Origin of the sequence: Pseudomonas sp. ESBL9, assembly GCF_036668715.1 — a bacterium.
Taxonomy (GTDB): domain Bacteria; phylum Pseudomonadota; class Gammaproteobacteria; order Pseudomonadales; family Pseudomonadaceae; genus Aquipseudomonas; species Aquipseudomonas lundensis.
In genome coordinates, this window is the sequence record NZ_JAZEVV010000004.1 from 344,075 (window position 1) to 459,417 (window position 115,343).

Below are 115,343 nucleotides of genomic sequence, written 5' to 3' on the forward strand. Positions count from 1 at the left end.
CAAAACTCATCGGTCACGCCAGTACCGCCCACTACCGCCAGACGTTGATCCACCAGCAACAGCTTTCGGTGATCGCGATAGAGGTTATTCAACCCTTTGCGCCAGCTGATGGCGTTGTAAAAGCGCAGCTCCACGCCGGCATCGATCAGCCGTCGACGCAGCCCCAAGGTAAACGCCAGGCTGCCATAGCCGTCGAACAGACACCGTACGCGCACACCGCGCATGGCCGCTTGCTCCAGCGCCACCACAATGGCCTCGGCACACGCGCCGCTTTCGACGAGATAAAGCTCCAGGTCAATGTGGGCCTGAGCGTCGGCCATCGCCGCGATCATGCGCGCAAAGAATTGCGGGCCGTCGATCAGCAATTCGAACTGATTGGCGTCACGCCATGGAAACACTGCGCCAGCCATCTCAGCGGGCCGTGAAGATCAAGACCGCACCCACCGGCACTGAAAAACTGATTGCGGACAATCCCGCCAGTTTGCGCAGTGTTTCAAGCTCGGGCTGCACACCGAAGTCCTCAGCCTGCACCACCAACGGCTCCAGCGTCACCACTTGAAACCGGTGCTCATCCAGGCGGGTGGCCAACAGTTGAGCATCATAGGTGTGCTGTTTGCCCCGCAGGCTGACCGTGACCGGCAAACGCAGCTCAAACTGGGCGCCGGGTGCCAGGTTGTTAATCGGTTGCAGGTCTATTTGCGCGGTGATCTGTGCTTCCGGGAAGTGCTTGAAGTCGAACAACACATCACGCATGCGCTCGTCGAGCAGTGGCACCGCGCTGTTGACTGAGTCCATCTCAATCCTCAATTGCGCCTGCCCTTTGCTATTCACCTTGCCGTGCAACACCAAAAAACGGTGCACGTTGGCAACGTTGGCATTTTGCGTGGTGATAAACGACAGCCGTGACGACTCGCCATCCAGATACCAATTGGCCTGCGCGGACAGGCTTACGCCTAGCGTCAGCAAGAGTGCGCACACAGAAGACAAACACGCTTTGAACATAAGAACTCTTCGGCAATTAAACGTGGGCGAACATTACCCCGAGCCGGGGCACATGCAAGCGGTGCGAGGGATTTTTTTAGCGTATCGGGTAGGACGCCAGCCGGCCCAAACAGTTCATCAGGCACAAAACGGCGCGGCGCTTGTCACGCAAGCATCACTCAATTGTCATGGCGATGACATTGCACCTGCCTAGCCTGACGTTGCACCCCTCAGTCGATTGGCAGTCACCCTCGGCGGGCATTGGCCTGCATGGAGATTCGCAATGTCTCAAATCGCCCGCATTCGCGACACCGCTCAAGAACGACGCCTGCAAGCAGAACGCCTGATCGGCCCCGGAGCGTTGCGCGAGGCACAGGCCCTGCGCTTCCGGGTGTTCAGTGATGAACTCAAGGCCACGCTTAAAGGCGCAGAAGGCGGCCTCGATCAGGACGACTTCGACAGGCATTGTGCGCACATCGGCGTGCGCGATCTCAACACCGGCCATCTGGTCGCCACCACCCGGCTACTGGACCACACGGCCGCGCGCGGCATCGGGCATTTTTACAGCGAAGAAGAATTCAATCTGCACGGGCTGGCGCACCTGCAAGGGCCTGTTCTTGAAATCGGACGAACGTGCGTCGACCCCGCCTACCGCAATGGCGGCACCATTGCCGTGCTGTGGGGCGAACTGGCTGAAGTCCTCAATCAGGGCCACTACCGATACCTGATGGGCTGCGCCAGCATCCCGATGCAGGACGGCGGCGTTCAGGCCCATGCCATCATGCAGCGCTTACGCGAACGCTACTTGTGCACCGAATACCTGCGCGCCGAGCCGAAAAAGCCGATTCCACATCAGGAACTACCCGCCAACGTGATTGCCGAACTGCCGCCGCTGCTCAAGGCCTATATGCGCCTGGGAGCGAAAATCTGCGGCGAACCTTGCTGGGACGAAGACTTCCAGGTGGCCGACGTGTTTATTTTGCTTAAACGTGACGAGCTGTGCCCGCGTTATGCCCGGCACTTCAAGGCGGCCATGTAATGGGTCGCTTGCGGCGTTACGGCCGCGTGATCCACGTGTTGTGCGTCGTAGGGTTGGGGCTGGGCATGGCCAGCGTATTTGGCGTGATGGAACGCCTGAAACTCAACAGCACTCAGGTCAGGCGCCAGCGCTGGTCACAGTTTTTCATGGCGCGCCTGAGCCGTGCCCTGCCCTTTCGCATCAACGTGTTCGGGCAGTTGCCGGACACCTCGATGCTGTGGGTCAGTAACCATGTGTCATGGACCGACATCGCACTGTTGGGGCAATTGACGCCACTGTCGTTTTTGTCCAAAGCCGATGTGCGCGGCTGGCCGGTCGCAGGATGGCTGGCCGCCAAGGCGGGCAGTCTGTTCATCCGGCGCGGTGCTGGCGACAGCCAATTGATCCGCCAACAGATGCGTCACCATTTGAGTCAGGGCTTGCCGCTGTTGATGTTTCCCGAGGGCACCACGACAGATGGCCGCTGCGTGCGCACCTTCCACGGCCGACTGCTCTCAGCGGCGATCGACAGCGGCGCGCACCTGCAACCGGTCGCGATCCGTTATCTGCGTGATGGCTCGACCGACCCGATTGCGCCTTTCATCGGCGATGACGACTTGCTGTCGCATTTGATGCGGTTGTTCAGTCACGACACGGCGGACGTGGAGATCCACCTGCTCGAACCCATTGCGTGCCTGAATCAGGGACGGACCGTCCTCGCCTTCCGCGCACAGCAAGCCATTGAACGCGTGCTGGTACAGCCCCAACAGACAGGGCCTGCGGGTGCAGCTCAGGCCAGCTGGTTAATGCAGCGCTGACTCAACGCGCATTCAGCGGCTCAGCGCATGAGCGGCGTAAGTCTGTAGCTCGGGGTAGAACGCTTGAAAGTCGTCGCTTAAAGGCTGATACAGCGCATCCAGATCCTGCATGGCGCCCGCCAGTTCCTGGGGGCGTGACAGGCGGCGGGCAATCCCGCTAAACACCCGTTCCAGCGTTGAGTAGTCCTGATAGGAACCCAACCAGTCGTGAGCGGCCATGTGCGGTGCAATGGCCGCCAATCGGGCGGGCAACTGCGGCTCGGCCCCCAACACACGATAAAAACCCGACGTAAAGCGCTCCAGCGGTACATCGGCATAGTGACCCCAGTCACGGGCCAGGCAATGGTCGAAAAACACATCGAGCACGATGCCTGCATACCGCCGTCGCGTGTGGGTAAACCGCGACAGTGCCTGCCCGACTAAGGGGTGAGCATCCGTAAACGCATCAATGCTGCGGTGCAACTGGATGCCGGACTCAATACCCGGCCGGAACTCACCTTGCAGCGGGCCTTTGACAAAGTCGCCATAAAGGCTGCCGAGTAATTCTTCAGGGCGCTGGCCGCCAAGGTGCAGATGTGCGAGATAATTCATGGCGCGCAGTTTAGCACTGCACCCTCCATATCGTTATAACTCGATATATCGATTTGTACTGATCTCAGATCAAAATCATATTTGTATATCGCGATATTACGATTTAAAGTTCGCCTCATCGCGATATAACGTTGTACCTCATTGAGCACTGCCACCATGAACATCGACCTCGACGAAATAATAAAAGCGCTGGCACACCCAGTACGCCGAGAAATCCTTCACCTGCTTAAAGATCCCGAAAAGTCATTTCCAGACCAACTGCATTCCACCGAGCACGGCGTGTGCGCCGGTCAATTTGACCAGCATTGCGGCCTCTCGCAGTCGACGGTTTCAGCACACCTGGCGACCTTGCAACGCGCGGGCCTGATTACCAGCCAGAAGCACGGCCAATGGCACTTTTTCAAACGTAACGAAGACACCATCAGGGCCTTCCTCGAACAATTCAACCAAACGCTTTAACAAGGATTTTCATGCCCCTCTCGCTTCTCATCCTGGCGCTCAGCGCCTTCGCTATCGGGACCACCGAGTTCGTCATCATGGGCTTGCTGCCCGATGTGGCTGCCGACCTGGGTGTCTCCATTCCCGGTGCTGGCTGGCTGGTCACCGGTTACGCGTTAGGCGTGGCCATCGGCGCGCCGTTCATGGCGCTGGCGACTGCCAAGCTGCCACGCAAGGCCGCGCTGGTGGCCTTGATGGGTATTTTTATCGTCGGCAACCTATTGTGCGCTGTGGCCAGCGATTACAACGTGCTGATGTTTGCCCGTGTAGTCACAGCGCTTTGCCATGGCGCTTTTTTCGGCATTGGCTCGGTGGTGGCGGCGGGCCTGGTGCCCGCCAACAAGCGCGCCTCCGCCGTTGCGCTGATGTTCACGGGGCTGACACTGGCAAACGTGCTGGGGGTGCCCCTGGGCACCGCGCTGGGGCAAGTCGCCGGATGGCGCTCGACGTTTTTCGCCGTCACCGTCATCGGCGTGATCGCGCTGATTGGCCTGATCCGCTTCTTGCCAACCAAGCGTGACGAAGAAAAACTCGACATGCGAGCCGAGCTCAGAGCACTCAAAGGCGCTGGCATCTGGCTGTCCCTGAGCATGACCGCGTTGTTTGCGGCGTCGATGTTCACCCTTTTCACCTATGTGGCGCCGTTGCTGGGTGACGTGACTGGCGTATCGCCGCGGGGCGTGACCTGGACCTTGCTGCTGATCGGCCTCGGGCTCACCGTCGGCAACATCATCGGCGGCAAATTGGCTGACAAGCGTCTGGCCGCCACCCTGATGGGCGTCTTCATCGCCATGGCCGTGATATCGACCGTCCTGACCTGGACCAGCGTGGCCGTGATCCCGACTGAGATCACCTTGTTCCTGTGGGCTACCGCCTCGTTTGCAGCCGTCCCGGCGCTGCAAGTCAACGTCGTGACCTTCGGCAAAGCCGCCCCCAATCTGGTTTCAACCCTGAACATCGGCGCCTTCAACATCGGTAACGCATTGGGCGCCTGGGTAGGCGGCAGCGTGATTGCACATGGCTTCGGCCTGACCAGCGTGCCGCTGGCTGCCGCAGCGTTGGCGGTCCTGGCATTGCTGGTGACCCTGATTACTTTTCGCCAGGGCGGGACGCCCGACCTGGCCACTGCCACACACTGATCCGAGAGGCTACAGACATGACCACCCTTTTCGACCCTATCAAACTGGGCGAGCTCGAACTGCCCAACCGCATCATCATGGCCCCGCTGACCCGCTGCCGCGCCGATGAAGGCCGCGTCCCGAATGCATTGATGGCCGAGTACTACGTGCAACGTGCCAGCGCCGGTCTGATCCTCAGCGAGGCGACTTCGGTGACGCCAATGGGCGTTGGCTACCCGGACACCCCTGGGATCTGGTCAGACGCTCAGGTACGCGGCTGGACCAATATCACTAAAGCGTTGCACCAGGCGGGTGGCCGAATCTTCCTGCAACTGTGGCACGTGGGCCGTATCTCGCACCCCACCTACCTGAACGGCGAAACGCCGGTTGCGCCAAGCGCCATCGCGGCTAAAGGCCATGTCAGCCTGCTGCGCCCGAAAGTGGATTTCCCTACACCACGCGCACTGGAAACAGCCGAGATCGCTGACATTGTCGAGGCCTATCGCACAGGCGCAGAAAACGCCAAGGCGGCTGGTTTTGATGGAGTCGAGATTCACGGCGCCAATGGTTATCTGCTCGATCAGTTCCTGCAGAGCAGCACGAACCAGCGCACGGATCAGTACGGCGGCTCAGTGGAAAACCGCGCCCGCCTGTTGCTGGAAGTCACGGACGCTGCTATCAGCGTCTGGGGGCCGGGGCGCGTAGGTGTGCACTTGTCGCCTCGTGCAGACTTGCACGATATGGGTGATGAGAACCTGGCTGAAACCTTTGGCTATGTGGCACGAGAGCTGGGCAAGCGCGGTATCGCGTTCATCTGCTCACGCGAAGCAGAGGGCGCTGACAGCCTGGGCCCGCAATTGAAAGCGGCCTTTGGCGGCCCTTACATCGCTAATGAGCGCTTTACCAAAGACAGCGCCAACGCCTTGCTGGCTGCTGGCAAAGCAGATGCCGTGGCTTTTGGCGTGCCTTACATCGCAAACCCGGACTTGCCTGAGCGCTTCAAGGCGGATGCCCCGCTCAATGAACCTCAACCGCAGACCTTTTACTCTCACGGACCGCAAGGCTACATCGACTACCCGGCGCTGTGAGTGGTGCTGAGATGACGCGCCTTTAACGCACGCTATAAAAAACGCCCAAGGCCTTAATGACCTTGGACGTTTTGTTTTAAATAAGGGGGGTCACACTCAGACGCAGGCCCGATAGGTCAAGCATGTGTCTGTGGCACATAGGCCAAGTAAAAAAAGGGGCGGTTTGACCCGCCCACATTTATTCCCTAATCCCTTTTTTCCCTTTCATCATCCTGATGAATCGCTTCCTGCGATGTCCTTCAACGTCCATCCCTGAACGATGTATCGATCCGTCGATACAGTTCTGATATTAGAGATTTCCAAGGTTGCTGCAAGCGCACCATATATAGATTTTTATTACACGACAGACACGCAACAAAAAAAGAAGTTTATATATATCAACAACTTAAAAAATAAAACAGGTAAGAAAATCTAACTACTTATTCTTTCATGAACCTTTAGCTTACAAGAAGAGTAAGTAAAGGCTTACAAAACAGCGAAACAAATATCCACTTTCGCTCTCGGCACTTCATTTCAAATGCCCAATTCCGAACAGCGAATTAAAAATGTTTACCGTTGCTGGTTACTTTTCCCCATCGACAGAAGGAAAAAAAAACAGGCCGCGGTAGTTTTCCGTTCAATACGCCAGGAAGGCATAACTGATCGCGCATAAAAAACCCCGGCTTTTAGCCGGGGTTTCAGGTACTGCACGCTCTATTGGAACAATGACTCACTGGAGAGCCCATTACGCTCCAGGATCTCGCGCAAGCGCTTGAGTCCTTCGACTTGAATCTGGCGCACACGCTCACGCGTCAAGCCAATTTCAAGCCCTACATCTTCAAGCGTACTGCTTTCATGACCCCGCAGGCCGAAGCGGCGAATCACCACCTCACGCTGCTTGTCGGTCAGTTCCGACAGCCACTGATCGATGCTCTGGGATAAATCGTCGTCCTGCAACAGTTCACACGGATCTGTAGGACGATCATCCGTCAGGGTATCGAGCAGGGTTTTATCGGAGTCAGGCCCCAAAGACACATCCACCGAGGACACCCGCTCGTTGAGGCCGAGCATGCGCTTGACTTCAGCAACGGGTTTTTCGAGCAGATTGGCGATTTCTTCAGGGGAGGGTTCGTGGTCGAGTTTCTGCGTGAGTTCACGCGCAGCTCGCAGATAGACGTTGAGTTCTTTAACAACATGGATCGGCAAACGGATGGTACGGGTCTGGTTCATGATCGCCCGTTCAATCGTTTGGCGGATCCACCAGGTGGCGTAAGTCGAGAAACGGAACCCGCGTTCGGGATCAAACTTCTCGACAGCCCGAATAAGGCCCAGGTTGCCCTCTTCAATCAGGTCGAGCAGCGATAACCCGCGATTGACGTAGCGGCGGGCAATTTTAACCACCAGCCGCAAGTTGCTTTCAATCATGCGCTTACGCCCGGCCGGATCTCCACTTTGCGACAAACGCGCAAAATGGACTTCCTCTTCGGGAGAGAGTAATGGGGAAAAACCGATTTCATTGAGGTACAACTGAGTCGCATCAAGCGCCCGGGTGTAATCAATGTATTTATGCTGCTTTAACGCAGATGAAGTTTTGGACTTGGTACGAACTGTAGGGGGTGAAGCATCTTCTTCTGACATCGAGTCCATGACGATATCAGGGTCCATAAGGAGCACCTCATCGTCGATGTCAAACCCCGGCGCTTCTTTGTTGAGAGCCATTTTATAGTCCTTTGTTGAGTTCGACCTCAAGCTCTAGCCTCGCCTGATCCTTGGCAATGCTGGAGCCCATTCCTTTACTACATCAAGGAACGGGCTGGTAACTGATCAACGGCGTGGAAGAAATTGCAGTGGATCTACAGGTTTACCTTGGCGGCGAATTTCAAAGTGAAGTTTCACCCGGTCTGTACCAGTTGACCCCATTTCGGCAATTGTCTGTCCAACCTTGACCTGCTGCCCCTCCCGAACCAAGAGCCTGCGGTTGTGACCGTAGGCACTGACGTAGGTATCGCTGTGTTTGATGATGACTAATTCGCCGTAGCCCCTCAATCCACTCCCGGCGTATACCACTGAGCCATCCGACGCAGCTAAAACAGGCTGTCCCAAATCCCCGGCGATATCAATACCTTTATTCAAACTACCGTTTGAAGAGAATTTACCGATCAAAATACCGTTTGCAGGCCAGCCCCAGCCTTTGGGAGCGGGTCCGGCAGGCAACGGTGCCGGGGCAACTGCAGTCTTCGTTGCGGTGGCTTGACGCTTGATGACCGTTGTTTTACTGCCCGATGAAGATGACGTGACAGTACTGGTGGCGACGGCTGTCGGACGGGCGCCGGCTCTTCCGTCAAAGCGGATGGTCTGCCCCGGGACGATGGTGAATGGCGCCCCAATATTGTTACGGGCCGCCAGCGCCTTCCAGTCCCATCCGTAGCGAAACGCAATGGAAAACAGCGTGTCGCCCCGCCGGACAACGTATTGCCCGGTGGTCACGGCCGGGCGCTGGGCCACACCATTACGGTCGACAACACGCACGCCATTTTTGGGCGAACTGGAACAGGCCGCCAGCAAGGCAAGCGTGGCACTCAGAAGTAAACCGACCACCAGTCTGTGATAGCTATTGGTTCTCATACGCTGCGCAATGACTGTGAGACTCACCCGCCGCTCCCTTTGATGGTGGCTAAATATTAGATGGCCAGTACCGGCCGAAATGTGGCGCAAGTATAACTGGCAACGCAGCTATTACAGACAGTAAAGCCGATGCTTAAACACGCCGTTTAAAGCACGTGTGAGGCTAAACAGAGCCTTGGCGTCGGGCTATAGGACCCCCGCCCGCCCCTATAATTCAGCGCAGATGAATGAGGGTCAGGCCAACGGGCCATTCAAAAGCGGTACAAAACGCACATTACCGATCACGCGACGCGCAAAACCATGCTCCTCGCGCACGATTAACATCAGTTGCTGCACTTCGCCCGCCCCCACCGGAATCACCAGGCGCCCACCCGGTGCCAATTGATCCAGCAAGGCCTGGGGCACATCCGTAGCGACTGCTGTCACGATAATGCCGTTATAGGGCGCCAGCGCTGGCCAGCCTTCCCAGCCATCGCCCCAGCGAAACACCACATTGCGCAAGTTGAGCGCCTGCAAGCGCTCTTTGGCCCGATCCTGAAGCACCTTGATGCGCTCGACCGAGAAGATGCGCTCAACCAGCTGCGACAGCACGGCGGTTTGATAACCGGAGCCGGTGCCGATTTCCATGACCTTGTCCAACGGGCCGTCTTCGAGTAGCAGCTCGCTCATGCGCGCCACCATATAAGGCTGGGAAATCGTCTGATTGTTGCCAATCGGCAAGGCGGTGTCTTCGTAAGCCCGGTGCGCCAGCGCTTCGTCTACAAACAGGTGACGCGGGGTGCGACGAATAACCTCAAGCACGTTTTGATTGACGATGCCTTCGTCAACCAGGCGCTGAATCAGCCGCTCACGAGTACGCTCGGAAGTCATGCCAATACCGCGATGCATCAGGCCACTCTGTTCACGCCCCATCACCCCAAGCCCTCAAGCCAACCATCGAGACATTTGAATGCCTCGCCAAACGTGCGATCAAGCTGCAATGGCGTGATCGACACATAACCCTGCATGACCGCATGAAAGTCCGTTCCCGGCCCACCATCCTCCACATCGCCCGCGGCGGCAATCCAGTAACCCGCCTTGCCGCGCGGGTCGACCACCTGCACCGGCGCCGCAGCACGCGCCCGGTGCCCCAGGCGCGTGAGCTGAATGCCGCGAATCTTGTCCAACGGCAAGTTGGGAATATTCACGTTAAGCACGGTACGCGGCGGCAGGTCCAACTGGTCATGAGCTTGCACCAGCTTGCGAGCGAAGTAGGCCGCCGTCGGCAAGTTATCGAGCTGACGCGACACAAACGAAAATGCGAATGACGGCCGTTGCAAAAACCGGCCTTCCAGTGCGGCAGCAACGGTTCCCGAATACAGCACATCATCGCCCAAGTTAGCCCCAAGGTTTATCCCGGAAACCACCATGTCGGGTTGCGGGTCCAGCAGGCCGTGAATGCCTAAATGAACGCAGTCGGTCGGCGTGCCATTAATGCTGACAAAACCATTGGCCAAGGTATGCGGGTGCAGCGGGCGATCGAGCGTCAGCGAGCTGCTGGCCCCGCTTTTGTCCTGCTCGGGCGCAATCACCACACACTCGGTATAATCGGCCAGTGCCGCGTGAAGCGCTGCAAGGCCCGGGGCACTTACCCCATCATCGTTAGAAATCAGAATACGCATAGGCTGTCCGTTTGACCCAACGGCACCAGATCAACAAGTTCGCGCACCAGAACAGTGGCGAAGCATCCGGCCGGCAGTACAAATTCCAGTTGCAGAATGTCAGGCTCTGGATAATGCCACGTCAACCGGCCAATGGGCAGCCGCAGAATGCGTCGTTCGTGACTCATGCCCGCACGGACCAGCCAATCGCGCAGATCAGCTTCACGCTCGGCGATCGACTGTTCCAGTTCATGGGGCGCGCCCTGGGCAGGAGAATCCCCTTCGCCCCACTGCGGCCCGGTCGGGTGCACATCCAAAATGGCCAGACGCGGATCGCTGCATTCAGCCTCACCGGCCGGGAAGAAACTCCGGCTATCGGTAAAGGCCAGAAGGTCGCCCACCTGAGCTTTCTGCCAAGTGCCGTCTGCTACACGGGCCGCCAACACCTGATTGAACAGGTAGCTGCGGGCGGTCGACAGCAGCCGTGACCGTACATTGCGCTGTTCAGGCAACGCCTTGCGGGCAGCGTAATCACGCGCCTCCCCAAGATTGCCACCCTGCCAGCCAAAACGCTGGGTGCCGAAATAGTTGGGAATACCCTGACGGGCAATCAGCTCCAGACGTTGCTGCAACGCGTCCTTGTCGCCCGCCAATTGAGTCAGGCGCAACGTGAAGCCGTTGGCCGCGTGGGCTCCGCGCTGCAACTTGCGCTTGTGACGCGACGTCTTGAGGATGGTCAGCGTGTCATTTTCAGCCGAAGACAGGTCCGGATCAGCCTTGCCCGGCAACTGAACGCTAAACCACTGGCGGGTCAGCGCCTGACGATCCTTAAGCCCGGCATAACTGACTGTACGCAGTGGCACACCGGCGGCCTTGGCAATCCGGCGCGCGGCCTCTTCGGTGTTCAGACCACGCTTTTCCACCCACAGCCATAGATGCTCGCCATCCCCGGACAGGGGAATATCCAGGACTTCATCGACCTGAAAATCGTCAGCGGTAGCCTTAAGCACCGCCGTACCCAATGCGTCGCCATACGCGCGCGGGCCCAACAGATCAAATTCGTTCATGCGCGAACCAACAACGCGATCGAATGCACGGCAATGCCTTCCTCACGGCCGACAAAGCCCAGCTTTTCGGTGGTGGTGGCTTTTACGTTTACCTGGTCCAAATCAACCTCTAGATCCGCGGCAATCTGCGCGCGCATCGTTTCGATATGCGGTGCCATTTTGGGCGCCTGAGCAATGATGGTGTTGTCGACATTGCCGACCTTCCAGCCTTTGGCGTGGATCAGGCCAACCACATGACGCAGCAGGACTCGGCTGTCAGCGCCCTTGAAGGTAGGGTCGGTATCAGGAAAGTGCTTGCCGATGTCGCCCAGCGCAGCAGCCCCCAGCAACGCATCACTGAGTGCGTGCAACAACACGTCGCCATCAGAGTGAGCCAAAAGGCCGAATTTATGTGGGATTCGCACACCGCCCAAGGTAATAAAGTCGCCCTCAGCAAAACAGTGCACATCATAGCCGTGGCCAATACGCATAAAAAAACGCCCCGATTAAGTCAGGGCGTGATTCTACCTACTTTGACCTGCCTTGGGCGCTATTAGGCACCCAGTGCAGTGGCGTGATGACGCAAGTGATCATTAATGAAGCTGGCGATAAAGAAATAGCTATGGTCATAGCCAGGCTGCATACGCAATGTCAGCGGGTAATCGGCCAGTTCAGCCGCCTTTTGCAGCACATCAGGCTTGAGCTGGACAGCCAAGAAGTCATCCCGATCGCCCTGATCAACCAACAGCGGCAACTTTTCACGCGCCTGTGCCAACAGTGCGCTGGCATCCCACTCACGCCAGCGCGAACGTTCTTCGCCCAGATAATGAGAAAACGCCTTCTGCCCCCAAGGACAATCCATCGGATTGCTGATCGGTGCAAACGCCGAAACGGACTGATAACGCCCCGGATTACGCAGTGCGCACACCAGGGCGCCGTGGCCGCCCATCGAATGGCCGCTGATGCCCCGTCGCTGGGAAGCCGGAAAATGCGCTTCAACCAACGCGGGCAATTCGTTCACCACGTAATCGTGCATCTGATAGTGCTGTGCCCATGGCGGCTGTGTGGCATTCAGATAAAACCCCGCTCCCAGCCCGAAGTCCCAGGCCCCGTCGGGATCATCCGGTACGCCTTCGCCACGGGGGCTGGTGTCGGGCGCCACAATGATCAAGCCCAGCTCAGCGGCCAGTTTCATGGCCCCTGCCTTGTGCATGAAGTTCTCGTCGGTACACGTCAGCCCCGACAACCAGTACAGCACCGGCAAAGTGGCGCCCTGCTCGGCTTGTGGCGGCAAATACACGGCAAACACCATGTCACAACCGAGCACCTGAGACCGATGCCGGTAGCGCTTGTGCCAGCCGCCGAAGCTCTTCTGGCAGGCTATATTTTCCAGTGTCATGGACAACTCCAGGCCGCCAGCCCCGTTTGCGCGAGGCTGGCCGCTGCCGATTAGAAATGGATGACAGTACGAATGCTTTTACCTTCATGCATCAGGTCGAATGCCTTATTGATGTCTTCCAGCCCCATGGTGTGGGTAATGAAGGTATCCAGCGGGATTTCACCGCTTTGCGCCATGTCGACATAGCTCGGCAATTCTGTACGGCCGCGCACGCCACCAAAGGCAGAACCACGCCAGACGCGACCGGTCACCAGTTGGAACGGACGGGTCGAGATTTCTTGCCCGGCGCCTGCTACGCCAATGATTACCGACTCGCCCCAGCCCTTGTGGCAGCACTCCAGTGCCGCCCGCATCAACTGCACATTGCCGATGCATTCAAAAGAGAAGTCCACGCCGCCGTCTGTCATATCCACAATGACGTCCTGAATCGGACGGTCAAAGTCTTTCGGGTTGACGCACTCCGTGGCGCCCAGTTGCTTGGCGATTTCAAACTTGGCCGGGTTGATATCAATCGCAATAATCCGCGAAGCCTTGGCTTTCACAGCACCAATGACGGCTGACAAACCAATCCCTCCCAGACCGAAAATGGCGACGGTATCGCCTGGTTTGACCTTGGCGGTGTTAAGCACGGCGCCGATGCCCGTGGTCACGCCGCAACCCAGCAGGCAGACTTTTTCCAGCGGAGCATCCTTGGAAATTTTGGCCACTGAAATTTCTGGCAACACGGTGTACTCAGAAAATGTAGACGTTCCCATGTAGTGAAAAATGGGCTGACCTTTGTAGGAGAAGCGCGTAGTGCCATCGGGCATCAAGCCTTTGCCCTGAGTCGAGCGAATCGCCTGACACAGGTTGGTCTTGCCCGACAGGCAGAACTTACATTGACGACATTCCGGGGTGTACAGCGGAATAACGTGATCGCCTACCGCTACCGAGGTAACGCCCTCACCGATCGCTTCAACGATTGCGCCGCCCTCATGGCCCAGAATCGACGGGAAAATACCTTCCGGGTCTGCACCCGACAGCGTATACGCATCGGTGTGGCAAACGCCCGACGCCACCACCCGCACCAGCACTTCACCTGCCTTGGGCATGGCAACATCCACTTCCACGATTTCCAGCGGCTTTTTGGCCTCGAAGGCTACGGCAGCACGTGACTTGATCATCGATCGTCTCCAGCAAAGTAAAAACAAGACATGGAGTGTAAATCAGCGCTGGCTGATTAATAATCCAGCCAAAAGCAAAACATTATTGCCAGGCAGGGACAATCCTCCATGAACGAGAACCGCTGGGAAGGTATAGACGAATTTGTTGCCGTCGCAGAGTGCGGTCAATTCACGGCAGCCGCCGAACGACTCGGGGTGTCGTCTTCCCATATCAGCCGTCAGGTGGCACGGCTAGAGGAGCGCTTGCAGACGCGATTGTTTTACCGCAGCACCCGGCGCGTGACACTGACCGAAGCCGGGCAGACGTTCCTGCAACATTGCCAGCGTTTGCAGGATGGACGCGAAGAAGCGTTACGTGCGATAGGCGACCTGGCCAGCGAACCCAAAGGGCTGCTGCGCATGACGTGCGCTGTCGCTTATGGCGAACGCTTTATCGTGCCGCTGGTCACGCGATTTATGGCTTTGTACCCGCAGTTACGGGTGGACATTGAACTGAGTAACCGCCCGCTGGACCTGGTGCACGAAAGCCTGGACCTGGCCATCCGGCTCGGCCGGTTGCAGGACTCACGCCTGGTAGCCACTCGCCTGGCCCCACGGCGCATGTACCTGTGCGGCTCCCCTTCCTACCTGGAACGTTACGGACGCCCACACAGTGTGTCGGAACTGGGCCGGCATAATTGTTTGATTGGCAGCTCGGACCTCTGGCAGTTGCAACAAGACGGCAGGGAATTTTCGCAGCGCGTACAAGGCAACTGGCGTTGTAACAGTGGGCAGGCGGTGCTGGATGCGGCGCTGTTTGGCGTAGGGTTGTGTCAATTGCCCGACTACTACGTGCTTGAGCATTTGAAAACCGGCGCGCTGGTGTCCTTGCTGGAACCGCATCAACCCCCCAACACGGCCGTCTGGGCCCTTTACCCACAACAGCGGCACTTATCGCCCAAAGTCAGACAGTTGGTGGATTATCTGAAAGCAGCACTGGCCACACGCGAAGAGTACTCAACCGCCCAGCAGTGAGTTCACTTGCGCACGGGGTTGAGCGCCTTTGGGGAGGTAAACGGATCGACGTTTGCCATGCAATGGATTGCAGCCTTTATGCCGCGGCCGCATCGGCCTACGCAGGATGCTCCGGTGTTAGCGGTTAACCCACCGTAATCGCAGCCACTCAAGGTCTTCAGGGCGCGTCACCTTGATGTTGTCGGAACGACCTTCGATCAAGCGCGGCGACAAGCCTGCCCACTCCATGGCTGAAGACTCATCAGTGATGTTGGCATCCGCGACCAGGCTATCGGCCAGCGCACGATGCAGCGCGCCGAGATGAAACATCTGCGGCGTAAAGGCCTGCCATATGCATTGACGATCAACGGTTTCGACTACGCGGCCCTGCTTATCGACCCGCTTCAAGGTGTCGCGCGCTGGCACCGCGAGCAAGCCGCCCACCGGGTCATCCGACAACTCACCGAGCAGTTTATCCAGATCCTCTCGGGCCAGATTGGGCCGCGCTGCATCGTGCACCAGCACCCAGTCATCGTCCCTGGCCCCCAACGCATGTAAATGCAACAGCGCGTTGAGCACCGAATCTGCACGCTCACGACCGCCATCCACCCGCACCACACGCGGATCAACCGCACAAGGTAGCGTCGGCCAGAAAGGATCGTCGCAGGCGACACTGACCACCAGCCCCAGAAGACCGGGGTGATCGAGAAAACAGCCAAGGCTGTGTTCGAGAATACTGCGTCCGCCCAGCTGCAAGTACTGCTTGGGACGGTCCGCGGCCATTCGGGCACCCACGCCCGCGGCAGGAATCACGGCCCAAAAGGCCGGCGAGGAACGGTTCATTGGGCCAACTGATAGAGGGTTTCACCCTCCTTGACCATGCCCAATTCATGGCGAGCCCGCTCTTCAACGGTCTCCATGCCTTTTTTCAACTCTGACACTTCCGCATCCAGCACGCGGTTGCGCTCAAGCAAAATTTCGTTTTCAGCACGCTGATCGGCGATTTGCTGAGTCAGGTCGGTAACCTGCGCCAAACTGCCATTCCCCACCCACAGGCGATACTGTAGGCCAGCCAGCAGCAAGAGCAAGATAAGGAACAACCAATTGGGACTGCGCATCGAATATCAGGTATCCAGTGAAAAGACAGCCATGCCGACAAACCTAAACCACGAATAGTACAAAGCCTGGACGAACCAGGCTTGTACGTGTAGCCACCAGATTAGTGTCAAACCCCTCGCGCTGGCGAGTGTTACGACACAATCTGCTGTCTTTTTATCACTTACCGCTTAGCCGCGAAACTCGCCACGACCGTTGTACTTGGCTTTCGCCCCCAACTGCTCTTCGATACGCAGCAGTTGGTTGTACTTGGAAACACGGTCGGAACGGCACAGGGAGCCGGTTTTGATCTGGCCAGCCGACGTGCCCACGGCCAGGTCGGCAATGGTGGAATCTTCAGTTTCACCGGAACGGTGCGAGATCACTGCCGTGTAACCAGCCGCCTTGGCCATCTGGATGGCTTCCAGGGTTTCGGTCAGGGTGCCGATCTGGTTGAACTTGATCAGGATCGAGTTGGCGATCTTTTTATCGATGCCTTCTTTCAGGATCTTGGTGTTGGTCACGAACAGATCGTCACCGACCAGCTGTACTTTCTCACCGATTTTATCGGTCAGGATTTTCCAGCCATCCCAGTCAGACTCGTCCAGACCGTCTTCGATGGAGATGATCGGGTAACGCTGAGTCAAGCCTTTGAGGTATTCAGCGAAGCCTTCGGAGTTGAAGACTTGGCCTTCGCCCGACAGGTTGTACTTGCCGTCTTCGTAGAACTCGCTGGCCGCGCAGTCCAGTGCCAGGGTCACATCAGTGCCCAAGGTGTAGCCGGCGTTGGCAATGGCTTCGGAGATCACTTTCAGTGCATCTTCGTTGGACGCCAGATTCGGTGCGAAACCACCTTCGTCGCCCACGGCGGTGTTCAGGCCACGGGCCTTGAGCACGGCTTTGAGGTGATGAAAGATTTCGGTGCCCATGCGCAACGCATCGGAGAAAGTCTTGGCCCCGACTGGCTGAACCATGAACTCTTGAATGTCGACGTTGTTATCGGCGTGCTCACCACCGTTGATGATGTTCATCATCGGAACCGGCATCGAGTAAACACCCGGAGTGCCGTTCAGGTTGGCAATGTGCGCGTACAGCGGCAGGTCCTGGTCCTGTGCGGCGGCCTTGGCGGCAGCCAGCGACACGGCGAGGATAGCGTTGGCACCCAGCGAGCCTTTGTTTTCGGTACCGTCCAGCGCGATCATCGCGTGGTCGAGCGCCTTTTGATCAACCGGGTCTTTACCCAGCAGCAAATCACGAATAGGGCCGTTAATGTTGGCAACGGCTTTGAGCACGCCTTTGCCCAGGTAACGGCTCTTGTCGCCATCACGCAGCTCCAATGCCTCACGGGAACCGGTAGAAGCACCGGACGGCGCGCATGCGCTGCCGATGATGCCGTTGTCGAGAAGCACGTCCGCTTCCACAGTGGGATTGCCACGGGAGTCGAGAACTTCACGACCTTTGATGTCGACGATTTTTGCCATTGTTGTAAATACTCCAAAGTTGACGAAAACGACGCAGCTGAGGGAAATCTGGTCACCGTCGGCAAGGGTCGAATAACAGGCAGCCTTGCGGACGATAAGGCTCGGGCCCTGAGGCCCGAGAAATCGTGCGGTACTTTACCGGAGAATCGAGGGTTAAGCGGTTTCTATTGTCGGAAAACTCTTAACCAACTCATCCAGAGACTTCAGTTGAGCCAGGAAAGGCTCAAGCTTGTCCAGGCGCAAGGCGCAAGGGCCGTCGCACTTGGCGTTGTCAGGATCCGGATGTGCTTCAAGGAACAGGCCAGCCAGGCCTTGACTGATACCGGCCTTGGCCAGGTCAGTCACTTGGGCGCGGCGACCGCCGGCAGAATCGGCACGACCACCGGGCATTTGCAGCGCGTGGGTCACGTCGAAGAAAACCGGGTACTCAAATTGCTTCATGATGCCGAAGCCCAGCATGTCGACCACAAGGTTGTTGTAGCCGAAGCTGGAACCACGCTCACAGAGGATCAACTGATCGTTGCCCGCTTCTTCGCATTTGCTCAGGATGTGTTTCATTTCCTGGGGCGCGAGAAACTGGGCTTTTTTGATGTTGATCACGGCGCCGGTCTTGGCCATGGCCACGACCAGGTCAGTCTGACGCGACAGGAAAGCTGGCAACTGGATGATGTCGCACACCTCGGCGACCACGGCCGCTTGCGCAGGCTCGTGGACGTCGGTGATCAGCGGCACACCAAATGCTTGCTTGATGTCCTGGAAAATCCGCATGCCCTCTTCCAGGCCTGGGCCACGGTAAGAGCTGACAGATGAGCGGTTGGCCTTGTCGAAGCTGGCCTTGAACACGTAAGGAATACCGAGCTTTTCAGTAACACGGACGTACTCTTCGCACACCTGCATGGCCATATCACGGCTTTCCAGCACGTTCATGCCACCGAACAAGACCATAGGCTTGTCGTTGGCAATTTCGATATTGCCTACGCGAATAATCTTTTGCGCCATGCTGATTACGCCTTCTTCTCGTGTTGCGCCAATGCTGCTTTGACGAAACCGCTGAACAGTGGGTGGCCGTCACGGGGTGTGGAAGTGAATTCCGGGTGGAACTGGCACGCCACGAACCATGGATGATCCGGCGCTTCTACCACTTCTACCAACGCACCGTCGCCGGAACGACCGGTGACTTTCAGGCCGGCTTCGATCAGTTGAGGCAGCAGGTTGTTGTTCACTTCGTAACGGTGACGGTGACGTTCGACAATCACGTCCTTGGCATAGCAATCATGCACCTTGGAACCGGCTGCAAGCTGGCAATCCTGCGCACCCAGACGCATGGTGCCGCCCAGATCCGATGTTTCGGTACGGGTTTCGACTGCACCGGTGGCGTCTTCCCACTCAGTGATCAAACCCACCACCGGGTGGCCGCTGCTGCGATCGAATTCGGTGGAGTTGGCGTCTTTCCAGCCCAATACGTTACGTGCGAACTCGATCACTGCCACTTGCATGCCCAGGCAGATACCCAAGTAAGGCACCTTGTTCTCGCGAGCATATTGAACGGCAGTGATTTTGCCCTCTACGCCGCGCAGACCAAAGCCGCCCGGTACGAGGATGGCATCACAGCCTTCCAGCAGTTCAGTGCCTTTGTTCTCGATGTCTTCGGAGTCGATATACCGCAGGTTGACCTTGGTACGGTTGGAAATACCGGCGTGGCTCATCGCTTCGATCAGCGACTTGTACGCGTCCAGCAGTTCCATGTACTTGCCGACCATCGCGATGGTGACTTCGTGTTCAGGATTGAGCTTGGCATCCACGACCTTGTCCCACTCGGACAGGTCAGCGGTGTTGCACTGCAAGCCAAAACGCTCGACAACAAAGTCATCCAGACCCTGAGCGTGCAGCATGCCCGGGATCTTGTAGATGGTGTCAGCGTCTTCCAGCGAAATCACGGCGCGCTCTTCAACGTTGGTGAACAACGCGATCTTGCGACGCGAAGATACATCCACGTGGTGGTCGGAGCGGCAGATCAGCACGTCCGGCTGCAGGCCGATGGAGCGCAATTCTTTAACCGAGTGTTGGGTCGGTTTGGTTTTCGTCTCGCCAGCGGTGGCGATATACGGAACCAGAGTCAGGTGCATCAGCATGGCGCGCTTGGCGCCCACTTCGATGCGCAACTGACGGATAGCTTCGAGGAACGGTTGCGACTCAATGTCACCCACAGTGCCGCCAATCTCAACCATCGCTACGTCGGCATCGCCGGCGCCCTTGATGATTCGACGCTTGATTTCGTCAGTGATGTGCGGAATTACCTGGATGGTTGCCCCCAGGTAATCACCACGGCGCTCCTTGCGCAGAACGTGTTCGTAGACACGGCCCGTGGTGAAGTTGTTGTTCTGGGTCATCGTCGTGCGGATGAACCGCTCGTAGTGACCCAAGTCCAGGTCGGTCTCGGCGCCGTCGTGTGTGACGAACACTTCACCGTGCTGGAACGGGCTCATGGTGCCCGGATCAACGTTGATGTAGGGGTCCAGCTTCAGCATGGTGACCTTAAGTCCCCGCGCCTCCAGGATGGCTGCCAATGAAGCCGAGGCAATGCCTTTCCCCAATGAAGAAACAACACCGCCCGTGACGAAGATGTAGCGCGTCATGAAAAACCCTAGAAGTCTGCGTTAAAGCGGTCAGAGCCGCCGGGGAAAGCGAAGGAAGGCCGAAGCCCCCAATCACCAGCATTAGTCACAGTGCACCTTTCGAAAAACTGCTGCGTTGAAACAGACCAATGGCAACCATCGGTTCGATACAAGCCACACATTTTTTTAAAATCGCCCAGCAAAGACTGCTTGGTAATCGGCAACTTCTGTAATTCCGGTGAATCTACAGAAGCTGTATCAAGAAGGGAGCGTAGTCTACCGGAAAGCCCCTTTCAGCTCAAACCTTGATCGCTTGAAGTTGGCAGCCACTTCAATTGCCAGTGTCCATTGGGGTCAGCGTCCAGTCCCTCGAGGTTTGCCACAGCCAATAAGCGCTCATTTTGGTACAGAAGCGGCAATCTGCCACGGGCAAACGGCGGCACCCCGCGCTCATTGAGCAAGCGTTTGAGGTCACGATGACCGCGTCCTGCCAGCGACATGACTTCTGCGCCTTGACGATAGCGCACCTGCAAGGCGCCCTCGGGCACCTCGCCCTCTATGCGTAACAGCCCGTTCCCGGGCAATGACACGGGTAGAGCTGGCTCATCCCAGGTAATCGGCGCAGTCGGCTGGCGCAGCCATTGTCCCGACAGCCACCAGATCCGTCCGCCCGCTCGATGCACCTCGCCATCCGCCAGACGCCATACAGGCCGTGCATCGACGCCGGCATCACGCAACGCCTCCCAACCGGCCCAATGCGCGGTATCAGGCAATCGTGTAAGACCGGCCAGCCACTGGCGCAAAGCGTTGCGCTGACGGGCAGCCGACAGACGGTCGAGAGGTTCAAGCTGCAGAGAGGGCAAACCCAGCCAGGCAAAAGGTGCCTCGGCCGCGGCAAGTGCCAGATCCTGCTCAGCGAGTTCATTCAGCAAACCTTGCGCTTGAGCACAATGATCAGCCGCGCGCGACAGCGTTGTGGTCACCTGCGGCCAACGCCGTGACAACACAGGCATCACTTCATGACGCAAGTAATTACGGGAAAAACCGCTGTATTCATTGGACGGATCTTCAACCCAGTGCAGACCATGGGCGTGCGCGTATGCCTCAAGATCGGCACGCGAAATATCCAGCAACGGGCGCCCAACTACCCCGCGGCCCAATCTGCGCTCACGCGGCATGCCGGACAGCCCGTTTACACCGGCCCCGCGCAACAACCGGAACAACACGGTTTCGGCCTGATCATCGCGATGCTGCCCCGTAAAGAGCACCTCATGCGGCTGCAGGATGGCCTCGAACGCCTCATAGCGCGCCTCCCGCGCTGCCCGCTCGACACTTGCACCGGCGGACACTTGCACGCGCACCACCGTGAGCGGCACGCCCAGGGCATCACACAGCAACTGACAATGAGCCGGCCACGTATCCGCTACAGCCTGTAGACCATGGTGAATATGGAGGGCAGTCAGCGGGGGGAGTGCATGGGTTGGGCGAAGGTGAGCCAGAAGGTGCAGCAGGACAGTCGAGTCAAGACCGCCGGAAAGGGCAATGCGCCAGGCCGGGGCATTGCGCCACGGCTTGAGCGCTTCGAGCAACTGGATTGTCAGGTCGGACATTGCACAATCCTGCAGGGGCGAACGGGTTCACCCCTGCGTCTGTCGGTCTCGCCTTGATTACAGACCGTAACTCATCAAACGGTCATAACGACGCTGCAACAACGTTTCGTTGTCCAGCTTTTTCAACATGTCCAACTGCGAAATCAGCTCTGCGCGAATCGTGGCAGAAGCGGCTGCAGGGTCGCGATGTGCGCCACCCAATGGCTCGCCGATAACTTTATCAACGATGCCCAGGCCTTTGAGACGCTCAGCGGTAATGCCCATCGCCTCGGCGGCATCCGGCGCTTTTTCAGCGGTTTTCCACAGAATCGACGCGCACCCTTCAGGCGAAATCACGGCATAAGTGGAGTACTGCAGCATGTTCAATTGATCGCACACCCCAATTGCCAACGCACCGCCCGAACCACCTTCACCAATAACCGTGGAGATGATCGGGGTCTTCAGGCGCGCCATGACTCGCAGGTTCCAGGCAATCGCTTCGCTCTGGTTGCGCTCTTCAGCATCGATGCCCGGGTAGGCGCCCGGCGTGTCGATAAAGGTCAGGATCGGCATTTTGAAACGCTCTGCCATTTCCATCAAACGGCATGCCTTGCGGTAGCCTTCAGGGCGCGGCATGCCGAAGTTGCGGCGAACTTTCTCACGCACTTCGCGGCCTTTCTGATGACCAATCACCATCACGGGCTGATCGTCCAGACGCGCGATACCGCCCACAATGGCGGCATCGTCGGAGAAGTGACGGTCGCCGTGAAGTTCATCAAACTCAGTGAAGATGTGGTCGATGTAATCCAGCGTGTAAGGACGACGCGGATGACGGGCCAGGCGGGCGATCTGCCAGCTGGTCAGCTTGCCGAAAATATCTTCAGTCAGCGTTTTGCTTTTGTCTTGCAGGCGAGAGATTTCATCGCTGATGTTCAGCGAATTGTCATTACCGACCAGGCGCAACTCTTCGATTTTGGCTTGCAGGTCAGCAATCGGCTGTTCGAAATCAAGAAAATTCGGGTTCATAAGCATCCGTCTTGGGTCGGCGGCAAAGCATGCCAGCAGGCAGAAAGCCCAGTATTGACTGGCACTTTCGAGCCGACTGGGGCAGCCGGTTGATCTGTATCGCGCCTACCTTAAGGGACAGGCGCTCTCAGGTCGAGATTAAAAATTCAGGTCGAGATCAGGACGCGGGTCACGCCCCTGACCGTCAACGGTATTGGAGGAAGACGTTGTCTCGCCCAAACTGGTCACGCAAGGCTTGAATCAAGCTGTCTGCAGGATCGATTCTCCAGTTCTCGCCAAACTGCAACAGGGTCTTCGCATCCCCGCCGGTGTACTCCATGGTGATCGGGCAGGCGCCGCGATGCTTCTTCAGCACGTCGCCCAATTGCCGCAACTGATCACCCTTGAGCGCCGCGTGATGGACCCTCAGGCGCAAACTCTCGGCCAGACTGGTACGCGCATCCTCCATGCTCATGACCCGCTTGACCCGCAGGCGCAAGCCGCCGGAAAAGTCATCATTACTGACCTCCCCTTCCACCACCACCATGGCATCGGTCTGCAACAGCGACTGGGCTGAATGGAACGCTTCGGCAAACAATGAGGCTTCAATCCGGCCGGAACGGTCATCCAGCGTGATGAACCCCATCTTGTCGCCTTTTTTGTTCTTCATCACCCGCAGGGCGATGATCATGCCGGCGACAGTCTGCGTATCGCGGGCAGGCTTCAGATCGATAATGCGCTGCCGGGCGAAACGGCGAATTTCGCCTTCATACTCGTCGATCGGGTGGCCGGTCAGGTACAGGCCCAAGGTGTCTTTCTCGCCCTTGAGGCGTTCCTTGAGAGTCAGCTCCTTGGCCTTGCGATGGTTGGCATACACATCGGCGTCTTCTTCGACAAACACGCCGCCGAACAGGTCGTCGTGGCCGCTGTCGTGGGTGCGCGCCGTTTGTTCGGCCGCCTTGATTGCCTCTTCCAGCGCCGCCAGCAAAATCGCACGGTTCTGATCAATGCTCGCCTGATAGGCTTTTGGCTCGTCATGGAAGCAAGGCCCCAGACGGTCCAGCGCGCCGCTGCGGATCAAACCGTCAAGGGTGCGTTTGTTGATGCGCTTGAGATCAACCCGCGCGCAGAAATCGAACAGGTCCTTGAACGGCCCATCCTGACGCGCTTCGGTAATCGCCTCCACCGGCCCCTCACCCACGCCCTTGATCGCGCCAAGCCCGTAAATGATTCGACCTTCGTCGTTCACCGTGAACTTGTACTCGGAGGCATTCACGTCCGGCGCGTCGAGACGCAGCTTCATCGTGCGCACTTCTTCGATCAAGGTCACGACCTTGTCGGTGTTGTGCATATCCGCCGACAGCACGGCCGCCATGAACGGCGCCGGGTAATGGGCTTTCAGCCACGCGGTTTGATAGGAAACCAGCCCGTAGGCCGCCGAGTGAGATTTGTTGAAACCATAACCGGCGAATTTTTCTACCAGGTCGAAAATGTTACCGGCAAGGTCAGGGTCGATGTTGTTGTTGGCACAGCCTTCAATGAAACCGCCACGCTGCTTGGCCATTTCTTCAGGTTTTTTCTTACCCATGGCTCGACGTAGCATGTCCGCGCCGCCGAGGGTGTAACCCGCCATCACCTGCGCAATCTGCATCACCTGTTCCTGATACAGAATGATGCCGTAGGTCGGGGCCAGAACCGGCTTCAGGCCTTCGTACTGATAATCCGAATGCGGATAAGCAAGCTCGGCGCGCCCGTGCTTACGGTTGATGAAGTCGTCCACCATGCCCGATTGCAGCGGCCCCGGACGGAACAGGGCCACCAGTGCGATCAGGTCTTCCAGACAGTCAGGCTTGAGCTTTTTGATCAGCTCTTTCATGCCTCGCGACTCAAGCTGGAACACCGCCGTCGTCTCGGCTTTTTGCAGCAACTGGTAGGTCGGTTTGTCATCCAGCGGGATAAACGCAATATCCAGCGGCGGCTCGTCGACCTTGGCGCGGTCGCGGTTGATGGTTTTCAGCGCCCAGTCAATGATGGTCAGCGTGCGCAAGCCGAGGAAGTCAAACTTCACCAGCCCTGCGGCTTCAACGTCGTCCTTGTCGAACTGGGTGACCAGACCGTCACCCTCTTCATCGCAATAGATCGGCGAAAAGTCCGTCAGTTTGGTCGGCGCAATCACCACACCACCGGCGTGTTTACCGACGTTACGCACGATGCCTTCGAGCTTGCGTGCCATCTCCCAGATTTCGGCGGCTTCTTCATCCACTTTGATGAAGTCACGCAAGATCTCTTCCTGCTCGTAGGCCTTTTCCAGCGTCATGCCGACTTCAAACGGAATCATCTTCGACAAACGATCCGCCAGGCCGTAAGACTTACCCTGCACACGGGCCACGTCGCGAATAACCGCCTTGGCCGCCATCGAACCGAAGGTAATGATCTGACTGACAGCGTTGCGGCCGTATTTATCTGCCACATATTCAATGACCCGGTCACGACCATCCATGCAGAAGTCGACGTCGAAGTCGGGCATCGAGACCCGTTCCGGGTTAAGGAATCGCTCGAACAGCAGGTCATATTCCAGCGGATCGAGGTCGGTAATTTTCTGCACATAGGCCACCAGAGAACCGGCACCCGACCCTCGGCCAGGCCCTACCGGCACGCCGTTGCTCTTGGCCCACTGGATGAAGTCCATCACGATCAGGAAGTAACCGGGGAACCCCATCTGGATAATGATATCCAGTTCGAAATTCAGCCGGTCGACGTAGACCTGCCGCTTGGCGTCGTAATCTTCGGTGGTGTCCTTGGGCAGCAGAACGCTGAGGCGCTCTTCAAGGCCATCAAACGAGACTTTGCGGAAATATTCGTCGATGGTCATGCCATCGGGAATCGGGAAGTTAGGCAAAAAGTGTTTGCCCAACTTCACTTCGATATTGCAACGCTTGGCAATTTCGACGGTATTTTCGAGCGCTTCCGGCAAATCGCTGAACAGCTCAGCCATTTCTTCGGCGCTTTTCAGATACTGCTGGTCGCTGTAGTTCTTGGAGCGGCGCGGATCATCAAGCGCTCGGCCCTCGCCAATGCAAACGCGGGTCTCGTGGGCTTCGAAATCCTGCTGTTTGAGGAAGCGCACATCGTTGGTGGCCACCAGCGGCGCACCGATTTTGTCGGCCAGCGCTACGGCAGCGTGCAGATGTTCTTCATCGTTGGGACGCTGGGTGCGCTGGACTTCCAGGTAAAAGCGGTCCGGGAAGACATCCATCCATTCGCGGGCCAGCGCCTCGGCTTCCTCGGTGTTACCACTGATCAGCGCGACACCGATCTCGCCTTCTTTGGCGGCCGACAACATGATCAGCCCTTCGGCGGCTTCGGCGACCCATTCACGCTCGATGATGACTTGGCCATTGCGCTGCCCGTCAATAAACCCTCGTGAAATCAGCTCCGTCAGGTTGCGATAACCCACACCGTTCATCGCCAGCAGGCTGATACGGCTCAACGGGTTTTCCGGGTCTTTATTGGACAGCCACAGATCCGCGCCACTGATCGGCTTGATGCCGCCACCCATGGCGGCTTTATAAAATTTGACCAACGAACACATGTTGTTCTGATCGGTCACCGCCACGGCAGGCATGTTCATGCCCGCCAGGGTTTTGATCAGCGGTTTGATCCGCACCAGGCCATCGACCAGGGAATATTCAGTGTGCAGGCGCAGGTGAACGAATGAAGCCGGCATGGTGATCCTGTCTATTAGCTTTGGGAAACAACAAGGCCCGGATTGTACCGGGCCTTGGCAAAAACATCAGCCTTGGGGCTAAACCTCGGTCAAGCCTTCACGGGCTTCGTAGGCACGGCGCACCGGCCCGAAGGACCGGCGATGAATTGGCGTAGGACCAAGACGCTCAAGGGCTTCAAGGTGTACCGCCGTCGGGTAGCCTTTATGCCCGCCAATACCGTAACCCGGGTATTGCAACTCGAAGGCTGCCATTTCACGGTCACGGCTGACCTTGGCCAGGATCGATGCCGCCGCAATGGCTGGCACCTTGCTGTCACCCTTGACCACGGCTTCGGCCGGCATGGCCAATATGGGGCAGCGATTGCCGTCGATCATGGCCAGTTTCGGGGTGATGCTCAACCCTTCTACAGCGCGCTGCATGGCCAACAGGGTGGCATGCAGGATATTCAGCTCGTCGATCTCTTCGACTTCAGCCCGGGCAATGCACCAGCTCAAGGCCTTTTCGCAAATTTCGTCATACAGCTTTTCTCGACGCGCCTCAGTCAGTTTTTTTGAGTCATTAAGACCGGCGATCGGCCGGGCCGGGTCCAGAATCACTGCTGCCGTGACCACTGCGCCGCACAACGGGCCGCGACCCACTTCGTCCACACCGGCCACAAGGTCTTCGACCAGATTGAAGTCCAATCCGATTTGCATAGTCACTTTACTCATTTGGAGTGTGCAATCAGCTCAAGCACCGCTTTGGCGGCCTGATTGGAAGCGTCGAGACGCAACGTACGATGAATTTCGTCGAAACCCCGGGTTTGCTCCTGGCCATTGTCCAGCAGTGGCAACAGGGTCTTGGCCAATGCCTCGGGGGTGGCGGCATCTTGCAGCAACTCGGGCACCAGCATCCGCTGGGCCAGCAAGTTGGGCAAAGACACGTAAGGGCTTTTTACCAGACGCTTGAGAATCCAGAACGTAACCCGCGACAGGCGATACGCCACCACCATCGGCCGCTTGTACAGCAACGCCTCAAGCGTGGCGGTGCCCGAGGCGATCAACACCGCGTCACAGGCAGCCAAGGCCAAGTGCGAACGCCCGTCGAGCAAGGTCAAGGGCAAGTCCCGCTCAGCCAGCAACTGTTCGATTTGCACCCGGCGCGCAGCATTGGCACAAGGCAATACAAAACGTGTGTCGGGCCGGGCTTCGCGGATTTTTAGGGCAGCGTCCAGGAACAGCCCACCCAATTTGCCCACTTCCCCGCCACGACTTCCCGGCATCAAGGCGACCAACGGGCCGTCAGGCAACCCCAGTTCGGCACGGGCAGCGGCTTTATCGGCCTCAAGGGGAATGGTGTCCGCCAGCGTATGGCCAACAAACCGCACCGGCACGCCATGCTCTTCGTAGAATTTGGCTTCAAACGGCAGCAACGTGAGCATCAAGTCGCAACCTTCGCGAATTTTCAGCACGCGTTTCTGCCGCCACGCCCACACGGACGGGCTGACGTAATGCACGGTCTTGATGCCAGCACGCCGTAACTGAAGCTCGATATTGAGGGTGAAATCAGGCGCATCGATGCCGATAAATACATCAGGTTTTTCGGCAATGAGGGTCTGGATCAGCGCTTTGCGGCGTTTGAGCAACTCGCGCAAACGGCCAAGTACCTCAACCAGCCCCATGACCGACAGACGCTCCATCGGGAAGTAAGAGCGCATGCCCTGCGCTTCCATCAGCGGGCCTCCCACACCGATAAACTCAATATCGGGGTGCTGAGCCTTGAGCGCTCGCATCAGGCCTGAACCCAGGATGTCGCCAGAGGCCTCACCCGCCACCAGCGCAATACGCAACCTGGCCATGATCAGCGGGTAATGCCGCGGGTCGATGAACGAATCGACTCCACAAACAGTGCGACTTCCGGGAACTGCGCAGAGGGCTCAGCCAGTTCGGCGAGCGCTTGTTCAACCGTCAGCCCCTGGCGGTAAACCACCTTGTAGGCCCGACGCAAGGCGTGAATCGCATCTTCACTAAAGCCACGACGGCGCATGCCCTCGAAATTCATGCTACGGGCTTCGGCAGGGCTGCCAAACACCGTGACAAAGGCCGGAACGTCCTTGCCAATCGCTGTACCCATGCCTGAAAAGCTGTGAGCACCGATATGACAGAACTGATGCACCAGCGTGAAACCCGACAGGATCGCCCAGTCTCCCATGTGCACATGGCCTGCCAGCGCGGCGTTGTTGACCAGAATGCAATGGTTGCCGATTACGCTGTCATGCCCGATGTGGGCGTACGCCATAATCAGGTTGTGATCACCCAGGGTCGTCTCGGCACGATCCTGAGCCGTGCCGCGATGAATGGTCACACCTTCGCGAATCACATTGTGATCACCGATCACCAGGCGTGTCTCTTCGCCCTTGTACTTCAGATCGGGCGTATCTTCACCGACTGATGAAAACTGGTAGATACGATTGTGCTTACCGATTTTGGTTGGGCCTTTAAGAATGACATGCGGCCCAATCACTGTTCCCTCGCCGATTTCCACACCTGCGCCGACGATCGACCAAGGGCCGACCACGACGTCGTCGGCCAGAATGGCCGTCGGATCGATGATTGCGCGAGGGTCAATCAAACTCATAGTTTGCGTTCCGCACAGATAATTTCAGCCGAGCATACCGGCTTGCCATCAACCGTTGCCTGGCACTCGAACTTCCAGATCGAACGCTTGCAGCTCAGGAACTTGGCTTCCAGGATCAATTGATCGCCCGGCAACACGGGCTGACGGAAACGCAGTTTGTCGGAACCGACGAAGTAATACAGCGTCCCGTCTGCAGGTTTCACGTCCAGCATCTTGAAACCCAGAATGCCCGCAGCTTGCGCCATGGCTTCGATGATCAACACGCCGGGCATGATCGGGTGCGCCGGAAAGTGACCGTTGAAGAAGGGTTCGTTGATGCTGACATTCTTGTAAGCACGAATGCGCTTGTTCTCGACATCCAGATCCACCACTCGATCCACCAGCAGGAAAGGGTAACGGTGAGGCAGATATTCGCGAATCTCGTTGATGTCCATCATTTCGTGGGGAAGCCTGTAATAAAGATTGGGCGCGCGCTACGAAGGCACGCTCCTCTAGCAAATCAAGAACGCAGACCCTTGGCCCTGCGCGCTTGATATGGAAATAGTATTAGCTTTCAGATGAAGCGATACCGTCAGGGGTCACTTCTCGACGCGTTTTTCCAGTTGTTTCAATCGTCGCGCGATGTCGTCCAGCTGGCGAATACGTGCCGCACTCTTGCGCCATTCAGCCGCTGGCTGCATGGCTGTTCCGGAAGAGTAAGCACCCGGTTCGGTAATGGAGTGAGTCACCATGGTCATCCCGGTGAGGAAAACGTTGTCGCAGATCTCAATATGCCCCACCAAACCGACACCACCGGCCAACATGCAGTGCTTGCCGATTTTAGTGCTTCCTGAAATCCCGACACACGCGGCCATCGCCGTATGGTCACCGACCTGCACGTTGTGCGCGATCTGAATCTGGTTATCGAGTTTGACCCCATTGCCAATAACCGTATCTGCCAGGGCACCACGGTCGATGGCAGTGTTCACACCGATCTCGACATCATCACCAATGGTCACGCCGCCGATCTGGGCAATTTTTTGCCAGACACCCTTCTCATTGGCGAAACCGAAACCTTCGCCTCCCAGCACGGCGCCCGACTGAATCACGACACGCTTACCGATGCGAACATCGTGATAAAGCGTCACGCGCGGCGCCAACCAGCCACCCTCACCGATTTCACAGCGAGCACCGATAAAGCAATGAGGCCCGACGGTCACGCCAGCCGCAATGCGCGCACCGCTTTCAATCACTGCAAAGGCGCCGATGCTGGCCGCAGGATCTACCCTCGCATCCGGCGCAATCACGGCTGAAGGATGCACACCGGCACCCGCCTTGGGCTTGGGGTCAAACAGGTGGGAAATACGGGCGTATGCCAGGTAAGGATCCGGCACCACCAAAGCATCACCGGCATAGTCTTCAGCGTCGGCTGACTTGAGCAAAACGGCTCCAGCCTGACAATCGACCAAGAACTTTCGGTACTGCGGGTTGGCCAGAAAGCTCAACTGAGATGGGCCAGCCTCTTGTAAAGTGGCTAGCCCAGTGATTTCTTTCTCCGCGCTGCCACGCAAGGTGGCACCGAGGAACTCGGCCAATTGGCCGAGTTTTATAGTCGCAGTCATAATTACTTCAGCTGATTCATGCGCTCAATGACTTGGCGAGTGATGTCGTATTGAGGTTTGACATCGATCACTGCACCACGCTCGAACACCAGGTCATAGGCGCCTTTCTTGATGACTTCTTCAACAGCGCTGTCCAGTTTTGGCTTCAGCTGTTTCAGCATTTCACGGTCAGCAACGGCTTTGGCTTCGTTCAGTTCCTTGGACTGGAACTGGAAATCGCGGGCCTTTTGCTTGAATTCAAGCTCCAGACGCTCACGCTCGCCTTGCTGCATTTTGTCGCCGCCTTTGACCAGACGATCCTGAATGCCTTTGGCACTGCTTTCCAGGGACTTCAGTTTGGTCAGTTGCGGACCGAATTTCTTCTCGGCATCTACGGCGTAACGCTTGGCAGCGTCAGATTCCAGCAGCGCCATCTGATAGTTCAGAACGGCAATTTTCATGTCGGCAAACGCCGGACCTGCTACCAGAACCGAAGCCAGGAGAACCAATTGAGTCAACTTACGCACGATGCACTCCTACTAAATCCGTTGTTTATCTAAAGTCAGGCTTTTAGAAAGTCTGGCCGAGGGAGAACTGGAACACTTGGGTATCTGCGTCATCCGGTTTCTTGATCGGCATGGCCAAGCTGAAGCTCAACGGGCCAAGTGCGGTCACCCACGTTACGCCAACACCCACAGAGCTGGCCATATTACTAAAGCTGATATCGCAATCTTTTGTGGTCGACTTGCAGTTGGTGTCGAAAACATTACCCACATCCCAGAACACGGAGGTGCGCAGGGAACGTTGATCTTTCACGAACGGCATCGGGAACAGAACTTCTGCCCCGCCCTGTATCAGGACGTTACCACCAAACGGCAGCGGATCTTGATCCGGGTCATTCTTGTTCGGGGTACTGCGTGGACCCAGCGCACTGTCCTTGAAACCACGGACCGAGTTGAAACCACCTGCATAGTAGTTCTCGTAGAACGGCAGCCCCGACGTCGAGCCATAGCTGTCACCGTAACCCAGCTCGGTGTGCAGGCGCATCGTGTAGGTGTCGGTCAACGGCTGGAACAACTGGGCGCGGTAATCCAGTTTGTAGAACTGGAGATCACTGCCCGGAATGGTGGTTTCAAGCGTCAAGCTTTGCGAGCTGCCGCGTGTCGGCAGCACGCCTTTGTTCAGAGTCGATTCGGACCAGCCGGCAGAAGCCTTGAAGTTCAGGAACTTGTCGCCTTCTTTGTTGATGAAATCGAAGATCTCGTCAACGGTGTAGGTACCGGTACTGATTTCATCCTGCTGCACGCTCAGGCCATAGGTCAGGCGCGAGGTATCGCTGATCGGATACCCCATGGTGATACCGGCGCCCAGGCTGTCGACCGAGTAGTTTGCTACATCAACATCGAGGTCTTTGTAGTCGGTCGTGCGGTAGAACGCGTTGTAACCCAGGCTCACGCCATCAGCGGTCCAGTACGGGTCAACATAACTGAAGTTGTAACGGCTCTGGTATTCACTGCGGGTCAGGCCCACGCTGACGCGGTTACCCGTACCCAGGAAGTTGTTCTGGGTAATCGAACCACCCAGGATCAAACCGGCGCTTTGGGCAAAGCCGACGCTGGCGGTGATCGAACCGGAAGCCTGTTCTTCTACGGCGTAGTTCACATCGACCTGGTCGTCTGTACCGGGAACGGCCGGTGTTTCAACGTTCACTTCCTTGAAGAAGCCCAGACGCTCAAGGCGCACCTTGGACTGATCGATCAGGTAAGTCGACGCCCAGCCACCTTCCATCTGGCGCATTTCGCGACGCAGCACTTCGTCTTCCGACTTGGTGTTGCCGCGGAAGTTGATACGGTTGACATAAGCACGCTTGCCCGGATCCACCACAAAGGTGATGGCCACGGTGTGGTCTTCCGGGTTTGGCTGAGGCACGCCGTTGACGTTGGCGAAGGTATAACCTTCGTTACCCAGACGACGGGTGATCAGCTCGGAGGTCGTGGTCATCAGCTTGCGGGAAAACACCTGGCCCGGCTGAACCAGCAGCAGCGACTTGATCTGATCTTCAGGAACCTTGAGGTCACCGCTCAGCTTCACTTCGCCCACATTGTACTTTTCGCCTTCATTCACGTTGACCGTGATATAGACGTTTTTCTTGTCCGGGGTGATCGATACCTGAGTGGAGGCGATATCCATGTTGATATAGCCACGGTCGAGGTAATACGAGCGCAGGCGCTCAAGGTCACCGGACAGTTTTTCACGCGCATACTTGTCGTCATTCTTGAAGAACGACAACCAGTTAGTGGTTTTCAGTTCAAACAGGTCAACGAGGTCTTCTTCCGGGAAGACGGTATTGCCCACCACGTTGATGTGCTGGATAGCCGCAACCGTGCCTTCGTTGATATTGACCTTCAAGGCGACCCGGTTGCGAGGTTCGGACACGACTTCAGTGTCGACCGTCGCCGAGTAACGACCTTGGGCAACATACTGACGTTGCAGTTCGTTACGCACACCCTCAAGGGTGGCACGCTGGAAGATTTCACCTTCGGCAAGACCCGACTGTTTAAGACCTTTCATCAGGTCATCAGTGGAAATAGCCTTGTTTCCGTCAATGGTGATGCTTGAAACGGAAGGACGTTCGACAACCGTAACGACGAGCACATTGCCATCACGACCCAGTTGGATATCCTGAAAGAAACCGGTTTTGAACAACGCACGAGTGGATTCCACCAACCGGCGGTCATCCGCTACCTCACCCACGTTCAGCGGCAACGCGCCAAACACGCTACCAGCGGAAACCCGCTGCAGCCCGTTGACACGAATATCAGAGATAGTGAAGGACTCGGCGTGAACTTCGGCGATCATCAGTACGGTGAGAACCGCAGTTAGCAGCAGACGTTTCATGAAGTCCTTTCTTATTCCAACTGGCAATAAACAAACTGCCGCAAAATGCGGCAGATTCGCAATTCAGCGAAGCGTTTACAGACGTCCCAGGTCGTTGACCAGGGCAAGTAACATCACCCCGACCACCAAACTGATACCGATCTGCATTCCCCAACCCTGCACCCGATCCGACAAGGGACGACCACGCGCCCACTCGATCAGATAAAACAACAAATGCCCCCCATCCAGTACCGGGATGGGCAACAAGTTCAGAACCCCAAGACTGATACTCAGATAAGCCAGGAAATTCAGGAAGTCCGCGACACCCGACTGGGCAGAAGCGCCCGCCACTTTAGCAATGGTTATCGGTCCACTCAAGTTTTTTACCGAGAGCTCGCCGAACAACATTTTCTTGAGTGAGTCGAGCGTCAATACGCTCATCGTCCAAGTCCGTTTGGCGCCCTCGCCGATCGCGGCGAGCGGGCCGTAACTGACCTCGCGAATCATCTCCGGCGGCCAGTCCACACCCTTGACCCCAGCCCCCAGATAACCGGTTGCGGCCTTGCCTTCACCGCGCGCCGCCAATGCCACGGGGATGTCGATCGGCACACCATCACGCTCGACGCGCAATACGATTTTCGCCTCAGGACGTACCCGCACCCAATCCACCACCTGCTGCCAGTCCTTGACCGGCTGATCGTTCATGGCCAGCAGTTTGTCACCGGTTTTAAGGCCCGCGGCCTGGGCCGGGCCTTCAGGATCAAGCTCAGCCAGTACGGCCGGCAACTCCGGACGCCATGGACGAATACCCAGCGAACTGATTGGATCAGGCTCGTTAGCCCCTTTTAACCAGTCATGCAGAACCAGCTCATGAGTCGACTCCGAAGTGCTCCCCGCCTCACGAACGGCCACGTGAATCGAACCGCTCTCGCCCAGGCGGCGCACGAGCTGCAGATTCACATTGGACCAGCCCGAAGTGGGCTCTCCATCAATCGAAACGATTTCCTGTCCGGGCACCAGACCGGCTTGCGCTGCCAGGCTACCGCTTTCGACTGCGCCAATGACCGGGCGCACTTGCTGGCTGCCCAGCATGGCCAGAATCCAGAAAAACACCATCGCCAGCATGAAATTGGCGATGGGGCCCGCTGCAACGATGGCAATGCGTTGCCCGACGGTTTTGCGATTGAAGGATTGGCCCAGCAGTTCAGCTGGCACCTCCCCTTCCCGCTCATCAAGCATTTTCACGTAGCCGCCCAACGGGATCGCTGCCACTACAAACTCAGTGCCCTGACGGTCGTGCCAGCGCAGCAAGGGCGTGCCGAACCCCACAGAGAAGCGCAGAACCTTGACGCCGCAACGGCGCGCCACCCAAAAGTGACCGAATTCATGAAAAGTGACCAACACCCCCAATGCAACCAGGGTGCCAACAATCATATAAAGCGCACTCATCTACTTTCTCCGTGATCCTGTCCGGTTACGGCAAGCAGCACTGATCAGCCCTGACGGCTCAACCATTGATCAGCCAACTCTCGCGCCCTGGCATCGGCGGCAAAGACTGCCTCTAACTCATTAACGGGCACCACTGGCTCGTTGTTTAAAACGTCTTCAATCAATTGCGCAATCTGCGGGTAGCGGATTCGCCCATCGAGGAAGGCCGCCACCGCCACTTCATTGGCCGCATTGAGCATGGCCGGCGCGCTGTCACCAGCCGCCGCCGCTTCACAGGCCAGGCGCAGACAAGGGAAGCGCTGCTCATCCGGGCGCTGGAAGTCCAGACGCGCCACGGAAAACAGATCCAGCGGCGCCACACCCGAATCGATACGCTCAGGCCACGCCAACGCATTGGCTATCGGCGTGCGCATGTCAGGATTGCCCAACTGCGCAAGCACCGACCCGTCTATGTAGTCCACCAGCGAGTGAATGACGCTTTGCGGATGAATCACCACCTCAACCTGAGCGGGCTTGGCATCGAACAGCCAGCACGCCTCGATCAGCTCAAGGCCTTTATTCATCATGCTCGCTGAGTCGACCGAGATCTTTCGCCCCATCGACCAGTTAGGGTGAGCACACGCCTGATCGGGCGTCACATGCGCCAGATCAGCCAATGGGGTTTCCCGGAAGGGCCCCCCAGAGGCGGTCAGCAGAATCCGTCGCACGCCAACCTGACTCAGCCCACGGGCGAAATCCTGCGGCAGGCACTGAAAGATCGCGTTGTGCTCACTGTCAATGGGCAGCAATACCGAACCGCTACGCCGCACCGCCTGCATGAACAGGGCGCCTGTCATGACCAGCGCTTCTTTGTTCGCCAACAGGATTTTCTTGCCCGCATTGACTGCCGACAAGGTAGGACGCAACCCGGCAGCACCGACGATGGCTGCCATGACGGCATCCACCGCGGGCGCGGAGGCGATATCACATAAACCCTGCTCGCCCACCAACACCTCGGTGTTGAGGCCCGCTGCGCGCAGATCAGCTTGCAGCTGACGCGCGGAACGCTCATCCGGAACCACTGCAACCTGAGGCGTGTGCTGAATGCACAATGCCAGCAGTTGCGCGAGACGGCTATAACCGCTCAGCCCGAACACTTGATAGCGATCCGGGTGGCGAGCAATCACATCCAGCGTACTCAGGCCAATCGAGCCGGTAGCGCCCAGCACCGTAATCTGTTGAGGACGGCTCATGATGCAGCCATCCACAGCAACACGGCGAACACGGGAATGGCGGCCGTCAAACTGTCGATACGATCGAGTACACCGCCATGCCCGGGCAGCAACTGACTGCTGTCCTTAATGCCCGCCTGACGCTTGAACATGCTTTCTGTGAGGTCGCCCACCACTGAAATCAATACGATAACGGCAGCGCCTGCCAAGGCAGCAACCATCTGAGAGGCACTCCAGCCGCGCACCACGCCGACAACAGCCGTGATCAGCAGGCTCAGCAACAAACCGCCAAAAACGCCTTCCCAGCTTTTGCCGGGGCTGACTTTAGGGGCCAGTTTGCGCTTGCCGAATTTACGCCCGGAAAAGTACGCGCCAATATCGGCGCCCCACACCAGCACCATCACCGCCATGATCAGCCAGTTACCCAGCGGCATCGCCTTGATCATCACCAGCCCTTGCCAGGCCGGTAGCAAAATCAGCAAGCCGATGACCAGCTTGACTGCAGCACTGGACCAGCGTGACGCGGAATCAGGAAACGTGAGCACCAGAAACGTCGCCAACGCCCACCACACCACCGCGGCCACCAACACCCACGGGGCAAGGTCAGGCAACAGGTGCAGACCAAACAGCAATAAGGCCACGACGAGGGCAAAACCGACACGGGCCGTTTGAGCTGTAAATCCGGCAAGGCGCGCCCATTCCCAGGCCCCGAGGGTGACGACCAGCCCGATGAAGAGCGCGAAGTTAGACCCATCAAGAAGGAAAAAGCCGCACAAAGCGATTGGCAGCAGGATAAGTGCAGTGATGATGCGTTGCTTAAGCATTAAACCCGGGCTCCAGCCTCAACCTGCTCGCTTGTTTTACCGAAGCGACGCTGGCGAGAAGCGAAATCAGCCAATGCATGACGCATGGCTTCGTGTTTGAAGTCCGGCCAGAACAGGTCGGAGAAGTACAGCTCGGAATAGGCCAACTGCCACAGCAGGAAGTTGCTGATACGGTGCTCGCCCCCTGTGCGGATACACAGGTCAGGCAACGGTAGATCGCCTGTTACCAGACAGGTTTGCAACAAGTCCGGGGTGATGTCTTCAGGCTGCAAATGACCTGCCTGAACCTCACGCGCCAGACGTTGCGCAGCCTGCGCGATGTCCCACTGCCCGCCATAATTGGCGGCAATTTGCAGGACAAAGCGCCCGCTGCCTGCGGTGATCGCCTCCGCTTCGCGCATCGCCGCTTGCAGCTCGGGATGAAAACGGGAGCGATCGCCAATGATGCGCAGGCTGATGTTGTTTTCGTTGAGACGCTTGGCCTCACGACGCAGTGCCTTGAAGAACAAATCCATCAAGGCACTGACTTCAGCCGCAGGACGCTGCCAGTTTTCGCTGGAAAACGCGAACAGGGTGAGCACTTCGACCTTGGCCTCGGCACACACCTCAATCACGGCGCGGACTGCATCCACACCCGCTTTATGCCCGGCAACACCCGGCATAAAGCGTTTTTTCGCCCAGCGATTATTGCCATCCATGATAATCGCGACATGTCGCGGCACGGATGACGACACAGCCTGCTTGGTCTTTTCCATAAAACGCCCTGACCCTTATACGGCCATCAGGTCCGCTTCTTTCTGCTTGGTAGCCGTTTCGATATCCGCGACAGCCTTGTCGGTCAGCTTCTGGATCTCGTCAGCTGCGCGACGCTCTTCGTCTTCACTGATTTCTTTCTCTTTAACCAGGTCTTTCAACTGGCTCAACGCATCACGACGGATATTACGTACCGCAATACGCGCATCTTCAGCCGCATCACGCGCCTGCTTGGCGAATACTTTACGGGTTTCTTCCGTCAGGGCTGGCATGGAGATCAGCAGCAATTCGCCCAGGTTGGTCGGATTGAGGTTCAAGCCAGCGCTTTGAATCGCCTTATCCACGGCTTGAAGCATGTTGCGCTCAAACGCCACGACCTGCAGGGTGCGAGAATCTTTAACGGTTACGTTCGCTACCTGACTAAGCGGTGTATCAGCACCGTAGTAAGGCACCATCACGCTACCCAAAATGCTTGGGTGAGCCTTGCCGGTACGAATCTGACCAAATGCATGGCTCAGCGATTCCAGCGATTTCTGCATACGCGTTTGTGCGTCTTTCTTGATTTCGTTGATCATTGTTGACCTTCCTCGATCAGAGTGCCTTCAGCGCCGCCGTGAACGATGTTGAGCAGGGCGCCGGGCTTGTTCATGTTAAAGACACGTAATGGCATCTGGTGGTCGCGGCACAGACAAATAGCTGTCAGGTCCATCACGCCCAGCTTGCGATCCAGCACTTCATCGTAAGTCAGATGATCGAACTTCTCGGCATGCGGGTCTTTGAATGGATCTGCGGTGTAAACACCGTCAACCTTGGTGGCCTTGAGTACTACGTCGGCGTCGATTTCAATGGCGCGCAAGCACGCGGCAGAATCCGTTGTGAAGAATGGATTGCCTGTACCCGCAGCAAAAATCACCACTTCCTTCGCGTTCAAGTGACGCATGGCCTTGCGACGGTCGTAATGATCCGTCACACCCACCATGGAGATGGCCGACATTACGATGGCGGAGATATTCGCACGTTCCAGCGCATCGCGCATCGCCAGGGCGTTCATCACGGTCGCGAGCATCCCCATGTGGTCGCCAGTCACGCGATCCATACCGGCAGCGCTCAATGCAGCGCCACGGAACAGATTGCCACCACCAATCACCAAACCTACCTGAACGCCGATACCCACCAACTGGCCGACTTCCAGCGCCATGCGGTCGAGCACCTTGGGGTCGATCCCGAACTCTTCAGAGCCCATCAGGGCTTCGCCGCTTAGCTTGAGTAGAATGCGTTTATAGCGAGCTTGATAACCACTGCCCTGCTGAGCCATTGCGAATCTCTCCTGCCGCGTTTTATAAAAAATCTGTGCGAGGCTGTTTTCAGCCTGCGTTTACTCTAGCTTGGCGCCGGATAACAGCACCATCGGATCGCGATTTTGTACACCGGTTCCGCCGGGCGAGGTAAAACCTTCACCCATTTGAAAAGAGGCTGCGCGCGTGAGCGGGCAGCCTCTTGGGTCGACAGTTGAAACCGTCTTATTGCTTGTTGGCTGCAGCCACTTGAGCAGCAACTTCTTCAGCGAAGTTGTCAACTGGCTTCTCGATGCCTTCGCCTACTTTGAAGTAAGTGAAGGAAACGATTTCAGCACCGGCCTTCTTGGCCAGCTCACCGACCTTGATTTCAGGGTTCTTGACGAACGCCTGCTCAACCAGGCTGGCTTCTGCCAGGAACTTGCTGATACGGCCTTTGACCATATTTTCAACAATGTTTTCTGGCTTGCCTTTGATTTTTTCTTCGTTCAGCTGCAGGAACACAGCTTTTTCGCGCTCAATTGCTTCTTCAGAAACTTCCGAAGGCAGCAGGAACTCAGGGTTGCTCGCCGCTACGTGCATGGCGATGTCACGAGCCAGCTCAGCGTTGCCGCCTTTGAGCGAAACCACAACACCGATTTTGTTGCCGTGCAGGTAAGCGTCAACCACGTCACCTTCAACACGCACCAGACGGCGAATGTTAACGTTCTCGCCTACTTTGGCAACCAGTGCTTCACGAGCAGATTCTTGAGCGGCGATCAGCGGAGCTGCGTCGGTCAGTTTGTCCGCGAATGCTTTTTCAACGCTGGCAGCCACGAAGTTTTTGAAGTCTTCTTGCAGAGCCAGGAAGTCGGTTTGCGAGTTAACTTCAAGAATAACGGCAGACTTGTTATCGTCAGCAACTTTCACTGCGATAGCGCCTTCAGCAGCAACGTTGCCTGCTTTTTTGGCGGCCTTGATGGCGCCCGAAGCACGCATGTCGTCGATGGCTTTTTCGATGTCGCCGCCAGCCTTGGTCAAGGCTTTCTTGCAATCCATCATGCCTTCGCCAGTACGCTCACGCAGTTCTTTAACCAACGCTGCAGTAATCTCTGCCATTTCAAAATTCCTCTTGGATAGGTTTTCAACCATTCCACCCGACCAAACGGGCGTTCAATTCGTATGAAGCCTGCCTCGATGCAACCCTGTGTGCCGCAATTTGATACAGCAACGACAGAGGCCTGTCCAACAAATGGATTTCGAGGTGGCAAAAAGGGGGCCAAGCCCCCTTTTTGCGTACTGAGTAAACGCTAGGCGTTTATTACTCAGCCTTCAACCGCTGCAGCTGGAGCGTCTTCGACGAAAACGTCGGTGCCGCCAGCAACGTGGTTACGGCCACGGATAACAGCGTCAGCCATCGCACCCATGTACAGCTGGATAGCGCGGATTGCGTCATCGTTGCCCGGGATGATGTAGTCAACGCCTTCCGGGCTGCTGTTGGTATCGACAACGCCGATTACCGGGATGCCCAACTTGTTAGCTTCGGTGATCGCGATACGCTCGTGGTCAACGTCGATAACGAACAGAGCGTCTGGCAGACCGCCCATGTCCTTGATACCACCCAGGCTACGATCCAGCTTTTCCAGATCGCGAGTGCGCATCAGCGCCTCTTTCTTGGTCAGCTTGGCGAAAGTACCGTCTTCTGCCTGCACTTCAAGGTCACGCAGACGCTTGATGGAAGCACGGATGGTTTTGAAGTTGGTGAGCATGCCGCCCAACCAGCGGTGATCCACGTACGGCGAACCGCAACGTGCTGCTTCTTCAGCAACGATCTTGCCAGCGGAACGCTTGGTGCCGACGAACAGAATCTTGTTTTTGCCCTGGGCCAGACGCTCTACGAAAGTCAGAGCTTCGTTGAACATTGGCAGGGTTTTTTCAAGGTTGATGATGTGAATCTTGTTACGCGCGCCAAAGATGTATTTACCCATCTTCGGGTTCCAGTAACGGGTTTGGTGACCGAAGTGCACACCGGCCTTCAGCATATCGCGCATAGTGACTTGGGACATGATAGTTCCTTAGTAAGTCGGGTTAGGCCTCCACGTATCCCAATGACCAACCAGCAGCTTCGAGCTGAAGGCACCCAGGTCATCGTGTCGACACGTGTGTGGGTTTGTGCTCACCGGGCTATACCCGGAAAGCGGCGCATTTTATAACACAAGACGGCCAAAAAACGAAACACGGATTCTGACTTTCTTCCACGCGCTTTTGCGCAAGCCGCGCAATAGCGCCAGAATGCCCCTTTCTATTAAGAGAAGCGATGGCGCAAGGCTCATGATTAACGCCGACCGTCTGTTAGAATCGCGTTTTTTTCGCGGTGCGCGACGCCAGCCGTCACTTCGCACCTGCAATTCCGTTGATGAGCGCTAACGCGCAAAGAGAGCCTGTATGACCGTCACCCTCAAAACCCCCGAGGACATCGCAAAGATGCGCGTCGCCGGCAAACTGGCCGCCGAAGTCCTGGAAATGATCGCCGAGCACGTCAAGCCCGGCGTCACCACCGAAGAGCTCGACCGCATTTGCCACGACTACATTGTCAATGTGCAAAAGGCCATCCCGGCCCCGCTCAATTACAAAGGTTTCCCGAAGTCGATCTGCACCTCGGTCAACCACGTTGTCTGCCACGGCATTCCGGGCGACAAGGCCCTGAAAGACGGCGACACCCTGAACATCGACGTCACGGTGATCAAGGATGGCTACCACGGCGACACCAGCCGCATGTTCCACATCGGCAAAGTGCCGGTCTGGGCCGAGCGCCTGTCGCAAGTGACCCAGGAATGCATGTACAAAGCCATCGAAATCGTCAAACCGGGCTGCCGCCTGGGTGACATCGGCGAAGTCATCCAGAAGCACGCCGAAAAGAACGGGTTTTCCGTCGTGCGCGAGTTCTGCGGCCACGGCATCGGCAAGGTATTCCACGAAGAGCCGCAGATCCTGCACTACGGCCGCGCCGGCACCGGCATGGAACTCAAGGCCGGCATGACCTTCACCATCGAGCCGATGATCAACCAGGGCAAGGCAGACACCAAAGTACTGGGTGATGGCTGGACCGCAATCACCAAGGACCGCAAGCTGTCGGCACAGTGGGAGCACACCCTGCTGGTTACCGAGACGGGCTACGAGATTTTCACCCTGCGCAGCGATGACACCATCCCCCGCGTTTCGGCCTGATGTTTGCAGTCGCTTCTTTTCAGATAGCCACAACCCAGCCATAGGAAAGCCAATCGATGCCGCAGGTGGATCCCGAACTTTTTGACCGTGGCCAGTTCCAGGCCGAGCTGGCCTTAAAAGCCAGCCCCATTGCCGCATTCAAAAAGGCGATCCGCCAGGCACGTGAAGTGCTCGACGACCGTTTTCGCAAAGGGCGCGACATTCGTCGCCTGATCGAAGATCGCGCCTGGTTCGTCGACTGCATCCTGAATCAGGCCTGGGACCAGTTCAGCTGGAGCACCGACGCCGACATCGCCCTCGTGGCCGTGGGCGGCTACGGCCGTGGCGAGCTGCACCCCTACTCCGACATTGACCTGCTTATCCTGCTGGATAACGCCGATCACGAAATTTTTCGCGACTCCATTGAGCGCTTTCTGACATTACTTTGGGACATTGGTCTGGAAGTCGGTCAAAGCGTGCGCTCGGTGGACGAGTGTGCCGAGCAGGCCCGGGGCGACCTGACCATCATCACCAACCTGATGGAAAGCCGCACCGTGGCGGGCCCTGAACATCTGCGCCAGCGCATGCTGGATGTCACCAGCACCGCGCACATGTGGCCCAGCAAGGATTTCTTCCTGGCCAAGCATGCCGAACAGAAAGCCCGGCACCACAAATACAACGACACCGAATACAACTTGGAGCCCAACGTCAAAGGCTCACCCGGCAGCCTGCGCGATATCCAGACCATCTTGTGGGTAGCGCGACGCCAATACGGCACCCTGAGCCTGCGCGCACTGGCCGGACAGGGGTTTCTGGTGGAGAGCGAGCACGCCCTGCTCGCCTCCTCCCAGGAGTTTTTGTGGAAGGTTCGCTATGCCCTGCACATGCTGGCCGGGCGCGCCGAAGATCGCCTGCTGTTCGACCATCAACGCAGCATCGCTGAACTGCTGGGTTTCACCGGTGATGACACCAAGCACCTGATCGAAAACTTCATGCAACAGTATTACCGGGTGGTCATGAGCATCGCGCAGCTCAGCGACCTGATCATCCAGCACTTCGAAGAGGTGATCCTCGCCCCCGAAGACGAAGCGCCACCCGCCCCGATCAACTCCCGCTTCCAGTTGCACGACGGCTACATCGAAGCCACCAGCGACAACGTGTTCAAACGCACACCGTTCGCCATGCTGGAAATCTTCCTGCTGATGGCCCAGCGCCCGGAAATCAAGGGCGTGCGCGCCGATACGATTCGCCTGCTGCGTGAGCATCGTTACCTGATCGACGACGATTTCCGTAACGACATCCGTAACACCAGCCTGTTTATCGAGTTGTTCAAATGCAAAATCGGCATTCACCGCAACCTGCGCCGAATGAACCGCTACGGCATTCTCGGGCGCTATTTGCCTGAATTCGGCTTTATCGTCGGCCAGATGCAGCACGATCTGTTCCACATCTACACCGTCGACGCCCACACGCTGAACCTGATCAAGCACCTGCGCAAATTGCAGTACACCCAGGTGTCGGACAAATTTCCGCTGGCCAGCAAATTGATGGCCAAGCTGCCGAAACCGGAACTCATTTACCTGGCAGGCCTTTACCACGACATCGGCAAAGGCCGCCATGGCGACCATTCCGAGATTGGCGCCGTGGATGCCGAAGCGTTTTGCATCCGTCATCAACTGCCCCAGTGGGACACGCGCCTGATCGTGTGGCTGGTCCAAAACCACTTGGTGATGTCGACCACCGCCCAACGCAAAGACCTGTCCGACCCGCAAGTCATCCACGATTTCGCCCAGACAGTCATCGATGAAACCCACCTTGACTACCTGTATGTCCTGACCGTGGCCGACATCAACGCGACCAATCCGACCCTATGGAATTCGTGGCGAGCCAGCCTGTTGCGCCAGCTCTATACCGAGACCAAGCGCGCCCTGCGTCGCGGGCTGGAAAACCCTGTCGACCGCGAAGAGCAAATCCGCCAGACCCAAAGCGCGGCCCTCGACACGCTGGTGCGCAACGGCAACGATCAAGACGATGTCGAGCAGCTCTGGTCGCAGCTGGGGGATGACTACTTTCTGCGCCACACCTCCTCCGATGTGGCGTGGCACACCGAGGCCATCCTGCAACAGCCGGCCGACGGCGGCCCGCTGGTGCTGATCAAGGAAACCACCCAGCGCGACTTCGAAGGCGGCACGCAGATTTTCATCTACGCCCCCGATCAACACGACTTCTTCGCCGTGACAGTGGCGGCAATGGACCAGCTCAACCTGAACATCCACGACGCGCGCATCATCACGTCCAGCAGCCAGTTCACCCTCGACACCTACATCGTGCTCGATAACGATGGCGACTCGATTGGCAACAACCCCGAGCGCATCGAAAAGATCCGCAAGGGCCTGACCGAAGCCCTGCGCAACCCGGATGACTACCCGACCATCATCCAGCGCCGCGTGCCGCGCCAGCTCAAGCACTTCGCCTTTGCGCCACAGGTCACGATCCATAACGATGCACAACGCCCCGTAACGGTGCTCGAACTCAGCGCACCCGACCGCCCCGGCCTGCTGGCCCGCATTGGCATGATCTTCCTGGAATTCGATCTTTCGCTGCAAAACGCCAAGATCGCGACGTTAGGCGAGCGCGTCGAAGACGTTTTTTTCATTACCGATGAAAACAACCAACCCTTGTCTGACCCCCAACTGTGCATACGCCTGCAGGAAGCAATCGTGGAGCAATTAACGGTCAATAAAGATTCCGCCCCAGAACCGTGGCGCCTGAGCATTTAAGCGCCGCCGAGTGAGATCCGCACCCGATGAACAACGCTCTGAACCAGTTGCAGCCTTACCCGTTCGAAAAATTGCGTGCCTTGCTGGGCAGCGTGCAGCCCAATGCCGACAAACGCCCGATTGCGCTGTCGATTGGCGAGCCCAAGCACCGCTCCCCCGATTTCGTGGCCAAAGCCCTGGCCGACAACCTCGACCAGATGGCGGTCTACCCGACCACGCTGGGCATCCCGGCCCTGCGTGAGTCCATTGCCCACTGGGCCGAGCGCCGTTTCAACGTGCCTGCGGGCTGGCTCGACCCGGCGCGTAACATCCTCCCGGTCAACGGCACCCGTGAAGCGCTGTTTGCCTTCACTCAAACCGTGGTCAACCGTGGCGACGACGCGCTGGTCATCAGCCCGAACCCGTTCTACCAAATCTACGAAGGCGCGGCCTTGCTCGCCGGGGCCACGCCGCACTACCTGCCATGCCTGGCTGAACACGGCTTCAACCCCGATTTCGACGCTGTCCCGGCCGACACGTGGCAGCGCTGCCAGATCCTGTTCCTGTGCTCGCCGGGCAATCCGACAGGCGCCCTGATCCCGCTTGAAACCCTGAAAAAGCTGATTGCGCTGGCCGACGAACACGACTTCGTGATTGCCGCCGATGAGTGCTACAGCGAACTCTATTTCGACGAAACCACCCCGCCCGTCGGCCTGCTCAGCGCCTGCGTAGCCTTGGGCCGCGAGGATTTCAAACGGTGCGTGGTGTTCCACAGCCTGTCCAAGCGCTCGAACCTGCCAGGGCTGCGGTCCGGCTTCGTTGCCGGTGATGCCGACATCCTCAAGGCCTTCTTGCTCTACCGCACCTACCACGGCTGCGCCATGCCTGTTCAAACCCAACTGGCCAGCATTGCCGCCTGGAACGATGAAGCCCACGTGCGCACCAACCGCGACCTGTACCGCGAGAAGTTTGACGCGGTGCTGGAGATTCTGAGCCCGGTCATGGATGTACAACGCCCGGATGGCGGCTTTTATCTATGGCCGAATGTGAAAGGTGACGACGCCGCTTTCTGCCGCGACCTGTTTGCCGAAGAACACGTGACTGTGGTGCCGGGCTCGTACCTGTCACGTGAAGTCGATGGTTTCAACCCGGGCGCGGGCCGCGTGCGCATGGCGCTGGTCGCCCCCCTGGCTGAATGCGTGGAAGCCGCAGGGCGGATTCGCGCGTTTATTGAACGCCGCACATAACCCCTGAAGGTGCAGGAGCGAGCACGCTCGCGCCTGCACACCGGCACGCACCGCGTTACTTCACTGTGCCCAGATTGGCTTCACTCAAGTCCAGATCGCGCAGGATTTCGCTGAGCACGTCATCGCCAATTTCGTGATGTCGACGCAGGCTGTAGAGCTCCAGGCGCTGTGCCCTGAGCGCTTTGAGGCGCAGGCGGCCTTCCAGTTCATCCATCTTCGATGCCAATGCCTGCGCTTCTGCAGAATCATTGAACACGTCAAGTTGATGCCGGTATTCAGACATGATCCGCGCCTTCAGCTCTGCGGCCAACGCCGCTTGGGCAGCGTCCGGCGGATGGTCTGGGTCAATCACCTCCTCGGTCTCCAGCGCATGGATGGCAGCCTCCGCCGTACGGCGCCAGGCTTCACGCACTTCAGTGCGCATCGCGTCATCCGAGCTTTGGGCGATGCCGCGCAACAATAACGGCAAGGCAATACAAGCCACGATCAACGACAGCAAGATCACCCCGGCCGCAATAAAGATCAGCAGCTCACGCTCGGGAAAATCAAGCCCTTCATTGAGCAACAAGGGAATCGACATCACGCCCGCCAGCGTCACTGCCCCGCGCACACCGCCCACGGTCAGAATCCAGCAGGAACGGGCCGTCGGCACCATGGTCAGTTCTTGCTTGCCGCGCCAGCGCCGCCATACGCCAGACAAGCGCCAGATGCTCTGCACCCAGATAAAGCGCAGTGCGATCAAGACTAGGAAGATCACCACCACATCCAGGATGCGATACATCAGCGTGGGCCAGAGGTGGGTTTCCAGCCTGACAACCGCCTTGATGATGTCAGGCAGTTGCAGCCCCAACAGCAAAAAGATCAGCCCGTTGAACGCAAATTCCAATAAGCCCCAGACGCTGCGGTTCAGCAAACGGGTACTGGTTTGACGCGGCAACAGGTCCAGCCAGCTCTGCATCATCCCCGCGGCCACGGCCGACAAAATCCCGGACGCGCCCAGACGTTCGGCCAGTACGTAAGCGGCGAAAGGCAGCAGCAACATGAACACAACGTGCGTTGCCGGGTCGTCCCAACCGCGAGCGATCATCCACGAGCGCATGCGCCCGACCACCCAGCTCAACGCCACACCAATGGCCAAGCCGCCACAGGCCACCAACAGGAAGGTGACGCTGGCATTGGCCAACGAAAAAACGCCCGTGATCGCTGCCGCCAACGCGAATTTGAACGTCACCAGGCCCGTCGCGTCATTCATCAACGCTTCCCCTTGCAACATATGCATCAAGGGCGCCGGTAAACGGTTTTGCGCAATGGCTGAGACCGCCACGGCGTCGGTCGGCGACAGGACGGCAGCCAGCGCGAAGGCAACGGGTAAAGGAATGGTCGGCAGCAACCAGTGAATGAAATAACCCGCGCCCACCACCGTAAATAACACCAGACCGACGGCCAGCGTCAGGATCGGCCCCTTAAGGCGCCAGAATTCTCGCTTAGGGATGCGCCAGCCATCCGAAAACAGCAACGGTGGCAAGAACAGAAACAGGAACAGTTCAGGGTCCAGCGCCACGTGCAGTCCCAGAGTAGGCCAGGCCAGCAAGGCGCCCGCGGCGATTTGCACCAAGGGCAGCGGCAACGGAATCAAACGCCCCAACAGACGCGAGACCCCGACCAGCATCAGCAGGATGAGGACGGTATAGGCGGTTTGCATATCAGCAAGGTTCCCGGACACGCCGCTTTAATCAGAACGGCTTTAAACTAAACATAAGTAGCAACACTTTTCCATCAAGGGCCATAGTAGCCTTTAACCACTCACTCTGACCGCTGAACAAAAGTCGCAATGGCGTGATGACATGTCACAACACTGTGGCAACCTCTACGGCTGGCGCATCCGGCGCGCCGGTCGTGGCATAATCCGCGACCGCTCATTTTCAGCATCTCCAAAGGAGGGGCAATTTCCGTGACCGACTCGAGCAAGACGTTGCACCTTTTTGGCATTAAAGCCTGCGACACCATGAAAAAGGCTCGCACCTGGCTGGATGAACATGGGGTGCCTTACGATTTTCACGACTACAAAAGCAGCGGCATCGACCGCGATCACCTGAACCAGTGGTGCAACGAACACGGCTGGCAAGTGGTGCTCAACCGGGCCGGAACAACCTTTCGCAAACTCGACGACGAACACAAAGCCGATCTCGACCAAGCCAAAGCCGTTGAACTGATGCTCGCCCAACCCTCGATGATCAAGCGCCCGGTGCTCGATCTCGGTGACAAAACCCTGATTGGCTTCAAGCCAGATCTTTATGCGGCGGCCCTTCTTCAAAAGGCTTAAAGGCCATGGTTCCGCCCATTTATTTTTGTAAGAGGTAATTGCATGTCTACTACCCTGTTCAGCGCAGCCTTCGGCGTCGGCACCCAAAACCGTCAAGGCGCATGGCTGGAAGTGTTCTACGCACAGCCCCTGCTCAACCCGTCGGCCGAGCTGATCGCAGCCATCGCCCCGATTCTGGGTTACACCGGCGGCAATCAGGCAATCACCTTCACCACGGCTCAAGCCGCACAGATGGCCGAAGCCGCCAAACCTGTGGACGCGGCCCAGGCTGCCCTGCTGACCCGTCTGGCTGAAAGCCACAAGCCGCTGGTTGCCACATTGCTGGCAGAAGACGCCGCCCTGACGTCCACCCCCGAGGCGTACCTCAAGCTGCACCTGTTGTCGCACCGTCTGGTCAAGCCCCACGGCCTGAGCCTGGCGGGCGTGTTCCCGCTGCTGCCAAACGTGGCCTGGACCAGCCAGGGCGCCATCGACCTGAGCGAACTGGCCGAGCGTCAACTCGAAGCCCGCCTGCGTGGCGAACTGCTGGAAGTGTTCTCGGTCGACAAATTCCCGAAAATGACCGACTACGTGGTCCCGGCTGGCGTGCGCATCGCCGACGCAGCTCGCCTGCGTCTGGGTGCTTACATCGGCGAAGGCACCACCGTGATGCACGAAGGTTTTGTCAACTTCAACGCAGGCACTGAAGGCCCGGGCATGATCGAAGGCCGTGTCTCGGCGGGCGTGTTTGTCGGCAAGGGCTCTGACCTGGGCGGCGGCTGCTCGACCATGGGCACCCTGTCGGGCGGCGGCAACATCGTGATCAAGGTGGGCGAAGGCTGCCTGATCGGCGCCAACGCCGGTATCGGCATCCCGCTGGGCGACCGTAACACCGTGGAGTCGGGCCTGTACGTGACCGCTGGCACCAAAGTGGCCCTGCTGGACGAAAACAACCAGCTGGTCAAAGTGGTCAAGGCTCGCGAGCTGGCCGGTCAACCTGACCTGCTGTTCCGTCGCAACTCCGAAACCGGCGCCGTGGAATGCAAAACCCACAAGTCGGCCATCGAGCTGAACGAAGCCCTGCACGCTCACAACTAAGCGTCTGTCTGCCACTGACGGGGCCGGCTTCCGGCCTCGTCAACTGAGCCCTGAACACCATGCTTTTGCCTTCTCCCTGGCGTGCGGACTTTCCGGCCATCGCCGCTTTGCAACGTCAGGACCAGACCTATCTGGACAACGCTGCTACCACACAAAAACCCCAGGCCCTGCTTGACGCACTGACGCATTACTACGCCAGTGGCGCCGCCAATGTGCATCGGGCCCAACATTTACCGGGCGCCCACGCCACTCAGGCGTTCGAACACAGCCGCACAAAAGTCGCTCACTGGCTCAACGCCGGCGACTGCGGCACCGTGGTTTTCACCCACGGCGCCACCTCGGCACTCAACCTGCTGGCCTATGGGCTGGAGCACCACTTTACGGCGGGCGATGAAATCGTCATCAGCGCCCTTGAACACCACGCCAATCTGCTGCCCTGGCAACAGCTGGCCCAGCGGCAACACCTGAAACTGGTGATTCTGCCGCTTGACGACGACGGCCTCATTGACCTGCACGCCGCCGCCAAACTCATCACCCCGCGCACCCGTCTGCTGGCCGTGAGTCAGTTGTCGAACGTCCTCGGCGTCTGGCAACCCTTGCCCGCCTTGCTGTCCCTGGCCAAGGCACAGAATGCGCTGACCGTGGTCGATGGCGCACAGGGCGTGGTTCATGGTCGCCACGACGTGCAGGCGCTGGGGTGCGACTTCTACGTGTTCTCCAGTCATAAGCTCTATGGCCCGGACGGGCTGGGCGTGCTGTTCGGGCGCCATGAAGCCTTGGCCCGCCTGCGGCACTGGCAATTGGGGGGAGAGATGGTGCAAGACGCCGACTACCACCACGCAACCTTCCGCCCGGCGCCCCTGGGTTTTGAAGCGGGCACCCCGCCGATTGCCAGCGTGATCGGCCTGGGCGCGACCTTGAGCTATCTGGCGAGCCTGGATGCGCGGGCCGTTGAGGCTCACGAAGCGGCCTTGCACGCCCTGCTGGTCGAAGGCTTGAAGCAGCGCGAGGGCGTTCGCCTGCTGGGCAAGCCGCAACTGGCCCTGGTGAGCTTTGTCGTCGATGGCGTACACAACGCCGACCTGGCGCATTTGCTCACAGAACAAGGCATAGCCGTTCGCGCTGGCCATCATTGCGCAATGCCCCTTCTTAAAGGCATGGGCTTGGCAGGCGCCATTCGCGTGTCCTTGGCGCTGTACAACGACTCTGAAGACCTTGAGAGATTCTTCGTCGCGCTCGACCAGGCGTTGGAGTTACTGCGATGACCTTACCCACAGAGGCGCAAGCAGCGCTCGACAGTTTTGAACAGTGCTCAGGCTGGGAGCAGCGCGCCCGCTTGCTGATGCAATGGGGCCAGCGCATGCCGGCGCTGGATGAGCACGCCAGGACCGATGCGAATCGGGTACACGGCTGTGAAAGCCTGGTGTGGCTGGTCGCAGAGCTCAAAGACGGTCGCTGGCAGTTTGCCGCCAGCAGCGATGCTCGCTTGATTCGCGGGCTGGTTGCTTTACTGCTGGCGCGGGTAAACGGTTTAGCGACCGAAGAACTCCAGCAGGTGGATTTACCGGCGTGGTTCGAACAGTTGGGGCTCAGCCGCCAACTGTCTGCCTCCCGCAGCAATGGCCTGAACGCCGTGTTGCAGCGGATGCGTGAACTGGCGCTCGGTTAACGGTCAGGCGGCCGGCTTATCTGAATTGACGCACTCACCTGCCTCGCTCGACGGGAGCGGGTCTGGCTGAGCACGTGGCGGTTGCTTGAGCTTTTCTGAGGGCCGACGCACGCCTGCCACGATTTTGTCCACCGCCTTGGTGGCCGCGACCATGCCGAAGGTCGCCGTCACCATCATCACCGCGCCAAAGCCGCCCGCACAGTCCAGCTTCACGCCGTCCCCGACAAAACTTTTCTGCAGGCAAATACTGCCATCGGGCTTGGGATAGCGCAGTTGCTCAGTCGAAAAGACGCAGGGCACGCTGTAGTGACGGGTCACCGTGCGTGAGAACCCATAATCGCGGCGCAACGTGGAGCGCACTTTCGAGGCCAGCGGGTCGTTGAAGGTGCGGTTCAGGTCGCACACTTGAATCAACGTAGGGTCGATTTGCCCGCCCGCACCGCCGGTGGTGATGATCTGGATTTTGCGCCGTTTGCACCAGGCAATCAGCGCCGCTTTCGCATTCACGCTGTCAATGCAGTCGATCACGCAATCGATGTCCGGGGTGATGTACTCGGCCATGGTTTCACGTGTCACGAAGTCCGCCACAGCATGCACTGTGCAGGCCGGGTTGATCTCACGCAGGCGCTCGGCCATCACCTCGACCTTGTCCCGACCCACGGTCGAGCTCAAGGCATGCAGTTGGCGGTTGGTGTTGCTGACGCACACGTCATCGAGGTCGAACAGCGAAATTTCACCCACACCACAACGGGCAATGGCTTCGGCAGCCCACGACCCGACGCCGCCCACGCCAACGATTGCCACATGGGCGCGACGCAGACGGTCCATGCCTTCCAGACCATACAACCGGGCGACACCGGCAAACCGCGGATCTTCTGTACTCATAACCACCACCCCAAAAACCGGCGCGCATTATAGGGGTCTCTCACTGTGCTTGAGTACATTTCCTGCGAGACTTCCGACCAAGCCTGCTTTAATAGCCGACTAAGTAGCAAGATAAGAGCTACAAGTAATAAAGAAAGAACTTAAGTCGACTATCGCTGCCAAACGCCCGACCATGTGCCGCCTGCTGTACGCATCGTTAAGAGCCAGTGTAGGATGCGCGCCGTTTGGCACGTGCCGACCGATCTTCGTTCCACTCCCTTTGGAACCCAAAACAGTTATGTCATCGCGTAAATTTGGACTCAACCTGGTGGTGGTTCTGGCCATTGCCGCCCTCTTCACCGGCTTCTGGGCGCTCATCAATCGCCCGGTCTCCGCGCCCAACTGGCCCGAGCAAATCTCCGGTTTTTCGTACTCGCCGTTTCAGCAAGGCCAGTACCCGCAGAAAGATCAATACCCGTCCGACGATGAAATGCGTCGCGACCTGGAGATCATGAGCAAGCTGACCGACAACATCCGTACCTATTCGGTCGACGGCACGCTGGGTGACATCCCCAAGTTGGCGGAAGAGTTCGGCTTGCGCGTCACCATCGGTATCTGGATCAGCCCTGACCAAGCGCGCAATGAGCGCGAAATCCAGAAAGCCATCGAGCTGGCCAACAATTCGCGCAGCGTTGTACGCGTGGTAGTAGGCAACGAAGCCCTATTCCGTGAAGAGATCACGCCAGAAGAGCTGATCGTGCTGCTCGATCGCGTGCGCGCGGCCGTCAAGGTGCCCGTGACCACGTCCGAGCAATGGCACATCTGGGAGAAATACCCGCAACTGGCCAAGCACGTCGACCTGATTGCCGCGCACATCCTGCCGTACTGGGAATTTATCCCGGTGGACAAGGCTGGCGAATTTGTACTGGACCGTGCCCGGGACCTGAAAAAACTGTTCCCGAAAAAGCCTTTGCTGCTGTCGGAAGTGGGCTGGCCGAGCAACGGCCGCATGCGCGGTGGCGCAGATGCCAGCCCGGCCGATCAGGCGATTTACTTGCGTAACCTGGTCAACACCCTGAACCGTCGCGGTTACAACTATTTTGTGATCGAAGCCTTCGACCAACCCTGGAAGGCCAGTGACGAAGGCTCTGTGGGCGCGTACTGGGGCGTGTACAACGCCGCTCGCCAACAGAAATTCAACTTCGAAGGCCCGGTCGTGGCGATCCCGCAATGGCGCGTCCTGGCCATTGGCTCGGTCGTCATGGGCTTGCTGTCCCTGGCATTGCTGCTGATTGATGGTTCGGCATTGCGCCAGCGCGGTCGCACCTTCCTGACCTTCACGGCCTTTTTGTGCGGGTCGGTGTTGGTATGGATCGGTTACGACTACAGTCAGCAATACAGCACCTGGTTCAGCCTCACCGTGGGCTTCTTGCTGGGGCTCGGCGCTCTCGGGGTGTTTATCGTCCTGCTGACCGAGGCCCACGAACTGGCGGAAGCCGTGTGGATTCGCAAGAGGCGCAGGGAGTTTTTACCGGTCGATAGCGACAACGCCTACCGACCAAAAGTCTCGATTCACGTGCCGTGCTACAACGAGCCGCCCGCCATGGTCAAACAGACCCTGGACGCGCTGGCCAACCTCGATTACCCGGACTTCGAAGTGTTGATCATCGACAACAACACCAAGGACCCGGCGGTCTGGGAGCCGGTGCGCGATTACTGCGCCACCCTGGGCCCACGTTTCAAGTTCTTCCACGTCGCCCCGCTCGCAGGCTTCAAGGGTGGCGCATTGAACTACCTGATCCCGCATACCGCGCCGGATGCCGAAGTGATTGCGGTCATCGACTCCGATTACTGTGTGGACCGCAACTGGCTCAAACACATGGTCCCGCACTTCGCGGACCCGAAAATCGCCATCGTGCAGTCGCCTCAGGACTATCGCGACCAGACTGAAAGCACCTTCAAAAAACTCTGCTATTCCGAGTACAAAGGTTTCTTCCACATCGGCATGGTGACCCGTAACGACCGTGACGCGATCATCCAGCACGGCACCATGACCATGACCCGCCGCTCGGTGCTCGAAGAACTGGGCTGGGCAGACTGGTGCATTTGCGAAGATGCCGAGCTGGGCTTGCGGGTGTTCGAAAAGGGTTATTCCGCCGCCTATTCCCACAACAGCTACGGCAAAGGGCTGATGCCCGATACCTTTATCGACTTCAAGAAACAGCGATTCCGCTGGGCCTACGGCGCGATTCAGATTATCAAACGTCACGCGGCCAGCCTGCTCTGGGGCAAGGGTTCTCAGTTGACCCGTGGCCAGCGTTATCACTTCCTGGCGGGCTGGTTGCCGTGGGTGGCGGATGGCATGAACATCTTCTTCACCGTCGGGGCACTGCTATGGTCGGCGGCGATGATTATCGTGCCGACGCGGGTCGACCCGCCGCTGCTGATTTTCGCGATTCCGCCGCTGGCGCTGTTTGTGTTCAAGGTCGGCAAAATCATCTTCCTGTACCGCCGCGCCGTGGGGGTCAACCTCAAAGATGCGTTTGCGGCGGCATTGGCCGGGCTGGCGCTGTCGCACACCATCGCCAAAGCGGTGCTGTACGGATTTTTCACCACCAGCATTCCGTTTTTCCGTACACCCAAGAATGCCGATAACCACGGCTTCTGGGTCGCAATTTCGGAAGCACGGGAAGAAGTGTTCATCATGCTGCTGCTCTGGGGCGCCGCGGTCGGGATCTTTTTCGTCCAGGGCCTGCCGAGCAACGACATGCGTTTCTGGGTGGTGATGCTGCTGGTGCAATCGTTGCCGTATCTGGCGGCGCTGGTGATGGCCTTTATGTCTTCTCTGCCAAAACCGGTGGAAGCGCCTGAAGAACTGCCTGCTGCCTAAATTGACAGCAACCACTAAACGGCGGCCTCTGGCCGCCGTTTTGCTTTAAGATAACCGCCCTTTGGCGCCAGCCCTGCAGGCGCGAGCGTGCTCGCGATGACACCTGCGCCCTTACACGCCCAGCTTCGGAGTCCACCACCATGACGGCCCACGCCGACCTCTCGCCGACCCTGCAACTTGCCTGCGATCTGATCCGTCGCCCTTCCGTGACGCCAATCGACGCCGATTGCCAGAAGCTGATGATGCAGCGCCTGGGTGATGCCGGCTTCACACTGGAACCGATGCGTATTGAAGACGTGGACAACTTCTGGGCCACCCACGGTCGTCATGACGGCCCGGTGCTGTGCTTTGCCGGTCACACCGACGTGGTGCCGACCGGCCCGGTGCAAGCCTGGCAAAACGACCCGTTCGATGCGCTGATCGACGAGCACGGCATGCTGTGCGGGCGCGGCGCCGCTGACATGAAAGGTAGCCTGGCCGCCATGCTGGTGGCCGCCGAACGCTTCGTGGCGGACTACCCGGACCACAAGGGCTCGGTCGCCTTTCTGATCACCAGCGACGAAGAAGGCCCGGCCCACCACGGAACTAAAGCCGTGGTTGAACGTTTTGCTGCGCGCAAGGAGCGTCTTGACTGGTGCATCGTGGGCGAACCGTCGAGCACGACACTGGTCGGCGACGTGGTTAAAAACGGTCGTCGCGGTTCTCTGGGCGCCAAGCTCACGGTGCGCGGCGTGCAAGGTCATGTGGCCTACCCGCACCTGGCGAAAAACCCGATTCACCTGGCCGCGCCGGCACTGGCCGAACTGGCCGCCGAACACTGGGACAACGGCAACGACTTCTTCCCGCCGACCAGTTTCCAGATCTCCAACCTCAACTCGGGGACCGGCGCGACCAACGTGATTCCGGGCGAACTGGTCGCGGTGTTCAACTTCCGGTTCTCCACTGAGTCCACGGTCGAAGGGTTGCAGCAGCGGGTCGCTGACATACTCGACAAACACGGCCTGGACTGGCACATCGAATGGGCCTTGTCGGGCTTGCCGTTCCTCACCGAACCGGGCGCCTTGCTGGACGCCGTCTCGTCGAGCATTAAACAAGTGACCGGCCGCGATACCCAAGCCTCCACCAGCGGCGGCACCTCTGACGGTCGCTTTATCGCCACCCTCGGTACGCAAGTGGTTGAGCTGGGGCCGGTCAACGCGACGATCCACCAGGTCAACGAACGCGTGCTGGCCAGCGACCTCGACGTGCTGACCGAAATCTACTACCAAACCTTGATCAAGTTGCTCGCCTGATGCTTGCCTGCCCTATTTGCTCCGAGCCGCTGACAGCGGTCGATAATGGCGTGGTCTGCCCGGCAGGCCATCGTTTTGACCGTGCGCGTCAGGGGTATCTGAACCTGCTGCCGGTGCAACACAAAAACAGCCGCGACCCCGGCGACAATCAGGCCATGGTTGAAGCCCGTCGCGACTTTCTTAACGCGGGGCATTACGCCCCCGTGGCCAAGCGGCTGGCGGAACTGGCAGCCGAGCGCGCGCCGCAACGCTGGCTCGACATCGGCTGTGGCGAGGGGTACTACACCGCGCAAATCGCTGAAGCCTTGCCTCACGCTGATGGCTACGCGCTGGATATCTCCCGCGAGGCCGTTAAACGCGCCTGCAAACGCAACCCGCAGCTGACCTGGCTGATCGCCAGCATGGCCCGCGTGCCGTTGGCGGACGCCAGTTGTCAGTTTTTGGCCAGCGTCTTCAGCCCGCTGGACTGGCTGGAAGCCAAGCGCTTGCTCAGCCCCGGCGGCGGCTTGATGCGTGTCGGGCCGACCCGCGGGCACTTGATGGAGTTGCGTGAGCGCCTGTACGACGAAGTGCGCGATTACGCCGACGACAAGCACCTGGCGCTGATTCCCGAAGGCATGCAGTTGCAACACAGTGAAACACTGTCGTTTGAACTGCACTTGAGCGAGCCTCAGGACCGCGCCAACTTGTTGGCCATGACGCCCCACGGCTGGCGCGCCAGTGCCGAACGTCGCGCAGCTGTCATCGAACACCCTGAGCCGTTAATCGTGACCGTCTCCATGCGCTACGATTTTTTCGTGCTTCAATAACCGACTTAACGGCCAAGGGCGCTCCCCTTGGCCCGACTAATCCGCGAATGGATTTTTCAGACACGCAGTGAGGACATCCATGCGCCAGCCCGATATCGAGATTTACCTGAAAGATTCCGACGTTACTTACAAAGACGTCGAAGCTTGGCTGTCAGACGTTCTGGGCGAATGCTCGGAATGGAAGAAGAAAGGCGGTACGTACCAATGCACGGCGGGCAACGTGCCTGTGACATGGATTCCCAAAGCCGTCGGCAAATGGAACAGCCTGTATCTGGACAGTGACCAAACGCCATGGGAAGACGACATCGCCTGCGCCAAGGCCGCGTTTGCGGCACTGAACATCGAAGTGCGGTGCGCGCCGGGCAGTTGGGCAGAAGAACAGGGCGAAGCAGACGCTGACCGCTGGGTTCGCATCAGCGCAGACGGTGAAGAAGAAATCACCTGGAAAACCGGTTCCTGAAACACTCAAACGCGTAGCGGCTGCTGCAGGACGGGACAGGCCAGAGGGGCAAGTCCTGCGGCCTGGAACCCGGCCTGAAGCAGCGGCTACACGGGGCGATTACAGGCCCACCACATCCTCGGCCTGTAGCCCCTTGTCACCCTTGACCTGGGTGTATTCAACCTGCTGCCCTTCAGCCAGCGAGCGATGGCCCTCGCCACGAATGGCGCGGTAGTGCACAAACACATCAGCGCCACCGTCGCACTGAATGAAGCCATAGCCTTTGGCGTCGTTGAACCATTTCACATTGCCGGTTAACCGCGTCGTCATACTTGCATCCCCTTATTGTTTTTAATGGGCTTGCTCATTCAGCCCGTTGAGAACTTTCGCTCGAACTTATAGTTTGCTGAAAACGTCTTACACTTCATGGCGAAAGAGCATCGAGTATAAGTCAGCGAGAAAAACACTCAATCAATATTAGTTCGCTGCTTTTTTGCCGATTTTCCAGAGATACGGCACACTACGCGACCGAGTAAACACTCGTTTTAATCCACTCATGCAGAAGCCGTATGACCCGTTCCCCGTTTCGCCGTCTTGTGTTTGGCGCCCTGCGTCGCTTGCTGTACCTGTGGGTACGCTCGGAGACCATTAATCAGTCGTCCTTCACCCTGAATCTGGACCGCAGCCGGCCGGTGTTCTACGTCCTGCAAACGCCCTCCGTTACCGAACTGGCCGTGGTCGACGCCGAGTGCACCAAGGCGGGCCTGCCGCGCCCGGTGCTGCCGGTGGCCGTCGGGCAGATGGTCGAGCCTGCTGCGTTCTTCTACCTGACGCCCGAGCCCGACTGGCTGGGCCGTCAGGACAAGCGCGGCGCTCCGCCCACCCTGACCCGGCTAGTGAACAGCCTGACACTTCACCCCGGCGAAGACGCGCAAATCATCCCGGTCAGCGTGTTCTGGGGCCAATCCCCTGACAGCGAATCGAGCCCCTGGAAACTCTTGTTTGCCGACAGCTGGGCCGTTACCGGGCGTCTGCGCCGTTTACTGCGCATCCTGATTCTGGGGCGCAAGACCCGCGTGCAGTTTTCTGCGCCCATTCACTTGCGCGAGCTGGTCGACCACAACAAAGGTCACGAGCGCACCGTGCGCATGGCCCAGCGCATCCTGCGGGTTCACTTTCGCAACCTGAAAACCGCCGTGATCGGCCCCGACCTGTCGCACCGACGCAACCTGGTCAAAGGCCTGATCAACGAACCGGCCGTGCGTCAGGCGATCCTCGAAGAAGCCCAGCGCGAAAACATTTCGGCCGACAAAGCCAAGGCCCAGGCGCTGCGTTACGCCAACGAAATTGCCTCCGACTACACCTACACCGCGATCCGCTTTCTGGAAGTGGTGCTGAGCTGGTTCTGGAACAAGATTTACGACGGGATCAAGGTCAACCACATCGAAGGCGTGCAAGACGTCGCGCAAGGTCACGAGATCATCTACGTACCCTGTCACCGCAGCCATATCGACTATTTGCTGCTGTCCTACCTGCTGTTTCGCAACGGCCTGACCCCGCCGCACATCGCGGCCGGGATCAACCTCAACATGCCGGTCATCGGCAGCCTGTTGCGCCGGGGCGGCGCGTTCTTCATGCGTCGCACGTTCAAGGGCAACCCGCTGTACACCTCGGTGTTCAACGAATACCTGCACACCTTGTTCACCAAGGGCTTCCCGGTGGAGTACTTCGTCGAAGGCGGGCGCTCGCGCACCGGACGCATGCTGCAACCCAAGACCGGCATGCTGGCCATCACCCTGCGCAGCTTCCTGCGCTCGTCGCGCATGCCCATCGTATTCGTGCCGGTGTACATCGGTTACGAGCGTGTGCTTGAAGGCCGTACTTACCTGGGCGAACTGCGCGGGGCGAGCAAGAAGAAAGAGTCAATCTTCGACATTTTCAAAGTCATCGGTGCCCTCAAGCAGCGTTTTGGCCAAGTGGCCGTCAACTTTGGCGAGCCGATCAAACTGGCCGAGTTTCTCGACCACGAGCAGCCGGACTGGCGCCAGCAAGCATTGGGGCCGACGTATCGTCCTGAATGGTTGAACGCCACGACCCATCGTCTGGGTGAGAAAGTGGCGCAGCACCTGAATGAAGCGGCCGCGATCAACCCGGTCAATCTGGTGGCACTGGCGTTGCTCTCCACCAGCAAGCTGGCGCTGGACGATCGCGCCATGGCGCGGGTGCTGGACCTGTACCTCGCGTTGCTGCGTCGCGTGCCGTATTCGCCGCACACCACCTTGCCTGAAGGCGACGGACGAGCCCTGATTGAACATGTGAAGGACATGGACCTGCTGTCCGAACAAAGTGATGCCTTGGGCAAGATCCTGTACCTGGATGAGCAAAATGCCGTCCTGATGACCTACTACCGCAATAACGTGTTGCACATCTTTGCCTTGCCGTCGTTGCTGGCCAGTTTCTTCCAGAGCGCGTCGCGCATGACCCGCGAACAGATCCTGCGCTACACCCGCGCCCTGTATCCGTACCTGCAATCGGAGCTGTTTATCCGCTGGTCGCTGGACGAGCTGGACGGCGTGGTCGATCAATGGCTTGAGGCCTTTGTCGAGCAAGGTCTGTTGCGCTTCGAGAATGACGTGTACCTGCGCCCGGCGCCCAGTTCGCGGCACTTTGTGTTGCTGACGCTGCTGTCCAAAAGCATCGCGCAAACCCTGCAACGTTTTTACATGGCCATTTCGCTGCTGCTTAACAGCGGCCAAAACACCCTCAGCGCCGAGGAGCTGGAAGACCTGTGCACGATGATGGCTCAGCGCCTGTCGATCCTGCACGGCCTGAACGCCCCGGAGTTTTTCGACAAGAGCCTGTTCCGTCACTTTATCCAGACCTTGCTGGAAGAAGACGTGTTGCGACGCGATGCCAATGGCAAGTTGAGCTACCACGCGTTGCTCGGGGAGCTGGCCGAAGGCGCCGCCAAACGCGTACTGCCTGCCGAGATTCGCCTGTCGATCCGCCAAGTGGCGCTGCACCGGGCCGAAGACGCCGATGAGCAGGAGCATCCGCCGCTCTCGCTTGAGAAACACCTGTAAAACGCGGTTAAGCCTGTGCTGATGCCCTGCGCGTCACACAGGCTTGCCCTATTCACCGCATCGTCTTGATGCTTACTGAAGGGAAGCCTCTTTATGAAAAAAATCCTGATCCTCAGCCTCACGGCCCTACTCGGAGCTTGCAGCTCCATGAACTCAACACCTCAGGCCACCCTCGACGGCGAAGTGTTCTACCTGCAACGCATCGCCCTGCCGCCCACCGCCACACTGGAAGTGAGCTTGCAGGACGTGTCGCTGGCCGACGCGCCGGCAGTCACGCTGGCCAAACAAAGCGGCCCGGTCAAAGGCCAGGTCCCGCTGCCGTTTCACTTGCGCTATGACCCGGCGAGCGTCAAACCCGGCCATACTTATGCCATCAGCGCTCGCATCGAAGACAACGGCCAACTGCTGTTCATCAACACTGAACGCAACAGCGTGGACCTCAACGCCAAAACGCTGCAGCCGCTGCGTCTGCGCGTCGATCAAGTGGCACACTGATCAACCCGCGCCAAGCCCTGCCGTACCTGACGGCAGGGCTTGCACAGCCAGGCGGGTCAGCCTTTCTTCACCCGGAACCACGCCGCATACAGGGCGGGCAAAAACAGCAATGTCAGCGCAGTCGCCACGATCAGGCCACCCATGATCGCCACGGCCATCGGGCCGAAGAACACACTGCGTGACAACGGAATCATCGCCAGCACCGCCGCCAGCGCGGTCAGCACAATCGGCCGAAACCGCCGTACCGTCGCCTCGATAATCGCCTGCCAGGTATCCAGCCCCGCCGCTTTGTCCTGCTCGATCTGGTCCACCAGGATCACCGAGTTGCGCATGATCATCCCCGAGAGCGCAATCGTCCCCAGCATCGCCACGAACCCGAACGGCTGATTGAACACCAGCAGGAACAGCGTCACACCGATCAGGCCCAGCGGCGCGGTCAGGAACACCATCGCCATGCGCGAAAAACTGCGCAGCTGCACCATCAGCAAGGTCAGCACCACCACGATAAACAGGGGTACCCCGGCCTTCACCGAGTTCTGGCCGCGTGTGGAGTCCTCCACTGTGCCGCCCACGTCCAGCAAGTAACCGTCCGGCAATTGAGCCCGCACCGGTTCAAGGGTGGGCAGAATCTGCTGCACCAGGGTCGCCGGTTGTTCCTTGCCATAAATATCGGCGCGCACGGTGACGTTGGGCAGACGGTTGCGGTGCCAGATGATGCCTTCCTCGAAGCCATATTCCAGCGTTGCAATCTGCGACAAGGCGACGCTCTGGCCGTTATCGGTGGGCACCGCCAGACTCGGCAGCAACGCAAGTTCGGTGCGCTCATGGGGCGTGCCGCGCAACAGGATTTCAATCAACTCGTTGTCTTCGCGGTACTGGCTGACCGTCGAGCCCAACAGCGTGCTTTGCAAAAACCGCGACAGGTGGGCAGTGCTGACACCCAAGGCCCGTGCGCGGTCCTGATCGACGTTCAGGTACACGACCTTGCTCGGCTCTTCCCAGTCCAGGTGCACGTTCACCACATGCGGGTTTTCACGCACCTTGGCCGCCACTTTACGCGCCAGCGCCCGCACCTCTTCAATGTGCTCACCGGTCACGCGAAACTGCACCGGGTAACCCACGGGCGGCCCGTTTTCCAGACGGGTGACCCGCGAGCGCACCGTCGGGAACTGCTCGTTGAGCGTATCGATCAGCCAGGTGCGCAAGCGCTCGCGGTCTTCGATGGTCTTTGCCAGTACCACAAATTGAGCAAAGCTGGCCGCGGGCAATTGCTGATCCAGCGGCAAGTAATAGCGCGGTGAGCCAGTACCCGCGTAAGCCACGTAATTGACGATGCCGGGATGGTCTTTGAGCAAGGCTTCGAGGCGCTGCACCTGTTCGGTGGTGTTGCTCAGCGACGCGCCTTCGGCCAGTTTCAGGTCCACCATCAGCTCCAGACGGCTGGAGGCCGGGAAGAACTGCTGCGGCACAAACTTGAACAGCACCACCGAGCCGATGAACAGCAACACGGTCAGGGCAATCACGGTTTTGCGGCGGCGCACGCACCACTCCACCAGGCGCCGGATCCGCTGGTAAAACGGTGTCCCGTACGGGTCGGGAGCGCCCTCGCCCGTGCCATGTCGGGCGGCATGGCGCTTCGCCAGATCCGGGAGCAACAACGCGCCCAGGTAGGGCACGAACACCACGGCCGCGATCCACGACGCCAGCAACGCAATGGTCACCACCTGAAAAATCGAACGCGTGTATTCCCCGGTGCTGGACTGCGCCATGGCAATCGGCAGAAAGCCTGCCGCTGTAATCAGCGTGCCGGTGAGCATCGGGAAGGCCGTGCTGGTCCAGGCAAAGCTCGCCGCCTTGAACCGGTCGTAACCTTGCTCCATTTTGATGACCATCATTTCCACTGCGATGATGGCGTCGTCCACCAGCAAACCCAGCGCCAGTACCAGAGCCCCCAGCGAGATCTTGTGCAAGCCAATGCCGAAGTAATGCATGGTGGCAAACGTCATGGCCAGCACCAGCGGAATGGCCAGCGCCACCACCATGCCGGTGCGCACGCCCAGCGAGAAAAAACTCACCAGCAACACAATCACCAGCGCCTCGATCAGCACCTGCACGAATTCACCGACGCTGGTGCTCACCGCTGCCGGCTGATCCGAGACTTTGCTCAATTGCAGGCCGGCGGGCAGGTTTTTCTGGAGGCGGGAAAACTCGGCCTCCAGCGCCTTGCCCAGCACCAGAATGTCGCCGCCGTCTTTCATCGCCACGGCCAGACCAATCGCGTCCTGCCCCATGAAGCGCATGCGCGGCGCGGGTGGATCATTGAACCCGCGGCGTACATCCGCCACGTCCTCGATGCGCAAGGTGCGTTCGCCCACGCGTATGGGAAAACGCTCGATCTCTTCTACCGTTTTGAAATTACCGCTGACCCGCAGTTGCACACGCTCGGTCGGTGTCTCAAAAAAACCGGCGGTCGAGACAGCATTTTGTTCTTCGAGTGCTTTTTGTACCGCCTCCAGCGGCAGCCCCAGGGTGGCCAGCTTGAGGTTGGAGAGTTCGATCCAGATTTTTTCATCCTGCAAGCCGAGTAATTCGACCTTGCCCACATCGTTGACCCGTTGCAGCTGGATCTGGATGCGGTCGGCGTAGTCCTTGAGCACCGCGTAGTCGTACCCTTCGCCACTCAGGCTGTAGATATTGCCGAATGTGGTGCCGAATTCATCGTTGAAAAAAGGCCCCTGAATCCCCGGCGGCAAACTGTGATGAATGTCGCTGATCTTTTTGCGGACCTGATACCACAGCTCGGGGATTTGGTTGGAGTGCATGGAGTCCCGGGCCATAAACGTCACTTGCGACTCACCGGGGCGCGAGAACGACACGATGCGCTCGTACTCCCCGGTTTCCATCAGCTTCTTTTCGATCCGCTCAGTGACCTGACGTGACACTTCTTCTGCCGTGGCGCCTGGCCACAGCGTACGAATGACCATGGCCTTAAAGGTGAACGGCGGGTCTTCGCTCTGGCCTAATTTGGTGTAGGAAAGCCCGCCAACGATGGCCAGCAGTAACATTAAAAACAGCACGATCTGGCGATTGCGCAATGCCCACGCAGACAGGTTAAAGCCCATGGGTATTACTCCTTCGCCGCGGTATTGATCGTTCGGTTGGAGCGATCAATCGGCCGGATCTCTTGCCCGTCGTGCAGCACATGCACGCCAGCCGCCACCACCCAATCGGCGGGCGTCAGCCCTTCCAGCACCGGCACACTGCTCTGGCCATACGGGCCAACCCGTACCGCCACCTGCTGCAACTTGTTGCCCTGACCCACACGCCAGACGTACGTCGCGCCGTTTTCCGCACTCAAGGCTGACAGCGGCACGGACAACGCATTCCCCCCCTCCTGCGCAATGAACACCCGCGCACTCTGGCCCAGCTCGGCAGGCACTTCGCCCGCCGTGAAGGCGATGCGCGCGGCAAAGGTCCGGGATTTGGGGTCAGCCGAGGGTGAGAGTTCGCGAATCCGCCCGCTGAAACGCTGACCGGGTTGTGACCACAGCTCAACCGACACCGGCAGCCCGATCTTGAAACGGCCGAACGCCTGCTCAGGCAGGCTGATCAACACGTCACGCTCTCCGTCGGCGGCCAACGAAAAAACGGTCTGACCGGCCGACACGACTTGCCCGACTTCCACCTGGCGCTGGGCAATCACGCCATCTTGCGGGGCGCGCAGCACCGCGTAGCTGGCCTGATTACTGGCCACATCCTGTTCAGCCTTAAGCTGCTGCAGCTTGGCTTCGCCCGCACGGTAGAGGTTTTCTGCGTTATCGAACTGCGAGCGGCTGACCATCTGCCGCTCCAACAGGGTTTTGTAGCGGTCGCGCTCCGATCGCACCAGGCTCAGGTTGGCCTGCGCGGCCGCCACCTGAGCGCGGGTGGCTTCCAGTTGCAGGCGAACGTCTTGGGGGTCCAGTTCGGCCAGCGACTGATTGGCCTTGACCCGCTCGCCTTCATCCACCCACCGTTTAGTGACCTTGCCGCCAATACGAAAGGCCAGTTGCGGGTCAAAGCGGGCACGGACTTCGCCGGGATAACTCTGGGTGGCCACTGCCGAAGGCTGAGGTTGCACCACGATGGCGGGGCTGATGCTCACCTGAACAGGCTCCTCATGCCCGCACGCAGCTAACAAAAACACCAGACAGACAGGCACAGCGCGGGGCAAGGCATGACGCAACATGGAGACGACCTTTCGCTTATGGGGCTTGGAATATTTATACTGGCCGGCATGTTATTAATACCAAACTCACCAGTCCAGTAATAAACGGAAATGTCTGATCATCCTTTAATGCCCAATGCCGCCGGACGCCCCAAGGACATGGCCAAACGCCATGCGATCCTTGAGGCGGCCAAATGTCTTTTTTTGAGCAAAGGATTTGCCAGCACCAGCATGGACGCGGTCGCCAGCCACGCCGGTGTATCGAAATTGACGGTCTACAGCCATTTCACCGACAAGGAAAACCTGTTCTCGGCCGCGATCAAGGCCACCTGCTCCGAACAACTGCCAGACCTGTTTTTTTCATTACCTGAGGGTGTGCCGGTCGAGCAGGTGCTGCTCAACATCGGCCGGGGATTTCATACGCTGATTAACAGCCAGGCCTCCCTGAACCTGCACCGCTTGATGATGACGCTGGGCAGTCAGGACCCAAAACTGTCGAACATTTTCTTTGAGGCCGGACCGCACCGCGTGGTGCGGGAGATGGAAGGCCTGTTGGAGCGCATCCAGCAACTGGGCGTGTTGCAGTTCAACCACACCCATCAGGCGGCCGAGCACTTTTTTTGCCTGCTCAAGGGCGCGCCGAACTTTCGCGTGCTCTATGGCTGCGGCGACCCGTTGAGTCCAGAAGAAGCCGAAGCCCACGTGCAAGACGTGGTGGCGCTGTTTATGCGAGCTTACCGCCCGGATTGAGCGCCTCACGCACGCCTTCTCGCCAGCAGTGCGCTGGCGGCGTCAGGGCTTCAGGGCTTTCTTTGGGTAAATATCGTAACGGCTCGACTTGCCGTCCAGCGCATGGCTCGGCTTGGGGCCTGCGATGCAGGGCGCCTTGCGCGGGCGCTTGACCACGACACGGTGGGAGGCCAGTGCCAACGCGGCCTCCAGCAGGGCTGGCGCATCGTTGTCGTCACCCACCAATGGGCGAAACAGGCGCATTTCCTTCTTCACCAATGCCGTTTTCTCACGATGCGGAAACATGGGGTCCAGGTAAATCACCTGCGGCGGTTCGCCTTCCCAGTTGCGCATCACCTCAATGGAGTTGCCTTTGAGCAGCGTCATGCGCGACACAATCGGCGCCACCTCACGGTCATTCAGCCCGCGCGCCAGGCCATCTTCGAGCAAGGCACCAATCAAGGGCTGGCGCTCGATCAGGCTCATTTCGCAGCCAAGGCTGGCCAGGACAAACGCGTCCTTGCCCAGCCCTGCCGTGGCGTCCAGCACCCGCGGCCGCACGCCCTGCTGGATGCCCACCGCCTTGGCGATCATTTGCCCGGTGCCGCCGCCAAACAAGCGTCGGTGCGCCGCGCCGCCTTCCACGAAATCAACCCGCACCGGGCCGGGTGCATCCGGCCCCAACTGCTGCAACTGCAAACCCTGGGCCGACACTTGCAGGGCGAACTCGGCCTGCTCCTGGCCCATCGGCAAGCCAAGGCGCCCGGCCCACTGCTCGGCCAAGGCTTGAGACCCCTCGTCCAGTGCCTCGACGATGATGCGACAGCCCGCTGTTTGCTCACTCATTTAAAAACACGCTCAAAAATTTAATGATCGGCAAACGCTGCCGATAAATGAAATATCCGGCATTTTGCCAGACCCGGGCGTCGACCGAGAGCTATGTCAGACATTCATTCCACATCGATAGGCTTTATCGCGCCCATTGGCGATTTTGGCCGTCACAATTCGCAAGTCACAGGCAGCGTCAATCACCTGTGGAAGGACTTCTACGCCCAGGCATTGGTCGAGCAGTCCGGCACTGACGAATGTGTGGTGCTCGACACCGAGCCGCTTGAGGTGCAGGAAGACGTCGAGCCGCGCGGTGGTAGCGACCTGCTGAGCCACATCGTGACGCAGCGCCATTGCGAGGTGAAAGACACCGAATTGCGTCCGCCTGAAGCGCTGTTCTTGCCGATCGCCGAATTCGAGCTGGATTTGCTGCCGCCCATTGCCAAGCCGTATCCACCGGATGAGCTGTTTGCCCAACAGCATCAACAAGACTTCGACAGCCACTGGGTGCGCCCGCTCGTGATGGCGGCCGGTCATCCATTGCCTGAACCGGGCCCGGCCCCCGCGCCGCGTCCGTTGCACCTGCCGATTGCCGAGTTCGAACTGGACTTGCTGGACAAGCCCGCCGAACCGTTCGATGCCATGACGCTGATCGAGCAACAGCGGGCCATGGACTTCGATCTGGCGTGGGCACGCCCGCTGATCGTTAACAACCTGCGCCTGGCGGCTTAAAGCAGCCCCAGCTGTTCGGTGGTTTGCGGGGTATACAGCGTGGGCAATGCCGGCAAGCCCGGTAAACGTTCGCTTAGTTGCGCGTGAAAACGCCGCGCCAGTTCAGGCGCCAAGTGATTGTCCGGCGTATGAAGAAACACATAGGGCGTGCGCCCCTCCTCGATCCAGCCCGCCACCTTCTCAATCCACGGCACTAAAAACTCATCGTTGGCGTGCAGCTCAGGCCGACCAATAAAGCGCACTTGCGGGCATTGGGTAAACGCTGCCGGCCGGGGCGGCACGCGGGGCTTTTTCGATTGTGCGTCAAGCACCGCAGGGTCGGTGGAGGTGCAACTGAACAGCGCGCGTGAATCAAGACAGATGCGTTCCACGCCCCGGTCCATCAACACCCGATTGAGCACCCGCTCCGCGTCGCCCCGGTCAAAGAACGCCGGATGACGCACCTCCACGGCCAGTGGCCGCTCAAGCGCATCTATAAAGCCCACCAGCTCGGCGAGCCGCTCAGGGCCGAAGCTCGCAGGCAATTGGAGCCACAAAGGGGCTACACGCGCCCCCAGGGGCCGCATGAGCTGCAAGAAGGCGTCGACGGCAGGTTGTTGGGTGCGCAAATCACCGCCGTGGCTGATCTCACGTGGCAACTTGGCGGTAAAGCGGAAGTATTCGGGCAGGCTCTGCGCCCAGCGCTCGACAGTGCTCGGTTTGGGGTTGGCGTAGAACGTGGTATTGCCTTCGACCGCATTGAACACGTGGGCGTACAGGCTGAGAAATTGCGAGGATCGGGCATTCTGCGGGTACAAGCCTTCGCGCCAGGAGTGATCACTCCAGGACGGGCAACCGAGGTAATACGGGAGTAAAGGGTGGGTCATGGCTCAAATGTACAGGTCCAGCCCCAACACTTCGGTGTCCCACTCAACAAAACCGGCGGTGGTCAGGTAGCTGGTCAGGGCGCTGGCGACTTTTCTGTTCATCACCCGCTGAAAAATCATGTCTTGCTGACGCGCAGGCACTTGGCTGACACGTTCGCCCGAGGATGAGGCACGGGAAGGTTGCGGCGCGTTTTCAAAGACGATTTCACTGTCTTCCACCGACTCGTCAACCAGCGCATTGCCTTTACGCGGCTTACGCTTGATCGGGTAGGACTGTGAGGAAAAGCCGTCTATACGCATGGCTGCAAGCTCGGTAGCAATGATGGCAATTTAGCGGCACCGGCCGAACTAAGCAATTGCCCAAGTGAACACTAGACTGCAAAACCCTGAAAAGGTTTAAAGCCTGCTGTCAATCAGTGTAGATGCTGGCGGGGCGGGCATAGGCTGCGCGCCTATCGAGGAGGCCGGGCGGGTGCTGTACACCCGCTCGCACTGCAAAGGAGCGAACCGTTCAGGGGCGGGCTTTGGGGGTCGCGACTTTGTCGCGCAGGTACACCGGCTGCGCCTCGTCGGCAACGATAGCTTCGCCACGAGCCCAGGCAAAACGGGCCAGGGTCAGCAGGTCTTGCGCGTGTGGCAACATGCCAGCCTCGAGGGCGTACGGCGTGGGGTTCAGGCGCTCGGCATAGCCCCAGCCGGTGCCCGCGCCAAACCAGTCACCGTTGGCGTCTTCAGGCAGTTGCGCGGCTTCAGGCGCCAGCACCGCTTCAGCCCCCACCAGGCGCATCTCACCCGCGTCTTCGCGGTAGCAGCCCCAATACACCTCGTCCATGCGCGCATCGATCGCGGCCGCGACCTGAGTAGCGCCATGCTCACGGTGGGCACGCTGTGCCAGCACCGCGAGGTTGGAAATCGGCAACACCGGGCGTTCCAGTGCGAAGGCCAGCCCCTGGACCACACCAATGGCAATCCGCACACCGGTGAACGCACCCGGCCCGCGACCGAACGCAATGGCGTCGACCGCCGACAGTTCAACCCCCGCATCAGCCAGTAAGGTCTGGATCATCGGCAACAGCTTTTGCGCATGCAGGCGCGGGATCACCTCGTAGTGGCTCGTGACCTTGCCATCGTGCAGCAAGGCAACAGAGCAAGCTTCAGTCGCGGTATCCAGGGCCAGCAAGGTGCTCATCGGTGTTCCCGTCAGAATCAGAATTAAAAAAGTGCCGCAGTATAAACAACAACAGCCCGCAAGCGGGCTGTTGTATCAGAGCAAATCGACGATCAGCTCAGTGCTGCAAGCACCTTGGCGGTGATGGCTTCAACCGAACCCACACCTTCAACGTGGCTGTACTTCGGCTTGCCGTTGGCAGCGGACAGCTTCTGATAGAACTCCACCAGCGGCTTGGTCTGCGAGTGGTAGACCGACAGGCGATGACGCACGGTTTCTTCGGTGTCGTCTTTACGCTGAACCAGGTCTTCACCGGTCACGTCGTCTTTACCTTCCACTTTTGGCGGGTTGTAGACGATGTGGTACACACGGCCCGACGCTTCGTGAACACGGCGGCCAGCAATGCGCTGAACAATTTCTTCGTCTTCTACGGCGATTTCCAGCACGTGGTCCAGTTCAACACCGGCTTTGACCAGGGCTTCAGCTTGCGGAATGGTGCGCGGGAAGCCGTCGAACAGGAAGCCGTTTTTGCAGTCTTGCTGGCTGATACGCTCTTTGACCAGGTTGATGATCAGGTCGTCGGAGACCAGGCCGCCGCTGTCCATGACGCTCTTGGCGATCAGGCCCAGCTCGGTTCCGGCCTTCACAGCTGCGCGCAACATGTCGCCTGTGGAGATTTGCGGGATGCCAAATTTTTCAGTGATGAACTTTGCCTGAGTACCTTTACCGGCCCCGGGAGCTCCCAGCAGAATGACGCGCATCGATGTGCTCCTCAAATTTTTTATTTAAATGACAACAGACTCGCCTCTTTGGGCCAATCTCAGAATCGGGTGATGGCCATCAAAATGGCCAAGGGCTGACCAAGATACACAGCAGGCCCGGCCCACACAAGACAGCAAAAGTAGGAATAATCAGAGCCTCATACGCCCTTGCGACGGGGTGTCACAGGTCGCCACCTCACAATAAAGTGTCGCGCCCCGGAGGCCATTGCAGAAGATCGGTCCTCTGCCGTACACACCGGGGCACGCTAACTGAACCGGCTTTTTTCCTAGCCGGTGTTACGCAAGCCCGCCGCAATTCCGGCCACAGTGACCAACAATGCTTGTTCCAGAGGGCTATCTTGCGTGGCCTCCTGGCGTCGCGAACGCGCCAGCAATTCGGCCTGCAACAGGTGCAGCGGGTCGAGGTAGGTGTTACGCAAGCGTATGAATTCCAAGGTTTCAGGGCTGTGCGCCATGAGTTGCGACTGCCCGGTCAAACCCAATACCACCTCACACGCCTGCGACAATAAGTCGCGCAAGTGCGCACCCAACGGCAGCAGCTCAGGCGCCACCAGACGCTCGTCATACAGCCGTGCAATGTCGGCGTCGGCCTTGGCCAGCACCATTTCGAGCATGTCAATGCGGGTGCGGAAGAACGGCCACTGCTCGCGCATCTGCGCCAACTGCTCGCCTTCACCGCGCGCCAGCGCATGGTTGAGTGCGGTTTCCCAGCCCAGCCAGGCGGGCAGCATCAGGCGCGTTTGTGTCCAGCCGAAAATCCACGGAATGGCTCGCAGGCTTTCAATGCCGCCCGCACGCCGTTTGGCGGGCCGACTGCCCAACGGCAAACGCCCCAGTTCCTGTTCCGGGGTGGACTGGCGAAAATACTCAACGAACTGCGGGTTATCGCGCACCACCGCGCGATAGGCCTTCACCCCGTCGGCGGCCAGTTCATCCATCAGCACACGCCAGCCCGGTTCAGGCAACGGTGGCGGCAGCAAAGTGGCTTCCAGCACGGCGGCCAGGTACAGGTTGAGGTTTTGCTCGGCGATGTCGGGCAGGCCAAATTTGAAGCGGATCATCTCGCCCTGCTCCGTGGTGCGGAAGCGACCCGCCACCGAGCCCGGCGGCTGCGACAGAATCGCCGCGTGGGCCGGTCCGCCGCCGCGCCCCACCGTGCCGCCACGGCCATGGAACAACAGCAATTCGACCTGTTGCTCGCGGCAAATGTTGACCAGTGTTTCTTGTGCCCGGTACTGCGCCCAGGCCGCTGCCGTGGTGCCCGCGTCCTTGGCCGAGTCGGAATAACCGATCATCACCTCCTGCGGGCCGTGCAGCCGCGAACGGTAGCCGGGTAGCAGCAACAGCCGCTCTATGACGGGGCCGGCATTGTCCAGGTCCGCCAGGGTTTCGAACAACGGCACCACCCGCATCGGGCGCTCCAGGCCCGCCTCTTTAAGAAGCAACTGCACCGCCAGCACGTCCGAGGCCGCACCGGCCATCGAGATCACATACGAGCCCAGCGAAGCCCCCGGCGCCGCGGCCACTTCCTTGCACGTGGCCAGCACTTCGGCGGTCTGCGCACCCGGCTTGAAATAGCTGGGCAACAAGGGCCGACGGTTGGCCAGTTCACGAATCAGGAACGTCAGGCGCGTGTCTTCATCCCAGTCTTCGTACCGCCCAAGCCCCAGATAATCGGTGATTTCAGTCATCGCTGACGCATGCAGGGCCGCATCCTGTCGCACGTCAAGGCGCACCAGAAACAACCCGAACGTCACGGCGCGGCGCAGGAAATCCAGTAACGGGCCGTCTGCGATCACGCCCATGCCGCACGCGTGCAGCGACTGATAACACAGCTGCAACGGGGCCAGCAGATCGTGGTTGTCCTGGAGCACGCCCTCAGGCGCCGGTTGGTTGGCGGTCAACGACCCGTGTGCCCAATGACGGGTGACGCGCAGGCGATCGCGCAGTTGTTTGAGCACGGCGCGATAGGGCTCGGCGCTGTCCCCCGCTGCGGCCAGCAAGGCGGGCGTGGCCTGTTGCATCGACAAGTCAGCGGCCAGTTTATCGAGGTCACGCAAGTACAGATCAGCGGCCATCCAGCGCGCCAGCAGCAATACTTCGCGGGTCACACTGGCCGTGACATTCGGGTTGCCATCACGGTCCCCGCCCATCCACGAGGCAAAACGGATCGGCGCGGCCTCCAGCGGCAGATGCAGGCCAGTGGCCGCGTGCAAGGCTTCGTCGGCCTTGCGCATCATGTTCGGCACGGCGTGCCACAGCGAATGCTCGATGACCGCAAACCCCCACTTGGCTTCATCAACCGGCGTAGGGCGCGTGCGGCGAATTTCTTCGGTGTGCCACGCTTCGGCAATTAGCCGTTGCAGGCGCTGCTCGATGTGGGATTTTTCACTGCGGGTGAGGTCGCGATGATCTTGCGCGGCCAGTTGCGCAGCGATCGCATCGTATTTTTGAATCAGCGTGCGGCGCGTCACCTCAGTTGGGTGCGCCGTGAGCACCAGTTCGATGTGCAGCGTGCTGACCTGCCGCGCCAGCGATTCAGGGCTGTGCCCTTCGGCCAGCAAGCGTTCGAGCAAGGTGGGCAAGACCAGGGCTTCAAAGGGTTCGGGCTGCCCCTCTTCGCGGCGATGAATGAGTTCGTACTGTTCAGCAATATTGGCCAGGTTCAAGAACTGGTTGAAGGCGCGGGCCACCGGCAGCACTTCATCGTCGCTCAAGTCCCCCAGAATCGTGCTCAACTCTTCGCCCGTGGTGCCACGGCGGTCGTCCTTGGCGCCCTGCCGAATACGTTCGATCTTGGCGAGAAACGCTTCGCCGTACTGGTCACGGATCGTATTCCCCAACAGTTCACCCAACAGGTGAACGTCATCGCGCAAGCGTGCATCAATATCGGTCATCAGCAATTTCTCCAGCGGTATCCGGGGACAGCTCCTGCCCCAAGAGTGCGTCGCAAGCGTCATCTGTGGCAAGCCGCAAGCCGGATAAAAATAGTCGTAGGCTGACGCGTTTCAGCACCACTGCCGGGATGGCACTTTAATAGCTCAATGGGCCGAGCAAACCCTTGCTCCCGCTCGCGCGCGCTCTAAATCGGGGCTTTGGCCAAGGTGCTGCCCCACAGAAATAACTGACTGAGCAGTCACAAGTTTTTAGGCAATTTGCCACCTTTTTTTTTGAACTATTCAAAAATCGCTTCGGTCACACCCAGTAACCATCACTGCCGGGGCAGGGAAATCAACACTCCGGGTGACATCACAGGCAATCCTGTTTGACGCCACTGACGTGATGGAATTTGAAGTTTTTCAGGAGTTACCTAATGGAGTTGAAGACCATGATGACCCGCACTGTCAAAACCACCTCACCTCGCCTGCGCGGGCTAAAACTGGCTGCGCTGGCAATCGGTACCAGCTTCGTTCTGGCCGGTTGTGCAGGCAACCCACCGACGGAGCAGTACGCGGTGACTCAATCGGCGGTGAACAACGCCGTGAGCGCTGGCGGCACTGAATACGCCCCGGTTGAAATGAAGGCCGCGCAAGACAAGCTCAAGCAAGCCGAACTGGCCATGCACGACAAGAACTACAAGGACGCCAAGCGTCTGGCTGAACAAGCCGAGTGGGACGCTCGTGTAGCAGAGCGCAAAGCTCAGGCCGCCAAAGCCGAGAAGGCCGCTCAGGATGCTCAGAAAGCCGTTCAGCAACTGCGTCAGGAAGGCATGCGCCCGCTGCAGTAAGTCGCCTCTTTTGACTGCGGCTGACGACACAGCATTCCTCATCGATTGAAAGGACTAAATATTATGCGCAATACCGTACTGATCCCTGCCCTGTTGGCTCTAAGCGTTGGCCTGGCGGCGTGCTCGCACCAGCCAAACGTAAACTTGGAAAATGCCAAGACTAACTTCTCGGCACTGCAAACCAACCCTGAAGCGACCAAAGTCGCGGCGCTGGAAACCAAAGACGCCAGCGAGTGGCTGGACAAAGCCCAGAAGGCTTACCTGGACAAAGAAGACGAGTCCACGGTTGACCAACTGGCTTACCTGACCAACCAGCGCGTTGAAGTGGCCAAGCAAACCATCGCGTTGCGCACCGCTGAAAACCAGATCAAAAACGCTGGCTCCGACCGTGCCCAGGCACTGCTGGATGCCCGTGATGCACAAATCAAGCAACTGCGTGGCCTGAACGCCAAGCAAACCGAGCGCGGTACGCTGGTCACCTTCGGCGACGTGCTGTTTGATTTCGATCAGGCCAGCCTGAAAGCCAACAGCCGTGACAGCATCACCACGCTGGCCAACTACCTGATCAAAAACCCGGATCGCAAAGTGATCGTTGAAGGCTACACCGACAGCAAAGGGTCGGCGGCTTACAACCAGGGCCTGTCCGAGCGTCGCGCCAATGCGGTTAAAAACGCACTGGTACGTGCCGGTGTCGATCCTTCGCGCATCGTCGCTCAGGGTTATGGCAAGCAATACCCGGTGGCCAGCAACGCCACCAACTCTGGCCGCGCCCAGAACCGTCGCGTTGAAGTGACCATCTCCAACGACAACCAGCCAGTCGCGCCGCGTTCGTCGATGCAGTAAGTCTGTACGCGTAAAAACAAAAACCCCGCCTGAGTGATCAGGCGGGGCTTTTTGCTGCGCGTTCGGGAGCGTTGCGACGTTACTGTTGCAGTTTCGGGGTTTCCTGGCCCATGCAGTGAACGGCTTGCTTCTTGTTGTTCACCAGCACGCCGGTCAGGCCTTTTTGCTCGGTGTCGAACAGCACGATGATACCGTCCACGCACTGGGCGACCTGATTGGCCGGGGTCAGGGAAATTTTGTAGTCTTCGCCGGGGACGGTCTTGAGCATGGTGAAGTCGTTGAGCAGCAAGGCGTCTTGCGGCTTGGCGAAATGCAGGTAGCCGTAGTACCACAGGGCCCCGACGGTGCCGATGATGGTGCAAATACCGGTAATGATCAGCGGGATGGCGTTACGTTCTTCACTCATGGTTGGCTCTCTGGTTCAACGTTTTTCGAATTCGGGGGGGCGGGGTAGTTGGGGATTTCCCCCAGGCGCCTCACGCCCGTGAAATGTTGCGGGTCTTGCAGGTAGCGCAGCATGACCTCGCGCCAGGTCGGGTCGGCAAAGGTCTGCACATGCCCGCCACGGGTCAATTGCAACACCTTGGGCGGCGGCGCAGCTTGATACAGTCGGATGCCATTGAAAAGCGGCACGACCGGATCGTCCACGCTGTGGAAGATCAACAGCGGCACCGGCCCCATGTTCGCGATGGCATACAAGGCGCTGTCCGCGTCCGGCACCAGCCAGGACAGCGGCACTTGCAAAGGCCAGGTCAGCCAGGACGTGCTCAGGGCAAATTGACCCACCTCGCGGTAGCTGGCGGGCACCCCGTCGAGCACCATCGCCGTGATGCGCTGGCGTTGCTGCGGGTGCTCACTCAGGTAATGAACCCCCATCGCGCCGCCCAGGCTCTGCCCCAGCACAATCAGCGGCAGGCCTTTGACCGACGGCTCCTTTTGCAGCCAGTCGAACGCCGCGTCGATGTCTTGATACACCTCAGGCAACCGGGGTGCGCCTTGTGACAATCCGTAACCGCGGTAGTCGATCATCAGCACCTGATAGCCCTGCGCGGGCAGCCAGGCCGTGGCGCCCAAGTGGTAAGCGAGGTTGCCGCCGTTGCCGTGCAGGTGCAGCAGCGTGCCTTTGAGCGGTACGCCCGGCGCGGCGGGCAGCCACCAGCCGTGCAGCCGTGTACCGTCAGCGGCGGTCAGCGTCACATCGCGGTAGTCCAGACCCGCCGCCGTCGGTGTGATCGGCTGGCCGGGTTCCGGATAAAACAACAGGGAGCTGCATCCGCCGAGTGCCAGCAGCAGGCAGCATGCAGCCAGGGTTTTGATCAAACAAGCCACCATGTGTGAAAGGTTGCACCTCGCGGCGCAGTCGCGGTCGAGGCCCCAGCGGCCCTGAATCCGCTGACCGGGTTACAAGATGTTGGAGTAATCGGCTTCGATCCGGTCCAGGCTCAAGTGGTTGAGGAAGTTGGAGAAGCACATCCAGGCGGCCAGCGCATTCATGTCACGGAACTGCTCCGGCAGGTACTTGGGCGCGACCACCAGGCCTTCGTCGACCAGTTGGCGCAAGGTGCGCATGTCTTCCAGCGTGGTTTTGCCACAAAACAGCAGCGGCACTTGTTCCAGCTTGCCTTTACGTACGGCCAGCTGAATGTAGTTGTAAACCATGATGAAGCCCTTGAGGTAGGACAAGTCTTTGGTAAATGGCAGGCCATTGGGCACCGAACCACGGAAAACCCGACTCGCATTGCCATAGCTTTCCGGCATTTCAAAGCCTTGCTCACGGAAGAACTCATACACCTGCATGAAGTCCGCGCCCTCCTCCACCATATGAATGGCGCGGGTGCGATTGGTCAGTTTGCGCAGGCGGCTGGGGTAGGAAGCAAACGTGATGATCTCCATCAGGATGGCCAGCCCTTCCTGGGTGACCGTCGAGGATGGCGGGCCTTTGGCCAGAAACGTACAGATCGGCTGGTTCAGGCCGTTGAGCGTTGTGCCCACATGCACCAGCCCTTCGTGGACTTCAAGCGCACGCACGTCGCGGTGGTTGAACATCGCATCGGTGCGGATCTTGATGTAATCGGCACCCGCCGCCGCGTCCGCGACGATGCCGTCGGACTCAAACACCCGGATGGTTTCTTCGGCCTCGCCAAACACCTTGTTCAGCCGCGTTTGCAACAGATGAACGGCGTCTTTGGCGGTGAGGGTTTTCGCTTCGTCCTTGAGCGCGCCACGGTCGTCGATGTTGTCCAGGTAATCGGACATCATCAACCCCAGGTCGGCCAGCGTCGGGTCGCCCGCATGAAACGCATCGGACGCGGCGCCATACAGCTCTTGCGAGATCAGCCCGAAGTCTTCGGTGCCGCGCGCTTCGAGCATGCGCACCACCATGCGGTATTCCTTGCACATGCGGCGCATGATTTGCCCGACGGGGTTGAACTGCCCCAACTGGCGGGTGATGTCGCGCTCGATGTTCTGAAATTCGAGCTTCACGGCGCCCGAATCGAAGGACAACGGCCGCCCCAGGTAATAATCCCGATCCACCGCCGGCACTTGTTTACCCTTGGCCTTGAGAAAGCCCTGACGGATGCTGTCGTCCCACTTCACCGCATCCAGCACGCGGATCGGGGTCTGGGCCAGCACGATGCGGTCTGACAATGTACGAATCGTGCGTTGGTAATCGTCCACCCGGTGCTCCTTGAAAAAGGCTGTTACTTGGCCGCGCGCTGATAGCGGGCGGTTTCGACAAAGACGTCGGAATTCGCCGGGTCATCCAGATAAGCAAAGACTGTAGACGATGGGCTGTCGATCTGAACGCCTGCGCCTTCGGCGGTTTCAACCGTGTCGCCGGCCAGCGCCGACTGACCGATGGCCTGACGGATTTGCTCAAGGTCCAGCTCGTAGATCACCAGCTCGCCGCCGTCGGTCAATTCAAACCCGTTCAGCGTGAAATTACCGCCCAGCCGAGCCGGTATGGCGGCCGACGCGTACCAGCGGCTGCCGTGTTTGGCGACGATGAACCGATAACGTTGACGCGCCTTGGGTTCGCCCTTGGGGTACACCTCGGCCTGATAGTGGGTTTTATCGATGGCGCTGATGCTCAGGCGTCGCGCCTGCCCCCAGGCGTCCTTGCTGGTCCATTTGCCGAGCAAGGCCTGAGGCGCCGTTTGAGCCACCAGCGGCGCTTCCTTGAACGTGACCAGGCACCCGTTCAACAGTAAAAACGACACCGCCAACAGCATTACGCGCCAACCTTTCATGCCTGCATCCTTCTATAGAGCGGCCAACACCAAGTGCATGTAGCGCGTAAGGAGAGCGAGCCGTTGTGCATCGGCTGCTGGCTGCGCGCCATTAAGTAGGGCCTGATATTCCATCCGACCGATAATCGCCGTCAAGACATTGGCATCGTGCTGCGGCTGTTTGGAGCCCAGCACCTGGAAGATCTGACACGTGCCCTGCAGAAAAATCTGCTCGTGGGCACGCACCAGCACCGCCAGCCGCGGGTTAAGCAGCGCGGCCTGATGGAACGCCTGCTCGGCGCGCAACTGATCGCGACGGGTCACCAACTGGTGCTCCACGTAGTGGGCGGTCATGGCGGCAATCTCGTCAGCCAGTTGTGAACGTGACTGCGGGCTGCCGTCTCCGTACGCCACCAGCTCGCGCAGCTTGCCTTCCGTGCTTTGCCATAACTTGGCCATAAAGGCGGCACTGCGTTCGACGTACTGCGCAAAGGTGTCGTTGATCAGGTCATCGATGTCCTTGAAGTAATACGTGGTGGCCGAAAGCGGCACCCCGGCTTCGGCGGCGACTGCCCGATGCCGAACGCCGCGTACACCGTCGCGCACCACGATACGCATGGCCGCATCCAGAATCAGTTGCCGCCGCTGTTCACTGCCATGGCGACTGGCTTTGCGGCCCTGGTATTGAACACTCTCGGCCACCGCCGTGGCGACGTCGACGGCACCCGTTTGAGCCTTGGGCAGGTTCACGCATGTTTCCCTATATTGAGGACCTTAAGTCGGGTGGTTACGGCAAGCCCCTGTTCGACAGGCAATAAAAAGCCGCCCTTGGCGGCGGCTTTTTAATCAGCAGCGTTACGCTTGCGGGCGCATGTGCGGGAACAGGATCACGTCGCGGATCGACGGGGAGTTGGTCAGCAGCATCACCAGACGGTCGATGCCGATGCCTTCACCGGCCGTTGGCGGCATGCCGTACTCCAGCGCACGCACGAAGTCGGCGTCGTAGTGCATGGCTTCGTCGTCACCGGCGTCTTTGTCAGCCACTTGTGCCATGAAGCGTTCTGCCTGGTCTTGCGCGTCGTTCAACTCGGAGTAGGCGTTGGCGATTTCACGGCCACCGATGAACAGCTCGAAACGGTCAGTCACGTTCGGGTTTTCATCGTTGCGACGGGCCAGCGGCGACACTTCGAACGGGTACTGGGTGATGAAGTGCGGCTGCTCCAGCTTGTGCTCGACCAGCTCTTCGAAAATCATCACCTGCAGCTTGCCCAGGCCTTCGAAGCCCAGCACCTTGGCGCCGGCCTTTTTGGCGATGGCACGGGCCTTGTCGATGTCGTTCAGGTCGTCAGCGGTCAACTCAGGGTTGTACTTGAGGATCGAGTCGAACACCGACAGACGCACAAACGGCTCGCCGAAGTGGAACACCTTGTCGCCGTACGGCACGTCAGTGCTGCCCAGAACCAGCTGCGCCAGCTCGCGGAACAGCTCTTCGGTGAGGTCCATGTTGTCTTCGTAGTCGGCGTACGCCTGGTAGAACTCAAGCATGGTGAATTCAGGGTTGTGGCGCGTCGAAACCCCTTCGTTACGGAAGTTGCGGTTGATTTCGAAGACTTTCTCGAAGCCGCCCACGACCAGACGCTTGAGGTACAGCTCAGGCGCGATACGCAGGAACATTTCCATGTCCAGCGCGTTGTGGTGGGTTTCAAACGGCTTGGCTGCCGCGCCGCCCGGAATGGTCTGCAACATCGGCGTTTCAACTTCAAGGAAGTCGCGCGCCATCAGGAAGTTGCGGATGTGGGCGATGACTTGCGAACGCACACGGAAGGTGTGGCGCACGTCTTCGTTGACGATCAGGTCAACGTAACGCTGGCGATAGCGCTGCTCGGTGTCGGTCAGGCCGTGGTGCTTGTCGGGCAGCGGACGCAAGGATTTGGTCAGCAGGCGCACGTGGGTCATTTCAACGTACAGGTCGCCTTTGCCGGAGCGGGCCAGGGTGCCTTCGGCGGCGATGATGTCGCCCAGGTCCCAGGTTTTGACTTCGGCCAGGGTTTCTTCCGGCAGGGTCTTGCGGTTGACATAGACCTGGATGCGCCCGGTCATGTCCTGAATCACCATGAACGAACCACGGTTAAGCATGATGCGACCCGCAACCTTGACCGGGATGGCGGCTTCAGCCAGCTCTTCCTTGGTCGCTTCGGCGTACTTCTTCTGCAGGTCGGCGCAGTAGCTGTCACGACGGAAATCGTTCGGGAAGGCGTTGCCTTTGGCGCGCTCGGCAGCAAGTTTTTCCTTGCGCAGGGCGATCAGGGCGTTTTCTTCCTGTTGCAAATCTTGCGGGTCGAGTTGTTGGTCGCTCATGTTTTAAAAATTCCATCACAGGTTCGTTGCCCCCGCCTTGCGGCAGGGGGAAGCGGGCTTCGGCGCGCCCTCAAGGCATCGCGTCAGCGGCGCACTTTACGTTTGTTGCGCGACTTACAGCCCTTGTTTCAGGCTGGCCACCAGGTATTCGTCGATGTCGCCGTCGAGCACTTTGTCGCAGTCACTGCGCTCGATGTTGGTACGCAAATCCTTGATACGCGACGCGTCAAGTACGTACGAGCGGATCTGGTGACCCCAGCCGATGTCGGACTTGGTGTCTTCCAGCGCCTGGGAAGCGGCGTTGCGCTTCTGGATTTCCTGCTCGTAAAGACGCGCCCGCAACATTTTCATCGCGGTGTCTTTGTTTGCGTGCTGGGAACGTTCGTTCTGGCAGCTCACCACGGTGTTGGTCGGAACGTGGGTAATACGCACGGCCGAGTCAGTGGTGTTTACGTGCTGACCACCCGCACCGGAGGAGCGGTAAGTGTCGATCCGCAGGTCCGAGGGGTTGATGTCGATTTCGATGTTGTCGTCGATTTCCGGCGAAACGAACACGGCCGAGAACGAGGTATGACGACGGTTGCCCGAGTCGTACGGGCTTTTGCGAACCAGACGATGGACGCCGATTTCGGTGCGCAGCCAGCCAAAGGCGTATTCGCCCTTGATGTGTACGGTCGCACCTTTGATCCCGGCCACTTCACCGGCGGACAATTCCATGATGGTGGCCTCGAAGCCGCGCTTGTCGGCCCAACGCAAATACATCCGCAACAGGATATTGGCCCAGTCTTGCGCTTCGGTGCCGCCAGAGCCTGCCTGAATGTCCAGGTAAGCGTTGTTGGCGTCCATCTCACCGCTGAACATGCGGCGGAATTCGAGTTTTTCAAGGGACTCGCGCAGGCGTTCGACTTCAGCCGACACGTCATCTACAGCGGCCTGGTCTTCTTCCTCGGCGGCCATCAGCAGCAGGTCCTTGGCATCGGCCAGGCCCGTGTGCATCTCGTCGAGGGTTTCTACAATTTGCGCCAACAGGGAGCGCTCGCGCCCCAGTTCCTGGGCGTACGAAGGGTTGTTCCAGACACTCGGATCTTCAAGCTCGCGATTGACTTCGGTCAGACGCTCATGCTTTTGATCGTAGTCAAAGATACCCCCGAATGGTTTCGGAGCGCTCTGACAGGTCCTTGATGCTGTTAAGGATTGGGTTGATTTCCATGGCTGGCGGCACTCGTAGGCGATTTTTACAAAGCCAAAGAGTATACCGAAAATATACCGTTACAGCAGCCCGCCCAGCGGTGGAATGCAGGCCATTTGCCGCAGCCTGCCGGGGTTATCGCCCTCTGCAATCCCCCTGCCCGTTCAAACCTCATCGCAACGTTGCTTGGGAATAGTTACCCGATTTAAGGGAAATGGACTACACGCCCGCGCATTGCACATCAAACCCGGCTCGCTATACCTAAAACATGACCGCCCCGAACACACACGGCCTGCCCATTGGCCCCCGCACGGGCTGATCCTGCGACCTCCCCCCAGGAGCATGACGATGAACAACCCGAGGCCCAGCCCGCACGGCTTTCAACGCAATTCAAGGCATGTGAAAAAGCGCAGCCTCGAACTGCTGCTGTCGTTCGCCACGCCGCAGGGCAATGTGCTGGACATCGGCTGCGGCACAGGCAACAGCCTGTTGTTTGTGGACGCCAACAATATCGAGCAATACGTCGGCATCGATCACTCCAAAGACAAGATTGCCTACGCCAATCTGGTGCATGCCGCGCCCAACGTGCGCTTTATCGTCAGCGATTTTCTGGCGTGCAACCTTGACCGCTTGCCGGTGTTCGACGCCGTGGTGTGTGCCGGTTGCCTGCAAGGCTTCATGCCCCACGAACAAGCGGCGATCGACAAACTGTCGGCCGCCGTCAAACCGGGCGGTCATGTGTTTTTATCCTGCGCGTTCGACTTCGATTACTTACCCGATGAGCGCTTCATTCAGGAGCGGGCGCTGATGGAGATTCGCCATCAATACCCGTGCATCGGCGAGCCCGTGGTGTTTGATGATTTCCGGCTCAGCCGCCCAGCCCTGCTGGACACATTGAGCGACTTTGAAATCATCCGTTCACAGCGCATTGAAGAAACCGTCGAATTCGAGAACCTCAATGACTTCCGGGACTGGCACTGGGGCGCGAGCGCGAAGGTGCGCAACCAGTTTGACGAAACCATCCGCGAACGGGCCATCACGGACTACTACCAGAAGCTCTACGCCCACTATTGCGTGGGCCGCTACAAAACGGCGTACTCCACGGGCCTGCTGCTGCTCAGGAAAAAAAGCCCTTGAACGCATACCCACGGTGCAGCCGCTGAACAGGCACGCGACTGCGCGACCGGATCAACGCTTTGCACAGCCCGTGTGCGACCGCGAACGGGCTTACCCCCGTGAAGCCGCCGCGCAAGAGCGGGAGCCTTATTCGATTCCGACCTGATTACGCCCGTTGTTTTTGGCCAGGTACAGGCCTTTGTCGGCCGCCGAAATCAAGTCGCGGCAGTTGCCGCTGTGCTGCGGGGTCATGGTAGACAGGCCGATGCTGATGGTCAGGCTGTTGCCATCGGCCGGTGAAATGTGCGGGATTTTCAGCGCCGCCACCGCTTGACGCAGCTTTTCAGCCACCAGCCGCGCACCACCCTGAGAGGTGTTGGGCAATACAATCGCAAACTCCTCCCCGCCGTAACGCGCTGGCAGGTCAGAAGGCCGGCAACTGGCATCACGGATCGAAGCCGCCACTTTGCGCAGGGCTTCGTCACCGTCCAGATGACCAAAGGTGTCGTTGTAAGACTTGAAGTAGTCCACGTCGATCATCAATAACGACAGCTGGGTTTGCTCACGCAGGGCCCGGCGCCATTCCAGCTCCAGGTACTCGTCGAAATGGCGGCGGTTGGACAGCCCGGTCAGGCCGTCAGAGTTCATCAGGCGCTGCAACACCAGATTGGTGTCCAACAATTGTTGCTGGCTGACCCGCAGCGCGCGGTAGGCGGCATCGCGCTGCAACAGGGTCATGTAGGAGCGCGAGTGATAGCGAATGCGGGCCACCAGCTCAATGTTGTCCGGCAATTTCACCAAGTAGTCGTTGGCCCCGGCCGCAAAGGCCGCACTCTTGATCAACGGGTCTTCTTTGGTCGACAACACGATGATCGGGATGTCTTTGGTGGCCGGGTGGTTGCGGTATTCGCGCACCAGCGTCAAACCATCGAGCCCCGGCATGACCAGGTCTTGCAAGATCACCGTCGGCTTGATGCGAATGGCCTGGGCAATGGCATCGTGCGGGTCGGCGCAAAAGTGAAAGTCGATGTTCTGCTCAAGGGCCAAGCCCCGGCGCACGGCTTCGCCAATCATCGCCTGATCGTCCACCAGCAATACCATGGCGGCGTTTTCGTCAGTTTTGACGTCGTCCATCTGCAAGTCATTCATGCGCGTTCACCTGAATTACCACCTTCAAGCCAGTCCTGCCAGGTTGTGTCAGTCATGTATGAAAGATCTCCAGCAAGCGTGGCGCAATCGTGTCCAAGGGTCGAATTTCAACAGCCGCATCAATTGCCGCTGCCGCTTTGGGCATGCCGTATACCGAACTGCTGTGCTGGTCTTGGGCGATGGTCAGAAACCCCTGCTGGCGCATGAGTTTGAGCCCCTGCGCGCCATCGCGACCCATGCCGGTCAACAATACGCCCACGGCCTCACCGTCCCAGTGCCGGGCCACACTCTCGAAAAACACATCAATCGAGGGCCGATAAATTTCGTTCACCGGCTCGGCGGTGTAAGCCAGCGTGCCGTTTTTTAACAGCCGAATGTGATGATTGGTCCCGGCCAACAGGACCGTACCGGCCTGGGGCGTTTCGCCATCACGGGCCAGCCGGACATTCACCCCGCACGAGCTGCTCAGCCATTCGGCCATCCCGGCGGCGAACACCTGGTCCACGTGCTGCACCAGCACAATGGCCGCCTGAAACGAGCGCGGCAGGCCTTTGAGCAGGGTTTCCAGCGCCGCGGGGCCGCCCGCCGACGAGCCGATGGCCACTAACCTGCGCTGATCCAGGGATTTGCGCGGCAGGTTCTCGACGGGATGCACCCGTTTCGGGGGCTGCTGGCCCATCAACCAGCCAATGTTCATGATCTTGCGCAACAACGGCGCTGCTGCTTCCTTGGCATCGCCCGCGCCCAGAGCGGGCGTATCGACCACGTCCAGCGCGCCAAAGCCCATGGCTTCAAACACGCGGTGCACATTTTGCTGGCGGTCGACCGTGACGATCACAATCGCACACGGGCTTTCAGCCATGATCCGGCGCGTGGCCTCCACGCCATCCATGACCGGCATGATGAGGTCCATCAAGATCAGGTCCGGCGTGTCCTCGGCGCACAGGCGCACGGCTTCTTCGCCGTTCCCCGCCACCCACACCAACTGATGCTTGGGCTCGAATGCCAACGCCCGGCGCAAGGCCTCTACCGCCAGGGGCATGTCGTTGACGATGGCAATTCTCATGTCTGGGCTCCTCCAATGAGCTCAACCACTGCATCAAGCAGCGCATCGTCATGGAAACTGGCTTTCGCTAAATAATAGTCGGCCCCTGCATCCAGGCCGCGCCGACGGTCTTCTTCACGGTCTTTATAGGACACCACCATCACCGGCATCGATTGCAGCCGGTTGTCGCGCCGCAACAGGGTGACCAGTTCAATGCCGTCCATGCGCGGCATGTCGATATCGGTAATCAGCAAATCGAAATGCTCGGCGCGCAGCGCGTTCCAGCCATCCATGCCGTCCACCGCGACCGCCACCTCATAACCGCGATTGAGCAACAACTTGCGTTGCAGCTCGCGCACGGTGAGCGAGTCGTCGACCACCAGAATACGTTTACGCGCCACCTCGGCGGTGTGCCGGTTACGCCGGTCGATGCGCTCCAGACGCCCGGTGTTAAGCAGCTTGTCGACCGAACGCAGCATGTCTTCGACGTCCACAATCAGCACCGGCGAGCCATCATCGAGCAGCGCCCCGGCCGAAATGTCCTGCACCTTGCCCAAGCGTGGGTCCAGAGGCAATACCACTAAAGTGCGCTCCCCGATAAACCGCTCAACCGCCACGCCGTAGACCGCCTCGCGCTCGCGAATGACCACCACCTTGAGGGTGTCGTCATCGTTCTGGCCGGGCGGACGTTGCAGCAACTGGCTGGCGGCCACCAGGCCCACGTGCTGCCCTTCGTGCCAGAAGTGCTGGCGGCCTTCGACCTGCACGATGTCGTCAGGCGCCAGATCGCGCATGCGTTCGATGTGCGCCAGCGGAAAGGCATAGGCTTCGCCGCCGACTTCCACCACCAGGCTGCGCACCACCGACAGGGTGAGCGGGACTTCCAGATGGAAACGACTGCCCTGCCCGCTGACCTGCTCCAGCACAATCGAGCCACGCAGCAGGCGCACCATGTGCTGCACCGCATCCAGCCCGACACCGCGCCCGGACACCTCGGTCACGGTGTCGCGCAGGCTGAAGCCCGGCAGGAACAAAAACGTCAGCAGTTCTTCTTCACTCAACTGCGCGGCCGTGGCCTCGGTGGACAGTTGGCGCTGCACGATGGAGCGGCGCAAACGCTCAAGGTCGACGCCGCCGCCGTCATCGCTCAACTCCACCACCAGCAGCCCGGCCTGATGCGAGGCGCGCAAGCGAATCTCCCCTTCGGCCGGCTTGCCAGCGCGCAAACGCTGCTCAGGGGGTTCAATGCCGTGGTCCACCGCGTTACGCAACAGGTGCATCAGGGGCGCTTCGAGCTTTTCCAGCACGTCGCGGTCCACCTGGGTTTTCTCGCCTTCAATTTCCAGACGGATCTGTTTACCCAGGCTGCGCCCCAGATCACGCACCATGCGCTCTTGCCCGGCCAGCACATCCGCGAACGGACGCATGCGGCACGCCAGCGCCGTGTCATACAGCAACTGCGCACGCTGGCTGGTCTGCCAGCCAAACTCGTCCAGTTGAGCGGTCTGCTCACTGAGCACGTGCTGCGACTCGGCCAATAAACGCCGCGCCTCGGCCAGCGCCTCTTCGGCCTCAGGGGTGAGCGTCAGCACCTTGAGCTGATCGCCCAAATGATCCAACGCCCGCAAACTGGTGTTTTGCATGCGTTTGAGGCGCTGCATCGTGGCGAGGTAAGGCTTGAGTCGCTGGGTTTCCACCAGCGACTTGCTCGACAAGTCCAGCAGACTGTTAAGGCGCTCGGCGGTGACGCGCAACACCCGTTCACCCCCTTCAGTCAGGCGTTGCGGGCGACGCGCCGGTTCGGGCAGCGGCGCCAGCTCGACCGGCGCAGGCGCCTCAGGCACCACGGGCTCAGGCGCAAGCAGCAGTTGCGACACATCAAACGGCGGTGGTGCCACCCGTGCCGTCGGGGCAGAAGGCTCGACCAGCCGGTTCATCAAGGCCACGTAGGCCTCGATGTCGGCCGAGGTGACCGTATTGCCCGGCGTCGCAATGCGCATCAGCAAATCAGTGCCCTGCAACAAGGCATCAATGTGCTCGGGTTGCAGGTACAAGCGCCCTTCCTGCGCGCTGACCAGGCAATCTTCCATGACATGGGAAACGCTGACCCCGGCCTCGACCCCGACAATCCGCGCCGCGCCCTTGAGCGAGTGGGCCGCGCGCATGCAGGCTTCCAACTGATCGGCCTGGGTCGGGTTACGCTCCAGCGCCAGCAAACCGGCATTGAGCACTTGGGTCTGGGCTTCGGCCTCCAGACTGAACAACTCCAGCAACGAGGCGTCGCGCATTTGCTCGGGGGTCATGTGAGGCTCCGGGTAATCGCGCCGAGCAACTGCTCTTCATCCAGCCAGCGCAGGCTGCGGGTTTTCCAGTGCAAGACACCCCGGGTGAAAACGGCGCTGGCGTGTTCACCCGACAACGACGCGGTATTGAGCACACGCTCTTCAATGTTGTGAATGCCATCGACCTCGTCCACCGGCACCACCACCGGCCCACCGGGCGCGGCCACAATCAGCATGCGAGGCATCACCCGCTGCGCGGGCGTGACACTCACCGTCGGGTCCAGCCCCAGCAGCTCGACCAGCGACAGGCAGGGCACCAGCGCGCCACGCACATTGGCCACGCCCATCAAGGCCCGGGAGCGTTGGTGCGGCAGCGAGTGAATCGACTGCATAGGCGCGACTTCATCCAGGCAACGGGTCGCCAGGGCCAGCCATTCGCCGCCCATGCGAAACACCACCAGCGAACGGGTCGCGTGGGCGTGCTCAAGTTCCTGCGGCGCGGCAAAATCCTGCTCGTCTTGCACAAAGGCATAGCGATCAAGCAAACGCGTGGCCGCCGCCGCATACACCGAACAGTTACGGCAATGAATGTGTGCTGGTAGCAGCGGGCAGGATTTATCGCCGTACACGCCAATGCGGTTCCAGCAATCATCAATCGTCTGGGCTTCGGTGTGGATCAAACTCTGGGCGGACAGACCGTTCATGATTTGCGCTCACTGTGAAGGGCCCGCTCATTGCGCGCAGCCCGGGCCTGCAAACGCTGAGCGCCTGCCACATCGCCCTGCGAGGCCAGCAATGCCGCCAGATGCGCCAGCGCCTCGGCATGTTGGGGTTGCAGGTACAACGCCTTGCGATAAAAGCCTTGGGCCTGTGCGGTTTGGCCTTCGACATCGCTGAGCAGGCCCAGCCAATAAAACACCTGAGCCTGCGGCCCATGCTGCTGCAACGCCTGTTCGCACAAGGCGCGGGCTTCACGGCTTTTGCCTTCATTGGCCAACTGCGCAATGGTCTCCAGCACCCCGCGCGGCGCCTCGTCGGGCACACGCGCGACCTGAGCCGGCGGCGGGGGCGGTGTGTGAGGGCGCGCCGCAAACGGGCGACTGACCGGCGCCATCGGCAGCGGCAAGGGTTTGACCGGCGCTGTACGCTCAACCGGCCTCGGCAACACGGCGGGCGATTCATGGCTGTGACAAAAGGCGAAGGATTGCGGGGCGTTGATCGAACGCATGCCCAGCCCGTTGAGCAAACTGCCCTCAGCCGGGCCGATGAACAGCACCCCGTCAAGGCGCGTCATACGCTTGAGGGCGTCGAGCGCCTGCTGTTGGGTTTTGAGGTCGAAATAAATCAACAAGTTGCGGCAAAACACAAAATCATAAGGCGGCTGACTCGCCGTCAGGGCCGGGTCCAGCACATTGCCGACCTTAAACTCGATCTGCTCACGCACCCGCGCCGACACGTGATACCCGTCGGCTTCAAGGGTGAAATGCCGCTCGCGAAAACCGATGTCCTGGCCGCGAAACGAATTCTTGCCATACACCGCACGCTGGGCGCGCTGAATCGAAAGCGGGCTGATATCCAGCGCCTCGACCCTGAACTGGTGCGCGGAAAACCCGGCGTCAAACATCGCCATCGCTATCGAATACGGCTCTTCGCCGGTCGAACACGGCAGGCTCAACAGACGCAACACCCGCGGGGCCGTTTGCGCGGCCAGCCGCTCGCGGGCCAGGCGACCCAGCGTGGCAAATGATTCGGGGTAACGGAAAAACCAGGTCTCGGGCACGATCACCGACTCGATCAGCGCCTGCTGCTCGTCGGCCGAGGCATTGAGCCGCTGCCAATACTCATCGTGATCCTGCATGTTCAGCGCGGTGCAGCGCTGACGCACCGCCCGCTCAATAATCGCCGGGCCCACCGACGCCACATCCAGCCCGATGCGCCGTTTCAGAAAATCGAAAAACCGTTGATCGGCACTCATGGGCGGGCCTGCCGGGTCAGGTCAACGTGCTGTTCAGGGAACAACAACCCGCGCACGGCAGGCGTCAACAGGTCATCCACGCGAATCCACTGCAACAGGCCATCCTTGTCTTTACGCACCGGCCCCAAATACGGCGCCTCGCGGTTATCCAGCCCGTATGGCTGAAAATCCGCCGTCTCACAACGCAGGGTTTCACTGGCCTGCTCCAGCACCAGGCCCAGCAAGTGACCGTGATGGCGCACCAACACCAAACGCGTGCTGGTGCGGGCCACGGCGCTCTGGCCGAAGGTCATGGCACTGACATCAATCACCGGCACCATCTGCCCGCGATGAGCAAACACCCCGGCCACCCACGCCGGTGCATGGGCAATGGGCTTGAGCGGCAAACGCGGCAACACTTCCACCACGTCCACCGCTTGCAGGGCATAGCGTTCGGTGCCGATAAAAAACACCAGAAACAGGCATTGCTTCGACGCCTTGACGGCTTCGCGCGGCGCGAGAGGCACGCTCATCAGACTTTAAAACGCGAAACGCCGCTGCGCAGCCCGACCGCCACCTGACTCAATTCATCGATGGCAAAGCTGGCCTGACGCAGGGACTCAACGGTCTGGCTACTGGCATCCCCCAATTGCACCAACGCGTGGTTAATCTGCTCAGCGCCGGTGGCCTGGGCCTGCATGCCTTCGTTGACCATCAACACCCGCGGCGCCAGCGCCTGCACCTGATGGATGATCTGCGACAACTGCTCGCCCACCTGCTGCACCTCGGACATACCACGGCGCACCTCTTCGGAGAACTTGTCCATGCCCATCACACCGGCCGACACCGCCGACTGAATCTCGCGCACCATCTGCTCGATGTCATACGTGGCCACGGCCGTCTGATCCGCCAAACGACGCACCTCGGTGGCGACCACGGCAAACCCGCGCCCGTACTCACCGGCCTTCTCGGCCTCAATCGCGGCGTTGAGCGACAGCAGGTTGGTCTGATCGGCCACCTTCACAATGGTCACCACCACCTGATTAATATTGCCGGCCTTCTCATTGAGAATCGCCAACTTGGCGTTCACCAGATCGGCGGCGCCCATGACCGAGTGCATGGTGTCCTCCATGCGCGCCAGCCCTTGTTGGCCGGAACCGGCCAGAATCGACGCCTGATCGGCGGCCGACGTGACCTCCGTCATGGTGCGCACCAGATCCCGGGACGTGGCCGCGATTTCGCGGGACGTGGCGCCGATTTCCGTGGTGGTGGCGGCGGTTTCGGTAGCGGTGGCCTGTTGCTGCTTGGACGTGGCGGCAATCTCGGTCACCGAGGTGGTGACCTGCACCGAAGAACGCTGCGCCTGCGACACCAGCGCCGTCAGCTCGGCCATCATGTCGTTGAAGCCAGTTTCGACGGCCCCGAACTCATCTTTACGCTCAAGGTTCAACCGCTTGCTCAAATCCCCGGAGCGCATGACCTCCAGGATCGAGACAATGCGCTGCATCGGCGACATGATCGAGCGCAACAACAAAAAGCCCAACAGCCCCGCCGCCAGCACCGCAATGGCCAGCGAAATCAACATACTGGCCTTAGCCGTCAGCACCGCATCGGAGATGTTGTTACTGGCCCGAATCGCGGCGTTCTGGTTGTCCTGAATCACCTTATTGAGCTGCACCCGACCGGCGCTCCAGTCGGGAGTCAATTGCGCGTTCAACACCGTGCGGGCCTGGGGCATGTCGTTCTTTTCAAACAGCGCGAGAACCGTGTTCAGCGACTGGTCGTATTTTTTATGCAGGGCGACAAACTCTTCATACAACGTCTCATCCCCGTCACCGCTGATGGTGGCGCGATAGCCGGCGAGTTCGTTGGCCAGACGGCTTTCGTAGGAGCTGTAGAGGTCTTGTTCGTCCTTGGTCAGGGGACGGCCCTCGCTTTCATTCATCAGGTGCAGGGTTTGCACGTAACTGTCGACCCACGCGCTGCGGATCATGGAGCTGTGGTACAGGCCCGGGATCGAGTCGATGCGGACTTTGTCTTCGCTGGTTTCGATTTTGACCAAGCGTGAATACGCCGCGACGATCATCAACAGCATGATGGCAATGATTACGGCAAAGCTCGCCAAGATGCGTTGGCGTAACGTCCAGTTCTTCACAGTCGATCCTCGGGGTGCCGTTGAAATGAGGGGGAGTATAGCCGAGGGTAAGGGAGGATTCGTACGGGGTTTGAGACCGATCTCACATGGATCAGTTAAAAAACGTACGTAGGGTTACATCCCGAACGGATGAGCGAAGCTCTTGCTCTTGCTCTTGCTCTTGCTCTTGCTCTTGCTCTTGCTCTTGCTCTTGAAAAGTCTCCCTGCTGCCACGCGATTGCACGCACAGCGCAAAGGCCCCTCACAGCAGGCTGAACGCAGGTGCTGTTGCGGGGGTGGGTCGGCAGGAGCCGAGCCAGCCGTGCTGGGCCATGGATGGCCCGTCACGGCGTGCCCCCGCAACAGTGCCGGAGTGAAGGCACCGTCGAGCCAGAGCGAGACGGCCGTATGGCAGGGCAAGGACCTTTTGCTTACTTTTGGGGCTGTTTGCCAAAAGTGAGCCGCCGTAAGGGCGGAACCCGTAGAAGGCCCTCACACATCAAACGGATATGTACACCGTGGTTTCAACAGGAACAGAGCGTACATATCCGTTATCAGCGTCTAACTGAACGATGGGTTTCGCTCTTACAGCGAGTCCCTTTTGTCAAACAGCCACAAAAGGAACCAAAAAGGCCTTGCCCTGCCATACGGCCGCCTCGCCTAGGCTCGACGGTGCCCTCACTCCGGCGATATGACGGGGGCACGCCGTGACGGGCCATCCTTGGCCCAGCACGGCTGTCTCGGCATCCTGCCTCGTCACCCCCGTCATACCCCCTGCGCTCGGCCTGCTGTGAGGGGCCTTTGCGGTGTTCTCAGGGTTGAGTGGCCGCAGTAAAAGGCCTTCTGCGGTGTTCTCAAGGTTGAGTGGCAGCAGTAAAAGGCCTTCTGCGGTGTTCTCAAGGTTGAGTGGCAGGAGTAACAGACCTTCTGTGGTGCTCACACGTTTGAGTGGCAGCAGCAAGAGGGCTTCTGCGGCGTTCTCACATTTGAGTGGCAGCAGCAAAGGGCCTTTGGGGTGTGTTCAGGTTTTGAGTGGTAGCCGCAAAACGGCTGGGGAGATGGCGTTTAAAAAAAAACCGTCTGCAAAGACTCAACTCGGCTGCAATCGCCTCCTCAACACATTGAGCAGATCACATCCGTCACGCAGCAAAACGGCTGCGGTGGCTGCCAGATGCTTGAGGTCAACGGCATCTGCCTCCTGCACCTCGCGGCTGGAAAAGGTTTCCATCAATTGGGTAACCGCCAGCACACGGGCCGTGGCATTGGCATGCAACACATCAAGCGGGGCGTTTCGGTCAATCAGCAAGGCGGGGATGGTGCAGTCGATAGCGGTTAGCGGTTAGCGGTTAGCGGTTAGCGGTTAGCGGTTAGCGGTTAGCGGGATATACGGGGACTTAATCATTGAGACAACTCCTGGATCTTGCGATTAGGCCACCCACTTCCCGTCGCCAAACGAAATCAAAGGTGGCTGCTGTACGCGGGTTGGCGAACCGGCAGAATCTAGGAAAACCCGGCAGACCCGAAGATCTCCCGCGCACAGCAGCCATAAAGGATGGCGATGCCAAATACACGCTTCGCCAGATACAACAACCATTACGCTTCCAAAATCCTGTCCAGGTCGCCCAACCCGGTCGCCCCGAGGGGCGAGCGCAAACTATAGGCGTGACCGAACAGCCTCATCAATCAGCAAACCTGTACGAAACCTCCCGCAATTGCGTGCGTACAAATCGTAGTGCGACGTCACGCCCGTGCAGCACACGGCGGCTAGGCCGCCTGGTGAACCTGACGCTCAAGTTCGGCCTTGAGCCCCGGCTCCAGCTTGAGCTGTTTGGCCAGTTCGTCCAGGTAGGCACGTTCCATAAAGTGTTCTTCATCCACCAGCATCACGCTGGCGATGTACATTTCGGCCGCCATTTCCGGGGTGCTTGCCGCTCGTGCCACTTCGGCCGGGTCCAGCGGTTTGTTCAGCTCGGCTTTTAACCAGTCCTGCACACCCGAGTCGCCACTGATTTTGTGGAACTCGCCTTCGATCAATTGCCGCTCACGGTCGTCGATGTGGCCATCGGCTTTGGCCGCTGCGACCAGCGCCTTGAGGATGGCCTGGCTGTGCTGTTCCACTTGCACAGGCGGAATGCGGTCGATGGTTTGCGGTTCGGTTTGCGGCGCGGTGCCCTGGCTGGCCTGCCAGTTGCCGTAAGCTTTGTAGGCCAGAACGCCCAGCGCCGCCAAACCGCCGTAGGTGATGGCTTTGCCGCCAATTTTGCGTGCGCTTTTGTTGCCCAGCAGCAGGCCCATGGCGCCAGCGGCCAGTGCCCCGCCCCCTGCGCCCGAGAGCAGGCTGCCTAACCCGCCCGAACCACTGAGTAAGCCGCCAAGTGCGCCTTTGTCAGCACCCGCGCCGGGTTTTGCAGCACCGGTTTTGTTTTGCAACAACTCTTGGCCAGACTTGAGTAACTGATCGAGCAATCCACGCGTATTCATACACAGCCTCTAGCAACAGGGTTGGGGGAAGTCAGCAGGCCGACAGAGTAGTTCGCGGCCACGCAACGCAGTCAGTTCGTTTGCTTCCAGATGTTGCACCGAGCTTGCCAAACCCACCTTAATTGAACATGAAGGTGGCCCGGCGCACGCCGCAAACACGCGGAATACGCCGGGGCGGGGTCATTCGCGCAGGTCGGATTCGTGGATGGGTTGATCGCGATGCGTGGCGCGCTGGTATTGCGCAGGCCAGGTCGCCTGTTTGCCGCCCAGGTCGTCATCGGCATGCAGGGGCCAGTAAGGGTCGCGCAGCAGTTCGCGGGCCAGCAGGATCAGGTCGGCCTGGCCGGTGCGCAGGATGTGCTCGGCCTGGGCCGGTTCAGTAATCATGCCGACCGTGCCGGTGGCGATGCCCGATGCCTTGCGGATGCTTTCTGCAAAACGCGTCTGATACCCCGGCCCGACGGGGATTTCAGCATTGGCCGAGGTGCCTCCCGAGGACACGTCGATCAGGTCGACGCCCAACGCTTTGAGGCGGCGCGCCAATTCGACGGTTTCGTCGGGGTTCCAGCCGTCTTCTACCCAGTCGGTGGCCGATACCCGCACGAACAGGGGCAGTTCTTGCGGCCAGACTTCGCGCACCGCTTCGGTCACTTGCAGCACCAGCCGAATGCGGTTTTCGAACGAACCGCCGTATTGGTCGCGGCGCTGGTTGCTCAATGGCGAGAGGAATTGATGCAGCAGGTAGCCGTGTGCCGCATGCACTTCAACCACCGAAAACCCGGCTTCGAGCGCGCGTTTGGCGGCGTCGGCAAAGGCCTGGATGACGTCCTGGATCTGGCGTTCGTCCAGTTGCGTGGGCACGGTGTGGCGCGGGTCGAAGGCAATGGGCGATGGCCCGACCGGCACCCAGCCGCCCTCTTCTACTCTGACGCTGCCTTGTTTGCCCAACCACGGACGCCAGGTACTGGCCTTACGCCCGGCGTGGGCCAGTTGAATACCGGCGACGGCGCCCTGGGCGCGTATGAAACGGGTGATGCGTTGCAGCGGTTCGATCTGTTGGTCGTTCCACAGCCCAAGGTCTTGAGCGGTGATGCGACCGTCAGCGGTGACGGCGGTGGCTTCGGTGAAGATCAGACCGGCGCCGCCCACGGCACGACTGCCCAAGTGGACCAAATGCCAGTCGTTGGCCAACCCGTCGACACTGGAGTACTGGCACATGGGCGAGACCGCGATGCGGTTCAAGAAGGTCAGTTGGCGCAGGGTATAGGGTTCGAGCAGCAGGCTCATGGGTCACCTCTCATGTCAGTGGGCAAACGCCAGACGGCTTGACGTCGGTGTGCCGACCAAGCGCTTACCAGAGATTAGTCGACAACACTGAAAGAGGTGGGGTTCAAATCCGCTGGCGGGTCAGCGCGGTTCGATGTGGGCGATCATCAGTTGCACGGTTTCGTTGCCCCGGAACTCGTTGAGGTCGAGCTTGTAGGCCAGTTCAACCCAGCGGATGGTCGGATTGGGCCACACGTCGCGGTCGATGCCGAACGCAATGCCGTCGAGTTTGACGCTGCCGCATTCGGTTTTGAGCACCACTTTGAGGTGCCGTTCACCGACGATCCGTTGTTCCACCAGCTCAAATACCCCGTGAAACAGCGGCTCGGGGAAGTGTTGCCCCCAGGGGCCGGCGTTGCGCAAGGCACGCGCCAGCTCAAGGTGGAACTCTTCGACAGTCAGGCTGCCATCGGACAGCAGGCGCCCGGTGAGGTCTTCTTCACGCAGTTGACGCCGCACTTCAGCATCGAACGCCTGGCTGAACTGCTCAAAGTTCGCCACCGGCAAGGTCAGCCCGGCGGCCATGGCGTGGCCGCCGTATTTGGCGATCAGGTCGGGGTGTTGCGCTGCGACCACGCTCAGTGCGTCGCGGATGTGAAAGCCCGGCACGGAGCGCCCCGACCCTTTGAGCAGGCCGTCGCCCGCATCGGCAAACGCAAAGGTGGGCCGGAAATAACGCTCTTTGAGGCGCGAGGCCAAAATCCCGATGACCCCTTGGTGCCAGTCCGGGTCGAACAGGCACAACCCGAACGGCATCGAGTCGACCGGGAGTTCCTTGAGCTGGGCCAGTGCTTCGCGCTGCATGCCTTGCTCGATGGATTTGCGGTCCTGGTTCATCTCGTCCAGTTGGGCGGCCATGGCGCGCGCGGCGTTGGCGTCGTCGGTGAGCAGGCATTCGATGCCCAGACTCATGTCGTCCAGACGCCCCGCCGCATTGAGCCGCGGGCCGAGGATGAAGCCAAGGTCGGTCGAGGTGATGCGCGTATGATCGCGCTTGGCCACTTCCAGAATGGCCTTGAGCCCCGGCCGGGCGCGACCGGCGCGAATCCGTTCCAGGCCCTGATGCACCAGAATCCGGTTGTTGGCGTCCAGCGGCACCACGTCCGCCACACTGCCCAAGGCCACCAGATCCAGCAGTTCAGCGATGTTGGGCGCCTGGCTGTGTTCGTATCGGCCCAGGCTGTTCAAACGCGCACGCAGCGCGATCAGCACATAGAAAATCACCCCCACCCCGGCCAAGGCCTTGCTGGGAAACGCGCAGCCCGGCTGGTTGGGGTTGACGATGGCATCGGCGGCGGGCAGTTCTGTGCCCGGCAAGTGGTGGTCGGTGACCAACACCTTGAGCCCGGCCTTTTTCGCCGCGGCGACCCCTTCGACGCTGGAGATGCCGTTGTCGACCGTGATGAGCAACTGCGGCTCGCGGGTCAGGGCGACTTCGACGATTTCCGGGGTCAGGCCGTAGCCGTACTCAAAACGGTTGGGCACCAGGTAATCGACATGCGCCGCCCCCAGTAACCGCAGGCCCAGCATGCCGACGGTGCTGGCCGTCGCGCCATCGGCGTCGAAGTCACCGACGATCAGGATGCGCTGACGCTGGTCCAGCGCCTGCACCAGCAAATCCACCGCGGCCTCGATACCTTTGAGCTGCTGGTACGGGATCAACCGCGCCAGGCGCTTGTCCAGTTCAGCCTGTGATTGCACGCCACGGGCGGCGTACAACCGTGTCAGCAACGTCGGCATTTCGCCCAGAAAAGGCAGGATTTCAGGCAATGGACGAGGTTCGATGCGCATAAGCGGGGGATGTGTCTCTGAGTCTGAAGGTGGAAAGATTGAAGCAGGCCGAGGATTAACCGCGTTCGCCGGTCAACCACTGCAATTGCACTTCGTGCTGGCCGCGGTCGTCGGTCACGAAGATCGTGCCTTCGCTGATCATCACGTCCCACTTGATCACCCGTGGCATGTCTTTGGCCAAGGTTTCGAGGACCTCTTGCGGCACGGCCGCCACGTTGACGTTTTTCAGGTTTTTGATCGCCGGAATCACTTTGCCTTCCCAGACGCGCAGGCTGCCGTAGGCCAGCAAGCTGGTGCGTTCGGTGCGGCGCGAACACCAGGTCAGGCGCTCGGCGTCCGGCTGGCCGACTTCGATCCAGTGCAAAACACGGTCATCCAGGCTTTTTTCCCACAGCGCCGGTTCGTCTACATCAGACAGGCCGCGTCCAAAGGACAGTTGCTCGTTGTACCAGAAGGCATACGCCAGCAAACGCACGGTCATGCGCTCTTCGGTTTCCGAAGGGTGACGGGCGATGGTCTGTTTTACGCTCTCATACACACCGCGATCAAGGTCGGTGAGGTTGAGTTCAAACTTGTAAGTCGTGGACGGCTGGGCCATGAACGGGCTTCTTGATACGGAGAAAGGCGGCAAGTCTACCCGATACGCCAAGGATCAACGAACTCTGCGGCTTCTTGCGCGCCCGCTCCTATGTTAAAAGGCTGTACTCGCACGCTCCCGGACAAGGATTACTCATGCCCCTCGCTGCCAAACCCCTTTCGGGCCTTAAGGTCGTCGAACTCGGAACGCTGATCGCGGGGCCGTTCGCTTCGCGTATTTGCGCCGAATTCGGGGCTCAGGTGATCAAGGTTGAATCCCCGGACGGGGGCGATCCGCTGCGCAAATGGCGCAAGCTGTATGAGGGCACGTCGCTGTGGTGGTTCGTGCAGGCGCGCAACAAGAAATCCCTGACGCTGAACCTCAAGCACCCTGATGGCCTTCAGGTGCTCAAGGCGTTGCTGGCCGACGCGGACATCCTGATCGAGAACTTTCGCCCCGGTGTGCTCGAAAAGCTCGGGCTGGGCTGGGACGTGTTGCATGCCTTGAACCCCAAGCTGGTCATGGTCCGCCTGTCGGGCTTTGGCCAGACCGGGCCGATGAAGGATCAGCCGGGCTTCGGGGCCGTGGGTGAATCGATGGGCGGGCTGCGTTACATCACCGGTTTCGAAGACCGCCCGCCCGTGCGCACCGGCATTTCCATTGGCGACTCGATTGCCGCGCTGTGGGGCGTGATCGGTGCATTGATGGCCTTGAGGCACCGCGAGGTGAATGGCGGTCAGGGCCAAGTGGTGGATGTGGCGTTGTATGAAGCCATTTTCGCGATGATGGAAAGCATGGTCCCGGAGTTCGATGTGTTCGGTTTTATTCGCGAACGCACGGGCAATATCATGCCGGGCATCACCCCCTCTTCGATCCATACCAGCCTGGACGGCAAGCACGTCCAGATTGGCGCCAACGGCGATGCGATTTTCAAACGGTTCATGCAGTTGATTGGCCGTGACGACTTGGCAAACGACCCGCAGCTAGCCAGCAATGACGGGCGTGACACGCGACGCGATGAGCTGTATGGCGTGATTGATCGCTGGGTGGCCTCGCTGCCGCTGGACACGGTGCTTGAGCAACTGAATACGGCCCAGGTGCCGGCCAGTCGTATTTTCTCGGCGCAAGACATGTTCAGCGACCCGCAGTTTCTGGCGCGGGAGATGTTCCTGAGTGCCAAATTGCCCGACGGCAACGACTTCAAAATGCCAGGTATTGTGCCCAAGCTCTCCGAGACCCCCGGGTCGGCCGAGTGGGTGGGCCCCGAGCTGGGCGCCCATAACGATGAAGTGCTGGGCGCGTTGGGCTACGACGCCTCGGCCATTGCGGCACTGAAACACAACGGTGCCATTTAGCAGAGGGGCTCGGCCCCTTTTCAAACGCTGTAGAAGGAACACCGCACCATGACGATTCGCTCATGGCGGCCAAGCCGTTGGGCTCAACTCATTCCTTGGGCGATGCTGGGCTGGGCGTGCATGAGTTCCGGGGCCGAAAAACTCACATGGCTGATGCGCGATTTACCGCCGCTGACCGTCTTTGAGGGCCCGCAAAAAGGTCAGGGGGTGATTGATCAGCTCATGCCCTTACTGATCGCCAGCCTGCCCGAATACGAGCATGTGGTGGTCAAGGTCAATAGGGCCCGCGCCACGCAAATGCTGCAAGACGCGACGCTCACGTGCGACCCAACGCTGGTGTGGAATCCCTCACGCGCACGATCGATTGCCTACTCGGCGCCGGTCATGGGCTTACACAGCAACGGGCTGGTGATCCGCCAGAGCGATGAGCCGAAGATCGCGCCTTATGTCACGGATCAGTCGGTGGACCTTAAGCGCCTGCTCAATGCCCAAGGCGTCCGACTGGGGGTGGTGGCCAAGCGCAGTTATGGCATGTGGATCGATGAGCAACTGGCGCATAGCGAGGACCGCCAGTTGTTTGTTCACCATGGCAATGATGCCTTGGGCAGCCTGTTGCAAATGCAGCATGCCGGCCGGCTGGAAGGTGTTTTGGGGTATTGGCCCGAGATTCAGTCCAAGGCCCGGCAGCAAGGCTTGCCGTTTGAAACACTGATGTTCTACCGGATTTTGGGCGCGCCCACGTATCAGCCGATTTATATCGGGTGCTCCGACACCCCTGCAGGCCACGAAGCGTTAAGCCGGATTAACCGGGCATTGGCCACGTTGGGGCCGGACGCTTTGCGTGAGGCTGAAGCTCAGTGGCAAGAGCCCGGCCACCCTGACGACTACGTGAATGGACAAGCAAGCCCGCCAAAGCGCCCACGCTGAGAAAATGCGCTCAAAAAAAAACCCCGAGCAGTGGGGAGTCAACTCGGGGTTTAACAGGATCAGGTGATCCGCTCGACGGGCGTCAGGCATCGGAGCAAAACGCTTGATCCCGTCGATGAAAAATCTGACAAGCCTGTAGGAAAAAAGGTTCCCTCAGCGCAGTAATCAATTTTCTTCAGCGGGCCAACGTGTTGAAACACGGCATCTGGTAGGCCTGCAACAGCTGGTTCAAGCGACCCACACTGACGGGCTTGGTCAGAGAGCCCAACACCTTGAGGCCTTCACGGCGCGCCCTGCTGGCGGCCTTTTCAACGACATGGGGGGCGGCGCAGGTCTGGATGATCAACGCCGAGGCATTGCGCTGCTGGGCCAGCTCAGTGATCAGGTCAAGCCCCGAGGTGGTGTCCAGGTAAAGGTCGCAAATGGCGATATCGATAGCACCGCGTACCGCAAGTGAGTGGCGTGCCGCCTCCAGGCTTGAAGCAGTCAGCACATCGAAAATGCGGCATGCATTCAACATTTGATGCAGGGTCATCAACTGGAAAGGGTTGTCTTCAAGGATCAGTACTTTCAGGTTTTGCATCATGAACCTTTACAGCAGCGGGACGATTACTCGAATGGAGCGCACTGTAGAAGGCTCAAACTGAACAGAACATAAGACAAATCTTGAATTACCGTAAGAACACTCCTACCAAAGCCAGCCACTTTAAAAAACAGAGGGTTAATCAAGGGACATCCCACTTTCTCCCTTCCGACCCGTCAAACCACCCTCCTACCAACCCCTCCAACTGCCCGGTCGATGAATAAAAAGGGACAGTCCACTGATACACCTCCGAGCTGCAGGCGTTGAATTCCATGACACGTTTTATGTAAAAGGGCTTTCGGCTGCGGATAACGCCCAGCAACTCTCGATGTAACTGTTCGGCCAGGGATGGGGGGTAGAGATTCGCTTCAAGGCTGTTTAAACCCTGGATGCGCTCCAGCTTGATGGATAAACGCTCTTCATAACTGCGGTTGCAGGTGACCATTTCACCTTTGACACCGACGACAAAAATGGGGCTGGGAATACCGTCCAGGTAACGGCGCTGAAACGCGATAGCCTCCTGTAGTTGAGCTTCGCGCGCGTGCCCGAGCACAACCTGGTTATGCAGGCGCCGATTGCACAGAAACAACAACAGGCCAGCCACCAGCAAAGCTGCCATTGGCGCATACAGCCAGGGCGAGTGATAAAAGGTGCTCTCAACGAGCGGGGCCTTCCTTACCCCGCCCAACCACTTGCTTCTCAAGGTGCGGATTTCGGTCATGGTCATGGCTTCCAGCGCCTTGTTCAGGATGCTCAAGAGTTCGGGGTGCTTTGCATGCACTGAAAACGTATCGGCTGACCAGCGGCCTTCGACGGTGCGGCCCACCTTGAGGCGACCCGGCGGATACAGGTACGCCTGTGTCTCGCTTTGGATCGTCGCGTCGGCCTCGCCTTTTTCCACCAGGCTTCTGGCCTGATCGAAACTCGCAACCGTATGCACTTCGATCTCCGGATGGTCGCGCCGGATCATGGCTTCAAGGGCGTGCCTGGCGGGAAGTGCCAAGACCTTGCCGGACAACTGCTCCAGTGATCCGAGCCGCGAGTCATGGGTACGAACGATGAAAACCCAGGGCGCACCGCCGTAGGAGTACGTGAAGTTCAGAAACTCCTTTCGCTCCGGACTGATAGACAGCGTGGCGTTCATTTGCCCTCGACCGCTCTTGAGCAAGCCCAACGTCTGGGCGGTCGAAAACGACTCTTCATGGACGAATTGCAGGCCGGTCATGCGTGAAATACGCGCAAGGATGTCAATGCTCAAGCCTTCCCACTCGCCCATGGCGTTGCGAAAGGTATAAAGCGGATATTGCTGGCTCACTACCGTGACCACGGGGTTAGCCTTGATCCATTCACGCTCGGCGGGGAGCAAATCGATGTGCTGCCTGGCAATGCTGCCTTCAAGCCCCTGGGTCCAGCGAGAAAAAATGAGTCCTGAGAGCGTCTGATCCACACTGTTGAGTACCTGATCGATCAGGGCCGTCAACTGGCGGTCTGCCAGACGGGTCGCAAAGGCGAAGCCCGATACCGGTATGGCGCTGTCATCAATGATGCGCAACCTTGAATAAGGACGAATGCTATTGAACGCCTGAACAATGACCTCGTTGCCGATGAAGGCGTCGATGTCCCCTTCTATCAGGGCTTCCATGGCGCTGTGCATCGTGGGGGTGATGATGATTTCGCTGTCAGGGTAGAACGCATGGGCGGCTTGTATATCGATGTAACCGTCCAGGAAGCCGATCTTTTTACCCGACCAGTCAACGATGGACTCTGACTCAAAATCACGTCCGACAATCACTGGCTGATCCTCCAGGTAATCCTGCGAGAACTCGATGCCCTCGATCCCGCGCTCAAACCCGCTGGCGCTGGTCAATACATCAATCTTGCCAGCCAGCAGTTCGGCAACGGCGTGATCGCGCTTGCGAAAGCCAAGCACCTCGACCTGGACCCCTAACGTGTCACGGATGATGCTCAGGTAATCGGCACTGATGCCTTGATAACGGTTTCGATCGTTGGTGATATCGATGGGCTCGTAACCGTCGAGGGTAATGCCCACGCGTAGCTTGCCGCGCTCCTGCAGCCAACGTTTTTCTTCGCTGTCCAGACGCAGGGGTTTAAAACTGGCAAAGCTGGGAGGCAATTTGAAGGGTAAGCCGTGTGCGGCATCGGCAGGCGGCATAAAGCCCAGCACCCCGAGAATCAGCACGGCGTTTATCCATGATCCAAATGCCTGAAAAGTACGTGACATTGCAGCTTCCTTGACCGTCAACTCGCCAGCCTTGGAGGGCGAGAACGGCGCAAGTTTGCCACGCAGAAACAAAAAAGCCCGTCAGGCGACGGGCTTCAATGTCTGTAGGACAAGACCTGTTACAAGGCTTTGCCTCGGTTGCCATGCTGGCCCACAAAGGCTTGAACCGCTTTCAGGTCATTTGCCAGAACGGTGTAACGCTCTTCTCGTGCAAACAAATCAGACAGATGCGCAGGCAGTTGCAATGCCTTTCCTACGCCTGCCTTCTCAACGGCCTCGGGGAACTTGACCGGGTGAGCGGTGCCCAGAATCACCATGGGGGTGTCCAGGCTACGACGGCATTCACGTGCAGCCTTGACGCCGATGGCTGTGTGCGGATCCAGCACTTCGCCTGTCTCTGCGAACACCTGGGCAATGGTTTCACAGGTCTGGGTGTCGTCGACAGCCAACGAGTCAAACAGGCGGCGGGCTTCGGTCCAGCGATCGTCTTCAACGCTGAAGTGGCCGGTTTGCTTGAACGTGTCCATCAGCTCGGCAACCAGCGCCCCGTTACGCCCGTGCAGGTCGAACAGCAAGCGTTCGAAATTCGAGGACACCATGATGTCCATCGACGGCGACAGGGTCGCGTGCAGGGTTTCTTTGGCGTACTGATTGCCGCTCATGAAGCGGTGCAGGATGTCGTTGCGGTTGGTGGCGACAATCAATTGATTGATTGGCAGGCCCATGTTACGGGCCAGGTAACCGGCGAAGATGTCGCCGAAGTTGCCGGTGGGCACCGAGAACGACACGGAACGGTGCGGCCCGCCCAACTGCAAGGCTGCGTGGAAGTAGTAGACGATCTGGGCCATGATTCGCGCCCAGTTGATCGAGTTGACGGCAACCAGGCGCGTGCCCTTGAGGAAGCCCTGGTCCGCGAAGCTGGCCTTGACCATTTCCTGGCAGTCGTCGAAGTTGCCTTCGATGGCCAGGTTGTGGATGTTGTCACCGAACAGCGTGGTCATCTGGCGACGCTGCACTTCAGACACCCGGTTATTGGGGTGCAGGATGAAAATATCCACGTTCTCGCAGTGCTTGCAGCCTTCAATCGCCGCCGAGCCGGTGTCTCCCGAGGTAGCACCGACAATGACCACCCGCTCGCCGCGCTTTTCAAGCACGTAGTCGAGCAAGCGACCCAGCAGTTGCAGGGCGAAATCCTTGAAGGCCAGGGTCGGGCCGTGGAACAACTCCAACACCCATTCATTGCCATTGAGCTGACGCAGCGGCGCGACCGCCGCGTGGGAGAACACGCCGTAGGTTTCTTCGAGAATCTTTTTGAAGTCGGCATCCGGGATGCTGCCCGTCACGAACGGACGCATCACGCGAAATGCCAGCTCGTGGTACGGCAGGCCGGCCCACGAGGCGATTTCTTCCTGGGTAAAGCGTGGCAGGTTTTCCGGCACATACAGGCCGCCATCACTGGCCAGACCGGCCAACAGGACATCTTCAAAATTCAGGGCCGGTGCCTGGCCGCGGGTACTGATATAGCGCATTAGGGCGAACCTTCGAGGTGAGCGGCAAGCCGTGGCGTGATGGCCCACGTCAACGCCAGATGGCACGTTAACGGGGGGCAGGCGCCTACAGCGTGCCGCTGGTCATTAATTTAGATGTTCCACGCGGATGCGGACCACTGAACCGACAACGCCTTGCAACGCTTCCAGCGCGGTGATGGCGTCGTTCATGTGCTGCTCAAGCACGCGATGGGTCAACAGAATCATTGGCACCAGGCCATCATGCTCTTCGACTTCTTTCTGCATGATCGATTCAATGTTGATACCGCGCTCGGACAGGATGCTGGCCACTTGCGCCAGCACGCCCGGATGGTCCTTGGCCTGAATGCGCAAGTAGTAAGCGCTTTCGCATGCTTCGATCGGCAGGATCGGATGATCAGACAGCAAGTCCGGCTGGAAGGCCAGGTGCGGCACGCGGTTCTCGGGGTCGGAGGTCATGGCGCGGACCACGTCGACCAGATCCGCCACGACCGAGGAAGCGGTGGGTTCCATGCCGGCGCCAGCCCCGTAGAACAAGGTCGAACCGGCGGCGTCGCCATTGACCATCACGGCGTTCATCACGCCGTTGACGTTGGCGATCAGGCGGTCGGCAGGGATCAGGGTCGGGTGAACCCGCAGCTCAATGCCGCTGGCCGTGCTGCGGGCGACGCCCAGGTGCTTGATGCGGTAGCCCAACGCTTCGGCGTAGTTCACGTCAGCGGTGGTCAGCCTGGTGATGCCCTCGGTGTAGGCTTTGTCGAATTGCAGCGGAATACCGAACGCGATAGACGCCAGAATGGTCAGTTTGTGGGCGGCGTCAATGCCTTCAACGTCGAAGGTCGGATCGGCTTCGGCGTACCCCAACGCTTGCGCTTGCGCCAGAACGTCTTCGAAGGTCCGGCCTTTCTCGCGCATCTCGGTGAGGATGAAGTTGCCCGTGCCGTTGATGATGCCCGCCACCCAGTTGATGCGGTTGGCGGACAGGCCTTCACGGATTGCCTTGATGACCGGAATACCGCCCGCGACCGCCGCTTCGAACGCAACGATCACGCCCTTTTCCTGAGCTTTGGCGAAGATTTCGTTGCCATGAACGGCAATCAGCGCCTTGTTGGCCGTGACCACATGCTTGCCGTTTTCGATGGCTTTGAGCACCAGTTCCCGGGCGATGGTGTAACCGCCGATCAACTCGATCACGATGTCGATCTCAGGATTGGTTGCAACAGCGAATACATCGTTGGTAATGGGGGTACCGGTAATGTCGCACTGCGGGTTTGGCGTACGCATTGCAATTTGCGCAACCTGGATACCACGCCCGGCACGGCGGGCAATCTCCTCGGCGTTACGCTTAAGTACGTTGAAGGTGCCGCCACCGACGGTCCCTAGTCCACAGATGCCTACTTTGACCGGATTCACGCTGAACTCCCCATAAAACGGCCGACGCAAGGTCGGCCGTGGAAAACAACCGTGGTCTGCCACGGTTCTCTATTAATGCCCGGACCGTTGAACGGCCCGAGCATGCTCGTCAAAGGCTTACTGTGACGAGGCAGGATTATTTAACACTGAGTGCCAGCTTGCCAACCTGTGCTGCTGGCTGATAGCCCGGAATCACTTGACCGTCGGCCAGGACGATGGCCGGCGTGCCGTTCACACCAATGGATTGGCCCAATGCGAACTGCTTGGACACAGGGTTGGCGCACTTGGGCGCGTCGACCGTTTTGCCATTGGTCATTTTGTCCATGGCGCTTTTCTTGTCCTTGGAACACCAGACCGCTTGCAGCTGTTGATCACCGGCCGAGCCCAAGCCCTGACGCGGGAACGCTACATAGCGCACTTCAATGCCCATTTTGTTCAGCTCAGGCACTTCTTCGTGCAGCTTGTGGCAGTACGGGCAGGTGGTGTCGGTAAACACGGTGATGTGCGACTTGGTTTCGCCAACGGCCGGGTACACCACGGTCTCTGCGGCAGGAATCCCGTTGATCAGCTTGGCAACGCTGACGCGCTCGGCCTTTTCGGTCAGGTTGACCGGCTTGCCGTCCTTGAGCTGGAACATATAGCCCTGCACGATGAACTGACCGTCGGCACTGGCATACAGCACTCGGCTGCCTTTGAGTTTGACTTCATACAGGCCTGCCATCGGGCTGGCACTGATGCTTTCGACCGGCACATCCAGTTGCAGTGTTTCGAGGCTTTTACGAATGGCTTGCTCGGCGCCGGTATCGGCAAACGAAAAGGTACTGACCAACGCAATGGCTGCGGCGGCGAAAAGTTGGGTCACGCGCATGAGAACTCCTGAAGGCGGACAAAACGGCCAAACCTCACTACCACAAGGCAAAAAGGGTTTTAGTGGCTCGTTTTCTGAACCGGCAAAGCCTACCACAGTTGGCCCGCAAGGCCGACTGTGGCGGATGCAACAGCTGACAAAGCACCTCAGCCGCGGGGATGGTGCCGGGCGTGCAGGTCTTGCAAACGCGCACGCGCCACATGGGTGTAGATCTGGGTCGTCGAAAGGTCGCTGTGCCCCAGCAGCATTTGCACCACTCGCAAGTCCGCCCCGTGGTTGAGCAGGTGCGTGGCGAAAGCGTGGCGCAGCGTATGCGGCGACAGCGACTTGTCGATACCGGCCACTGTGGCCTGATGCTTGATGCGGTGCCAAAAAGTCTGGCGGGTCATTTGCTCCCCGCGCTGGCTGGGGAACAGTACGTCACTGGGACGCCCGTTCAATAGCGCATGCCGGGCGTCGCGCAGGTAGCGCTCAACCCAGACAATCGCCTCCTCCCCCATCGGCACCAGGCGTTCCTTGCTGCCCTTGCCCATGACCCGCAGCACACCCTGACGCAAGTTGACTTGCTCCAGCGTCAGGCTGATCAGCTCGGTCACCCGCAACCCGCATGCATACAACACTTCCAGCATGGCGCGATCGCGCTGGCCGATGGCGTCGCTCAAATCAGGGGCAGCCAATAACGCCTCAACGTCCGCTTCTGACAAGGACTTGGGCAACGGCCGCCCCAACTGTGGCATGTCGACTTGCAAGGTCGGGTCAACGGCAATCAATTTTTCACGCAGCAAGTAACGATAGAACCCACGCGCACCCGACAGGAAGCGCGCCGTAGATCGCGGCTTGTAATGCTGATCGAGACGCCAGGCCAAATGGTCGAGGATCAGCTCTCGGCCCGCATGGGGCAGCTCGATCCCGCGCTCGCGTAACCAGCCATTGAACAGCGCCAAATCACTGCGATAGGCATCACGGGTGTTGTCGGACAGGCCTTTTTCCAGCCACAGGGCATCCAGAAAACGGTCAATAAGCGGGTCATCGATAGCTGGCATTGGCGCTCGAAACGCGCAGGCACTGAGCCGCGCGTAAATAAAAAGTGAACAGTGAAAGTGGCCGCTAGTCTTTCATAGCCGGCTCGCCGCATAAATAGAAAGCACTCATCACACACCCCCAAGGGGCTCCATATGAATGAACAACAGATCCTGCTGGCGTTTGGGGGCATCGGAATCGCTGCGCTGGGCTGCCAATGGCTGGCCTGGCGCCTGAAACTGCCGGCCATCCTGTTCTTATTGCTGGCGGGCATCGTGCTCGGCCCGGTGCTCGGCTGGCTAAACCCGCAAACACTGTTTGGCCCGCTGCTGATGCCGCTGGTGTCGTTGGCGGTGGCCTTGATCCTGTTTGAGGGGAGCCTGACGCTGCACCTGTCCGAATGGCGAGAAATTGGCACGGTTGTGCGCCGTCTCGTCACCCTGGGTGCTCTGTCGACCTGGGCCGTCATTACCGTGGCCACGCATTGGCTACTGGGTTTTGACTGGCTCCTGGCATTGCTGTTCGGCACCTTGACGCTGGTCACCGGGCCGACGGTCATTGTGCCGATGCTGCGCGTGGTGCGGCCCAAGGCGTCGATTGCGAACATTCTGCGCTGGGAAGGGATCGTCATTGACCCGATTGGCGCCCTGCTCGCCGTGGTCGTCTACAGCTTCATCATTGCCCGTGCTTCGGGCGATGGTTTGAGCCACAGCTTGCTGACCTTTGGCGGTGTGATTGTGTGCGGCAGCCTGTTCGGGATCGTGGGCGGCTGGGTCTCGGGGCATGTGCTGCGCAAGCAATGGCTGCCCGAATACCTGCAAAGCCTTGGCACGTTGGCGACAGTGCTGGCCGTGTTCATTGCCTCCAATCAGGTCATGCACGAGTCCGGCCTGCTGGCTGTCACGCTGATGGGCATGTGGATGGCCAACATGAAAGGCGTGGATGTGCGCAATATTCTGCACTTCAAGGAAAACCTCAGCGTTTTCCTGATCTCCGGCCTGTTCATTCTGCTCGCCGCGCGCCTTGATCTGGACGCCATGATCGGGCTGGGTCCGGCGGTGCTGGTTTTGCTGCTGATCATTCAATTTATTGCACGCCCCTTGAATGTACTGCTCTCGACATTTGGCTCAAAACTCAACTGGCGCGAGCGCACCCTCCTCGCCTGGATTGCACCGCGTGGCATTGTGGCCGCTGCGGTTTCGGCCATTTTTGCCATTCGCCTGGACGAAGCCGGTCACCAGGGTGCGCTGTTATTGGTGCCTCTGACCTTCGCCGTGATCATCGGCACTGTCGTGGTGCAAAGCGCTACGGCACGCCCGCTCGCGCGCTTGCTCAAGGTGGCAGAGCCGCCTCCCAGCGGCTTTTTGATTGTCGGTGCCAACGGCCCGGCCCGCCTGATCGGCACAGCCTTGCAGCAGTTGGGCAGCCGGGTGCTGCTAACGGATTCGAGCTGGGAAAACATTCGCGCGGCCCGCATGGAAAACCTGCCGACCTACTTCGGCAACCCGGCATCGGAGCATGCCGAATCACACCTGGATCTGGTCGGTTTAGGGCATCTGCTGGGGCTGTCCCCCTCAGGCGAACTCAATGCGCTGGCCGCCATGCGTTTTCGTCATGAGTTCGGGCCGCATCGCCTGTTTGCGCTGGCCAACAGCCAGGAGAGCCGCCGCACGGATAAACACCGGGCCAGCCATGAGCATCGCGGCCGCGCACTGGGCGATCCGGCGCTGACCTACAGCCAGTTGGTGGGCGAGTTCAATCAGGGCGCGCAGTTGTACAGCACGCACCTGACGTATGAGTTCACGTGGCAAGACTATCAGGCGCTCCACGGGGAGCGAGCGAACCTGCTGTTTGCCAAGGACACGTCAGGCTGGGTACACGTGATCACGCCGCAAAGCGACGTGAGCCCCGGGCCAGGCTGGACGTTACTGGCATTGATCAGGCCCGCTTAGAGGGGGCACTCGCCGTTACTGGGCAAACCCTGGCAATACGGGAACAGGCCGCTTGTCGTCGTCGATGGCCACGAAGCTGAACAAGCCCTGGATCGCGAGTTCACGTCCGTCGCTGCTCATGCTTTCAACGTAGACCTGCACTTCAACCTTGAGGCTGGTGTTGCCGACTTTCACCACGCGTCCGACCAGCTCAACGATTGAGCCCGCCGCTATCGGGTGATTGAAGTTGATGGGGTCGGTGGACACGGTCACCAGCGGCAGGCGACAAAAACGGGTCGCGGCGATGAACGACACTTCGTCCATCCAGGCCAATGCGGTGCCGCCAAACAGGGTGTTGTGGTGATTGGTGGTCGAAGGGAATACGGCTTTGGTGATGCGGGTAACAGACAGTTCTGTACGGCGTTGAATCTCTTGCTCACGCGGTGTCATGCTTTTTACTACCTACAACTGGACAAAGGTCTGATAAATCTCAGGCAACAAAAAAGCAGCCCGAAGGCTGCTTTTTTCTGCATCGGGAAGCTGGACTTAAGCCAGTTTTTCCTTGATGCGAGCTGCTTTACCGGACAGGTCACGCAGGTAGTACAGCTTGGCTTTACGAACGTCACCGCGACGCTTCACAGCCATGCTGTCGATTTGCGGGCTGTAGGTCTGGAAAGTACGCTCTACGCCAACACCGTTGGAGATTTTACGAACAGTGAAAGCACTGTTCACGCCACGGTTACGCTTGGCAATCACTACACCTTCGAAAGCTTGCAGACGCGAACGATCGCCTTCCTTCACTTTCACCTGAACGACGATGGTGTCGCCCGGGGCAAAAGGAGGGATCTCTTTAGTCATCTGCTCTGCTTCGAGTGCAAGGATGATTTTGTTAGTCATGCTGTGCTCCTAAGGTAGATCGTCGGATCTACCATCGATACGTTGTTAACTATCGTCCCGCGCGAGGATGTATTCCTCGAGCAGCTTCTTCTCTTCTCCAGAAAGCGAGCGGCTTTCCAGAAGATCGGCGCGTCGTTCGTAGGTCCGCCCAAGGGACTGCTGCAAACGCCAACGCCGGATGTGTGCATGATTGCCACTAAGCAATACGTCGGGAACACGCTGATCCGCATACACCTCCGGTCGGGTGTAGTGCGGGCAATCCAGCAGACCATCCGTAAAGGAATCTTCCTCGGCGGAGTCCGCATGCCCTAAAGCTCCAGGCAGCAGTCGTGTAACCGCATCAATCAGAACCATTGCCGGCAGCTCGCCGCCAGACAATACATAGTCGCCAATCGACCACTCTTCATCGACATGAGCGTCAATAAAACGCTCGTCAATGCCTTCATAACGACCCGCAATGAGGATTAATGCTTCCTCATTCGCCAGTTCGCGTACCGCCGACTGATTCAGCTGGCGGCCTTGGGGCGACAGGTAAATTACCTTCGCCGCCTCTCCGGCTGCATTTCTGGCCTGAACCAGCGCATCTTCCAGAGGCTTGATCTTCATCACCATGCCCGGACCACCGCCAAATGGGCGATCGTCCACAGTGTGATGCCGGTCCGTTGTGTAGTCTCGCGGATTCCAACAGGTGAGCTGCAAGAGCCCTTGTTTCACCGCGCGACTCGTGATGCCGTAGTCGCTGATGGCGGAAAACATTTCGGGAAACAAACTGATCACTTCTACGCGCAAATTAGCCACGCTTAGAAGTCCGCATCCCAATCCACCTTCATCTCGCTGGCTGCCAGGTCGACGCTCAACACGCATTGCTCTGTATAGGGCAACAAGCGATCACGGTCATCCAGGCTACCTGGGCAAGGTTTGACGTACATCACATCGTTAGAGCCAGTCTCTAGCAGGTGATCGATTTTTCCGAGCAGTTGCCCGTGCGTATCGATGACCTTGAGGCCTTCAAGCTGGTACCAGTAGTACTCGCCGTCGGTCAGTTCAGGAAACAGGTTACGCGGCACGCAGATTTCGAATTCGCGAAGAAGGCCTGCTTCATCACGGTCATCAAGACCCTTGAGCTTCACAACCAGAAACTTGCCGTTCTGGGAACGACCACTGACCAGCTCTGCCTGCCGTACATCGCCACCACGCCGAAGCGTTACGGTCTTGTAATCCAGCAGGTTGTCAATTGGATCCGTAAAGGAATACACCTTCACTTCGCCGCGAACGCCATGAATCGAAAAAATCTTGCCGATAACGATCAAATCATCAGCAATTTCTGGCGTCACGCTCATATTGCTCAGGCCGCAGCCTTGGCATTGACTTTCACAAGCTGAGCAACGCGCTCAGACATTTGTGCACCAACGCTCAACCAGTAAGCGAGGCGGTCTTCTTTAACGGAGAAACGAACTTCCTGACCACGGGCAACCGGGTTGAAGAAGCCAATTTGTTCCTTGTGGGAACCGTCACGTGGGTTACGGCTATCGGTAACGGTCAAGTGGTAAAACGGGCGCTTTTTGGAGCCGCCAAGGGCAAGACGGATTGTTAGCATGTGTAGATCTTTCCTGTAGTCGGTGCTGCAAATCTAAATGCACAGCGGGCATAGGTGCCCGAAAGGCCGCATATTCTAAGGAATATCCGGACTTTTGCAAATGTCTTTTTCTGGCGCCTACGTGGCGTTACATCCAGATCTGCTATAAGGCCGCCACGAATGGCGACAAGTCAGCTCCCGCACAGTGCGGGTTTGCTGGAGGTCTCGCAGGGCTGCGAGCTGCGCAAACGCGAGCGCTTGCGCAGGTAAATTACATTTTCGGCATGCCGCCGCCGGGCATCATCGAGCCCATGCCGCGCATCATTTTGGCCATGCCGCCTTTGGAAGAGAATTTCTTCATCATCTTTTGCATCTGCTTGTGTTGCTTGATCAAGCGACCGATGTCCTGCACTTGCGTGCCGGAACCCATGGCAATACGACGTTTGCGCGAACCGCTGATCAGCTCAGGGTCACGACGCTCGGCCGGGGTCATGGAGTTGATGATGGCTTCCATTTGCTTGAATTGCTTTTCTGCTGCGCCCTGGGCATTGCCCATTTGCGCCAGATTCACGCCACCCATGTTCGGCAGCTTGTCCATGAGGCCGCCGAGGCCGCCCATGTTTTTCATCTGTTGCAGTTGATCGCGAAAATCTTCGAGGTCGAAGCCTTTACCTTTCTTGAGCTTTTTAGCCAGCTTGTCGGCTTTTTCTTTATCGAGGGTCTGTTCGGCCTGCTCGATAAGGCTGAGCACATCGCCCATGCCCAAAATACGTGACGCAATACGGTCGGGGTGGAACGGGTCGAGCGCATCGCTCTTCTCGCCCATGCCGAGGAACTTGATCGGTTTACCCGTGATGGCGCGCACGGACAACGCGGCACCGCCACGGGCGTCACCATCGACCTTGGTCAGGATCACGCCGGTCAGCGGCAGGGCATCACCAAAGGCCTTGGCCGTGTTGGCGGCGTCCTGGCCCGTCATGGCGTCCACCACGAACAGGGTTTCTGCCGGCTTGACCGCCGCGTGCAGTTCCTGAATCTCGGCCATCATGTCGGCGTCGATGTGCAGGCGACCGGCGGTATCGACGATCACGACATCAATGAACTTGAGCCGCGCCTCATTGATAGCCGCTTGCGCAATCGCCACCGGCTTCTGGCTGATGTCGGACGGGAAGAAGGTCACGCCCACTTCGCCGGCCAGGGTTTCCAGCTGCTTGATCGCGGCCGGACGATACACGTCAGCGGACACGACCATGACGGTTTTCTTTTTGCGCTCTTTGAGGAAGCGCGCCAGCTTGCCGGCGGTGGTGGTTTTACCCGCACCCTGCAAACCGGCCATCAGGATCACGGCAGGCGGCGTGACGTTGAGGATCAGATCCTCGTTCGCCGCGCCCATCAGGCTTTCGAGTTCAGCCTGGACGATCTTCACAAACGCCTGGCCCGGCGTCAGGCTGCGCGACACTTCAGTGCCGACAGCGCGCTCTTTGACCGCGTTGACGAAGTCTTTGACCACTGGCAAAGCCACGTCGGCTTCCAGCAACGCCATGCGCACTTCGCGCAGGGTGTCTTTGATATTGTCCTCGGTCAGCTTGGCCTTGCCGGTGACATGGCGCAGCGTCTGCGAGAGACGGTCGGTTAAATTTTCAAACATGCGCGATCCTTTCAGGCCCAAAGTAGACCGGGGTTATTGCGGCCCAGCCCGTGTAAAACTGATGCTCGGCGAGCCTGCGGCGTGGGCAGGTCGCGGATTATAGCGAAGACTGATCGCGGCGGACACCTTACCGTCAGCTTATGTGGCTTTCGTGTTCAGGCGGTTGTATGCCAAACTCAGCCCTTTCGGGCTTGCCTAACAGGATTTATGCTCCCCTTGTCACCGAGTTTGCTCCCCAGCCTCGCCGCCGCATGTCTATACGCCGCTGCGACTTTCTATCAAGGCAATTGCTTGCGCCACGGCGCAAAGGCAAACAAACGCCTGTTGGTGACGCTCGGCATCCTTGCCGTCATCACCCACGCCGCGAGCCTTTTTACCCATTTGATGACCCCCGCCGGGCTGGAGCTGGACTTTTTCAGCGCCGCCAGTCTGATTGCGGTCGCCGTGATTGCCGTCACGCTGGTCGCCTGCGCCCGCATCCCGGTCGAGAACCTGCTGCTGCTTCTATACCCGCTGGGCGCCCTGACCGTGCTGCTGTCTGAATTTGCCCCGCCCGGCACGGTGCAAGTCATTAATGAACAGCCCGGCATCCTGGCCCATATCCTGCTGTCGATTTTGGCTTACGGCATGTTCACCATTGCGGTGTTTCAGGCGCTGCTGCTGTCATTGCAAAACCATCAGCTCAAACACAAGCACCCCAAGGGCTTGATCAAAAACTTCCCGCCGCTGCAGACCATGGAAAGCCTGCTGTTTGGTTTCTTGTGGGCGGGCTGGACATTGCTCTCGCTGTCGCTGATCTCGGGCTGGCTGTTTCTGGGCAATCTGTTTGCTCAACACCTGGTACACAAAACGCTGTTGGCGTGCCTGGCCTGGATCGTGTTCAGCGTGCTGCTGTGGGGTCGCCATCACCTCGGATGGCGCGGCCACAAAGCCATCCGCTGGACGTTTGCCGGGTTCTGCCTGCTGATGCTGGCCTACTTTGGCAGCAAGCTGGTTCGTGAATACATTCTGCATATTTGACGGGCGATGATTATGGATAGCTTGCCCCCCGGGCCGCTGCTGGCCTTATTGGCCCTGGTGTTTGCAGGACTGGGCTTGTGTATTGGACTGCTGTCGCGCAGGTCGCGATCCGTGGTCCAGCGTGCCGAACCCCACTCGCCTCACAGCGCCCTGCCCCACGAGGACGACGAACCCAATAATCGCCCGCCCTTGCTGGCCGGCATCCACGCGCTGGATAACATCACCGTCAATGACATCCTGATCCCGCGCAGCGAGGTCGAAGGCCTTAACCTCGACGACCCGATTGAAGACCTGATCGAGCAGTTACGCCAGACCAAACGCACGCGCCTGCCGGTGTTCCATAACGACATCAATCAGGTTGAAGCGATCCTCAACACGCGCCACATCCAGCACATGCTGCCGGACGCCAGCCTGACCAAAGAGGCGATTCTGGCCGTTTGCCACGAACCCTACTTCATCCCTGAAAGCACCCCGCTGCATTTGCAGCTGCTGAATTTTCACAAACAGCAGCGCCGTATCGGCATCGTGGTGGATGAATACGGCGAAGTGCTCGGCATTGTGACTCTTGAGGACATCCTCGAAGAGATCGTGGGCGAATTCGAAAACGAGCAAAAC

At 59.1% G+C, this 115,343-nt stretch carries 102 protein-coding genes and 3 pseudogenes (2 of these 105 running past the window's edge); 29 read left to right on the plus strand and 76 right to left on the minus strand.

Going from position 1 to position 115,343, the window contains the following annotated elements:
• Together V6F78_RS13970 and V6F78_RS13975 are read right to left on the minus strand one after the other, a co-directional pair.
• Positions 1–410, minus strand: partial view of a phospholipase D-like domain-containing protein gene (locus tag V6F78_RS13970; RefSeq protein WP_332727558.1) — the 5' portion only. 745 nt of this gene lie to the left of the window's left edge; 410 of the gene's 1,155 nt are visible here — the first part of the coding sequence; it begins with the start codon at positions 408–410; its stop codon lies beyond the left edge, outside the window.
• Between the two features lies 1 nt (position 411).
• A complete protein-coding gene (locus V6F78_RS13975; protein WP_048376323.1) occupies positions 412–1,002 on the minus strand; it encodes a YceI family protein in 591 nt (196 codons plus the stop codon).
• Between the two features lie 262 nt (positions 1,003–1,264).
• Between V6F78_RS13975 and olsB the strand changes: the two genes are divergently transcribed.
• Both olsB and V6F78_RS13985 read left to right on the plus strand, forming a co-directional pair.
• Positions 1,265–2,020, plus strand: coding sequence for an L-ornithine N(alpha)-acyltransferase (olsB, locus tag V6F78_RS13980; RefSeq protein WP_332727561.1), 756 nt, complete (start codon positions 1,265–1,267; stop codon positions 2,018–2,020).
• Entirely contained in the window at positions 2,020–2,817 is a 798-nt protein-coding gene (locus V6F78_RS13985) for a lysophospholipid acyltransferase family protein (protein WP_169859040.1), read from the plus strand. The genes olsB and V6F78_RS13985 overlap by 1 nt, the downstream gene beginning before the upstream one ends.
• A gap of 12 nt (positions 2,818–2,829) precedes the next feature.
• Here V6F78_RS13985 and V6F78_RS13990 read toward each other — a convergent pair whose 3' ends face one another.
• Entirely contained in the window at positions 2,830–3,408 is a 579-nt protein-coding gene (locus tag V6F78_RS13990) for an acyl carrier protein phosphodiesterase (protein WP_332727564.1), read from the minus strand.
• Between the two features lie 156 nt (positions 3,409–3,564).
• Here V6F78_RS13990 and V6F78_RS13995 point away from each other — a divergent pair, with 156 nt between their 5' ends.
• The 3 genes from V6F78_RS13995 to V6F78_RS14005 are packed head-to-tail and all read left to right on the plus strand — an operon-like array spanning position 3,565 to position 6,112.
• The gene (locus V6F78_RS13995; protein WP_047277151.1) at positions 3,565–3,867 is read left to right on the plus strand and encodes an ArsR/SmtB family transcription factor; all 303 of its coding nucleotides are present in this window, start codon (positions 3,565–3,567) and stop codon (positions 3,865–3,867) included.
• Positions 3,868–3,878: 11 nt separating this feature from the next.
• Entirely contained in the window at positions 3,879–5,045 is a 1,167-nt protein-coding gene (locus V6F78_RS14000; RefSeq protein ID WP_047295095.1) for an MFS transporter, read from the plus strand.
• A gap of 17 nt (positions 5,046–5,062) precedes the next feature.
• On the plus strand, positions 5,063–6,112 hold the full coding sequence (locus V6F78_RS14005) for an alkene reductase (RefSeq protein WP_047295097.1): 1,050 nt from the start codon (positions 5,063–5,065) through the stop codon (positions 6,110–6,112).
• A gap of 693 nt (positions 6,113–6,805) precedes the next feature.
• Here the strand turns inward: V6F78_RS14005 and rpoS are convergent.
• From rpoS to V6F78_RS14045, 8 genes are all read right to left on the minus strand, one after another.
• A complete protein-coding gene (gene rpoS, locus V6F78_RS14010) occupies positions 6,806–7,810 on the minus strand; it encodes an RNA polymerase sigma factor RpoS (RefSeq protein WP_047277156.1) in 1,005 nt (334 codons plus the stop codon).
• Between the two features lie 105 nt (positions 7,811–7,915).
• Positions 7,916–8,743, minus strand: a complete 828-nt coding sequence (locus V6F78_RS14015; protein ID WP_048376671.1) for a peptidoglycan DD-metalloendopeptidase family protein — start codon at positions 8,741–8,743, stop codon at positions 7,916–7,918.
• Between the two features lie 207 nt (positions 8,744–8,950).
• Positions 8,951–9,586: a protein-L-isoaspartate(D-aspartate) O-methyltransferase gene (locus V6F78_RS14020; RefSeq protein ID WP_162199714.1), complete on the minus strand. Its 636-nt coding sequence runs from the start codon at positions 9,584–9,586 to the stop codon at positions 8,951–8,953.
• A gap of 41 nt (positions 9,587–9,627) precedes the next feature.
• The gene (surE, locus tag V6F78_RS14025; RefSeq protein WP_047295104.1) at positions 9,628–10,377 is read right to left on the minus strand and encodes a 5'/3'-nucleotidase SurE; all 750 of its coding nucleotides are present in this window, start codon (positions 10,375–10,377) and stop codon (positions 9,628–9,630) included.
• Positions 10,365–11,423, minus strand: a complete 1,059-nt coding sequence (gene truD, locus V6F78_RS14030) for a tRNA pseudouridine(13) synthase TruD (RefSeq protein ID WP_047295106.1) — start codon at positions 11,421–11,423, stop codon at positions 10,365–10,367. The genes surE and truD overlap by 13 nt, the downstream gene beginning before the upstream one ends.
• Complete coding sequence (ispF, locus tag V6F78_RS14035) at positions 11,420–11,893, minus strand: 2-C-methyl-D-erythritol 2,4-cyclodiphosphate synthase (RefSeq protein WP_047295107.1); 474 nt, start codon at positions 11,891–11,893, stop codon at positions 11,420–11,422. Before ispF ends, truD begins: the two co-directional genes overlap by 4 nt.
• Positions 11,894–11,955: 62 nt before the next feature.
• Entirely contained in the window at positions 11,956–12,801 is an 846-nt protein-coding gene (gene fghA / locus V6F78_RS14040) for an S-formylglutathione hydrolase (protein WP_421666804.1), read from the minus strand.
• Positions 12,802–12,851: 50 nt separating this feature from the next.
• The gene (locus V6F78_RS14045) at positions 12,852–13,964 is read right to left on the minus strand and encodes an S-(hydroxymethyl)glutathione dehydrogenase/class III alcohol dehydrogenase (RefSeq protein WP_047277170.1); all 1,113 of its coding nucleotides are present in this window, start codon (positions 13,962–13,964) and stop codon (positions 12,852–12,854) included.
• 108 nt (positions 13,965–14,072) lie between these two features.
• Here V6F78_RS14045 and V6F78_RS14050 point away from each other — a divergent pair, with 108 nt between their 5' ends.
• Positions 14,073–14,978, plus strand: a complete 906-nt coding sequence (locus V6F78_RS14050; RefSeq protein ID WP_047277172.1) for a LysR substrate-binding domain-containing protein — start codon at positions 14,073–14,075, stop codon at positions 14,976–14,978.
• Between the two features lie 117 nt (positions 14,979–15,095).
• Here V6F78_RS14050 and ispD read toward each other — a convergent pair whose 3' ends face one another.
• From ispD to rpsB, 23 genes and pseudogenes are all read right to left on the minus strand, one after another.
• Entirely contained in the window at positions 15,096–15,800 is a 705-nt protein-coding gene (ispD, locus tag V6F78_RS14055; RefSeq protein ID WP_332727575.1) for a 2-C-methyl-D-erythritol 4-phosphate cytidylyltransferase, read from the minus strand.
• On the minus strand, positions 15,797–16,075 hold the full coding sequence (gene ftsB / locus V6F78_RS14060) for a cell division protein FtsB (protein WP_047277176.1): 279 nt from the start codon (positions 16,073–16,075) through the stop codon (positions 15,797–15,799). Before ftsB ends, ispD begins: the two co-directional genes overlap by 4 nt.
• 168 nt (positions 16,076–16,243) lie before the next feature.
• Positions 16,244–17,533, minus strand: coding sequence for a phosphopyruvate hydratase (eno, locus tag V6F78_RS14065; protein ID WP_047277178.1), 1,290 nt, complete (start codon positions 17,531–17,533; stop codon positions 16,244–16,246).
• 153 nt (positions 17,534–17,686) lie between these two features.
• Positions 17,687–18,532 carry a 3-deoxy-8-phosphooctulonate synthase gene (gene kdsA / locus V6F78_RS14070; protein ID WP_047277180.1) on the minus strand — a complete coding sequence of 282 codons (846 nt, stop codon included), beginning with the start codon at positions 18,530–18,532 and terminating at the stop codon, positions 17,687–17,689.
• 5 nt (positions 18,533–18,537) lie between these two features.
• Positions 18,538–20,169 (minus strand): CTP synthase, encoded by a 1,632-nt coding sequence (locus V6F78_RS14075; protein ID WP_047277182.1) that lies wholly within the window; start codon positions 20,167–20,169, stop codon positions 18,538–18,540.
• 272 nt (positions 20,170–20,441) lie between these two features.
• Complete coding sequence (gene tilS / locus V6F78_RS14080; protein WP_169839330.1) at positions 20,442–21,758, minus strand: tRNA lysidine(34) synthetase TilS; 1,317 nt, start codon at positions 21,756–21,758, stop codon at positions 20,442–20,444.
• Positions 21,759–21,815: 57 nt separating this feature from the next.
• The gene (locus V6F78_RS14085; protein ID WP_047277186.1) at positions 21,816–22,763 is read right to left on the minus strand and encodes an acetyl-CoA carboxylase carboxyltransferase subunit alpha; all 948 of its coding nucleotides are present in this window, start codon (positions 22,761–22,763) and stop codon (positions 21,816–21,818) included.
• 184 nt (positions 22,764–22,947) lie between these two features.
• Positions 22,948–26,469, minus strand: a complete 3,522-nt coding sequence (dnaE, locus tag V6F78_RS14090) for a DNA polymerase III subunit alpha (protein ID WP_047295114.1) — start codon at positions 26,467–26,469, stop codon at positions 22,948–22,950.
• Between the two features lie 78 nt (positions 26,470–26,547).
• Positions 26,548–27,165 (minus strand): ribonuclease HII, encoded by a 618-nt coding sequence (gene rnhB, locus V6F78_RS14095; RefSeq protein WP_169859034.1) that lies wholly within the window; start codon positions 27,163–27,165, stop codon positions 26,548–26,550.
• A gap of 11 nt (positions 27,166–27,176) precedes the next feature.
• Positions 27,177–28,307, minus strand: coding sequence for a lipid-A-disaccharide synthase (lpxB, locus tag V6F78_RS14100; protein WP_047277192.1), 1,131 nt, complete (start codon positions 28,305–28,307; stop codon positions 27,177–27,179).
• Positions 28,308–28,309: 2 nt separating this feature from the next.
• The gene (lpxA, locus tag V6F78_RS14105) at positions 28,310–29,086 is read right to left on the minus strand and encodes an acyl-ACP--UDP-N-acetylglucosamine O-acyltransferase (protein ID WP_332727579.1); all 777 of its coding nucleotides are present in this window, start codon (positions 29,084–29,086) and stop codon (positions 28,310–28,312) included.
• Positions 29,083–29,523 (minus strand): 3-hydroxyacyl-ACP dehydratase FabZ, encoded by a 441-nt coding sequence (fabZ, locus tag V6F78_RS14110; protein ID WP_047277196.1) that lies wholly within the window; start codon positions 29,521–29,523, stop codon positions 29,083–29,085. Before fabZ ends, lpxA begins: the two co-directional genes overlap by 4 nt.
• A 109-nt stretch (positions 29,524–29,632) precedes the next feature.
• Positions 29,633–30,687, minus strand: a pseudogene (gene lpxD / locus V6F78_RS14115) (UDP-3-O-(3-hydroxymyristoyl)glucosamine N-acyltransferase).
• Positions 30,688–30,689: 2 nt separating this feature from the next.
• A complete protein-coding gene (locus tag V6F78_RS14120; protein ID WP_016781988.1) occupies positions 30,690–31,193 on the minus strand; it encodes an OmpH family outer membrane protein in 504 nt (167 codons plus the stop codon).
• Between the two features lie 43 nt (positions 31,194–31,236).
• Positions 31,237–33,564: an outer membrane protein assembly factor BamA gene (bamA, locus tag V6F78_RS14125; RefSeq protein WP_332727581.1), complete on the minus strand. Its 2,328-nt coding sequence runs from the start codon at positions 33,562–33,564 to the stop codon at positions 31,237–31,239.
• A gap of 75 nt (positions 33,565–33,639) precedes the next feature.
• Positions 33,640–34,992, minus strand: coding sequence for a sigma E protease regulator RseP (gene rseP, locus V6F78_RS14130; protein WP_047277200.1), 1,353 nt, complete (start codon positions 34,990–34,992; stop codon positions 33,640–33,642).
• Positions 34,993–35,036: 44 nt separating this feature from the next.
• Entirely contained in the window at positions 35,037–36,224 is a 1,188-nt protein-coding gene (gene ispC, locus V6F78_RS14135; protein ID WP_047295118.1) for a 1-deoxy-D-xylulose-5-phosphate reductoisomerase, read from the minus strand.
• Positions 36,221–37,027 (minus strand): phosphatidate cytidylyltransferase, encoded by an 807-nt coding sequence (locus V6F78_RS14140; RefSeq protein WP_047277204.1) that lies wholly within the window; start codon positions 37,025–37,027, stop codon positions 36,221–36,223. Before V6F78_RS14140 ends, ispC begins: the two co-directional genes overlap by 4 nt.
• Positions 37,027–37,782, minus strand: a complete 756-nt coding sequence (gene uppS / locus V6F78_RS14145; protein WP_047277206.1) for a polyprenyl diphosphate synthase — start codon at positions 37,780–37,782, stop codon at positions 37,027–37,029. The genes V6F78_RS14140 and uppS overlap by 1 nt, the downstream gene beginning before the upstream one ends.
• Positions 37,783–37,797: 15 nt before the next feature.
• The gene (gene frr / locus V6F78_RS14150; protein ID WP_047277208.1) at positions 37,798–38,355 is read right to left on the minus strand and encodes a ribosome recycling factor; all 558 of its coding nucleotides are present in this window, start codon (positions 38,353–38,355) and stop codon (positions 37,798–37,800) included.
• The gene (gene pyrH, locus V6F78_RS14155; RefSeq protein WP_047277210.1) at positions 38,352–39,095 is read right to left on the minus strand and encodes a UMP kinase; all 744 of its coding nucleotides are present in this window, start codon (positions 39,093–39,095) and stop codon (positions 38,352–38,354) included. The genes frr and pyrH overlap by 4 nt, the downstream gene beginning before the upstream one ends.
• A 205-nt stretch (positions 39,096–39,300) precedes the next feature.
• Positions 39,301–40,173, minus strand: a complete 873-nt coding sequence (tsf, locus tag V6F78_RS14160; protein WP_047277212.1) for a translation elongation factor Ts — start codon at positions 40,171–40,173, stop codon at positions 39,301–39,303.
• Positions 40,174–40,379: 206 nt separating this feature from the next.
• Positions 40,380–41,120, minus strand: coding sequence for a 30S ribosomal protein S2 (rpsB, locus tag V6F78_RS14165; RefSeq protein WP_047277214.1), 741 nt, complete (start codon positions 41,118–41,120; stop codon positions 40,380–40,382).
• 379 nt (positions 41,121–41,499) lie between these two features.
• Between rpsB and map the strand changes: the two genes are divergently transcribed.
• The 3 genes from map to dapC are packed head-to-tail and all read left to right on the plus strand — an operon-like array spanning position 41,500 to position 46,267.
• On the plus strand, positions 41,500–42,282 hold the full coding sequence (gene map, locus V6F78_RS14170) for a type I methionyl aminopeptidase (protein ID WP_047278267.1): 783 nt from the start codon (positions 41,500–41,502) through the stop codon (positions 42,280–42,282).
• A 56-nt stretch (positions 42,283–42,338) separates the two neighbouring features.
• A complete protein-coding gene (locus V6F78_RS14175) occupies positions 42,339–45,041 on the plus strand; it encodes a [protein-PII] uridylyltransferase (RefSeq protein ID WP_332727585.1) in 2,703 nt (900 codons plus the stop codon).
• A gap of 26 nt (positions 45,042–45,067) precedes the next feature.
• Positions 45,068–46,267: a succinyldiaminopimelate transaminase gene (dapC, locus tag V6F78_RS14180; protein ID WP_048376659.1), complete on the plus strand. Its 1,200-nt coding sequence runs from the start codon at positions 45,068–45,070 to the stop codon at positions 46,265–46,267.
• A 55-nt stretch (positions 46,268–46,322) separates the two neighbouring features.
• Here dapC and V6F78_RS14185 read toward each other — a convergent pair whose 3' ends face one another.
• The gene (locus tag V6F78_RS14185) at positions 46,323–47,969 is read right to left on the minus strand and encodes a Na+/H+ antiporter (RefSeq protein ID WP_047295123.1); all 1,647 of its coding nucleotides are present in this window, start codon (positions 47,967–47,969) and stop codon (positions 46,323–46,325) included.
• 249 nt (positions 47,970–48,218) lie between these two features.
• Here V6F78_RS14185 and V6F78_RS14190 point away from each other — a divergent pair, with 249 nt between their 5' ends.
• Genes V6F78_RS14190 through V6F78_RS14205 form a run of 4 tightly spaced genes read left to right on the plus strand, consistent with a single transcriptional unit; the run spans position 48,219 to position 51,336 of the window.
• Positions 48,219–48,590 carry an ArsC family reductase gene (locus V6F78_RS14190; RefSeq protein WP_047278272.1) on the plus strand — a complete coding sequence of 124 codons (372 nt, stop codon included), beginning with the start codon at positions 48,219–48,221 and terminating at the stop codon, positions 48,588–48,590.
• A 42-nt stretch (positions 48,591–48,632) separates the two neighbouring features.
• On the plus strand, positions 48,633–49,667 hold the full coding sequence (gene dapD, locus V6F78_RS14195; protein WP_047277225.1) for a 2,3,4,5-tetrahydropyridine-2,6-dicarboxylate N-succinyltransferase: 1,035 nt from the start codon (positions 48,633–48,635) through the stop codon (positions 49,665–49,667).
• 59 nt (positions 49,668–49,726) lie between these two features.
• Complete coding sequence (locus V6F78_RS14200; RefSeq protein ID WP_332727588.1) at positions 49,727–50,932, plus strand: aminotransferase class V-fold PLP-dependent enzyme; 1,206 nt, start codon at positions 49,727–49,729, stop codon at positions 50,930–50,932.
• Complete coding sequence (locus V6F78_RS14205; protein WP_047295128.1) at positions 50,929–51,336, plus strand: SufE family protein; 408 nt, start codon at positions 50,929–50,931, stop codon at positions 51,334–51,336. The genes V6F78_RS14200 and V6F78_RS14205 overlap by 4 nt, the downstream gene beginning before the upstream one ends.
• 90 nt (positions 51,337–51,426) lie before the next feature.
• Here the strand turns inward: V6F78_RS14205 and tcdA are convergent.
• A pseudogene (tcdA, locus tag V6F78_RS14210) lies at positions 51,427–52,221 on the minus strand (tRNA cyclic N6-threonylcarbamoyladenosine(37) synthase TcdA); the annotation flags it as partial.
• Positions 52,222–52,498: 277 nt separating this feature from the next.
• Here tcdA and V6F78_RS14215 point away from each other — a divergent pair.
• The 4 genes from V6F78_RS14215 to V6F78_RS14230 all read left to right on the plus strand — a co-directional run bounded on the left by V6F78_RS14215 (position 52,499) and on the right by V6F78_RS14230 (position 57,651).
• Positions 52,499–55,090: a glycosyltransferase gene (locus V6F78_RS14215; RefSeq protein WP_047277228.1), complete on the plus strand. Its 2,592-nt coding sequence runs from the start codon at positions 52,499–52,501 to the stop codon at positions 55,088–55,090.
• 140 nt (positions 55,091–55,230) lie between these two features.
• Positions 55,231–56,382, plus strand: coding sequence for a succinyl-diaminopimelate desuccinylase (gene dapE / locus V6F78_RS14220; protein WP_047277230.1), 1,152 nt, complete (start codon positions 55,231–55,233; stop codon positions 56,380–56,382).
• Positions 56,382–57,191: a putative RNA methyltransferase gene (locus V6F78_RS14225; RefSeq protein ID WP_094990368.1), complete on the plus strand. Its 810-nt coding sequence runs from the start codon at positions 56,382–56,384 to the stop codon at positions 57,189–57,191. The genes dapE and V6F78_RS14225 overlap by 1 nt, the downstream gene beginning before the upstream one ends.
• Before the next feature lie 79 nt (positions 57,192–57,270).
• Positions 57,271–57,651: a hypothetical protein gene (locus V6F78_RS14230; protein WP_047295131.1), complete on the plus strand. Its 381-nt coding sequence runs from the start codon at positions 57,271–57,273 to the stop codon at positions 57,649–57,651.
• Between the two features lie 99 nt (positions 57,652–57,750).
• Here the strand turns inward: V6F78_RS14230 and V6F78_RS14235 are convergent, their stop codons facing one another.
• Entirely contained in the window at positions 57,751–57,960 is a 210-nt protein-coding gene (locus V6F78_RS14235) for a cold-shock protein (RefSeq protein ID WP_047277236.1), read from the minus strand.
• 239 nt (positions 57,961–58,199) lie between these two features.
• Between V6F78_RS14235 and plsB the strand changes: the two genes are divergently transcribed.
• On the plus strand, positions 58,200–60,713 hold the full coding sequence (plsB, locus tag V6F78_RS14240) for a glycerol-3-phosphate 1-O-acyltransferase PlsB (protein ID WP_169839336.1): 2,514 nt from the start codon (positions 58,200–58,202) through the stop codon (positions 60,711–60,713).
• A gap of 93 nt (positions 60,714–60,806) precedes the next feature.
• On the plus strand, positions 60,807–61,208 hold the full coding sequence (locus tag V6F78_RS14245; RefSeq protein ID WP_047277239.1) for a YbaY family lipoprotein: 402 nt from the start codon (positions 60,807–60,809) through the stop codon (positions 61,206–61,208).
• 56 nt (positions 61,209–61,264) lie between these two features.
• On the opposite strand, the gene V6F78_RS14250 is transcribed toward V6F78_RS14245, so the two are convergent.
• Together V6F78_RS14250 and V6F78_RS14255 are read right to left on the minus strand one after the other, a co-directional pair.
• Positions 61,265–64,330 carry an efflux RND transporter permease subunit gene (locus tag V6F78_RS14250; protein ID WP_047295137.1) on the minus strand — a complete coding sequence of 1,022 codons (3,066 nt, stop codon included), beginning with the start codon at positions 64,328–64,330 and terminating at the stop codon, positions 61,265–61,267.
• Between the two features lie 5 nt (positions 64,331–64,335).
• Complete coding sequence (locus V6F78_RS14255; protein ID WP_047278287.1) at positions 64,336–65,436, minus strand: efflux RND transporter periplasmic adaptor subunit; 1,101 nt, start codon at positions 65,434–65,436, stop codon at positions 64,336–64,338.
• A 90-nt stretch (positions 65,437–65,526) separates the two neighbouring features.
• Here V6F78_RS14255 and V6F78_RS14260 point away from each other — a divergent pair, with 90 nt between their 5' ends.
• Positions 65,527–66,165: a TetR/AcrR family transcriptional regulator gene (locus V6F78_RS14260; RefSeq protein WP_097191394.1), complete on the plus strand. Its 639-nt coding sequence runs from the start codon at positions 65,527–65,529 to the stop codon at positions 66,163–66,165.
• Positions 66,166–66,207: 42 nt separating this feature from the next.
• On the opposite strand, the gene V6F78_RS14265 is transcribed toward V6F78_RS14260, so the two are convergent.
• Entirely contained in the window at positions 66,208–66,990 is a 783-nt protein-coding gene (locus V6F78_RS14265; RefSeq protein ID WP_048376647.1) for a class I SAM-dependent methyltransferase, read from the minus strand.
• Between the two features lie 93 nt (positions 66,991–67,083).
• Here V6F78_RS14265 and V6F78_RS14270 point away from each other — a divergent pair, with 93 nt between their 5' ends.
• Positions 67,084–67,704 (plus strand): energy transducer TonB, encoded by a 621-nt coding sequence (locus tag V6F78_RS14270; protein ID WP_193076482.1) that lies wholly within the window; start codon positions 67,084–67,086, stop codon positions 67,702–67,704.
• Here the strand turns inward: V6F78_RS14270 and V6F78_RS14275 are convergent.
• The 5 genes from V6F78_RS14275 to ppc all read right to left on the minus strand — a co-directional run bounded on the left by V6F78_RS14275 (position 67,701) and on the right by ppc (position 73,417).
• On the minus strand, positions 67,701–68,570 hold the full coding sequence (locus tag V6F78_RS14275) for a DUF72 domain-containing protein (RefSeq protein ID WP_193076481.1): 870 nt from the start codon (positions 68,568–68,570) through the stop codon (positions 67,701–67,703). The two genes, V6F78_RS14270 and V6F78_RS14275, sit on opposite strands and share 4 nt — an antisense overlap.
• 3 nt (positions 68,571–68,573) lie before the next feature.
• Entirely contained in the window at positions 68,574–68,870 is a 297-nt protein-coding gene (locus V6F78_RS14280) for a hypothetical protein (RefSeq protein WP_047277254.1), read from the minus strand.
• Between the two features lie 211 nt (positions 68,871–69,081).
• Entirely contained in the window at positions 69,082–69,759 is a 678-nt protein-coding gene (gene tsaB / locus V6F78_RS14285) for a tRNA (adenosine(37)-N6)-threonylcarbamoyltransferase complex dimerization subunit type 1 TsaB (protein WP_047295147.1), read from the minus strand.
• A 92-nt stretch (positions 69,760–69,851) separates the two neighbouring features.
• A complete protein-coding gene (gene adk / locus V6F78_RS14290) occupies positions 69,852–70,499 on the minus strand; it encodes an adenylate kinase (RefSeq protein WP_047277258.1) in 648 nt (215 codons plus the stop codon).
• Positions 70,500–70,786: 287 nt separating this feature from the next.
• A complete protein-coding gene (gene ppc, locus V6F78_RS14295; RefSeq protein WP_047295149.1) occupies positions 70,787–73,417 on the minus strand; it encodes a phosphoenolpyruvate carboxylase in 2,631 nt (876 codons plus the stop codon).
• A 416-nt stretch (positions 73,418–73,833) separates the two neighbouring features.
• On the opposite strand from ppc, the gene V6F78_RS14300 reads away from it, so the two are divergent.
• Complete coding sequence (locus V6F78_RS14300) at positions 73,834–74,247, plus strand: DUF4398 domain-containing protein (protein WP_047277262.1); 414 nt, start codon at positions 73,834–73,836, stop codon at positions 74,245–74,247.
• 63 nt (positions 74,248–74,310) lie between these two features.
• Complete coding sequence (locus V6F78_RS14305) at positions 74,311–75,090, plus strand: OmpA family protein (protein WP_047295151.1); 780 nt, start codon at positions 74,311–74,313, stop codon at positions 75,088–75,090.
• 79 nt (positions 75,091–75,169) lie between these two features.
• On the opposite strand, the gene V6F78_RS14310 is transcribed toward V6F78_RS14305, so the two are convergent.
• The 7 genes from V6F78_RS14310 to prfB all read right to left on the minus strand — a co-directional run bounded on the left by V6F78_RS14310 (position 75,170) and on the right by prfB (position 81,888).
• Positions 75,170–75,496 carry a hypothetical protein gene (locus V6F78_RS14310; RefSeq protein ID WP_047277265.1) on the minus strand — a complete coding sequence of 109 codons (327 nt, stop codon included), beginning with the start codon at positions 75,494–75,496 and terminating at the stop codon, positions 75,170–75,172.
• Positions 75,493–76,422, minus strand: a complete 930-nt coding sequence (locus V6F78_RS14315) for an alpha/beta hydrolase (RefSeq protein WP_332727596.1) — start codon at positions 76,420–76,422, stop codon at positions 75,493–75,495. The genes V6F78_RS14310 and V6F78_RS14315 overlap by 4 nt, the downstream gene beginning before the upstream one ends.
• Positions 76,423–76,491: 69 nt before the next feature.
• Complete coding sequence (locus tag V6F78_RS14320) at positions 76,492–77,769, minus strand: flavohemoglobin expression-modulating QEGLA motif protein (RefSeq protein WP_332727597.1); 1,278 nt, start codon at positions 77,767–77,769, stop codon at positions 76,492–76,494.
• A gap of 23 nt (positions 77,770–77,792) precedes the next feature.
• Positions 77,793–78,341 carry a hypothetical protein gene (locus tag V6F78_RS14325; protein ID WP_047277269.1) on the minus strand — a complete coding sequence of 183 codons (549 nt, stop codon included), beginning with the start codon at positions 78,339–78,341 and terminating at the stop codon, positions 77,793–77,795.
• A gap of 12 nt (positions 78,342–78,353) precedes the next feature.
• Positions 78,354–79,070 (minus strand): TetR/AcrR family transcriptional regulator, encoded by a 717-nt coding sequence (locus V6F78_RS14330; protein WP_047277271.1) that lies wholly within the window; start codon positions 79,068–79,070, stop codon positions 78,354–78,356.
• Positions 79,071–79,175: 105 nt separating this feature from the next.
• The gene (lysS, locus tag V6F78_RS14335) at positions 79,176–80,678 is read right to left on the minus strand and encodes a lysine--tRNA ligase (RefSeq protein ID WP_047295159.1); all 1,503 of its coding nucleotides are present in this window, start codon (positions 80,676–80,678) and stop codon (positions 79,176–79,178) included.
• 114 nt (positions 80,679–80,792) lie between these two features.
• Positions 80,793–81,888 (minus strand): peptide chain release factor 2 gene (gene prfB, locus V6F78_RS14340; protein WP_099421580.1). Its coding sequence is split into 2 segments (ribosomal slippage): positions 80,793–81,815 and positions 81,817–81,888, totalling 1,095 coding nucleotides; the frame shifts between segments, so codons are not numbered across the junction.
• Between the two features lie 327 nt (positions 81,889–82,215).
• On the opposite strand from prfB, the gene V6F78_RS14345 reads away from it, so the two are divergent.
• Positions 82,216–83,004, plus strand: a complete 789-nt coding sequence (locus tag V6F78_RS14345; RefSeq protein ID WP_047295161.1) for a class I SAM-dependent methyltransferase — start codon at positions 82,216–82,218, stop codon at positions 83,002–83,004.
• 126 nt (positions 83,005–83,130) lie between these two features.
• On the opposite strand, the gene V6F78_RS14350 is transcribed toward V6F78_RS14345, so the two are convergent.
• The 12 genes from V6F78_RS14350 to V6F78_RS14405 form a co-directional block, all read right to left on the minus strand.
• Positions 83,131–84,132: a response regulator gene (locus V6F78_RS14350; RefSeq protein ID WP_047295163.1), complete on the minus strand. Its 1,002-nt coding sequence runs from the start codon at positions 84,130–84,132 to the stop codon at positions 83,131–83,133.
• A gap of 52 nt (positions 84,133–84,184) precedes the next feature.
• Entirely contained in the window at positions 84,185–85,198 is a 1,014-nt protein-coding gene (locus tag V6F78_RS14355) for a chemotaxis response regulator protein-glutamate methylesterase (RefSeq protein ID WP_047295165.1), read from the minus strand.
• Positions 85,195–87,480, minus strand: coding sequence for a hybrid sensor histidine kinase/response regulator (locus V6F78_RS14360; RefSeq protein WP_047295167.1), 2,286 nt, complete (start codon positions 87,478–87,480; stop codon positions 85,195–85,197). The genes V6F78_RS14355 and V6F78_RS14360 overlap by 4 nt, the downstream gene beginning before the upstream one ends.
• Positions 87,477–88,163, minus strand: coding sequence for a chemotaxis protein CheW (locus V6F78_RS14365; protein WP_047295169.1), 687 nt, complete (start codon positions 88,161–88,163; stop codon positions 87,477–87,479). Before V6F78_RS14365 ends, V6F78_RS14360 begins: the two co-directional genes overlap by 4 nt.
• Positions 88,160–89,434 (minus strand): protein-glutamate O-methyltransferase CheR, encoded by a 1,275-nt coding sequence (locus V6F78_RS14370; protein ID WP_332727604.1) that lies wholly within the window; start codon positions 89,432–89,434, stop codon positions 88,160–88,162. The genes V6F78_RS14365 and V6F78_RS14370 overlap by 4 nt, the downstream gene beginning before the upstream one ends.
• Positions 89,431–89,946: a chemotaxis protein CheW gene (locus tag V6F78_RS14375; protein WP_048376625.1), complete on the minus strand. Its 516-nt coding sequence runs from the start codon at positions 89,944–89,946 to the stop codon at positions 89,431–89,433. The genes V6F78_RS14370 and V6F78_RS14375 overlap by 4 nt, the downstream gene beginning before the upstream one ends.
• Positions 89,946–91,508, minus strand: a complete 1,563-nt coding sequence (locus tag V6F78_RS14380) for a methyl-accepting chemotaxis protein (RefSeq protein WP_442965108.1) — start codon at positions 91,506–91,508, stop codon at positions 89,946–89,948. The genes V6F78_RS14375 and V6F78_RS14380 overlap by 1 nt, the downstream gene beginning before the upstream one ends.
• Positions 91,509–92,637: 1,129 nt before the next feature.
• On the minus strand, positions 92,638–92,853 hold the full coding sequence (locus V6F78_RS14385) for a short-chain dehydrogenase (protein ID WP_332727608.1): 216 nt from the start codon (positions 92,851–92,853) through the stop codon (positions 92,638–92,640).
• 458 nt (positions 92,854–93,311) lie between these two features.
• Positions 93,312–94,028, minus strand: a complete 717-nt coding sequence (locus V6F78_RS14390; protein WP_070412528.1) for a tellurite resistance TerB family protein — start codon at positions 94,026–94,028, stop codon at positions 93,312–93,314.
• A gap of 180 nt (positions 94,029–94,208) precedes the next feature.
• Positions 94,209–95,315, minus strand: coding sequence for an NADH:flavin oxidoreductase/NADH oxidase (locus V6F78_RS14395; RefSeq protein WP_047277339.1), 1,107 nt, complete (start codon positions 95,313–95,315; stop codon positions 94,209–94,211).
• Between the two features lie 120 nt (positions 95,316–95,435).
• Positions 95,436–97,145 carry a single-stranded-DNA-specific exonuclease RecJ gene (recJ, locus tag V6F78_RS14400; RefSeq protein ID WP_047295181.1) on the minus strand — a complete coding sequence of 570 codons (1,710 nt, stop codon included), beginning with the start codon at positions 97,143–97,145 and terminating at the stop codon, positions 95,436–95,438.
• Positions 97,146–97,200: 55 nt separating this feature from the next.
• Positions 97,201–97,743 carry a YaeQ family protein gene (locus tag V6F78_RS14405; protein ID WP_047277342.1) on the minus strand — a complete coding sequence of 181 codons (543 nt, stop codon included), beginning with the start codon at positions 97,741–97,743 and terminating at the stop codon, positions 97,201–97,203.
• Positions 97,744–97,877: 134 nt separating this feature from the next.
• Here V6F78_RS14405 and V6F78_RS14410 point away from each other — a divergent pair, with 134 nt between their 5' ends.
• Together V6F78_RS14410 and V6F78_RS14415 are read left to right on the plus strand one after the other, a co-directional pair.
• A complete protein-coding gene (locus V6F78_RS14410; protein ID WP_047278326.1) occupies positions 97,878–99,077 on the plus strand; it encodes a CaiB/BaiF CoA transferase family protein in 1,200 nt (399 codons plus the stop codon).
• Between the two features lie 48 nt (positions 99,078–99,125).
• Positions 99,126–100,004, plus strand: coding sequence for a TIGR02285 family protein (locus V6F78_RS14415; RefSeq protein ID WP_314398431.1), 879 nt, complete (start codon positions 99,126–99,128; stop codon positions 100,002–100,004).
• Positions 100,005–100,179: 175 nt separating this feature from the next.
• Here the strand turns inward: V6F78_RS14415 and V6F78_RS14420 are convergent, their stop codons facing one another.
• The 6 genes from V6F78_RS14420 to xerD all read right to left on the minus strand — a co-directional run bounded on the left by V6F78_RS14420 (position 100,180) and on the right by xerD (position 107,679).
• A complete protein-coding gene (locus V6F78_RS14420) occupies positions 100,180–100,587 on the minus strand; it encodes a response regulator (RefSeq protein ID WP_080963822.1) in 408 nt (135 codons plus the stop codon).
• Positions 100,588–100,729: 142 nt separating this feature from the next.
• Complete coding sequence (locus tag V6F78_RS14425) at positions 100,730–102,829, minus strand: transporter substrate-binding domain-containing protein (protein WP_332727613.1); 2,100 nt, start codon at positions 102,827–102,829, stop codon at positions 100,730–100,732.
• A 119-nt stretch (positions 102,830–102,948) separates the two neighbouring features.
• A complete protein-coding gene (gene thrC / locus V6F78_RS14430; protein WP_047281165.1) occupies positions 102,949–104,358 on the minus strand; it encodes a threonine synthase in 1,410 nt (469 codons plus the stop codon).
• 105 nt (positions 104,359–104,463) lie between these two features.
• Complete coding sequence (locus V6F78_RS14435) at positions 104,464–105,768, minus strand: homoserine dehydrogenase (protein ID WP_047295185.1); 1,305 nt, start codon at positions 105,766–105,768, stop codon at positions 104,464–104,466.
• A gap of 136 nt (positions 105,769–105,904) precedes the next feature.
• Positions 105,905–106,636: a DsbC family protein gene (locus tag V6F78_RS14440; RefSeq protein WP_047277353.1), complete on the minus strand. Its 732-nt coding sequence runs from the start codon at positions 106,634–106,636 to the stop codon at positions 105,905–105,907.
• A gap of 146 nt (positions 106,637–106,782) precedes the next feature.
• Positions 106,783–107,679, minus strand: a complete 897-nt coding sequence (gene xerD / locus V6F78_RS14445; protein WP_047295187.1) for a site-specific tyrosine recombinase XerD — start codon at positions 107,677–107,679, stop codon at positions 106,783–106,785.
• A gap of 132 nt (positions 107,680–107,811) precedes the next feature.
• Here xerD and V6F78_RS14450 point away from each other — a divergent pair, with 132 nt between their 5' ends.
• Positions 107,812–109,608, plus strand: a complete 1,797-nt coding sequence (locus V6F78_RS14450; protein WP_203305597.1) for a cation:proton antiporter — start codon at positions 107,812–107,814, stop codon at positions 109,606–109,608.
• 15 nt (positions 109,609–109,623) lie between these two features.
• Here V6F78_RS14450 and V6F78_RS14455 read toward each other — a convergent pair whose 3' ends face one another.
• The 6 genes from V6F78_RS14455 to ffh all read right to left on the minus strand — a co-directional run bounded on the left by V6F78_RS14455 (position 109,624) and on the right by ffh (position 113,708).
• Entirely contained in the window at positions 109,624–110,037 is a 414-nt protein-coding gene (locus V6F78_RS14455) for an acyl-CoA thioesterase (RefSeq protein WP_047277358.1), read from the minus strand.
• Positions 110,038–110,133: 96 nt separating this feature from the next.
• A complete protein-coding gene (gene rplS, locus V6F78_RS14460; protein WP_003440273.1) occupies positions 110,134–110,484 on the minus strand; it encodes a 50S ribosomal protein L19 in 351 nt (116 codons plus the stop codon).
• A 45-nt stretch (positions 110,485–110,529) separates the two neighbouring features.
• A complete protein-coding gene (gene trmD / locus V6F78_RS14465) occupies positions 110,530–111,282 on the minus strand; it encodes a tRNA (guanosine(37)-N1)-methyltransferase TrmD (RefSeq protein WP_047277360.1) in 753 nt (250 codons plus the stop codon).
• 2 nt (positions 111,283–111,284) lie between these two features.
• Complete coding sequence (gene rimM, locus V6F78_RS14470) at positions 111,285–111,824, minus strand: ribosome maturation factor RimM (RefSeq protein WP_047295191.1); 540 nt, start codon at positions 111,822–111,824, stop codon at positions 111,285–111,287.
• A 5-nt stretch (positions 111,825–111,829) separates the two neighbouring features.
• The gene (gene rpsP / locus V6F78_RS14475) at positions 111,830–112,081 is read right to left on the minus strand and encodes a 30S ribosomal protein S16 (RefSeq protein WP_047277364.1); all 252 of its coding nucleotides are present in this window, start codon (positions 112,079–112,081) and stop codon (positions 111,830–111,832) included.
• 250 nt (positions 112,082–112,331) lie between these two features.
• Positions 112,332–113,708 carry a signal recognition particle protein gene (gene ffh, locus V6F78_RS14480; RefSeq protein ID WP_047277366.1) on the minus strand — a complete coding sequence of 459 codons (1,377 nt, stop codon included), beginning with the start codon at positions 113,706–113,708 and terminating at the stop codon, positions 112,332–112,334.
• Between the two features lie 207 nt (positions 113,709–113,915).
• On the opposite strand from ffh, the gene V6F78_RS14485 reads away from it, so the two are divergent.
• Both V6F78_RS14485 and V6F78_RS14490 read left to right on the plus strand, forming a co-directional pair.
• Positions 113,916–114,728, plus strand: a complete 813-nt coding sequence (locus V6F78_RS14485) for a cytochrome C assembly family protein (protein ID WP_047277368.1) — start codon at positions 113,916–113,918, stop codon at positions 114,726–114,728.
• Positions 114,729–114,761: 33 nt separating this feature from the next.
• A pseudogene (locus V6F78_RS14490) lies at positions 114,762–115,343 on the plus strand (transporter associated domain-containing protein); its annotated part runs 273 nt beyond the window's last position; the annotation flags it as partial.

Coding starts and splice junctions, on each gene's coding strand:
- V6F78_RS14270 (WP_193076482.1), top strand. CDS start 67,084: ATGTCAGACATTCATTCCACATCGATAGGCTTTATCGCGCCCATTGGC.
- V6F78_RS14415 (WP_314398431.1), top strand. CDS start 99,126: ATGACGATTCGCTCATGGCGGCCAAGCCGTTGGGCTCAACTCATTCCT.
- ispF (WP_047295107.1), bottom strand. CDS start 11,893: ATGCGTATTGGCCACGGCTATGATGTGCACTGTTTTGCTGAGGGCGAC.
- truD (WP_047295106.1), bottom strand. CDS start 11,423: ATGAACGAATTTGATCTGTTGGGCCCGCGCGCGTATGGCGACGCATTG.
- V6F78_RS13995 (WP_047277151.1), top strand. CDS start 3,565: ATGAACATCGACCTCGACGAAATAATAAAAGCGCTGGCACACCCAGTA.
- V6F78_RS14425 (WP_332727613.1), bottom strand. CDS start 102,829: ATGTCACGTACTTTTCAGGCATTTGGATCATGGATAAACGCCGTGCTG.
- V6F78_RS14380 (WP_442965108.1), bottom strand. CDS start 91,508: ATGCTGTTGATGATCGTCGCGGCGTATTCACGCTTGGTCAAAATCGAA.
- V6F78_RS14325 (WP_047277269.1), bottom strand. CDS start 78,341: ATGAAAGGTTGGCGCGTAATGCTGTTGGCGGTGTCGTTTTTACTGTTG.
- rpsP (WP_047277364.1), bottom strand. CDS start 112,081: ATGCTAACAATCCGTCTTGCCCTTGGCGGCTCCAAAAAGCGCCCGTTT.
- V6F78_RS14075 (WP_047277182.1), bottom strand. CDS start 20,169: ATGACGCGCTACATCTTCGTCACGGGCGGTGTTGTTTCTTCATTGGGG.
- xerD (WP_047295187.1), bottom strand. CDS start 107,679: ATGCCAGCTATCGATGACCCGCTTATTGACCGTTTTCTGGATGCCCTG.
- surE (WP_047295104.1), bottom strand. CDS start 10,377: ATGCGTATTCTGATTTCTAACGATGATGGGGTAAGTGCCCCGGGCCTT.
- V6F78_RS13975 (WP_048376323.1), bottom strand. CDS start 1,002: ATGTTCAAAGCGTGTTTGTCTTCTGTGTGCGCACTCTTGCTGACGCTA.
- eno (WP_047277178.1), bottom strand. CDS start 17,533: ATGGCAAAAATCGTCGACATCAAAGGTCGTGAAGTTCTCGACTCCCGT.
- V6F78_RS13985 (WP_169859040.1), top strand. CDS start 2,020: ATGGGTCGCTTGCGGCGTTACGGCCGCGTGATCCACGTGTTGTGCGTC.
- ispC (WP_047295118.1), bottom strand. CDS start 36,224: ATGAGCCGTCCTCAACAGATTACGGTGCTGGGCGCTACCGGCTCGATT.
- V6F78_RS14405 (WP_047277342.1), bottom strand. CDS start 97,743: ATGGCCCAGCCGTCCACGACTTACAAGTTTGAACTCAACCTCACCGAC.
- V6F78_RS14420 (WP_080963822.1), bottom strand. CDS start 100,587: ATGCAAAACCTGAAAGTACTGATCCTTGAAGACAACCCTTTCCAGTTG.
- V6F78_RS14350 (WP_047295163.1), bottom strand. CDS start 84,132: ATGAATGACTTGCAGATGGACGACGTCAAAACTGACGAAAACGCCGCC.
- V6F78_RS13990 (WP_332727564.1), bottom strand. CDS start 3,408: ATGAATTATCTCGCACATCTGCACCTTGGCGGCCAGCGCCCTGAAGAA.
- V6F78_RS14455 (WP_047277358.1), bottom strand. CDS start 110,037: ATGACACCGCGTGAGCAAGAGATTCAACGCCGTACAGAACTGTCTGTT.
- bamA (WP_332727581.1), bottom strand. CDS start 33,564: ATGAAACGTCTGCTGCTAACTGCGGTTCTCACCGTACTGATGATCGCC.
- olsB (WP_332727561.1), top strand. CDS start 1,265: ATGTCTCAAATCGCCCGCATTCGCGACACCGCTCAAGAACGACGCCTG.
- V6F78_RS14050 (WP_047277172.1), top strand. CDS start 14,073: ATGAACGAGAACCGCTGGGAAGGTATAGACGAATTTGTTGCCGTCGCA.
- plsB (WP_169839336.1), top strand. CDS start 58,200: ATGACCCGTTCCCCGTTTCGCCGTCTTGTGTTTGGCGCCCTGCGTCGC.
- V6F78_RS14235 (WP_047277236.1), bottom strand. CDS start 57,960: ATGACGACGCGGTTAACCGGCAATGTGAAATGGTTCAACGACGCCAAA.
- V6F78_RS14005 (WP_047295097.1), top strand. CDS start 5,063: ATGACCACCCTTTTCGACCCTATCAAACTGGGCGAGCTCGAACTGCCC.
- V6F78_RS14360 (WP_047295167.1), bottom strand. CDS start 87,480: ATGACCCCCGAGCAAATGCGCGACGCCTCGTTGCTGGAGTTGTTCAGT.
- ppc (WP_047295149.1), bottom strand. CDS start 73,417: ATGACCGATATTGATGCACGCTTGCGCGATGACGTTCACCTGTTGGGT.
- lpxB (WP_047277192.1), bottom strand. CDS start 28,307: ATGGCCAGGTTGCGTATTGCGCTGGTGGCGGGTGAGGCCTCTGGCGAC.
- V6F78_RS14365 (WP_047295169.1), bottom strand. CDS start 88,163: ATGAACGGTCTGTCCGCCCAGAGTTTGATCCACACCGAAGCCCAGACG.
- V6F78_RS14485 (WP_047277368.1), top strand. CDS start 113,916: ATGCTCCCCTTGTCACCGAGTTTGCTCCCCAGCCTCGCCGCCGCATGT.
- rpsB (WP_047277214.1), bottom strand. CDS start 41,120: ATGTCCCAAGTCACTATGCGCGATATGCTGAAGGCCGGTGTGCACTTC.
- ftsB (WP_047277176.1), bottom strand. CDS start 16,075: ATGCGCAGTCCCAATTGGTTGTTCCTTATCTTGCTCTTGCTGCTGGCT.
- rseP (WP_047277200.1), bottom strand. CDS start 34,992: ATGAGTGCGCTTTATATGATTGTTGGCACCCTGGTTGCATTGGGGGTG.
- uppS (WP_047277206.1), bottom strand. CDS start 37,782: ATGGAAAAGACCAAGCAGGCTGTGTCGTCATCCGTGCCGCGACATGTC.
- V6F78_RS14345 (WP_047295161.1), top strand. CDS start 82,216: ATGAACAACCCGAGGCCCAGCCCGCACGGCTTTCAACGCAATTCAAGG.
- V6F78_RS14215 (WP_047277228.1), top strand. CDS start 52,499: ATGTCATCGCGTAAATTTGGACTCAACCTGGTGGTGGTTCTGGCCATT.
- adk (WP_047277258.1), bottom strand. CDS start 70,499: ATGCGCGTCATTCTGCTGGGAGCTCCCGGGGCCGGTAAAGGTACTCAG.
- tsaB (WP_047295147.1), bottom strand. CDS start 69,759: ATGAGCACCTTGCTGGCCCTGGATACCGCGACTGAAGCTTGCTCTGTT.
- V6F78_RS14280 (WP_047277254.1), bottom strand. CDS start 68,870: ATGCGTATAGACGGCTTTTCCTCACAGTCCTACCCGATCAAGCGTAAG.
- V6F78_RS14085 (WP_047277186.1), bottom strand. CDS start 22,763: ATGAACCCGAATTTTCTTGATTTCGAACAGCCGATTGCTGACCTGCAA.
- V6F78_RS14450 (WP_203305597.1), top strand. CDS start 107,812: ATGAATGAACAACAGATCCTGCTGGCGTTTGGGGGCATCGGAATCGCT.
- V6F78_RS14000 (WP_047295095.1), top strand. CDS start 3,879: ATGCCCCTCTCGCTTCTCATCCTGGCGCTCAGCGCCTTCGCTATCGGG.
- V6F78_RS14275 (WP_193076481.1), bottom strand. CDS start 68,570: ATGACCCACCCTTTACTCCCGTATTACCTCGGTTGCCCGTCCTGGAGT.
- rimM (WP_047295191.1), bottom strand. CDS start 111,824: ATGAGCGTGACGCCAGAAATTGCTGATGATTTGATCGTTATCGGCAAG.
- ffh (WP_047277366.1), bottom strand. CDS start 113,708: ATGTTTGAAAATTTAACCGACCGTCTCTCGCAGACGCTGCGCCATGTC.
- dapD (WP_047277225.1), top strand. CDS start 48,633: ATGTCTACTACCCTGTTCAGCGCAGCCTTCGGCGTCGGCACCCAAAAC.
- V6F78_RS14205 (WP_047295128.1), top strand. CDS start 50,929: ATGACCTTACCCACAGAGGCGCAAGCAGCGCTCGACAGTTTTGAACAG.
- lpxA (WP_332727579.1), bottom strand. CDS start 29,086: ATGAGTTTGATTGACCCTCGCGCAATCATCGATCCGACGGCCATTCTG.
- V6F78_RS14355 (WP_047295165.1), bottom strand. CDS start 85,198: ATGAGAATTGCCATCGTCAACGACATGCCCCTGGCGGTAGAGGCCTTG.
- V6F78_RS14305 (WP_047295151.1), top strand. CDS start 74,311: ATGCGCAATACCGTACTGATCCCTGCCCTGTTGGCTCTAAGCGTTGGC.
- V6F78_RS14140 (WP_047277204.1), bottom strand. CDS start 37,027: ATGCTTAAGCAACGCATCATCACTGCACTTATCCTGCTGCCAATCGCT.
- rnhB (WP_169859034.1), bottom strand. CDS start 27,165: ATGCAAATCGGATTGGACTTCAATCTGGTCGAAGACCTTGTGGCCGGT.
- V6F78_RS14245 (WP_047277239.1), top strand. CDS start 60,807: ATGAAAAAAATCCTGATCCTCAGCCTCACGGCCCTACTCGGAGCTTGC.
- V6F78_RS14225 (WP_094990368.1), top strand. CDS start 56,382: ATGCTTGCCTGCCCTATTTGCTCCGAGCCGCTGACAGCGGTCGATAAT.
- tilS (WP_169839330.1), bottom strand. CDS start 21,758: ATGTCCGACCTGACAATCCAGTTGCTCGAAGCGCTCAAGCCGTGGCGC.
- V6F78_RS14410 (WP_047278326.1), top strand. CDS start 97,878: ATGCCCCTCGCTGCCAAACCCCTTTCGGGCCTTAAGGTCGTCGAACTC.
- V6F78_RS14390 (WP_070412528.1), bottom strand. CDS start 94,028: ATGAATACGCGTGGATTGCTCGATCAGTTACTCAAGTCTGGCCAAGAG.
- tsf (WP_047277212.1), bottom strand. CDS start 40,173: ATGGCAGAGATTACTGCAGCGTTGGTTAAAGAACTGCGTGAGCGTACT.
- fabZ (WP_047277196.1), bottom strand. CDS start 29,523: ATGATGGACATCAACGAGATTCGCGAATATCTGCCTCACCGTTACCCT.
- V6F78_RS14260 (WP_097191394.1), top strand. CDS start 65,527: ATGTCTGATCATCCTTTAATGCCCAATGCCGCCGGACGCCCCAAGGAC.
- thrC (WP_047281165.1), bottom strand. CDS start 104,358: ATGCGCTATATCAGTACCCGCGGCCAGGCACCGGCCCTGAATTTTGAA.
- V6F78_RS14175 (WP_332727585.1), top strand. CDS start 42,339: ATGCCGCAGGTGGATCCCGAACTTTTTGACCGTGGCCAGTTCCAGGCC.
- V6F78_RS14315 (WP_332727596.1), bottom strand. CDS start 76,422: ATGGTGGCTTGTTTGATCAAAACCCTGGCTGCATGCTGCCTGCTGCTG.
- V6F78_RS14250 (WP_047295137.1), bottom strand. CDS start 64,330: ATGGGCTTTAACCTGTCTGCGTGGGCATTGCGCAATCGCCAGATCGTG.
- dapE (WP_047277230.1), top strand. CDS start 55,231: ATGACGGCCCACGCCGACCTCTCGCCGACCCTGCAACTTGCCTGCGAT.
- ispD (WP_332727575.1), bottom strand. CDS start 15,800: ATGAACCGTTCCTCGCCGGCCTTTTGGGCCGTGATTCCTGCCGCGGGC.
- V6F78_RS14370 (WP_332727604.1), bottom strand. CDS start 89,434: ATGAGTGCCGATCAACGGTTTTTCGATTTTCTGAAACGGCGCATCGGG.
- kdsA (WP_047277180.1), bottom strand. CDS start 18,532: ATGGCGCAAAAGATTATTCGCGTAGGCAATATCGAAATTGCCAACGAC.
- V6F78_RS14395 (WP_047277339.1), bottom strand. CDS start 95,315: ATGAGCCTGCTGCTCGAACCCTATACCCTGCGCCAACTGACCTTCTTG.
- V6F78_RS14265 (WP_048376647.1), bottom strand. CDS start 66,990: ATGAGTGAGCAAACAGCGGGCTGTCGCATCATCGTCGAGGCACTGGAC.
- dnaE (WP_047295114.1), bottom strand. CDS start 26,469: ATGCCGGCTTCATTCGTTCACCTGCGCCTGCACACTGAATATTCCCTG.
- V6F78_RS14185 (WP_047295123.1), bottom strand. CDS start 47,969: ATGCAAACCGCCTATACCGTCCTCATCCTGCTGATGCTGGTCGGGGTC.
- V6F78_RS14440 (WP_047277353.1), bottom strand. CDS start 106,636: ATGCGCGTGACCCAACTTTTCGCCGCCGCAGCCATTGCGTTGGTCAGT.
- V6F78_RS14200 (WP_332727588.1), top strand. CDS start 49,727: ATGCTTTTGCCTTCTCCCTGGCGTGCGGACTTTCCGGCCATCGCCGCT.
- fghA (WP_421666804.1), bottom strand. CDS start 12,801: ATGACACTGGAAAATATAGCCTGCCAGAAGAGCTTCGGCGGCTGGCAC.
- V6F78_RS14375 (WP_048376625.1), bottom strand. CDS start 89,946: ATGAGCGTGCCTCTCGCGCCGCGCGAAGCCGTCAAGGCGTCGAAGCAA.
- V6F78_RS14300 (WP_047277262.1), top strand. CDS start 73,834: ATGGAGTTGAAGACCATGATGACCCGCACTGTCAAAACCACCTCACCT.
- V6F78_RS14020 (WP_162199714.1), bottom strand. CDS start 9,586: ATGACTTCCGAGCGTACTCGTGAGCGGCTGATTCAGCGCCTGGTTGAC.
- V6F78_RS14045 (WP_047277170.1), bottom strand. CDS start 13,964: ATGATCAAGTCACGTGCTGCCGTAGCCTTCGAGGCCAAAAAGCCGCTG.
- rpoS (WP_047277156.1), bottom strand. CDS start 7,810: ATGGCTCTCAACAAAGAAGCGCCGGGGTTTGACATCGACGATGAGGTG.
- dapC (WP_048376659.1), top strand. CDS start 45,068: ATGAACAACGCTCTGAACCAGTTGCAGCCTTACCCGTTCGAAAAATTG.
- frr (WP_047277208.1), bottom strand. CDS start 38,355: ATGATCAACGAAATCAAGAAAGACGCACAAACGCGTATGCAGAAATCG.
- V6F78_RS14255 (WP_047278287.1), bottom strand. CDS start 65,436: ATGTTGCGTCATGCCTTGCCCCGCGCTGTGCCTGTCTGTCTGGTGTTT.
- rplS (WP_003440273.1), bottom strand. CDS start 110,484: ATGACTAACAAAATCATCCTTGCACTCGAAGCAGAGCAGATGACTAAA.
- lysS (WP_047295159.1), bottom strand. CDS start 80,678: ATGAGCGACCAACAACTCGACCCGCAAGATTTGCAACAGGAAGAAAAC.
- recJ (WP_047295181.1), bottom strand. CDS start 97,145: ATGCGCATCGAACCTCGTCCATTGCCTGAAATCCTGCCTTTTCTGGGC.
- V6F78_RS14310 (WP_047277265.1), bottom strand. CDS start 75,496: ATGAGTGAAGAACGTAACGCCATCCCGCTGATCATTACCGGTATTTGC.
- pyrH (WP_047277210.1), bottom strand. CDS start 39,095: ATGGCTCAGCAGGGCAGTGGTTATCAAGCTCGCTATAAACGCATTCTA.
- map (WP_047278267.1), top strand. CDS start 41,500: ATGACCGTCACCCTCAAAACCCCCGAGGACATCGCAAAGATGCGCGTC.
- V6F78_RS14230 (WP_047295131.1), top strand. CDS start 57,271: ATGCGCCAGCCCGATATCGAGATTTACCTGAAAGATTCCGACGTTACT.